At 50.5% G+C, this 115,343-nt stretch carries 98 protein-coding genes, 1 tRNA gene and 2 riboswitches (1 of these 101 only partly in view); of the genes, 76 read left to right on the forward strand and 23 right to left on the reverse strand.

Annotated features, from left to right (window positions below; genetic code table 11):
- On the reverse strand, positions 1 to 42 hold the 5' end (the start) of the coding sequence (locus LQV63_RS12410; RefSeq protein WP_019423680.1) for a DUF2573 family protein. 222 nt of this gene lie to the left of the window's left edge; only the first 42 of its 264 coding nucleotides appear in the window; the start codon lies at positions 40 to 42; the stop codon falls past the left edge of the window.
- 139 nt (positions 43 to 181) lie between these two features.
- On the opposite strand from LQV63_RS12410, the gene LQV63_RS12415 reads away from it, so the two are divergent.
- The 5 genes from LQV63_RS12415 (at position 182) to LQV63_RS12435 (ending at position 8,050) form a co-directional block, all read left to right on the forward strand.
- A complete protein-coding gene (locus LQV63_RS12415; RefSeq protein ID WP_019423679.1) occupies positions 182 to 1,465 on the forward strand; it encodes a DEAD/DEAH box helicase in 1,284 nt (427 codons plus the stop codon).
- Positions 1,466 to 1,652: 187 nt separating this feature from the next.
- Entirely contained in the window at positions 1,653 to 3,113 is a 1,461-nt protein-coding gene (locus LQV63_RS12420; RefSeq protein ID WP_233696949.1) for an ABC transporter substrate-binding protein, read from the forward strand.
- A 266-nt stretch (positions 3,114 to 3,379) separates the two neighbouring features.
- Complete coding sequence (locus LQV63_RS12425; protein ID WP_233697038.1) at positions 3,380 to 4,165, forward strand: ABC transporter ATP-binding protein; 786 nt, start codon at positions 3,380 to 3,382, stop codon at positions 4,163 to 4,165.
- Positions 4,153 to 5,406: an ABC transporter permease gene (locus tag LQV63_RS12430; RefSeq protein ID WP_233696950.1), complete on the forward strand. Its 1,254-nt coding sequence runs from the start codon at positions 4,153 to 4,155 to the stop codon at positions 5,404 to 5,406. The genes LQV63_RS12425 and LQV63_RS12430 overlap by 13 nt, the downstream gene beginning before the upstream one ends.
- 643 nt (positions 5,407 to 6,049) lie before the next feature.
- The gene (locus LQV63_RS12435) at positions 6,050 to 8,050 is read left to right on the forward strand and encodes a peptidoglycan D,D-transpeptidase FtsI family protein (RefSeq protein ID WP_233696951.1); all 2,001 of its coding nucleotides are present in this window, start codon (positions 6,050 to 6,052) and stop codon (positions 8,048 to 8,050) included.
- A gap of 124 nt (positions 8,051 to 8,174) precedes the next feature.
- On the opposite strand, the gene glpX is transcribed toward LQV63_RS12435, so the two are convergent.
- Positions 8,175 to 9,197, reverse strand: a complete 1,023-nt coding sequence (gene glpX, locus LQV63_RS12440; protein WP_233696952.1) for a class II fructose-bisphosphatase — start codon at positions 9,195 to 9,197, stop codon at positions 8,175 to 8,177.
- A gap of 296 nt (positions 9,198 to 9,493) precedes the next feature.
- Here glpX and LQV63_RS12445 point away from each other — a divergent pair, with 296 nt between their 5' ends.
- The 4 genes from LQV63_RS12445 (at position 9,494) to LQV63_RS12460 (ending at position 12,214) form a co-directional block, all read left to right on the forward strand.
- Positions 9,494 to 9,664: a GapA-binding peptide SR1P gene (locus LQV63_RS12445; protein ID WP_233696953.1), complete on the forward strand. Its 171-nt coding sequence runs from the start codon at positions 9,494 to 9,496 to the stop codon at positions 9,662 to 9,664.
- Positions 9,654 to 10,592 (forward strand): hypothetical protein, encoded by a 939-nt coding sequence (locus LQV63_RS12450; RefSeq protein ID WP_019419267.1) that lies wholly within the window; start codon positions 9,654 to 9,656, stop codon positions 10,590 to 10,592. Before LQV63_RS12445 ends, LQV63_RS12450 begins: the two co-directional genes overlap by 11 nt.
- A 137-nt stretch (positions 10,593 to 10,729) precedes the next feature.
- Positions 10,730 to 11,377 (forward strand): helix-turn-helix transcriptional regulator, encoded by a 648-nt coding sequence (locus LQV63_RS12455; RefSeq protein ID WP_019419266.1) that lies wholly within the window; start codon positions 10,730 to 10,732, stop codon positions 11,375 to 11,377.
- Between the two features lie 18 nt (positions 11,378 to 11,395).
- Positions 11,396 to 12,214: a pyruvate, water dikinase regulatory protein gene (locus tag LQV63_RS12460; protein ID WP_233696954.1), complete on the forward strand. Its 819-nt coding sequence runs from the start codon at positions 11,396 to 11,398 to the stop codon at positions 12,212 to 12,214.
- A 43-nt stretch (positions 12,215 to 12,257) separates the two neighbouring features.
- Here LQV63_RS12460 and LQV63_RS12465 read toward each other — a convergent pair whose 3' ends face one another.
- The 3 genes from LQV63_RS12465 to LQV63_RS12475 form a co-directional block, all read right to left on the reverse strand.
- On the reverse strand, positions 12,258 to 12,704 hold the full coding sequence (locus tag LQV63_RS12465) for a DUF1854 domain-containing protein (protein ID WP_325175880.1): 447 nt from the start codon (positions 12,702 to 12,704) through the stop codon (positions 12,258 to 12,260).
- Positions 12,705 to 12,710: 6 nt separating this feature from the next.
- On the reverse strand, positions 12,711 to 13,091 hold the full coding sequence (locus LQV63_RS12470) for a hypothetical protein (RefSeq protein WP_233696955.1): 381 nt from the start codon (positions 13,089 to 13,091) through the stop codon (positions 12,711 to 12,713).
- A 393-nt stretch (positions 13,092 to 13,484) separates the two neighbouring features.
- Positions 13,485 to 14,780 (reverse strand): aminotransferase class I/II-fold pyridoxal phosphate-dependent enzyme, encoded by a 1,296-nt coding sequence (locus LQV63_RS12475; RefSeq protein ID WP_233696956.1) that lies wholly within the window; start codon positions 14,778 to 14,780, stop codon positions 13,485 to 13,487.
- A gap of 312 nt (positions 14,781 to 15,092) precedes the next feature.
- On the opposite strand from LQV63_RS12475, the gene LQV63_RS12480 reads away from it, so the two are divergent.
- Entirely contained in the window at positions 15,093 to 15,878 is a 786-nt protein-coding gene (locus LQV63_RS12480; RefSeq protein WP_233696957.1) for a helix-turn-helix domain-containing protein, read from the forward strand.
- Positions 15,879 to 16,012: 134 nt separating this feature from the next.
- On the opposite strand, the gene asd is transcribed toward LQV63_RS12480, so the two are convergent.
- Both asd and LQV63_RS12490 read right to left on the reverse strand, forming a co-directional pair.
- Positions 16,013 to 16,831, reverse strand: coding sequence for an archaetidylserine decarboxylase (gene asd, locus LQV63_RS12485; protein WP_019419259.1), 819 nt, complete (start codon positions 16,829 to 16,831; stop codon positions 16,013 to 16,015).
- A 150-nt stretch (positions 16,832 to 16,981) separates the two neighbouring features.
- A complete protein-coding gene (locus LQV63_RS12490) occupies positions 16,982 to 18,082 on the reverse strand; it encodes a YheC/YheD family endospore coat-associated protein (protein ID WP_233696958.1) in 1,101 nt (366 codons plus the stop codon).
- A gap of 241 nt (positions 18,083 to 18,323) precedes the next feature.
- Between LQV63_RS12490 and LQV63_RS12495 the strand changes: the two genes are divergently transcribed.
- Positions 18,324 to 19,484, forward strand: a complete 1,161-nt coding sequence (locus LQV63_RS12495) for a glycosyltransferase family 4 protein (RefSeq protein ID WP_233696959.1) — start codon at positions 18,324 to 18,326, stop codon at positions 19,482 to 19,484.
- Between the two features lie 142 nt (positions 19,485 to 19,626).
- On the forward strand, positions 19,627 to 28,251 hold the full coding sequence (locus LQV63_RS12500) for a WIAG-tail domain (RefSeq protein ID WP_233696960.1): 8,625 nt from the start codon (positions 19,627 to 19,629) through the stop codon (positions 28,249 to 28,251).
- Between the two features lie 286 nt (positions 28,252 to 28,537).
- Here LQV63_RS12500 and LQV63_RS12505 read toward each other — a convergent pair whose 3' ends face one another.
- Positions 28,538 to 28,705, reverse strand: coding sequence for a hypothetical protein (locus LQV63_RS12505; RefSeq protein ID WP_233696961.1), 168 nt, complete (start codon positions 28,703 to 28,705; stop codon positions 28,538 to 28,540).
- 240 nt (positions 28,706 to 28,945) lie between these two features.
- On the opposite strand from LQV63_RS12505, the gene LQV63_RS12510 reads away from it, so the two are divergent.
- The 25 genes from LQV63_RS12510 to LQV63_RS12635 all read left to right on the forward strand — a co-directional run bounded on the left by LQV63_RS12510 (position 28,946) and on the right by LQV63_RS12635 (position 53,826).
- Positions 28,946 to 29,752, forward strand: a complete 807-nt coding sequence (locus tag LQV63_RS12510; protein WP_233696962.1) for a glycosyltransferase family 2 protein — start codon at positions 28,946 to 28,948, stop codon at positions 29,750 to 29,752.
- A 4-nt stretch (positions 29,753 to 29,756) separates the two neighbouring features.
- Positions 29,757 to 31,016 (forward strand): glycosyltransferase family 2 protein, encoded by a 1,260-nt coding sequence (locus LQV63_RS12515; RefSeq protein WP_233696963.1) that lies wholly within the window; start codon positions 29,757 to 29,759, stop codon positions 31,014 to 31,016.
- Complete coding sequence (locus LQV63_RS12520) at positions 31,013 to 31,768, forward strand: glycosyltransferase family 2 protein (RefSeq protein WP_233696964.1); 756 nt, start codon at positions 31,013 to 31,015, stop codon at positions 31,766 to 31,768. Before LQV63_RS12515 ends, LQV63_RS12520 begins: the two co-directional genes overlap by 4 nt.
- Before the next feature lie 13 nt (positions 31,769 to 31,781).
- Positions 31,782 to 32,513 (forward strand): sugar phosphate nucleotidyltransferase, encoded by a 732-nt coding sequence (locus tag LQV63_RS12525; RefSeq protein ID WP_233696965.1) that lies wholly within the window; start codon positions 31,782 to 31,784, stop codon positions 32,511 to 32,513.
- Complete coding sequence (gene rfbB / locus LQV63_RS12530) at positions 32,510 to 33,502, forward strand: dTDP-glucose 4,6-dehydratase (protein WP_233696966.1); 993 nt, start codon at positions 32,510 to 32,512, stop codon at positions 33,500 to 33,502. The genes LQV63_RS12525 and rfbB overlap by 4 nt, the downstream gene beginning before the upstream one ends.
- A gap of 61 nt (positions 33,503 to 33,563) precedes the next feature.
- Positions 33,564 to 34,634: a GT-D fold domain-containing glycosyltransferase gene (locus tag LQV63_RS12535; protein WP_233696967.1), complete on the forward strand. Its 1,071-nt coding sequence runs from the start codon at positions 33,564 to 33,566 to the stop codon at positions 34,632 to 34,634.
- Positions 34,635 to 34,678: 44 nt separating this feature from the next.
- A complete protein-coding gene (locus LQV63_RS12540) occupies positions 34,679 to 36,049 on the forward strand; it encodes a glycosyltransferase family 2 protein (RefSeq protein ID WP_233696968.1) in 1,371 nt (456 codons plus the stop codon).
- A gap of 178 nt (positions 36,050 to 36,227) precedes the next feature.
- Positions 36,228 to 36,515, forward strand: a complete 288-nt coding sequence (locus LQV63_RS12545) for a hypothetical protein (protein ID WP_019422454.1) — start codon at positions 36,228 to 36,230, stop codon at positions 36,513 to 36,515.
- A gap of 27 nt (positions 36,516 to 36,542) precedes the next feature.
- Positions 36,543 to 36,887 carry a hypothetical protein gene (locus LQV63_RS12550; protein WP_019422453.1) on the forward strand — a complete coding sequence of 115 codons (345 nt, stop codon included), beginning with the start codon at positions 36,543 to 36,545 and terminating at the stop codon, positions 36,885 to 36,887.
- The gene (locus LQV63_RS12555) at positions 36,887 to 37,348 is read left to right on the forward strand and encodes a hypothetical protein (protein WP_233696969.1); all 462 of its coding nucleotides are present in this window, start codon (positions 36,887 to 36,889) and stop codon (positions 37,346 to 37,348) included. The genes LQV63_RS12550 and LQV63_RS12555 overlap by 1 nt, the downstream gene beginning before the upstream one ends.
- A gap of 399 nt (positions 37,349 to 37,747) precedes the next feature.
- Complete coding sequence (locus LQV63_RS12560; RefSeq protein ID WP_233696970.1) at positions 37,748 to 38,845, forward strand: CgeB family protein; 1,098 nt, start codon at positions 37,748 to 37,750, stop codon at positions 38,843 to 38,845.
- A 29-nt stretch (positions 38,846 to 38,874) separates the two neighbouring features.
- Positions 38,875 to 40,014: a CgeB family protein gene (locus LQV63_RS12565; RefSeq protein ID WP_019422449.1), complete on the forward strand. Its 1,140-nt coding sequence runs from the start codon at positions 38,875 to 38,877 to the stop codon at positions 40,012 to 40,014.
- Positions 40,015 to 40,336: 322 nt separating this feature from the next.
- Positions 40,337 to 40,536: riboswitch (cyclic di-AMP (ydaO/yuaA leader) on the forward strand.
- Positions 40,537 to 40,609: 73 nt separating this feature from the next.
- On the forward strand, positions 40,610 to 41,050 hold the full coding sequence (locus LQV63_RS12575) for a hypothetical protein (RefSeq protein ID WP_233696971.1): 441 nt from the start codon (positions 40,610 to 40,612) through the stop codon (positions 41,048 to 41,050).
- 654 nt (positions 41,051 to 41,704) lie between these two features.
- Positions 41,705 to 43,273 carry a glycosyltransferase family 4 protein gene (locus tag LQV63_RS12580; protein ID WP_233696972.1) on the forward strand — a complete coding sequence of 523 codons (1,569 nt, stop codon included), beginning with the start codon at positions 41,705 to 41,707 and terminating at the stop codon, positions 43,271 to 43,273.
- 63 nt (positions 43,274 to 43,336) lie between these two features.
- Positions 43,337 to 44,425 carry a non-hydrolyzing UDP-N-acetylglucosamine 2-epimerase gene (wecB, locus tag LQV63_RS12585; RefSeq protein ID WP_233696973.1) on the forward strand — a complete coding sequence of 363 codons (1,089 nt, stop codon included), beginning with the start codon at positions 43,337 to 43,339 and terminating at the stop codon, positions 44,423 to 44,425.
- Positions 44,418 to 45,404 carry a polysaccharide biosynthesis protein gene (locus LQV63_RS12590; protein ID WP_233696974.1) on the forward strand — a complete coding sequence of 329 codons (987 nt, stop codon included), beginning with the start codon at positions 44,418 to 44,420 and terminating at the stop codon, positions 45,402 to 45,404. Before wecB ends, LQV63_RS12590 begins: the two co-directional genes overlap by 8 nt.
- Complete coding sequence (locus LQV63_RS12595; protein ID WP_233696975.1) at positions 45,401 to 46,228, forward strand: dTDP-4-dehydrorhamnose reductase family protein; 828 nt, start codon at positions 45,401 to 45,403, stop codon at positions 46,226 to 46,228. The genes LQV63_RS12590 and LQV63_RS12595 overlap by 4 nt, the downstream gene beginning before the upstream one ends.
- Positions 46,225 to 47,139: an NAD-dependent epimerase/dehydratase family protein gene (locus LQV63_RS12600; protein WP_233696976.1), complete on the forward strand. Its 915-nt coding sequence runs from the start codon at positions 46,225 to 46,227 to the stop codon at positions 47,137 to 47,139. The genes LQV63_RS12595 and LQV63_RS12600 overlap by 4 nt, the downstream gene beginning before the upstream one ends.
- Positions 47,136 to 47,864 carry a glycosyltransferase gene (locus LQV63_RS12605; protein ID WP_233696977.1) on the forward strand — a complete coding sequence of 243 codons (729 nt, stop codon included), beginning with the start codon at positions 47,136 to 47,138 and terminating at the stop codon, positions 47,862 to 47,864. Before LQV63_RS12600 ends, LQV63_RS12605 begins: the two co-directional genes overlap by 4 nt.
- Positions 47,865 to 48,042: 178 nt before the next feature.
- Positions 48,043 to 48,411, forward strand: a complete 369-nt coding sequence (locus LQV63_RS12610; RefSeq protein ID WP_233696978.1) for a hypothetical protein — start codon at positions 48,043 to 48,045, stop codon at positions 48,409 to 48,411.
- Between the two features lie 59 nt (positions 48,412 to 48,470).
- Complete coding sequence (locus LQV63_RS12615) at positions 48,471 to 49,391, forward strand: NAD-dependent epimerase/dehydratase family protein (protein ID WP_233696979.1); 921 nt, start codon at positions 48,471 to 48,473, stop codon at positions 49,389 to 49,391.
- Between the two features lie 175 nt (positions 49,392 to 49,566).
- Positions 49,567 to 50,685, forward strand: coding sequence for an ABC transporter ATP-binding protein (locus LQV63_RS12620; RefSeq protein ID WP_233696980.1), 1,119 nt, complete (start codon positions 49,567 to 49,569; stop codon positions 50,683 to 50,685).
- Positions 50,678 to 51,394 carry an ABC transporter permease subunit gene (locus LQV63_RS12625; protein ID WP_019422438.1) on the forward strand — a complete coding sequence of 239 codons (717 nt, stop codon included), beginning with the start codon at positions 50,678 to 50,680 and terminating at the stop codon, positions 51,392 to 51,394. Before LQV63_RS12620 ends, LQV63_RS12625 begins: the two co-directional genes overlap by 8 nt.
- 6 nt (positions 51,395 to 51,400) lie before the next feature.
- Complete coding sequence (locus LQV63_RS12630; protein ID WP_233696981.1) at positions 51,401 to 52,783, forward strand: GldG family protein; 1,383 nt, start codon at positions 51,401 to 51,403, stop codon at positions 52,781 to 52,783.
- Entirely contained in the window at positions 52,783 to 53,826 is a 1,044-nt protein-coding gene (locus LQV63_RS12635; protein ID WP_233696982.1) for a DUF4340 domain-containing protein, read from the forward strand. The genes LQV63_RS12630 and LQV63_RS12635 overlap by 1 nt, the downstream gene beginning before the upstream one ends.
- Before the next feature lie 90 nt (positions 53,827 to 53,916).
- On the opposite strand, the gene LQV63_RS12640 is transcribed toward LQV63_RS12635, so the two are convergent.
- On the reverse strand, positions 53,917 to 54,210 hold the full coding sequence (locus LQV63_RS12640; protein WP_233696983.1) for a nuclear transport factor 2 family protein: 294 nt from the start codon (positions 54,208 to 54,210) through the stop codon (positions 53,917 to 53,919).
- Between the two features lie 417 nt (positions 54,211 to 54,627).
- Positions 54,628 to 55,626, reverse strand: a complete 999-nt coding sequence (locus tag LQV63_RS12645; RefSeq protein ID WP_233696984.1) for a ketoacyl-ACP synthase III — start codon at positions 55,624 to 55,626, stop codon at positions 54,628 to 54,630.
- 267 nt (positions 55,627 to 55,893) lie between these two features.
- Between LQV63_RS12645 and LQV63_RS12650 the strand changes: the two genes are divergently transcribed.
- Together LQV63_RS12650 and LQV63_RS12655 are read left to right on the forward strand one after the other, a co-directional pair.
- The gene (locus LQV63_RS12650; protein WP_233696985.1) at positions 55,894 to 56,916 is read left to right on the forward strand and encodes a YhcN/YlaJ family sporulation lipoprotein; all 1,023 of its coding nucleotides are present in this window, start codon (positions 55,894 to 55,896) and stop codon (positions 56,914 to 56,916) included.
- Positions 56,917 to 57,191: 275 nt separating this feature from the next.
- Entirely contained in the window at positions 57,192 to 57,416 is a 225-nt protein-coding gene (locus LQV63_RS12655; protein ID WP_019422432.1) for a helix-turn-helix domain-containing protein, read from the forward strand.
- Positions 57,417 to 57,637: 221 nt separating this feature from the next.
- On the opposite strand, the gene nagA is transcribed toward LQV63_RS12655, so the two are convergent.
- The 4 genes from nagA to LQV63_RS12675 form a co-directional block, all read right to left on the reverse strand.
- A complete protein-coding gene (gene nagA, locus LQV63_RS12660; RefSeq protein ID WP_019422430.1) occupies positions 57,638 to 58,816 on the reverse strand; it encodes an N-acetylglucosamine-6-phosphate deacetylase in 1,179 nt (392 codons plus the stop codon).
- On the reverse strand, positions 58,809 to 59,537 hold the full coding sequence (gene nagB, locus LQV63_RS12665) for a glucosamine-6-phosphate deaminase (protein WP_019422429.1): 729 nt from the start codon (positions 59,535 to 59,537) through the stop codon (positions 58,809 to 58,811). Before nagB ends, nagA begins: the two co-directional genes overlap by 8 nt.
- 7 nt (positions 59,538 to 59,544) lie before the next feature.
- Positions 59,545 to 60,402: a MurR/RpiR family transcriptional regulator gene (locus LQV63_RS12670; protein WP_233696986.1), complete on the reverse strand. Its 858-nt coding sequence runs from the start codon at positions 60,400 to 60,402 to the stop codon at positions 59,545 to 59,547.
- Between the two features lie 181 nt (positions 60,403 to 60,583).
- A complete protein-coding gene (locus tag LQV63_RS12675) occupies positions 60,584 to 61,435 on the reverse strand; it encodes a helix-turn-helix transcriptional regulator (protein ID WP_233696987.1) in 852 nt (283 codons plus the stop codon).
- Between the two features lie 199 nt (positions 61,436 to 61,634).
- Between LQV63_RS12675 and LQV63_RS12680 the strand changes: the two genes are divergently transcribed.
- The 11 genes from LQV63_RS12680 (at position 61,635) to LQV63_RS12730 (ending at position 73,374) form a co-directional block, all read left to right on the forward strand.
- Complete coding sequence (locus LQV63_RS12680; RefSeq protein WP_019422426.1) at positions 61,635 to 62,393, forward strand: sugar phosphate isomerase/epimerase family protein; 759 nt, start codon at positions 61,635 to 61,637, stop codon at positions 62,391 to 62,393.
- A gap of 108 nt (positions 62,394 to 62,501) precedes the next feature.
- The gene (locus LQV63_RS12685) at positions 62,502 to 63,584 is read left to right on the forward strand and encodes a Gfo/Idh/MocA family protein (RefSeq protein WP_019422425.1); all 1,083 of its coding nucleotides are present in this window, start codon (positions 62,502 to 62,504) and stop codon (positions 63,582 to 63,584) included.
- Between the two features lie 60 nt (positions 63,585 to 63,644).
- Entirely contained in the window at positions 63,645 to 64,613 is a 969-nt protein-coding gene (locus LQV63_RS12690) for a sugar phosphate isomerase/epimerase family protein (RefSeq protein WP_233696988.1), read from the forward strand.
- A gap of 98 nt (positions 64,614 to 64,711) precedes the next feature.
- The gene (locus LQV63_RS12695) at positions 64,712 to 65,434 is read left to right on the forward strand and encodes a ThuA domain-containing protein (protein WP_019422423.1); all 723 of its coding nucleotides are present in this window, start codon (positions 64,712 to 64,714) and stop codon (positions 65,432 to 65,434) included.
- A gap of 255 nt (positions 65,435 to 65,689) precedes the next feature.
- Positions 65,690 to 67,078, forward strand: coding sequence for a carbohydrate ABC transporter substrate-binding protein (locus tag LQV63_RS12700; RefSeq protein ID WP_233696989.1), 1,389 nt, complete (start codon positions 65,690 to 65,692; stop codon positions 67,076 to 67,078).
- A gap of 85 nt (positions 67,079 to 67,163) precedes the next feature.
- Complete coding sequence (locus LQV63_RS12705) at positions 67,164 to 68,051, forward strand: carbohydrate ABC transporter permease (protein ID WP_233696990.1); 888 nt, start codon at positions 67,164 to 67,166, stop codon at positions 68,049 to 68,051.
- A 13-nt stretch (positions 68,052 to 68,064) separates the two neighbouring features.
- Positions 68,065 to 68,913 carry a carbohydrate ABC transporter permease gene (locus LQV63_RS12710; protein ID WP_233696991.1) on the forward strand — a complete coding sequence of 283 codons (849 nt, stop codon included), beginning with the start codon at positions 68,065 to 68,067 and terminating at the stop codon, positions 68,911 to 68,913.
- Between the two features lie 362 nt (positions 68,914 to 69,275).
- Entirely contained in the window at positions 69,276 to 70,574 is a 1,299-nt protein-coding gene (locus LQV63_RS12715; RefSeq protein WP_233696992.1) for a uracil/xanthine transporter, read from the forward strand.
- 252 nt (positions 70,575 to 70,826) lie between these two features.
- Entirely contained in the window at positions 70,827 to 71,561 is a 735-nt protein-coding gene (locus LQV63_RS12720) for a class I SAM-dependent methyltransferase (protein WP_019422418.1), read from the forward strand.
- Positions 71,562 to 71,598: 37 nt separating this feature from the next.
- On the forward strand, positions 71,599 to 72,588 hold the full coding sequence (locus LQV63_RS12725; RefSeq protein ID WP_233696993.1) for an MBL fold metallo-hydrolase: 990 nt from the start codon (positions 71,599 to 71,601) through the stop codon (positions 72,586 to 72,588).
- Between the two features lie 126 nt (positions 72,589 to 72,714).
- The gene (locus tag LQV63_RS12730; protein ID WP_233696994.1) at positions 72,715 to 73,374 is read left to right on the forward strand and encodes a class D sortase; all 660 of its coding nucleotides are present in this window, start codon (positions 72,715 to 72,717) and stop codon (positions 73,372 to 73,374) included.
- A 115-nt stretch (positions 73,375 to 73,489) separates the two neighbouring features.
- On the opposite strand, the gene LQV63_RS12735 is transcribed toward LQV63_RS12730, so the two are convergent.
- The 3 genes from LQV63_RS12735 to LQV63_RS12745 all read right to left on the reverse strand — a co-directional run bounded on the left by LQV63_RS12735 (position 73,490) and on the right by LQV63_RS12745 (position 80,297).
- Complete coding sequence (locus LQV63_RS12735) at positions 73,490 to 74,578, reverse strand: CAP domain-containing protein (protein WP_233696995.1); 1,089 nt, start codon at positions 74,576 to 74,578, stop codon at positions 73,490 to 73,492.
- Between the two features lie 281 nt (positions 74,579 to 74,859).
- A riboswitch (cyclic di-GMP riboswitch) is annotated at positions 74,860 to 74,951 on the reverse strand.
- Positions 74,952 to 75,058: 107 nt separating this feature from the next.
- Positions 75,059 to 79,411 carry an SdrD B-like domain-containing protein gene (locus LQV63_RS12740; protein WP_233696996.1) on the reverse strand — a complete coding sequence of 1,451 codons (4,353 nt, stop codon included), beginning with the start codon at positions 79,409 to 79,411 and terminating at the stop codon, positions 75,059 to 75,061.
- 313 nt (positions 79,412 to 79,724) lie between these two features.
- Entirely contained in the window at positions 79,725 to 80,297 is a 573-nt protein-coding gene (locus LQV63_RS12745) for a phosphatidylglycerophosphatase A family protein (RefSeq protein WP_233696997.1), read from the reverse strand.
- Between the two features lie 280 nt (positions 80,298 to 80,577).
- Between LQV63_RS12745 and LQV63_RS12750 the strand changes: the two genes are divergently transcribed.
- The 4 genes from LQV63_RS12750 (at position 80,578) to LQV63_RS12765 (ending at position 84,583) form a co-directional block, all read left to right on the forward strand.
- Positions 80,578 to 81,648: a GerMN domain-containing protein gene (locus tag LQV63_RS12750; RefSeq protein WP_233696998.1), complete on the forward strand. Its 1,071-nt coding sequence runs from the start codon at positions 80,578 to 80,580 to the stop codon at positions 81,646 to 81,648.
- Between the two features lie 76 nt (positions 81,649 to 81,724).
- Positions 81,725 to 82,510 carry a ribonuclease PH gene (gene rph / locus LQV63_RS12755; protein ID WP_019422411.1) on the forward strand — a complete coding sequence of 262 codons (786 nt, stop codon included), beginning with the start codon at positions 81,725 to 81,727 and terminating at the stop codon, positions 82,508 to 82,510.
- Complete coding sequence (locus LQV63_RS12760) at positions 82,494 to 83,135, forward strand: XTP/dITP diphosphatase (RefSeq protein WP_233696999.1); 642 nt, start codon at positions 82,494 to 82,496, stop codon at positions 83,133 to 83,135. Before rph ends, LQV63_RS12760 begins: the two co-directional genes overlap by 17 nt.
- A gap of 149 nt (positions 83,136 to 83,284) precedes the next feature.
- Complete coding sequence (locus tag LQV63_RS12765) at positions 83,285 to 84,583, forward strand: homocysteine synthase (RefSeq protein WP_019422409.1); 1,299 nt, start codon at positions 83,285 to 83,287, stop codon at positions 84,581 to 84,583.
- A 352-nt stretch (positions 84,584 to 84,935) separates the two neighbouring features.
- On the opposite strand, the gene asnB is transcribed toward LQV63_RS12765, so the two are convergent.
- Entirely contained in the window at positions 84,936 to 86,783 is a 1,848-nt protein-coding gene (asnB, locus tag LQV63_RS12770; RefSeq protein WP_233697000.1) for an asparagine synthase (glutamine-hydrolyzing), read from the reverse strand.
- A gap of 268 nt (positions 86,784 to 87,051) precedes the next feature.
- On the opposite strand from asnB, the gene LQV63_RS12775 reads away from it, so the two are divergent.
- Genes LQV63_RS12775 through LQV63_RS31400 form a run of 3 tightly spaced genes read left to right on the forward strand, consistent with a single transcriptional unit; the run spans position 87,052 to position 87,931 of the window.
- The gene (locus LQV63_RS12775) at positions 87,052 to 87,363 is read left to right on the forward strand and encodes a hypothetical protein (protein ID WP_233697001.1); all 312 of its coding nucleotides are present in this window, start codon (positions 87,052 to 87,054) and stop codon (positions 87,361 to 87,363) included.
- 38 nt (positions 87,364 to 87,401) lie between these two features.
- Positions 87,402 to 87,752 (forward strand): carboxypeptidase, encoded by a 351-nt coding sequence (locus LQV63_RS12780; protein ID WP_233697002.1) that lies wholly within the window; start codon positions 87,402 to 87,404, stop codon positions 87,750 to 87,752.
- Positions 87,753 to 87,802: 50 nt separating this feature from the next.
- Entirely contained in the window at positions 87,803 to 87,931 is a 129-nt protein-coding gene (locus LQV63_RS31400) for a hypothetical protein (protein ID WP_019422405.1), read from the forward strand.
- Positions 87,932 to 88,020: 89 nt separating this feature from the next.
- Here LQV63_RS31400 and LQV63_RS12785 read toward each other — a convergent pair whose 3' ends face one another.
- Positions 88,021 to 88,323 carry a DUF4870 domain-containing protein gene (locus LQV63_RS12785; protein ID WP_233697003.1) on the reverse strand — a complete coding sequence of 101 codons (303 nt, stop codon included), beginning with the start codon at positions 88,321 to 88,323 and terminating at the stop codon, positions 88,021 to 88,023.
- Between the two features lie 299 nt (positions 88,324 to 88,622).
- Positions 88,623 to 88,699: transfer RNA gene (locus LQV63_RS12790), tRNA-Arg, on the reverse strand.
- Positions 88,700 to 89,000: 301 nt separating this feature from the next.
- Between LQV63_RS12790 and LQV63_RS12795 the strand changes: the two genes are divergently transcribed.
- The 5 genes from LQV63_RS12795 (at position 89,001) to ispG (ending at position 94,738) form a co-directional block, all read left to right on the forward strand.
- On the forward strand, positions 89,001 to 89,939 hold the full coding sequence (locus tag LQV63_RS12795; protein WP_233697004.1) for a hypothetical protein: 939 nt from the start codon (positions 89,001 to 89,003) through the stop codon (positions 89,937 to 89,939).
- Between the two features lie 181 nt (positions 89,940 to 90,120).
- A complete protein-coding gene (gene tig, locus LQV63_RS12800) occupies positions 90,121 to 91,407 on the forward strand; it encodes a trigger factor (protein ID WP_233697005.1) in 1,287 nt (428 codons plus the stop codon).
- A gap of 332 nt (positions 91,408 to 91,739) precedes the next feature.
- Positions 91,740 to 92,336, forward strand: coding sequence for an ATP-dependent Clp endopeptidase proteolytic subunit ClpP (clpP, locus tag LQV63_RS12805; protein ID WP_019422401.1), 597 nt, complete (start codon positions 91,740 to 91,742; stop codon positions 92,334 to 92,336).
- 13 nt (positions 92,337 to 92,349) lie between these two features.
- Complete coding sequence (gene clpX, locus LQV63_RS12810) at positions 92,350 to 93,597, forward strand: ATP-dependent protease ATP-binding subunit ClpX (protein ID WP_019422400.1); 1,248 nt, start codon at positions 92,350 to 92,352, stop codon at positions 93,595 to 93,597.
- Positions 93,598 to 93,640: 43 nt separating this feature from the next.
- Positions 93,641 to 94,738 (forward strand): flavodoxin-dependent (E)-4-hydroxy-3-methylbut-2-enyl-diphosphate synthase, encoded by a 1,098-nt coding sequence (gene ispG / locus LQV63_RS12815; protein ID WP_019422399.1) that lies wholly within the window; start codon positions 93,641 to 93,643, stop codon positions 94,736 to 94,738.
- Positions 94,739 to 94,827: 89 nt separating this feature from the next.
- Here ispG and LQV63_RS12820 read toward each other — a convergent pair whose 3' ends face one another.
- Positions 94,828 to 95,253 (reverse strand): bactofilin family protein, encoded by a 426-nt coding sequence (locus LQV63_RS12820; RefSeq protein WP_233697006.1) that lies wholly within the window; start codon positions 95,251 to 95,253, stop codon positions 94,828 to 94,830.
- A gap of 39 nt (positions 95,254 to 95,292) precedes the next feature.
- Complete coding sequence (locus tag LQV63_RS12825; protein WP_233697007.1) at positions 95,293 to 96,333, reverse strand: M23 family metallopeptidase; 1,041 nt, start codon at positions 96,331 to 96,333, stop codon at positions 95,293 to 95,295.
- A 290-nt stretch (positions 96,334 to 96,623) separates the two neighbouring features.
- Between LQV63_RS12825 and LQV63_RS12830 the strand changes: the two genes are divergently transcribed.
- From LQV63_RS12830 to hemB, 13 genes are all read left to right on the forward strand, one after another.
- A complete protein-coding gene (locus tag LQV63_RS12830) occupies positions 96,624 to 98,042 on the forward strand; it encodes an alanine/glycine:cation symporter family protein (protein ID WP_233697008.1) in 1,419 nt (472 codons plus the stop codon).
- A gap of 99 nt (positions 98,043 to 98,141) precedes the next feature.
- Positions 98,142 to 99,875, forward strand: a complete 1,734-nt coding sequence (gene lonB, locus LQV63_RS12835; RefSeq protein WP_019422395.1) for an ATP-dependent protease LonB — start codon at positions 98,142 to 98,144, stop codon at positions 99,873 to 99,875.
- An 88-nt stretch (positions 99,876 to 99,963) separates the two neighbouring features.
- Complete coding sequence (gene lon / locus LQV63_RS12840) at positions 99,964 to 102,303, forward strand: endopeptidase La (protein WP_233697009.1); 2,340 nt, start codon at positions 99,964 to 99,966, stop codon at positions 102,301 to 102,303.
- A gap of 615 nt (positions 102,304 to 102,918) precedes the next feature.
- The gene (yihA, locus tag LQV63_RS12845) at positions 102,919 to 103,548 is read left to right on the forward strand and encodes a ribosome biogenesis GTP-binding protein YihA/YsxC (protein WP_233697010.1); all 630 of its coding nucleotides are present in this window, start codon (positions 102,919 to 102,921) and stop codon (positions 103,546 to 103,548) included.
- 236 nt (positions 103,549 to 103,784) lie between these two features.
- Positions 103,785 to 104,372, forward strand: coding sequence for a non-ribosomal peptide synthetase module (locus tag LQV63_RS12850; protein ID WP_233697011.1), 588 nt, complete (start codon positions 103,785 to 103,787; stop codon positions 104,370 to 104,372).
- A 518-nt stretch (positions 104,373 to 104,890) separates the two neighbouring features.
- Positions 104,891 to 105,289: an adenosylmethionine decarboxylase gene (gene speD, locus LQV63_RS12855; protein WP_019422390.1), complete on the forward strand. Its 399-nt coding sequence runs from the start codon at positions 104,891 to 104,893 to the stop codon at positions 105,287 to 105,289.
- A 227-nt stretch (positions 105,290 to 105,516) separates the two neighbouring features.
- On the forward strand, positions 105,517 to 106,056 hold the full coding sequence (locus tag LQV63_RS12860) for an S-adenosylmethionine decarboxylase (protein ID WP_233697012.1): 540 nt from the start codon (positions 105,517 to 105,519) through the stop codon (positions 106,054 to 106,056).
- A gap of 200 nt (positions 106,057 to 106,256) precedes the next feature.
- A complete protein-coding gene (hemA, locus tag LQV63_RS12865; protein ID WP_233697013.1) occupies positions 106,257 to 107,648 on the forward strand; it encodes a glutamyl-tRNA reductase in 1,392 nt (463 codons plus the stop codon).
- A 30-nt stretch (positions 107,649 to 107,678) separates the two neighbouring features.
- A complete protein-coding gene (gene ccsA, locus LQV63_RS12870) occupies positions 107,679 to 108,506 on the forward strand; it encodes a cytochrome c biogenesis protein CcsA (protein ID WP_233697014.1) in 828 nt (275 codons plus the stop codon).
- A gap of 3 nt (positions 108,507 to 108,509) precedes the next feature.
- The gene (locus tag LQV63_RS12875) at positions 108,510 to 109,154 is read left to right on the forward strand and encodes a precorrin-2 dehydrogenase/sirohydrochlorin ferrochelatase family protein (protein WP_233697015.1); all 645 of its coding nucleotides are present in this window, start codon (positions 108,510 to 108,512) and stop codon (positions 109,152 to 109,154) included.
- A 17-nt stretch (positions 109,155 to 109,171) separates the two neighbouring features.
- The gene (gene hemC / locus LQV63_RS12880) at positions 109,172 to 110,095 is read left to right on the forward strand and encodes a hydroxymethylbilane synthase (RefSeq protein WP_233697016.1); all 924 of its coding nucleotides are present in this window, start codon (positions 109,172 to 109,174) and stop codon (positions 110,093 to 110,095) included.
- A gap of 204 nt (positions 110,096 to 110,299) precedes the next feature.
- The gene (cobA, locus tag LQV63_RS12885; RefSeq protein ID WP_233697017.1) at positions 110,300 to 111,877 is read left to right on the forward strand and encodes a uroporphyrinogen-III C-methyltransferase; all 1,578 of its coding nucleotides are present in this window, start codon (positions 110,300 to 110,302) and stop codon (positions 111,875 to 111,877) included.
- A gap of 1 nt (position 111,878) precedes the next feature.
- Positions 111,879 to 112,883, forward strand: a complete 1,005-nt coding sequence (gene hemB / locus LQV63_RS12890) for a porphobilinogen synthase (RefSeq protein ID WP_019422383.1) — start codon at positions 111,879 to 111,881, stop codon at positions 112,881 to 112,883.
- 73 nt (positions 112,884 to 112,956) lie between these two features.
- Here the strand turns inward: hemB and LQV63_RS12895 are convergent, their stop codons facing one another.
- Positions 112,957 to 113,637, reverse strand: coding sequence for a Crp/Fnr family transcriptional regulator (locus LQV63_RS12895; RefSeq protein WP_019422382.1), 681 nt, complete (start codon positions 113,635 to 113,637; stop codon positions 112,957 to 112,959).
- 82 nt (positions 113,638 to 113,719) lie between these two features.
- On the opposite strand from LQV63_RS12895, the gene hemL reads away from it, so the two are divergent.
- Positions 113,720 to 115,021, forward strand: coding sequence for a glutamate-1-semialdehyde 2,1-aminomutase (gene hemL / locus LQV63_RS12900; protein WP_233697018.1), 1,302 nt, complete (start codon positions 113,720 to 113,722; stop codon positions 115,019 to 115,021).
- The last annotated feature ends 322 nt before the right edge of the window (positions 115,022 to 115,343 follow it).

Genomic DNA, 115,343 nt, shown 5'->3' on the forward strand with positions numbered 1-115,343 from the left:
CGCATCGAACGAAGCTGTCCAACTATGATTAGAATCGTTCATACAGCGACCTCCTCTACAGTTCGAGATAGATGTATGATTAGGCTAACATAACTTTGTCGGGAAAGAAAGTTGGAGGAGTTGACTCTTTTCGATATAATGAAGGCACACGTGGAAATACTTCCATAGAGAGGAACGATGCATGTTGAGTACAACCTTTGCTTCATTACAAATCAATGAGGAGCTGCTGGGACGGTTGCAGGCGAAGGAAATCGTCACCCCGACCCCGATCCAAGTCGAAGCGATTCCAGCTGCTCTCGCAGGGCGGGACGTGTTGGCCGGGTCACAGACGGGAACGGGAAAGACACTTGCCTATTTGCTTCCGCTCCTTATGAATATAGATAAGGATCAGCGGACAACGCAAGCCGTCGTCGTCGCTCCTACGCAAGAGCTTGCCATGCAAATTGTGCGGGAAGCGGAATACTATTGTGAGGGCAGCGGCATTCAAACGACTGCGCTTATCGGCGGTGCCGCCTTGAAACGGCAAGTGGAGAAATTAAAGGAGCGGCCTCAGCTCGTAGTCGGAACACCGGGACGGATACACGAGCTTATTGAAGTGCGCAAGCTGAAAATGCATGAGGTCCGCACGATCGTCGTGGATGAAGTTGATCATGTCCTACAAAAGGGCGGGGCTCGCGATACGGAGGCGATTATGCAAAGCGCTTTGCGTGACCGTCAGCTGCTGTTCTTCTCCGCTACGCTGCCGACGGAAGTAAAGACGCTGGCCGAACGGTGGATGCGCGAGCCGCAGCATATCGGCATCGAGCCCGAGAAGCGGATAGCCGATACGATTCAGCATCTCGTGTTCGTAAGCGAGGAGCGCGACAAGATCGATACATTGCGCCGCCTCGTGCGCCATTGGAATCCGAAGCAGGCGATCATCTTTGTGAACGACATGAGCCAGATCGGCGAATGGGAAGCGAAGCTCGCTCACGTCGGACTGTCGGTCGCTTCCTTATATGGAGATGCGCCGAAGCAGGAGCGAGTCAATGTCATCCGCCGCTTCCGGGAGGGGCAATTCCAACTGCTGCTGGCTACTGACATTGCTGCACGCGGCCTAGATATACCGGAGCTGCCATACGTGTTCAGCGTGCAGCCTGCGTTTGATGCCGAGCACTACGTGCACAGGGCAGGCCGCACGGGACGTATGGGACGGCGCGGGACATCGGTAAACATCATTACATCGCGGGAGCGCTTCATCATGCGCAAATTCGAGCGCGAGCTTGGCATCGTCATTCAAGAGCGCGCCTACTATGACGGACGCATCTATGATCCGAACGATAAACGCGTGGCGAAGCCGACACGTTCCCGCCCGCGTGTCTCTGCCAATGAAAGTGATCCGCGCCCGAAAGGGGAGCGTCATCACGATCGGAAGAACAAAGGCGCTCCAAAATGGTTGAAGGAGAAGCGTCAACCGAAAAAATAACAGAAATAATAGGGATGGTCGGAGAAAGAGCTGCTGCACAAGAGAGTGCGGCGGCTTTTTTTGTAGAATTACGTCGAATAAGCTTAAGTTTTATCATAATAAGTTTAAGTTTTTATCACACTTGTTGAATACTGGTAACGGCGCCGATATACTTATGGGTGGAAGATGGAGAAAGGGTGATGAAATTTTGTCTGGAAAATGGAAAATCGCAATACTGATGTTAACCGTGATCGCTCTCATTAGCGGCTGCTTTGGGGAAAAGCCGGTATTGGAGGAACTAGGGGAAGACGGTAAGGGGAAACTTAAAGTACTGTTCCACGACGAAAACAGCTTCTATCGGGAATATGGAAATTATTTCAATGTGAAGTTTCCAGAAATCGAATTCGAAGTGATCAGCATGAATGAGATTTATGCGAACCAGGAAGGTCCGGTCGATTATAAGGCGGAGATGAAGAAGTACCTCGACAAGCATAAGCCTGACGTTATGTTTCTCGATCAGGAGGCCTATTCCGAATATGCGCAGGAAGGCAAGCTATACAATCTGGATGCGGTAATTGCGCAGGAAAAGTTCGATTTGGAGGGTTATATGCCCGGCCTCATTGATATGATTCGCGAGAAAGGGAACGGATCTATGTACGGATTGACTCCGTATTTCTATACGAATGTCATGTATTTCAATGCCGATCTGTTCAAGGAGCATGGCATCCAAGAGCCGAGCAACAAGATGACTTGGCAAGAAGTCATTGATTTGTCAAGCCGCTTCGCCAATATCGGAACGGGAGAGGACCAAATATACGGAATGTATGAGGAATATGGCCAAGCGGATCAACTGCTGAGCAAAATCGCAGCGACTTCTTCGCTGCAGCTGTTCGATGCGAAGGGGGAGAAGCTGCTCATCAATTCCGACGGCTGGAAGAACGCCATTAAGACCACGGCGGATGCAATACGAAGCAAGGCCATCTATGTTAACCCGCCGAGCAACGACGAGAACGGACCTGTCTATATGCGGAACGACGATAATAAATTTCTGGCAGGCAAGGCCGCAATGATTCTAGACGGACCATGGTATATGAACCAACTGAAAAACCGGAAGATGTACAATAAGAATGCCAAGGATTTCGATTGGGGCATTGTAACGGTTCCGATCGATCCGGCTTCGCCGGATACTTCCGCGACTGTCTATTTGAACGAACTTTACGCGATTTCCGCCGACTCCGCCAATAAGCGGGCGGCATGGGAATTCATTAAATTCGTCAATGGCCCGGAAGTGGCGAAGGCCGCTTCGCGGGCGATGGACGGCCGGATTCCGACGCGCAATCAATTCTTCAAGGAAGTGGACGGCAAGAGTATGGAAGCCTTCTATATGCTGAAGCCTAAAGATAGCAACACGTCCTGGGGCAATGAAAATGTGCCGATGGAGTTCTACCAGCCATTCCGCAAACTGGAGACGGAGGCGCTGCAAACGGTTATTGACAACAAGAAGACGGTCGATGAGGCGGTAGCCGAGCTGCAGCAAAAAGGGGAGGCCGCGTTGATTAAAGCGCGGGAAGAAGAGAAAGCACGCAAGGCGGCGGAGCAAGCCAAATCCGGCTCATCAAGCGATAAAGCGTCCGGTGAGGCGACCGAAGGGGAAAGCGATACGAAATAAACGATAGGAAATTAACCGGTCCGCAACCGGATGATTCGAGCCAGAGAGGGTATGAAGCCCGCCGCAGCATGAACGCTGCTGGCGGGCTTTGTCGCTTGTTACGAAGGAAGCCGTCGGCTGCTTCGTCACATGATACCGAGTAATTAGTGGCGGACGTTATGATGCCGCACATGCTACCCATAGGAGACACGCAGGTGATGGCCGTCGATCGGTGGCATTCGCTTCCTTCTTCGCTGTCCGGTATAATAATCCTTGAGGTGAAACAAATGGAACCTTTATTGCAAATTGATCGCCTGACTGGCGGATATAGCATCGGCAGACCGGTGCTGCACGATATAACTTTTAATGTAAACGCAGGTGAAATGGTCGGACTTATCGGATTGAATGGTGCAGGGAAGAGCACGACGATGAAGCATATTCTCGGTTTGCTGGAGCCGCATTCGGGCAAGGTGCGTCTGCAGGGGCGTGCGCTCTCTGAAGCTCCGGAAGCTTACCGGGCTGCACTTGCTTACGTGCCGGAATCTCCGATATTGTATGATGCGCTAACTGTGCGCGAGCATCTCGTCTGGACAGCAACTGCTTATGGCGTAGAGCAGACATTATTCGAGAAGCGGGTGGCGGAGCTGGCCGATCTATTCCAGATGAAGCCGCATCTGGACAAGGCGGCGCAGCACTTGTCGAAGGGGATGAAGCAGAAGACGATGCTAATGTGCGTGTTTGCCGTTCGTCCGCCACTATATATCATTGACGAACCGTTTCTCGGACTGGATCCGTTAGGCATCCGCTCGCTCTTGCAATATATGAAGGGCGTAAAGGAAGAAGGCGCTTCGCTATTGGTAAGCTCTCATATTTTATCAACCATCGAGCATTATTGTGATCAATTCGTGCTTCTTCATCATGGGCGAGTCATGGGAGCGGGAACCGTTCATGAGCTTCAGAATCAATTGGCTCACCGTTCAGGGGAGGCGGCCACACAACGATTGGAAGACCTCTTCTACGCTTGGGTCGGGGGAGACGATGCATCGGGCGGTGGACTAACATGGAACGAGTAGAGAGCGAAATGCGCCCAACTAAGCTGCCGGTTATGGAGGCAGAAGCCTTATGGCAGCTGCGGGTACGACGATTTTGGGGAAAAGTGTTGCCTTACTTGCGTTACGTCATTCAGAGCGGGCTGGGACTGGTCATTGTCTTTGGATTCGTGTCAGGAGTGGCGTTGTATGCCTCGTTTCTGGATCGGATTCCGCCTTCTTTCCCTGTGCGGGAATTGGCGTTGGTGCTCTTGGCGCCTGCAGCCGCATATACGACGTACCGCACCTTCCTGGAGCCAGCGGATCTAGTGTTCCTGCTGCGCATGGAGCATCAGCTGGGAGTTTATATGAAGCGGAGCGTACGCTACAGCCTCTGGCCGCGTATGCTGCTCTTGATTGCGAGCTGGTGTGTGCTGTGGCCGTTGTATAACCGTGCAGACGCGGAGCCAAAGGGTTTTCTCCTCTCGTTGGCGGTGCTGCTGCTCTTTAAAGCGGTTGCCGCTTTCGGCGCTTGGAAAGAACGTCATATCGTTGATCCGAAGTGGCGTCTTAGCAGTCGGCTGTTTCGCTATATATGGGCTTGGGGTGCGGTGGCATGCTGGTTATGGCTCAGCATCCCATTGGCCGCTCTGTCCTCCGGGATCGCTGGAATTGTCTATATTGCGTGGCTGCTTACGCGGCGCACACTGCATTTCCCGTGGGAGGCGCACATTGCAGCAGAGAAGGTCCACGAGGGACGCGTCTATTTGTTCTTAAGCGGCTTCGTCGATATGCCGGCTGCGGAAGAACGCCGCTATGCAAGACCGTGGCTCAAGCGGTATGGAGACCGCTTTGCGTTCACACCGCAGGCAGCCTACCGATATCTGCTGGCCAAAACATTCGCCAGAAGCGAGCTGCTGGGTATTATGCTTCGATTGAACGGATTGGGACTGCTGCTGTTAATCTGGACAAGAGACTCTGAATGGAGCGCGCTCTTATATGGTTTATTCGTATTTGTTATCGGCGCACAGCTTAAGACTCTGTTCACGTATCACCGTCATGATGTATGGCGCACGATATATCCGATACCGTTGAATGCACGCCATAAAGCGGCGCTCGATATGAGCACCCGCATTCACTTGGCATCGGCCGTGGTGTTAACATTACCGTTATGGTTCGGAACGACGTCGTGGAGCTTTAAGCTGACAGTGTTGGCTGGCGGCGCGGTCATTGCGCTCCTATCTCGCATGAAGCGAGCCCGCGCACGTACAGAGGATGAGGAGTAATGCTGGCTTCAAGCTGACCTGTGAGTAAGGGGAAATCGTTGCTTGCTTCACCGAACGAGGACAAGAGCTTGTGGCGGCTGCATTACATATGGATAAACGGCAAATGAGTTTTTTGATGAAACCGCTTCTTTCGACAATCACGTGATGTGATTGCCGGAAGGCGGTTTTTTTTGATCACGCTGAGAAAGGAACAAGGTTGAAAATTACGCAGACATACGAAATCGATTTACTTTGCTCATGTATCTAGTGCACTCTATTCTGACCGGAGAAGGTATGTCCTTACGCATCTCTTTTGCCCACTCTCCCCATCATTCAGGTTGCATTACTTTGCCCCTGCACACGGATCGTAATCAAGTGTGGAAAGTACTCAAGTATAGAAGTGAACAAGTTGTCCAGGCGGGCTATCCTTCCGTCACGGTTCCGGCTGGTTATGAACATAATGGCAGACCTTATAATGTTACGTTTCTGGGGAAGCCGTATACGGAGCCAGCCAGTGCTGATGCAGTATGCGTATGAATTCGAACAGGCGATGCGAAAGCGGGCCGCCTTGAATAGAGAAGTTCGGGACATAAAAAAGAATTTACAAGTTATGGGGCATAAGATACCATTTAGGTATTAATGGTTGTGGGAGGATATACCATTTATGCAGATCCAGACGGATGAAGAGAAGGAGCAGCGAACAGGACGGAACCGGCGTCATTTTTATTTGCGAATGAGTATTTTTTTCTTTGTTACATTTCTCGTCTTTACCGTATTGATTGTGCGAATCGCCCTGCTGCAATTTGTTCAAGGACCCGAATTAAGAAGCCAAATGCTAAAAATCGGCACGAAGAGCATTGAAATGTCTCCGATACGGGGCAGCATTTTTGAGGCTGCCGGCAATAAACTGGCATATTCGGTACCGACCCATTCACTATATTTTAAAATGGAGAAAAATTATAAGCCAGAGGAAGCGCTGCTCATTGCGGATCAGATCGTATCGGTGTTTGAGCGGTACGGCGATCCGAATATACCGATGACGAAGCAGATGGTGTACGATCAGATGGACATCGGTTCCCGGGTCAATTACGGCTATGTCCCGCGCAGAATCAAAATCGATTTAACTAAGAAAGAAATCGCTTACTTTTTGGAGAATAGGGATACGTACCCGTATATCGATATAATCGAAGAAGGCATCCGGCAGTATGATGAGGACAAGGTCGCTCCGCAAATCGTTGGATATTTGCGCAGATACAATACGGCGAAACAGCATGTGAGCGCCTATAAGCGCATTGATAACGAGAAGCGGGATCCCGAACGCGAATATTTGGAGAACGAGTTCGTCGGCTTCGACGGCATTGAACTAATGTATCAGGAAGAGCTGCGGGGATCAAACGGGATCAAAACGTATCCCGTCAATTCAAACAATAGGATTATCGGGCCAATGGAGCTGACCAAGCCGGAAAAAGGATTGGACGTTCATCTCACGCTGCATAAGGATGTGCAATTAAAGACGCAAGCAGCTATCGAGAAACATCTTGTCAAGCTGCGCAGCTCCAACATTAAGGCGGAACGGGCGCCGAATGCCATTACGGGCTATGCGGTCGCCATGGAGGTGAAGACGGGCAACATTATCGCAATGGCGAATGTGCCTGACTATAATACGAACATTTGGCGCACTGGGAGGATCAGTGAAGAGGCTTTAAAGCACATTGGCTCGAATCAATATAACGGCACTGTGCGTGAGGTATTCCAAGATTACGGAAGCAAAAAAGAAAACAACCTTCATCCGTCATCACTCGTCTATCTCGGGTCTACGATGAAGCCGTTGACGGTGCTCATTGGACTGCAAGAAGGCTTGATTCATCCGTCAACGACGTATCGCGACATTGGGTATGCTGAGTTCGGGCGCAAAGGGAAAGAGGCCAGAGTACATAACGCTTCAAGGTATGCCCTCGGCATGATGGACCCCGCGCGGTCTCTTTCATCATCGTCGAATGCCTTTATGGTCGACAAGATTGGAAATCCGCTCTATTTGAAATACGGAAAAGAAAAAGGACTTGAAATATGGGATAGCTATATGAAGGCATTCGGGCTCGGCATCCATACGGGAAGCGGCTTTCCAGCGGAGTCAGAGGGCATTCTCGATTATATGCAGGAGAATCAGACGGGGCAGGCTTCGCTTGCCTACGCATCGTTCGGACAACAAGGAAAATATACGACGCTGCAGTTGGCACAGTATACGGCGACGCTGGCTAATCACGGGAAACGGCTGAAGCCGCAGTTCGTATCGAAAATTACTGATGCAAACGGGAATACAGTAAAGCAGATGAAGCCAGAAGTTCTCAGTGAAATGAAGTTCAAGCAACAATATTGGGACACGGTGGAAAAAGGAATGCTCGGTGTCGGGGTACAGGGCTTCGACGGCTTTCCGTACAAATTCGTGCGCAAGACGGGTACGTCGGAACAGTCGATTGCAGGCCGGAAGGAGATGGTGGAGAATGCGGTCTTCATCGCGTATGCTCCTGCCGACGATCCGGTGCTGGCTGTCGCCGTCGTCGTGCCTGAAGGTGGGTATGGCGCCTGGGGAGCGGCTCCGATAGCAAGGCGCATGTTCGATGCGTATGATGAACATGTCGGCTTGACGGGCAAGCCGAGGACGTAGACGGGCTACATAACAGGGAGAGGGGGGCTAACTCAGTCTCCCTCTCCTTATGTCAATAACGCGCATCATTGCCCTGCACGTACTTTGTACCACACTATACCGATCTGCACCTCATTCTACTGCGCTATATTGCGTTGGACTTGAGGATATCTGCCGCATAACTGCCCGGAGGCTGCTCTGAGTGAAATGGCGCGACGTCACAAGGCAGTAGGCGGTGAAGCGTACGGACAAATCGCACGGTGCCGGTCTTGGAGCGAAGGACAAGGGAATGCGTTTCCGCGTAATGATCCTGCGTCATGCGTACGCCTTGCAGTACATCGCCCGGAGTAATTCCTGTTGCGGCAAACAGCACATCGCCGTACCCGGATAAGTCTTCCGTCATCAGGAGCCGATCTAGCTGACGGATGCCCATTTGCAAGCAGCGTTCCACTTCTTCTTCATTCGAAGGCAGCAGACGCGCTTGCAACTCGCCGCCAAGACAGCGCAACGCTGCTGCAGCCAGCACGCCTTCTGGAGCGCCTCCTGATCCGACATAGAGATCAACACCCGATTCTGAAAAGGCGGTGGCCATTGCTCCGGCGACATCGCCTGCATTAAGCAGCTTCAAGCGCACGCCCGTTGCCCGGAGACATTCAATCTGCTTCGCATGCCGTTCACGATCGAGAATAGAGACCGTCATTTCCGACAGGTCACGCTTGAGTACAGCCGCAGCTTTCTTCACCGTTACATCGAGTGGATCATCCAGGTGAAGGCAGCCGCGCAGCTGTGGTCCGCAGGCGAGCTTCTGCATATACATGTCAGGTGCATGGAGGAGCTGGCCGGAGTCCGCAACGGCAAGGACGGACAGGGCGCCATTCAATCCTTTCGCGACTAATTCGGTTCCTTCCACCGGATCGACGGCCACATCCGCATGAGAGCCAGCCCCGGAACCAACTGGTTCACCTATATAAAGCATCGGCGCTTCATCCATTTCCCCTTCACCGATGACGACTTGTCCCCGTATCGGAACACTTTCGAACATGTGCCGCATAATGCTGGTCGCAGCACCGTCCGCTTCCTCTGTATTTCCCCGGCCAACCCACCGCGAAGCGGCTAGTGCGGCTGCTTCAGTAACACGGATGCACTCTAAGCTCAATTGTCTGTCCATGCTGATCTCCCCCCATGTTTTAAATATGACGTACTAAATGAATTATATATTGCGTCTTATTAGATAATATGATATAAAATATGGAAAAGCAATTGGTTAATTCACACATGCTGAAAAATTGTTGCATGAATACGATACTTTAAGGCGTCATATTTATAGGGTATCTCACTAATGAATTCGCTCACATGAAAGAAATATGACAGCATATTTTAATAGTGCGAGTTCAAAAAGGTCACTTTTCAGCCGAGAAGTACAAGAGGATACCCATCACAAACTTAAGGAGAGGTGGATGTCCGATGGAACATGGGCAGCGTCAATTATTGGGCATTATCTTGTGTAAACGTTGCAAGCGAATTATTGCAGAGCAGGATACAGAAAGAGTCATGATGTACTACATGGAATGCGGCTCGCATGACTGTCAAGAGCAGCTTTGCGCGGAGAGAGAGGTACAGCACCTTGAAATCTAATATGAATCACGCGGAGCGGTGGTTCGCCCCCTCGGAAGCTGCAAACTCCGTTCAGGCCACGCTTGAAGAGAATACTTTTAAGCTGATTTCAATGCGACAGCGAGCGGTGCACAATGTCGGCTATGTATGGGAGGAGACCCGTGATTTGCAAGAGCGGCAAGGCGTGCAGACGGTTGCCCGATGTGCGCATCTGCTCGAAATGCAGGCTGCCATTGCGATTGGCTGCTCCACCTTATTCGTTATACCGGGACAACAGCCATTCATGAATGCCGAGAGACAGCGTCTTGTGCGTGAGGTGTTGGTCTCTGGAACCGTGTCAGAGCGTTGTGCCGCGCTTCACAAATTAGTGCCATTCATGACAGCAGAGTATGAACAGCTTCTGATGACGGCCGGTGAACATTCAGGCATACACATGTATGTTATGCTTGCTGATGCGCCACTGATAGAAATGCTTCCGGCTCTATCTGACCTGGAACAGCGTATGGAGGTGCTGCAGCGATTAGCTGCTGAGACCGATGATTCCTACGAACAGCAGCGCTTGCACCAGCAGTGGCTGAAGCTAAAGCAATGCAAGCAATGGCTTCATAATGTTTTTCCTGAACCAATGAACATTTCCGGAGTCGTTCCGGAATGGATAGATATGCAAGCGGAGGCATTATTCCGTGCAGAGAAGCGCGCACATGACCGCGGTCGGGACGTGCGCATTTCCGTTCTGCTGCCTTTTGCTGGCGGTGAATGGAAGCAGCATGCACAGCTCGTGCGTACTGCTGCTGAACAAATCCGGTGCCACGATGTGAAGCGGGACTTACCGCTTGTCGGGGTATGGCTGCATTCCGGTATTTCTCAAGATGAGAACAGCGGATTGTTGCGGGATATGACTGAGGCGGATGTCGTATGGGTATGCTCCGAACAAGTCAATTATGGGTGATAGATAACAATGCGCGTGTGAGAAATGCTCTTCGTGTGAGGGGGAGTGTTTCTTGCTGCGTGTTAAACTATTGTACGAAGCGAGGGGATTGAAGTAAGATAGAACTAATCGAGACCGTATGCAGCAAATGACGAAATTTGAAGGAGGTTTGCGCCATACAACTCACACCGCGTCAATCTGAAATAGTGCAACTGGTCAAACGCCTCGCGCCGATTACCGGTGACCTAATCGCCGAGCAGCTTGGCGTAAGCCGACCGACCATTCGTTCCGATTTATCCGTACTCGTTATGTTAGGTTATTTGGATGCCAAGCCTAAAGTCGGTTATTTCCCGGGAAACATCTCGCAGAGTGCCGCGCCGCAGCCGATCGATATCCGCGTGCAGGACGTGCAGTCCATGCCTGTCATTGTAAGAGAGACATCTTCGGTACATGATGCAGTCGTCGCTTTGTTTTTGGAAAATGTGGGCAGCCTTATCGTTGCAGACGAAGAAGGGATGCTGCTCGGTGTCGTATCACGAAAAGATCTGCTGAAGGTAACACTTGGAAATACGATGGCAGGGACGATGCCGGTTAGCTTTGTCATGACCCGTACACCGCTAATTACGGCGCAACCGCAAGATTCGATCCTTGATGCCGCTAAAAAAATGGACGAGCATGATATTGATACACTGCCCGTTGTCGTTCCTCAGCAAGGAGACGCCGTGACGGAGAAGTGGGAAGTCGTGGGACGCGTAACGAAGACGACGATATTGAAAGTGTTCCTTCGCCATATGAAGGGATGGTAAAGGAAGGGGAACCTTTAAATGGATGGACTCAGCCAGCAATCTCCATATGTCATTACCGTATGTTCCGATTCGGTAGGGGAAACTGCGGAAATTGTCGTACGGGCGACCGTACGACAATTTCAAGGTCATGAGGTAAAGATCAAGCGGGTCAGTCATATAAAGCATGAGGATGAAATTCGGACTGTGATGGAGCAGGTGAGCAGTGAGGGCGGCTTTGTCGTATATACGCTCGTGCAGCCAGAATTGCGCGAGATGATGAAGGAAGAAGCCATCCGGCTAGGTGTGCGCGCCGTCGATATTATGGGTCCGATGATGCAAGCGTTTATCGACACGTTCAACGATGCGCCCCGCAGACAGCCGGGCTTGCTGCATCAGATGGACGACGATTATTTCCGGAGAATGGAAGCGATTGAATTCACCGTCAAATGCGATGACGGGCGAGACACGACGGCCATTTTGGAAGCTGACATCGTGCTTGTCGGCGTATCCCGTACTTCGAAGACCCCTTTAAGCATGTTTCTTAGTCACAAGGGATATAAAGTAGCGAATGTACCGCTCGTTCCCGAAGTGAAACCGCCTCAGGAAATGTACCAAATCTCCGGCGATCGCATCTTCATGCTGACGATGAGCGCCGAGCAGTTGCTGCGTATCAGGGAAGAACGGCTCAAGTCATTGGGACTTCCGAACGGATCCAGTTACGTGTCCTCGGAGCGGATTCAAGAAGAACTACATTATGGAAGCGTGCTAGCGGATGCATGGAAGTGCCATGTGCTGGATGTATCGGATAAGGCTATTGAAGAAACAGCCAATATTATAGTCCGCTTGTTGCTGTCGTAAACGAAAGGCTGACGAACCTCCAAGGAGCGTCAGCCTTCGTCGATCAGAATAAGCGCTTCAGCCAACGTCGGCTAGCGGCGTCGAGCTTCGATAACGGCGGTACGAGACAACGCCGTCCGAACATATCCTGAAGAATCATCCCACCTTCAGGAGAGGGCTGCACATGCTCGTGCAAGTTCTCGAGCTCGACGCGGAATGCTCCTCGATCAGTCGTAAGCTCCCACACCCATATGTTGTCTTTTTCGCGTATGCTGTGGATTTGCTCCACCTCTGGAACGAAATACCGGCGCTTCAGCTCCAGTCGAATCGCGATTTGGCTATCTTCGTCTAACTGCGTAATATCCGGAATGATCCCTATTTCGTTCCCATCGCTATTTCGAACGGATAAATAACGTTCCGCATGAGAGAAGGGAAACGTACGGTAAAGCTGAATCTCTGAAATGATGCTATCATTTTTTTTCGCACAAATGCAACTCAGGCAAAGAGATATTCCCCCTTAATTTCCGATATTTCCTGTTGGGCACGAACGAACTTGGCGTAGACCCATCTTGCGCCAACAGTTCTTCGTGCGAGCCTGAAAGGGGTGGGAACAAGCGCGAGCAGCGTAAGCTGCCAATTCATTGAAGCCATCATGGTAAAGATAGAACAGAACAGGAGCAATTGGCTGGGTACATGGATAATGCCACCGTTTGGGCCAATCATCTGCTGATGTAACCGGGATATCTTCGCCTTTGGCGAGAGCTTGCAGGAGGCGGCAGGCGAAGGAGAACTTTACGCTTTCCATTGAAGTGTACCTGACAAGCACTTGCGCTCCTCGTTCCGTATCAACGACAAGCGAGCCGCCGCCTATCGCATCGACAATTCGCGCTCCCGTCATGTCGTTGATAGATAATCTGTCAATGACTTCGCCTTGCTGTCGGCATAGAATGATGTCCGTGTCATAGATAAGCAGCCAGCGTTAGGATAACATGGCATCATCGTGCACATCCGCTTTACCGCAGAATAGCAGTTCGGATGAGCTGTAACCAGCCGTTGGAAAAGGCGGCGCTTCAATCAAATACAAGATTGTTCGTGCCCCCTTTGAAAAGGAAGAGTGGAAATACAAGAAGATAATGTTGGTAAATTGCAACACATTCAAGCAGTCGTTTAGGAGTTGTATTTTTCATGAAAATACGGTTAGAAAAACAATCAAAACGATAGTGCTCTAAATGCATGAAGCCGGCAGCGAGTTGCTGCCGGCTTCATGCGGTATATAAACATGGGAATCAACTTATTTCGTCAAGTCAATGACTCCTTGATAAATCGTGTCAAATAATTGTTCCAGATGCTCCTCTTCAATGCAGGAGAAGGCAATGCGCAGATCGCTTTCGCCAAGCGCGATAGTGCCTACGCCATACTGGTTCAAAAGATGGGTGCGAAGCGTCTCCGCTTGCACGGTGTTCAACTTCAAGCACATGAAATAACCGGAGTTGAACGGGTAATAGCTCCATATGTCTCCGTATTTTCCACTATCGAGCAAAGACTTCACTTTGTTGGCGCGGGATTTCATGATGTTGAACTTTTCTTGCTTCTGCGCATCGAAGTCGGGAGATTGCAGCGCGTGAAGCACGAAGGTCTGCGAAGGATGCGGCCCGCTGGAAATAGTCGCGCGAATAATGCCAAGCGTCTTCTGTTCAAGCGCGGATAGCAGTGCTTCGGACTCGGCGGCATACGTGATGAACCCGACACGGAAGCCCCATACATATTCTTCTTTCGTTGCGCCGTCTATCTTCACAGGCAGTACGTTCGGATGAAGGGATGCCAGACTGCCGAACAATGATTCATGCATGGAATCTTCAAAGAACAAGCCGAAGTAGGCATCGTCCGTCACGACGACAAGCCGCATTCCGGCTTCGGCCGCTTCCTGAATCGCAGCGACGATCGCTTGTCCTTCTTCTCGACCCGGCGTGTATCCTGTAGGGTTGTTCGGGAAGTTGAGCACGACGATGGCTTTGCCTTTCTTCCGGTTGGCTAGCAGCGCATCACGCAATCCATCGCTGTTGAATTTCCATTCTTCATTGTAGAGCGGATAGTATACCATCTCCGCACCGCGGCGGATGCCGAAGGTCAGGTCATAGTTCTCCCAATTTTTATCCGGCATGATGACGACGTCGCCCTCATCAGCGAACAAGTCGGCTACGATACTTAAACCATGCGTCAGCGCATTGGTCACAATCGGGTTGCTTATTTGCTTGCCTGCAAGCGAAGGGTTCTCCTTCAGCATCTTCTCGCGCCACAGCTTGCGCAGCTCTGGCTTGCCAGCCGGCGGTGCATACGGATAAATATCTTTTGGGTTAAAGGCGGAAAGCGAATCTTGAATGACACGAAGGTGCATCGGAGTTCCGCCTTCGGTCGCGATGCCGATCGTTGCGTTGAAAGTCTTCGCTTTGCTCGCTGCTTCCGCGGATTGGCTCAGAATGCCTTCCTTAGGGAAGTAGATCTGCTGAGCGAGGCGGGAGAGCATGGCATAAATGTTCGGATTGTCTTGGCGAATCGTTTCATTCAATTGTTGAGACAGTGGGTTCATGTATCGTCCATCCTTCCAACATCGTTCTTTTAGTGGCGGTTCAAAAAGCGCCCCTTTTTATCACGAAGTATACCTTGAACAGGCGCCTTTGAAGCTTACATAACTTTTTCCTATTATATCATCATTTTTCCACATTCGTCACGAAGGATTAGATTCAGCGACGCTCTTGCAAAAGCATGTACAAATTGTGACTTCAGGTGGTAGTATAGTAAAATAGTGCAAACTTTTCGAATAAAGATGCAGGAAATTTTCTCTCCTTAACCTAATAAATCTACTTTGCTTGTAAGAGCGATAGTGAAGGAGGCACTCACCGTGTTAAATGCTGCGCCGACTTTGTATGAATTAAAGCCGGCTTGTGCCAAGATTACGTGCGAACCGAATTGGAAATGGCTGAAGCGGGAGAAGGCAATGCCGAATTACGATTTGTTCTATGTATGGGGCGGGGAAGGGGAGCTGTTCCTCAATGATGAGCCGTATGACATTGGCAAAGGGAGCTGCTTCCTGTTTCGGCCGGGAGACCATACGTCCGCTACGCACAATCCACAGAAGCCGCTGACGCTGACGTATATCCATTTTGATATCAATACGGAAGTCACCGAGATTCCCGCGCCTTATCGGAAGTTGGAGGAGACGGTCGACTTCGAACATTTGCTTGCGCGCTATGTCCGCTTATTCTTGGCTGATACGTATGGGGCTGAGATCGAGGCGCAGCTCGTCTTAAAGCAGTTGATGATCCATCTGCTGCGTGTAGACAAGGAAGAGCCGGGCGAACGAAAGACAAGCCATCAATTAGCGGAGTCCATTCAAGAAATTGCGAATTACATCCGTCAAAATCCGGGAGCCAATCACCGTATACAAGATTTGGCGAAGCGGGCGCAGCTGTCGCCGCGTTATTTTTCCGTGAAATTCAAAGAGCTGATCGGCATGTCAGTACAGACCTATATTATTCGTTCCCGCATCGAGCGGGCGGAGCATCTTCTGCATCACGCAGGCATGAACGTCACTGAAGTGGCGGATGCGCTCGGTTATCGGGATATTTTCTTCTTCAGCCGCCAATTCAAGCAATACACCGGACGCAGTCCATCCGAAATCCGTTAAGGATACGGGCGGGGCGTGAATCGGTTAGAACATGAACAAGGCCGCTTCCGGTTCTCTTGTCCACATAGTGGAGAAGGAACGGAAGCGGCCTTGGCTTATATGTTGAAATTATCCGATGAGCAGCCGCAGCGCGCTCAAGCCTGCTGTTTCGGCTGGCGCTCCGGTCGCGCATGCAGCTGCCCCAAGCTTGCCCCCATCTTTACTTTCATGCCAAGCTGCAAATCGCTGCGCGGATCAAACGTGCCGCTCTCCGTCAGCAGCACAACCGTCGAACCGAATTCAAAGTAGGCAAGATCTTGTCCGCGTTCATAAGACGGCAGGACTGTATCATCCGTGTAGCGGATACTGCTCACGTTAAGCGCTCCTACTTTGACGACCGCCACTTCACCTGAAGCATGCCTAATATACGTAATTAACCGTTCGTTGCGGCTAAGCACTCTTGGCATATGACGCAGCCCGAAATCATTGACCGGGTATACACGTCCCGGCACATGCTCGCTCTCCACGGTGGTACCTTTTACAGGGGAGTGAATACGATGATAATCGGTAGGGCTCAAATAGAGCACAAAGCAGTAGCCCCGCTTGTACTTTTGCCGATGCGGCGATCGGTGCAGCAGCTCGTCGAGCGTATAGTCTTGTCCCTTAACGTTAAAGATGAGCCCCTCTTCAATCGGTCCCATACCCGTAATGAGCGCGTCGACAGGACTGAGCAAGGTCTGCTCCCCTTCGGTGAGCGGTCGCATACCCGGCTTTAATCGCCGCGTGAAGAAATCGTTCAGCGTGCGATATTCAAGGATCGGTTTCTCCGCTTCATCCACCTTTATTTTGTACGTCTTCGCGAAGGTGGGAATCAATTTCCGGCTAAATCCTGAGTTGGCAAAGCTTCCGGCTATGCGCGATACCCATTTGCGCGAGGACAATTCGGTTAACAGCCGTAACAGTCGTTTCTTCATCGTTTACAATCACCTGGTTTATGTGGCGCCGCCATGGGACGCCCTGTATTTTGTCATCACACAGAACCACGTTACCCGTGCTTCCTGTGGACTATCTTGACACAGAACGCCCCTTTTTTCAATACAATAGTACATAACGGCGCAAGCCAATTACCGATGTTGATGCTGATGAATTAGTGAAGCTCCATAAGCAATGGGATTGGTATATGTGGCCTTCCACGTTTCGATCTCATTTGCCTCGCGAAAGCTGTAACGTTGGTCCCGTCCGTTGCATTCGATAAATAAAGGCATTCCGTCCGGAGAGACTCCGATGTCGAGCCCGACATCTGCCAAGTGGGGAAGGACTTGAGACAGTCTGCATGCGACGCGCAGGGAGAATTCGCTCACGCGCTGGTGAAGCAAGGCATAGGCCAGATGGGGAAACGCGACTGCCGCCAAATCCTCGAAGCGTTGGACCTTACCGCCTTGTGCTACATTCGTTAAGAAGGTGTGCGGCGGAGCGACTTTGCCGACGATGCCTGTTACTTGCCATTCTCCCGATCCGTCACGTTGTACCGATACACGCAAGTCGAATGGGCGCTTGCGATACGTTGCCAAAGGAAGCAGCTGCTGCACGAGGTAGGTTTCATTGGCGAGCTTAGACATGACGCTCCAAGGCAGACTGCCGTGTCCCGTCTCCGCTATTCTCCAGTGGCGAACACGATTGGAAGTACGAGCCAAGTATGTGGTCTGCCATCTGGTCCGCACGCGTTCCAGCTTCATAACACCGCGCCCGATACTGCTGTTATCCGGCTTAAGTATGAGCGCATCGTAGCGATCCATCATTGCGGTGATGGAAGCTTGTTGCGCGATGGCTGTATCAGGGAGATGGGGGGCGATGCTGCGATCCGTGCGCAGCAGCTCGTGAATAGTTATTTTCCCGTACCGGTTTACTTGATTAAACAGAGCGACTTCACGCTCAACCAAAGCGCGGACGCGGGCATGTGCAGCCGAGCGAAAATAGATGGCCCGATTATGGATGACGCGGGGAAGAGGCATGCGACGCCTCACATAGCCCCCGCGTCCTCTCACATAGGCGGAGACCTCCATGTTGCGAATATCTATGTCTTCGATGCGGAAATAGCATGGAGTAACCCCGAACTGCCGGGCTGCTTCTTCATAAAAAGAAACCGCTTCGTGCTTTGTTTTTCCACGGATAAGTCCGCGCAATAAATTTGCATTGAACAAGATGCCGATTCGGTTATCGGACATGGACGTACCTCCTCCAGGTTCAAAGCGCAAGTACGCTTTGCCAGCGGCGATAATGCATCGTATGTATGTCCCCTGCCAAGGGTATGGACGAGTGCAGAAGGCCGAATGTCTAATTTCACGGTAAGAGGCAGTTTCAAAAGCTACTTTTGATAACAAAGGTTGGCAAGAAGCTAATTCGACATCGAAGCTTGCAGTGCGATTGGCAAAGGCGAACGATAGAATTAACGAAAGGAGGACCGTCATGCGCTTACCTAAAGTTGCAGTCATTACTCCGGGGACTTTTCCGATACCTTCCGGTTCCAGCAGCTCCGTGGAGCGTGTGGTTGAGTATGTGTCAGGCTTGGCTTCCGACCGGATGGAAGCTCGCATTTATTCGAAGCAGTGGTTCGGACAAGAACGGTATGGAACGGTTCGCGGCGTACCGTGCGAACGGGTCAGTGCGGGAAGCGCACGGATGTATTTGCAAGGGGTAATGCAGCGTCTGCGCTCGTTTGCTCCAGACATTATTCAGGTAGAGAACCGCCCCCGCTTCGTTCTGCCGCTCATCCGCTCCTTTCCGGATTCCCGGGTATGGCTCAGTCTCCATTCCACGACATTTATAAACCCGAAGCACATTGCACCGAGAATGCTGCGGCTGGCGCTGCGTGCCGTTGAACGAATATTTGTGAACAGCCGTTATTTGTTCAATCAAGTGGCGGCGGTATGCCCGGATTGTGCAGGCCGCATCATCATCAATCCGCTTGGGGTGGATGGAGAACGGTTTATATCCCGCTGGACAGATGACGGTGAACGGAGAGTGCGTGCGGGCAAGCAGATGCAGGGCTGGGAGCATCGCGACATCATTATGTATGTAGGGCGGATTATCCCCTTGAAAGGGGTGCACTTTTTGCTGCGGGCCTTGCCCCAAGTCATTGCGAAGCATCCGCAGGCGCTGTTTGTCATTGTCGGTAGCGCTTTTTACGGTTCCCCGCGGAAGACGGCCTATGTGCGCAAGCTGGAGCGAATCGGCAGAAGATACCCGCATCATGTCCGGTTCATCCCTTATGTTCCACATCAGGAAGTGCCAAAGTGGTATACGCTGGCCGATATTGTCGTGGTCTCGTCCGTGGCAAGGGAAGCATTCGGTCTCGTTAATCTCGAAGCGATGGCCTCTGGCGTGCCCGTCGTGGCGACCAGAGTAGGCGGAATTCAAGAAGTCGTAAAAGACGGGGTGACTGGGCTGCTCGTCCCTCCGTTCCGCTTGAAGGAGCAATTGACCGGAGCGTTAGTTCATATGTTGGGGGATAGTGAAATGAGGCGCCGCATGGGAGAGGCAGCCGTGCAGCATGTGCAGACCCATTTCACTTGGAAACAAACGGCGGAACGGTGGGCGGATGAGGTATGCGGATGCCAAATCGAGTAGAAGCGATATTTACTCCATATCCGAAAAAAAGCGCATTTTCTAAATGTTGGGCAGGGAACGGCATAGGCGAGTGACGGGATAGCACTTGGGTGCATATAATGCTTTAGGTTTAGACTGTAGCCCGTCGGAAAGGAGAGAGCACATGAAAAAAAAGAAAGAAAACCGTCCAGCTAAGGGCAAGAGGCCGCTCTATTATGTGGATAATCCGAACACGTCGGAATTGCAAATGCTGGACCGTATGTCCAAATCGATTAAGAGCAAAGAAGCACAGCAAAAGAAAGCCAGCATTAATGCGCTGGCAGAGCCGCCTGCCGAGATAATTGCGCCGGCAGCGCAAACTAATCAAGATGCGCCCGGAACGCTTTCCAACCTCTTGCAGGAGGAATTATTCGTCACATCCGAAGCGAAGCCGGCTGAGACCATCACCGCTTCTGCTGCAGAACGGGTTCAAGCGGATTTATCTCCGTCCGATGCGGCGGTTTCAAGTCATGACCAAGTCCCGGAGGCCCGGGGGATCCAGAGCTTGCAGGAACCTGCTGCTGCCGGAGCTTCCAAAGTCTCCAAAGTCTCCAAAGTCTCTAAAGTCTCCAAAGAAAAAGTTCCCGAGCCTGCTCCGCAGCCAGAGACGCATGCAGCCATTATCCCGAATTCTCCGCCTCCTCCCGCATCGTCATCTCCAGCGATTCCAGCAACGAATTCTTCAACAGATGATCCAGCCAGCAGCCAGCAAACCGAGGAGTCTGGCTCCGTTCCTGCAGCCTCTAAGAGCCGATCGGCAGAAGGTAGAATAGGGGATGGCAGAAAGGCGGAAGGAAACTTACTGCCGGACACAAAGCCAAAAACAGTTCGGGATGAAGAGAAGCTAGAGCAGAAGAAGGAAGAGGAAAGGGCGCAGTGGTTGGCGGAAAAGCGAAGCCAAGCACGTGCCAAAGCGTTTGTATACACCGATGACATCGCGGATGAAGCTGTCACAGACGAGAAGTTGGCTTCTTACTCCATTAGCGGTTCTAAACTGAAGCGGGAAAGCGTGGATACGGACGCCTTGTGCGACTACGCTGTTTCCGCCATTAAGATAGCGGATAACGCAGTAACGGGCTCAAAGCTCGCTCCGGAATCGATATCCGGAGAGCATTTAATACGCAATGCCATATCCGGAAGTAAAATTCGGGACCGTTCCATTACAGGCGGGAAAATTAAAGACGGAAGCATTACTTCAGAGAAGCTGGCGGACAAAACGATTGACTCCGACAAAATTGCCGAGGGCTCCATTCAAACGAAACATTTAAGTGGATTTATTATTACTTCCGAATTAATTCAGGATCAATCGATTACTTCGGACAAAATTCGCAGCGGCGCCATTCAAATCGAAAACTTGGCTAATGAGGTTGTCGATGCATCTAAGCTGGGTGAGGACGCGATTACGACATCAAAGATACGAAACGGCGCAGTGACGGGTGACAAGTTGGCCGCGGGCAGTGTGAGAACTCCGCATCTAGTAGATGGCAGTGTGTCTGGTCGAGCAATAGCCGATCAAGCCGTAGAAAGCCGCCATATCGGTCACGGACAGATTCAGGGCATTCATATAGCTCCCGGGTCCTTAATCGGATCTCAGCTTCAGGCTCGCTCCGTCCATGGCAGCCACATCGCTTCAGGCTCCATTGAGTCCAAACATCTTCATGAAGAAGCAGTACGGCAGGAGCATATCGGGCAGAGCGAGATTCAAAGCTGGCACCTTAGTGAGCAATCCGTTAACGCGGAGAAGCTAGCCGACCAGGCAATTACGACGATGAAGCTCGTCGATCATGCAGTAACTGCCTCCAAGATAGCCGATCAGAGTATTGTCTCTACGAAAATAGCCGATGAAGTGGTCCAGTCCCGGCATATTGCGAAACAATCGATCGGTTCGCAGAATATAGCTCCGCTATCCGTGAATGCACAGCATATTCATCCGGATGCTATCGGAGGAGAACATATCGAGCAGGACTCCATCGCGGATAAGCACCTCAAGGACGGGGCGGTAAAAGCGTATAATATTGCACCCGGGGCGGTCCAGGGCCAACACTTGGATGTGCGAGCGATTAACACGACGCACCTTGAAGATGGTGCGGTGACGACGGAGAAGCTGGCTCTGCAAAGCATTACGACAGATCGCGTCGCTGACGAATCCGTTACGCGGCAGAAGCTGGCGGAATGGAGTGTCACTTCGGATAAATTGGCAGACGACAGCGTCTTGGCACGACACCTCAGCGATGGTGCCGTCAGTTCGCCGGCCATTGAACAGAACGCCGTGCTTGAGGGGCACATTGCACCGGGAGCGATCGGCAGCGAGCATATCCGCTCTCAGACGATCGAATCCGCCATGCTGAAGCAAGAAGCGGTTACCAGTGATAAGATTGCTCCTCATTCGATACGGGATCGGCATATCGGAGCAGGTGTCGTTCATTCCCATCACTTAGCTGATCATGTTGTCACTTCGCTGAAGCTGTCCCCGGAAAGCGTATCTACCGATAAGCTGAGCGACATGTCGGTCACCTCCATCAAGCTGGCGAATATGAGCGTGACTACTGACAAATTGGCGATAGACAGCGTGGAGGCCATTCACTTGTCCGAGGGTTCCGTCACTTCTGAAGCGATACGGGACGCGTCGATACTGCCACTGCACATTTCGGCTTCGGCCATCGGAAGCGATCATCTGCAGCCGGATTCGATTAACAGCCAAGCGATTCAAAGCGAAGCGATAAATACGGAACATGTGGCACCTCACAGTATTACCTCCCGGCAATTGGCACCTGACAGTGTTCAAGCCGTTCATATCGCCGATGATACGATTGGCAGCATGCACCTTCGTCAGCATAGCATCGAGAGCGCGCATTTGCAGGACGGGGCGGTCACAGAGGAGAAGCTGGCTGGAGACAGTGTAACTTCTGAGCATATCCAAGCGGCTAGCGTTACCGAAACACATGTTCAGGACGGGGTCATTACTTCCCGCAAGTTGGCTCATGAAGCGGTGCAATCTGAGCATCTGTCTGAAGGTTCAATTCAAGAGCGACACCTTGCTCCGCGCTCGGTCAATGAAACCCATATCCAACCGCAAGCCATTACGGCCGATATGCTGCAGGATAACAGCATCACGAACGATAAGCTGGCACCTCAAGCCATTATGAGCAAGCATATTGCGCTCGAAACAATCTCAGGCAAGCATTTGCGGGTCGAATCTATTCAAGGCTATCATTTGAAAAAAGGAACGGTTTCCTTGCTGCATCTCGGCCCGGATGTGCTCTCAGGTGATTTTCTTCCGGAAAACGGCCTGCCTGGGCGCAAACTGCAGTCGGAATCGATTCAAAGCACGCATTTGGGCGACTCTGTCATTCGAGAACGGCATGTAGACACAGGAGCCGTTACCTCGTCCAAAATCGCTCCGTATGCCGTTACAAGCGAACATCTGGAAGCAGGGGCTGTAACAAGCGGACATATTGCGCAGCATGCCGTGACGAGCAGCCATATTCAGGAAGGAGCCGTGACGGAACGGCATATAGCTGAAGACAGCATATCGGGATTGCATCTGCAAGAAGGCGTAATATCCAGCTTGCATATGGCTGCCGATGCAGTACGCTCAGAGGCGATTGCGGAAGGTGAAATCTGCAGTCGGCACATCGCAAAGCATGCGGTTGTTGAAGAGCACTTGGCTGAAGGCTCGGTATCCATGGAGCATTTACAAAAGGATTCCGTCGCCGGTGAGCATTTGCGCAGCTCTTCGATCGGTTCACATCACTTGCAGCCGGATTTGATTGAGTCGAAACATTTGAAGTCAGGCATTATTTTATCGGAGCATTTGACCGAGGGGGTCGTGCTGCCTCATCATTTGCGCGAACAGATTATTAACGAAGCGCACTTGCAATCGGGTATTGTCCGGACGGATACGCTGCAAGACGGTGCCGTTCATGCAAGTAAAATGGCCGAGGGAGCCGTGCAAAGCAGACAGTTGGCTGAGCAAGCGGTTGAGCCCCGTCATTTGACAGACGAGGCGGTTCAAAGCCGCCACTTGGCGGAAGGTTCCGTAGAGGGCCGTCATCTGGCCGGATGCGAGGTTGGCGCGGAGCACATCGTACCGATGTCGATTAAGAGCCGCCATTTGGCAGAGAACAGCATCCAGAGAAATCATCTGGCGCCTGGAGTCGTGCAGACGAAGAATGTGGAGAATGATGCGGTCACTTCTGAAAAAATAGCACCGAAAGCGGTGCGCAGCGAGCATATTGAACCTCGTGCCATCGCGGCTTATATGCTGCAGGATGCAAGCATCATCAATGAGAAGCTGGCGGATGGCAGCGTTACGAGCAACAAGATTGCGAAGCGCACCGTGCATTCCGCACATCTCAACTCCCAATCTGTACAGTCCGATCATATCGGCAATGAGGCGGTCGAAGCGCGTCATATTGCAGACCGTGCTGTACGGACTCATCATATCGGACCTGGCGAAGTGGATGGCACGCATATCGCCGAAGCCTCTATCTTCGGACCGCATTTGCGGCAAGCCTCGATTCGGAGCGATCATCTGGCAGACGGCTCGATCTCGAGTGACAAGTTGACGGACGGAGCGGTAACAGAGAGCAAGCTGGGGCGCGGAACGGTAAGCAGCGAGCATTTGCAGCTGCAGTCCATTACGAATGCGGTTCTGAAGGATGGCTGCGTAACGGTCGACAAGATTGCGGCTGACAGCATCACTTCGGAAAAATTAAGCGCCCATGCTGTAGGTTCTGCACAATTGGCGCTCGAAGCGGTCAAGGAAGAGCATCTAGAGAATGGTGCTATCGGTTCGCGTCAGATCGCTGCTCAAGCGGTGCGGGGACATCATATCGGATCTGGCGAAATTGCCACTTTCCACCTTCAGGCTAACATCGTGGGCTCTGAACAACTGAAGGCTTCCTCCGTACGGGAAGAGCATATCGCAGATGCCGCCATTACTGGAGAGAAGCTGCAAGAACGCTCCGTAACTGGAAAAACTATTGCGCCGAAGGCAGTGTCGGGGGAGCACATTCAAGATGCTGCCATTACGACCGATATGTTGCAGGCAGGCAGCGTCACGAGTGGGAAGCTGGCGCATGGTACGGTAGGCGGTGAACATCTATCGCGGCAAGCGGTCGGACCGCAGCATTTGCAGTTGAACAGCGTGCAGACAGAGCATATCCAGGATGAGTCGATTCATGGAGCGAAGCTGGCGGAGCGCGCGGTGTCGAGCACGAAGCTGGCAACGGGAGCCGTTCAGGCCGATCATATCGAAGCCGGGGCTGTGCAAAAGCAGAGCCTGGCTGACGGCAGCGTCACCACGTCGAAGCTGGCGAATGGCGCGGTGACGGCCGAACAGTTGGCTGATGGCAGCGTATCTGCGCACAAATTGCAGGCAGAATCGATTCAGCGCAAGCATGTAGCAGCCAACGCGGTAGGAGAAGATCAGATTAGCTACGGGGCGGTGAAGGGAAGGCACATCCAGGCGGGTGAAATCTCTTCGGCACATCTCCAGCCGATGTCTATCCGACCGGAACATATTCTTCCAGGGGCTTTTCAGCTCAATCATTTGGCGATGGATGGATTGAACGGTGAGCACATCGCAGATTCATCGATTAGCGGAGCTAAATTGAAGGAGCAGAGCATTGCGTCGTTACATCTGCAGCCTGCCGCGGTGACGGAAGCGGCGTTAGCAGATGGCAGCGTAAGCGGAGCGAAGCTGGCGCCGGACGCCGTAGATGGCGAGCATCTGGCGAGCGGTTCAGTGGGAGCGGAGCATTTGCAAGCGGGAGCGGTCGGCAGCGAGCAGCTCAGAAGCGGAGCGGTGACTGCGACGCATGTGCAATTGGGAGCCATAGGCAGCACGCATGTGCAGCCGAATGCGATTGGTGCGGAGCATCTGCAGCCTGCCGCGGTGACGGAAGCGGCGTTAGCAGACGGCAGCGTAAGCGGAGCGAAGCTGGCACCGGGAGCCGTGGAAGGCGAGCATCTGGCGAGCGGTTCAGTGGGAGCGGAGCATTTGCAGGCGGGAGCGGTCGGCAGCGAGCAGCTCAGAAGCGGAGCGGTGACTGCGACGCATGTGCAATTGGGAGCCATAGGCAGCGCGCATGTGCAGCCGAGTGCGATTGGTGCGGAGCATCTGCAGCCTGCTGCGGTGACGGAAGCGGCGTTAGCAGATGGCAGCGTAAGCGGGGCGAAGCTAGCACCGAACACCGTAGATGGTGAGCATTTGGCGAGCGGCTCGGTGGGAGCAGAACATTTGCAGACGGGTGCAGTTGGCTGCGAGCAGCTTAGAAGCGGAGCGGTCAATGCCACGCATGTGCAGTTCGGCTCTATCGGCAGCTCGCATGTGCAACCGAGTACGATCGGAGCCCAGCATCTGCAGCCTGCCGCTGTAACAGAAGCGGCGTTAGCAGATGGCAGCGTAAGCGGGTCGAAGCTAGCACCGGACACTGTAGATGGTGAGCATCTGTTGAGTGGTTCGGTGGGAGCGGAGCATTTGCAGGCGGGCGCAGTCGGCAGCGTGCAGCTCAGAAGCGGAGCGGTGACTGCGACGCATGTGCAATTGGGAGCCATCGGCAATGCGCATGTGCAGCCGTCCGCGATCGGTGCAGAGCATCTGCAGGACGGAGCGATAAGCGAAGCAGCCCTTGCCGACGGCAGCGTGAGCGGAGCGAAGCTGGCATCAGGAGCCGTAGATGGCGAGCATCTGGCGAGCGGTTCAGTGGGAGCGGAGCATTTGCAGGCGGGAGCGGTAGGCAGCGAGCAGCTTAGAAGCGGAGCGGTGACTGCGACGCATGTGCAATTGGGGGCCATCGGCAATGCGCATGTTCAGCCGAGTGCGATTGGAGCCGAGCATCTGGCGAGCCGTTCAGTGGGGGCGGAGCATTTACAAGCGGGAGCGGTAGGCAGTGAGCAGCTCAGAAGCGGAGCGGTGACTGCGACGCATGTACAATTGGGAGCTATCGGCAGCGCGCATGTGAGGCCGTCCGCGATCGGTGCAGAGCATCTGCAGGACGGAGCGATAAGCGAAGCAGCCCTTGCCGACGGCAGCGTGAGCGGAGCGAAGCTGGCATCAGGAGCCGTAGATGGCGAGCATCTGGCGAGCGGTTCAGTAGGAGCGGAGCATTTGCAGGCGGGAGCGGTAGGTAGCGAGCAGCTTAGAAGCGGAGCGGTGACTGCGACGCATGTGCAATTGGGGGCCATCGGCAATGCGCATGTTCAGCCGAGTGCGATTGGAGCCGAGCATCTGGCGAGCCGTTCAGTGGGGGCGGAGCATTTACAAGCGGGAGCGGTCGGCAGTGAGCAGCTCAGCAGCGGAGCGGTGACTGCGACGCATGTACAATTGGGAGCCATCGGAAGTGTGCATGTACAGCCGAATGCGATTGGTGCGGAGCATCTGCAGGACGGGATGATAAGCGAAGCAGCCCTTGCCGACGGCAGCGTAAGCGGAGCGAAGCTGGCACCGGGAGCCGTGGAAGGTGAGCACCTGGCGAGCGGCTCGGTGGGAGCGGAGCAATTGCAGACGGGCGCAGTCGGCAGCGTGCAGCTCAGAAGCGGCGCAGTTAATGCGACACATGTGCAATTGGGAGCTATCGGCAGCGTGCATGTGAGGCCGTCCGCGATCGGTGCAGAGCATCTGCAAGATGGGGCAGTGGGCGATTCGGCCCTTGCAGACGGCAGTATTAGCGGGGTGAAGCTGGCATCGGGTGCGATTGGAGGCGAACAGATTGCTGCAGGTTCCATTGGTATATCTCACCTGAGCGAACACACCTTGACGCTGCTGGCAGGTGCCGCACAACAGCCACATCCAACCCCTGCAACGCTGGACACGATTAAGGGAGGCGGCCTTGGCAACGGAATTATCGAAGCCCGGCATATGCAAGCCGACGCGATTGGGAGCACTGCGCTGCAAGACGGCGCCGTTACTACAGTTAAGCTGGCGACTCAAGCGGTAGGCTCCATTCACTTACAGGATCAGAGCGTTAAGGCCGCTCATCTGGAGCCATATTCGGTTGGCTCGGAACAACTGGATACGCATGCCGTGCATAGCGATCATATTGCTCCGAATACGATACTTGCGAAGCACATTTCCTATGGAGCTATTCACAGTTCTCATCTGGCGGCGGGAGAAATATGGGGCACGCATATCGCCGCCGACGCGATTGAAGCCGGTCACCTTGCACCTAATGCTGTACAATCGGTTCATATCGGCCACGACAGCGTGCAATCCGAACACCTGCAGGCTCAAAGCGTCGATTCGGAGCATATCCGGAACGGAGCGGTACGGGAAGCAGCTATAGCCGACGGGAGTGTATCCGCCATGAAGCTGGCGGATCAGAGCGTAGCTGCGAAGCATCTAAGCCCGCAAGTCGTACAGCAGGAGCATCTGTCCTTCGACCTGATTACCGAACAGCATTTACAAGAAGGCAGCGTCGGTGCCGGTCATTTGCAGCCAGGAGCCGTAACGGTTGAAGCCTGCTCTTTCGGTCCGGTCCGTACAGGGAATGGAAAGCCAGCAGCATTGCAGCAGTTCGGAATGACGGCATTTACGTTCAGTGATCATGACGAAAAAATAGAGCTGGCCATTCCATTTGAGGAAGCCTACGCAGGCTGTAATTACACGATTGTGGCGATGACCAATCACTCCGCTTGCTATGCTGTTCTAAAATCACAGGCACCGGATCATGCCGTAATTGAAATCATTCGTATGAGAATTAGCCCGCAGCCAGCTGGATTCGTATCCTGGATTGCGCTTGGCTGAATACGGGTGTCAATGAGTCAGTTCAAGAAGAGAAGAAGCCGTTGGCATACGTTGACGGCTTCTCTTTTTTTTGATCATTTTAGAATGTATAAGAAAAATCGGGATAAAAGATGTCCTTCGCCTTGAGTCGTCACGTTCCCTTTCCCTTTCAGACGAAAAGATGTTATCGGGCCCCGTGAAGTTGCTCTTATGACCATTCTCCCATACAGTCAGGAGGGATAACGTCGAGGTTAAGTGATATGTCCGTTTCTATACCATTACATTAGGCGGCCGAATATGATGTCAATCAACCAGAGTGGTCGTTTGTCGTGTCGGTTATGTAGCAAAGCGTCCGTTCCCGTTCGGATTGCCTGCGCTTCAGGAAAAAAGCCGAGCGCGTCTGAATGCGCGCGATGAGCTCCGGCAGAGATACGATGAGCAGCGCAATCAATAGCCAGACGTTCCAGGTGCCCACTGGTTCATCCTGCCCGTCCGGTTACGGAATGACACGGTATAGAATAAGTATCATGCTAAAGAAGAAGAAAATGAACCGTTCGATCGGGTCATTTCCTTCTTCTTTATTGTTGGTGCATGAATCGCTGCTAATTTCCGCATGTGCGGGACGGCATATGTACAGATGCCGTTGCAACATTCCGGTTCATTCATACAATGTGATGTATACAGAGGCGGAAACGTAAACAGGAGGTGATACGAATTGCGTCAGGCGAAGCGGCTTCGACCGCGGTTCACGCGAGGGCGTAAACGGCGCACTCGCATGCGGTTCATAGGTACTCATCCTCATCCTGTCGTCTCGGTCATTATTCCTGTCATGAACGAACGGCGCACGATTTCCCGCGTTATTAAAGAGGCTGCAAGGGTGCACCCGCAGACCGAAGTCATCGTCGTCTGCAACGGAACGACGGATGGCTCGGATCGAATTGCCGCAGCCTTGGGCGTTCGCTTGCTCCGTTTCCCATCACCGCTTGGTCATGATGTGGGCCGTACTGTCGGAGCCCAGGCGGCTGGAGGGGACATATTACTATTTATTGATGGGGACATGATTATTCCGGCTTCGAAACTGCGGCCTTTTATTACAGCGGTGGCAGGTGGGATTGACGTCGCTTTGAACGACTATTCGGGGCCTACCAACAAGCGTGAGGTACATCGGGTCGTCTTGGCCAAGCATGCTTTGAACACTTTGCTGTCCAGGCCGGAGCTGAAGGGGACATCGCTTACTGCGGTCCCTCATGCTATTAGCCGCCGCACCTTGGATACTATCGGCTCGGAGGCGTTATCCGTTCCGCCGCTCGCGCATGCCATGTCCGTTCTGCGTGGGCTTAACGTCAAAGCGGTGCACGCTGTCGACGTGGGCAAGCTGAATCCGATTCGAGTTCACGGTCGGGATCCGCTTGAGCATATGATTCAATATGATCATTTGCAAGCAGTGCGTTGGATCGTTGAACAGGCTGGAGATCGTGGAGGTCATTCCGATTTAACAAGACAACGAGGGCGGGTGAAATGACGCGATGAAGCAAATGAAGCGGAAAGCGGCAGGTCGCGTGCATGGATTCAACCACAAGCGCTCTCAGACGAAGCGAATGTCCAAGGCCGCCAGAAGCACCAACCGCATCGGTTCGTGGCGCAGCTATACGAAAATGAAACAAAGCGGCGGGAAGCGGCTCTCGCATTCCAGACGGAGATTCGTTCGGTTCCATTCGGATAAGCGAACACACGCCCACCCATCGTCCGGTCAGGCAGCAGCGGACCGCCGGACATCGGTTCCGGTGGAATGGCTCCGTGCCGCAACTGAGGCAGGGCATGCCGATGGAAGGGAATATGCAGGCGCTTGTGAGACGCCATCCAGCGTTCGGCGAGCCAATGTCATTCGCCGCATGCAGACGCATTTCTCCCACTTTTCAGAGCGATATCAACCTATTGCTGTAGCTTATAACCAGGTGAAGGCATTAGCCGCAGCATATCACGAAGGTTTTACCGTTCCCTTTTTCCCGCAAGCGAAGGATGCAGTTCTTCTCCCGACGACGAAGACGATGGACGTGGTGGTCACCGCATGCAATGAAGAGAACAGCATCGCAACCGTCATGAAGGAACTATCCCGCTTGCCGTTAGGTGAAACGATTGTGGTTGTTAACGGCTCGACAGACAACACCTTGCATGCTGTCCGTCAGTCTTCCGACGAGGCGACGGTTATTCATTATCCGGAAGCACTCGGTCATGATGTCGGACGTTCGATCGGCGCAAAACTATCGCGGGGTGACATCGTGCTGTTTGTCGACGGAGATTTTGCGATACCTGCAGAAGAGCTGGGTGCTTTTGTGTGGGCGGTTCATACCGGGGTGGACGTGGCTTTGAATGATATCGGTCCGTTCCTGCACAACTTCGATAAGCAGGACGGAATTACGCACTGCAAGCAGTGGTTGAACCGTAGCTTGGGAAGAGATGACTTGTATGCGAATTCCATGACAGCCATCCCGCATGCTTTAAGCCGCAAGGCTCTTGATACTATCGGTTTTCAAGCATTGAGCGTGCCTCCGAAGGCTCAAGCGCTCGCCATGGCCCGCGGCCTCAATGTACAGTCGGTCCATACGGTGGATGTCATCAACAAGAACCGCGTTCGCGATACGAACGTAGGAGCAGTCAATCCTGTGGCTGCGCTTATTCTGGGGGATCATCTGGAGGCGCTTCGGGCTTTAATGGACGAAGGAGCGTCCATGCTGCGCAGTGACCAGCAACGTGAACGTATTGCGCTGAGGAGGAATAGCATATGACGGCACCGTATCGCTCTCAGATGACAAGCATCATCATTCCTACGCATAACCGTCTGGCGCTCCTGCGAGAGTGTGTTGAAGCGATTCAAGAACATACGGCCGTTCCTTATGAAATCATAATCGTCGACAATGGTTCTACTGACGGAACAATAGATTTCTGCCTGCAACAGAGCCTGACTTTCGTCTCACTGCCGGACAATCGCGGCTTTCCTGCTGCGTGCAACAGAGGGCTTCAGATTGCTTCCGGAGAGCAACTGTTATTGTTGAATAATGACGTCGTAGTGTCTTATCGGTGGTTGGATAATCTGTTGGATGCATTGTACGAGACGGATGTGATAGGGATCGTCGGTCCGACTACAAATTATGCTAGTGGAAAACAACAGGTCAGCTATCCATATGATGATATACAGCAATTCCATCGATTAACCCGCTCGGTGAACGCGCCTGACCCGGCCAAGCGCCAGCGCGTGCAGCGAATTGTCGGCCTCTGCTTTTTGTTCAAGCGCCAGTTGCTGCATACCGTAGGACTATTTGATGAACGATTCAGCCCCGGCCATTACGAGGATGACGATTATTGCTATCGCGCTCGTCTGCAAGGCTACGAGTTGACGTTATGCGGTGATGTTCTCGTGCATCATTACGGCAGCGCCAGCTTTCGCGATCACGGGGAACAAGCGTTGAAAGAGCTTATAGGACGCAATTATGACCGTTTTGTAGAAAAATGGAATCTGAATCCACATTTGTTCATGTAAGGAGGGAGAAGGATTGAAAGGAATCATTCTGGCGGGAGGCACTGGCACCCGTCTATATCCATTGACTAAGCTAATTAACAAGCATCTGCTGCCAGTAGGGAAGCATCCAATGGTAAGCTACGGCATTGAACGTCTTCGCACGGCAGGCATCAAAGATATATTTATGGTCATTGGCCGATCTTCTGCTGCATTATATACCGATTACTTCGGCAGCGGGAGAGCGCACGGCGTTCATGTAACTTATGCCATTCAGGAGGAAGCGGGAGGCATCGCGCAAGCTCTGTCTTTGGCAGAACCCTATCTTGCTCCAGGCGAGAAATTCGTCGTGCTGCTGGGAGATAATCTATTCCAAGACGACTTGACTCCTTATGTGAAGGCATTCCACGAGCAGCCTCAAGGGGAAGCGCGCGTACTGTTGAAGCACGTCCACGATCCACGCCGGTATGGTGTTCCCGTATTTGATGCTGCAGACAAGGAACGCATCAAGCGAATCGAAGAGAAGCCGAAGCATCCGCAATCCTCGTATTGCGTTACCGGGATATATATGTACGACACCGACGTGTTCAATCATATTCATTCGATTGTTCCGTCTGCGCGAGGAGAACTGGAAATTACGGACGTGAACAATTGTTATGCTCAAGCTGGCAAGCTTCAATATGATATTATGCAAAATTGGTGGATTGACGCCGGGACTTTTGAATCGCTGCATGAGGCGGCCATTCAACTTCGGGGGGTGCACCTGTGAGAAAGCTGCTTGTCACTGGCGGGATGGGGTTTATCGGCAGCAACTTCATCCTGCACATGCTATCTCGCTATGATGATCTGCACATTACGAACATCGATGCGCTCACCTACGCTGGCAATCCAGATAATTTGTCAGACATCGCTCATTCGGACGCTTATCGCTTTGTTCGGGCAGATATAACGGATGCAGAGCAAGTGGGGCGTATATTTGCCGAGAATCCGTTCGATGGAGTCGTTCATTTTGCTGCAGAATCTCATGTAGATCGCAGTATTGTCCATCCAGAGGCATTCGTGCGTGCCAACGTGCTGGGAACGTTCCACCTGCTAGAAGCGGCAAGACGCTATGAGACACCGAAATTCATACATGTATCGACAGATGAAGTGTATGGGACATTGGGAGATACCGGGTACTTTACGGAACAATCACCGCTCATGCCCAACAGCCCTTATTCGGCAAGCAAGGCAGGCTCTGATCTGTTAGCACGCTCCTACGCACAAACCTACGGATTGCCGGTCATCATTACCCGCTGCTCGAACAACTACGGACCAAGACAGTTCCCCGAGAAATTGATCCCCACTATCATATTGCGCGCGCTTCATGACGAACCGATTCCGATATACGGTGACGGTACTCATGTGCGGGATTGGCTATACGTGATGGATCATTGTGCAGCGATAGATGCGGCATTAAGGCGAGGGATAGCGGGTGAAGTGTACAACATTGGCGGACATCATGAACGCACCAACCTCGAGGTGACGCGCATGGTGCTGCAGGAGTTGAGGAAGCCTGAGTCCTTGATTACGTTCGTGGCGGACCGATTAGGTCATGATAAACGGTACGCCATTGACCCGGCGAAGACGGAACGAGAACTTGGCTGGCGTCCAGGCAAGGAGTTAGAGCAGGGAATGAAGGAAACGATTATGTGGTATGTAACGAATCGGAGCTGGTGGGAACGCGTCCGTTCCGGCGCTTACCTCGAGGGACGCTGAACCGGCATCTTTGGCCGAACGGCACCGTAAGGGCCATGAGGATGAAAAGGACGGTGAACGCATGTCAACGACAACGACGCGGAAGGCGCAGATTGTGCCGGCCCCTCCTGCTCTGCCTGCGAAGCGTCGCAACAAATCGGCAGCTGCATTACGCTTCAAACGCAGAACATTGCCAGAACGTCTGAGCACGCGGCGAAAGAAACAGTTAAGCAAACGGGGGAAAAAGTGGATGCGGAAAAAGCAGCCGCGTCCGGTTATTGAAGCTCCGTCTGAGCCTCCTGCGCCAACTATTGATGTGGAAGCGGTGAAGCGGACCTCCTATGAAGATGGATTCCGCAAAGGTAAATATGAAGGCGGTGAAGCTTTTCTAGCCCGCCTTATTCCCGAAGATATGATACTTCCGGACATTCCGGTAGAGCACGTCATTGCACTCGGATTCGAACAAGTCAGGCATTTGCTGCAGCCGCTCATCGCTCCGTTAACCGTGTATGTCGAAATGCAGCAAGCGCTTGAGCAGCGAGCTCCATTATCGGTCGTTCGGTTGGGGGACGGTGAATTGCTCGCTCTGGCGCACGATAAAGTGCTGTCGTCTAATTTGGTGCGTAAAGAAGCACCCTTTTTAGGGTATGCCGGGATAGATGTCCCTGACCATGAGTACCGTGAGCAATTGGCTGAATCGGTACGGAAAGCCACCTTCGTCGGCGTGCCAACCTCCCGCATGCCTAATTTCCAGGGACTGCTTTATCCAACCTTGCGCGCTTACGGAATGCAAACCCGTCAAATGCGTCTTACTTACTCCATAGTGAACTATTTGTTGGCGCAGCAAGGGCACTTGCTTCAACTGATGCAAGGACGCAGGGTGCTCATTGTCGGGAATACAGGGCCGGAATTGGCGGAGGTGCTGAGCCAGCGCGGCATAGCTGTTGCCGGGGTCATTACACCGGTCATGGGAGTTCGTGATGTTCCTCGCATCTTGCGTGAGGTGTCACGGCATGACTATGATTTGGCACTTATTGCTGCAGGCATTCCTGCCGTTATCTTATCGCAGCGCATTGCCGAGCAGTTCGGTAAAGTGGCACTCGATTTTGGCCATCTGGCCAATAAAATTGCCCGCGGCGAGGCTTCTTTGTAATTTCAGCCGACACGAGGATAACACAGCTAAGGAGGTGAGGCCTTATGGCCCGTAAACGGAGATCTGTACGCAAGCTGAAACTGCGCCGGCAGCGTTCTGAATCGTTTCCGCAGCCAATGTCTGAACAACAAACCAAGTACGAACGGCATGAACAAGGGTATTCGGTTGGGTATGCAGAAGGCCTGCGTGCCGGTCAAGAGCAGTACGGTGTTCCTTTTGAGGGCACGAGCATCGTCATTCCGACTTTTAATAAGGCGGATCTGTTGGAGCAGTGTATAGCGAGCATTCAAAAGCATACGAAAGTTCCGTATGAAATTATCGTAGTCGATAATGCTTCGACGGATTCCACCCCTCAATATTTGTATCGGCATATTAGTCAACTCCGGTTTCACATCCATGAAATCAATCGCGGATTTTCTGGGGCAATCAATACCGGATTGATGATGGCGAAGGGCCGCACGATATGTTTGCTTAACAACGATATTCTGGTGACCCCGAATTGGTTATCCAATCTGCTGAACTGTTTGGATAGCGACGCTAGTATTGGAATGGTCGGTCCGGTTACGAACTATATTAGCGGTGATCAGCAAATCCCGGTTCCGTATGAAAAGATAGAAGATATGTACGCTTTTGCGGCGAAGCATAACGTCCCCAATGCTGGGAAATGGCAGCGCATCGATCGCCTTGTCGGCTTCTGTCTCTTGTTCCGGCGCGAATTGTTCGAGGCAACGGGGTATTTCGATGAAGGCTTCGAAATCGGTAATTTCGAAGATGAAGATTATATCATTCGCGTCCGATTAAACAGGCGCAAGCTGATGATTGCCCGCGATACGTTCATTCATCATTTCGGCAGTGCCAGCATGAAGGCGTTAGGGGATAAGTTCCAAGAGGTAAACAATCGGAATGCAGCCTTCTTCAGCAAGAAGTGGGGCAATCCATACGATTGGATTCATCGGGTACGTGAGCGGAACAACGGTGCTCCGGCTGAGCGAAATCATGCTTATTATCCGACGCACGTCGCGGTCACCGGATTGACGGAGACGCTGTATTGGATCGAGCATGGAACCAAATACCCAATCCAGGGCAAGCTGAATATTCCCGTCGTCAAAGTATCCCAGCTCGATTTGCGGGGATGGGCTACCGGTCCGGTTATGAATGCGGCCACGGTCATTCACAAATGGAACGAGCGATCAGCTGCGGACGGAACGATACCGGACGGGGGCGTGTTTACGACTGAAACGGGGAGATGGTACCAACGTCAAGGGGATTCGTACCGGGAGTTGATGAGCGAGCATGCGGTTGCTCGCTGGCAGCTTAATGGGAAAATGACCGTTCGAACGGAGAAGGAACGGCAATCTTTACAAGAAGGGCTGCCCATTATGGCGGCTCCCGTCATCCAAGCGTACCATTTGTAATCGTTGGAGTATGCGTAAAGAGCCGTACGCATGCTCTTCTTTTTTATTCGATTAGTGCGCGTTTTGGGCGATTGGCCCGTTTACGTCTCCTTAGGCGTAGCATATGTTGTAGAAGGTAATGGCTGAATACGTCCGCAGGCTGCCGGCCATTCGTGTATCGGATTTGGGAGGTAAGACCATGCAACATATCGTTAGTGAAATTATCGTGCACATATCGAATTCACAGCAGCATATGGCTCGAGTATTGGATGCTAAGCGTCAAGTCGCGGTCCGCATGGCTCAAATCATTCACGCACTGCCGGATGTCCATCCTGAATTTGAGGGCATTAGTGGTCTGAAGGAGCAATCGGCCACTGTGACCAAGAACATTGTTGCTTATTTGAACGGTTTAGCGGAGCTGGAAGAAGCGATGGCAGAACAATTGCAGCACATTATGAAAGAATTGAACGATGATTCTGAGGAATAAAGCACAGTGTAAGGAGGATGGTGTCAGGTGAGCAGAGAGCGGTCCTACCATTTAATACTTGACGCTATGGCAAAAATGCAGTGGAACGTGTCCATGATACTTGAAGCGAAAGCGCTGGAAGCCGAAAAAACGCGTAATTGGTTATTGAACCATTTGACGGATAGCGCCTTTGTCACTCATAAAGATCAATTGAGTGATCCCTTGGAAGTTCACGAGCAAATCATAGAGGTCATCGACGGCTTGACGAAATTACAGCTCAGTCTCTCAAACAACATGAAGGCGGTGCTGGATCGCGGTAGCTCGGGTGGATTCGGAGACGGTACTGCGGACGGATCTTTCAGTGGAGAATTTGATTTGGGAGATAAGTTGTAATGATGCACAGGGAGCAGGAGCAGCGGGCAAGAATCGATATGATTCAAGCTATTGTGCGCAGTCAAACGGCTTTAGCTCGCATGTTGGAGCAAGTTGCGGATGTTGCGGATCATTCCGAGGCATCTGCAAAGCGAATAAAAGACAATATCCGCCTATTATCCGATTATCAGCTTAGCTTGTGCGGAATGATTACGGGTTGGCGTTCGCGCCAGCTAACCTTAGGAACTCCTACATCGCCATGGTTGCATCCAGCTTGTAAGCTGCAGCGCATCTTAACCCGAGGAGCACAGGAGGATGAATCTATTGAGAAAGGTCAAACGAGTACGACGGACCCGGATCGCGGGCAGACGTCGGAAGGCAACACTTCGAGCAGGAAGAGCATTGCGGCGGGGCGGAAAAAGCCGGCTGCTCTCGCGGCGGTCGCGTCTTCGCCGGACGCTGCGCTCCCAGCGGCGCCATAAGAAGCTTACGGCCCGCCGCAGAAGAGGATTGCCCAAATCCGAAGCCTCCAATGGGGCGTATAACCAAGGATTTAACGAGACGTATAATGATGGATTCAATGCTGGATTTGCCAAAGGATTTGAAGATGGGCATCAGATGGCATATTCCGGTCAAGCATAATTATATGAGGCTGTTTAAACACGAAGCATAGGCAGTCTGACGCTTGCGTTCTTTTCGCGGGTTGTCGGTCTGCCTTTTTGTTGCTCCATCATCATGAAATGGGGTTGGGTAACCGCCTTTTTTGAATCATAAGGATAAGCGTCCATGATGCATTTGCCGGGGCGGCATATGATGAAGCGTGTTAAAAACAATTTCATGGCGTTCTGTGCCGCTTGCGCCAGAAGCAGGGTGAACGAAGCATGAGAAAAGATCGCAATACCAAAAGGACGGGAATCAAGACGAATGCCTTTCGGAGCGGGTATTCAGAAGGGTATCGAATGGGGTTATGCGAAGCAACGGTTCAGCGTACGCCTAAGCCGCAGCTGTCTTCTTTCGATTTGCGAGTCCTTTACGTACCGCAAGGATTTGACGCAATTGACCGAGGCGTATGCGAGGCGTTAACGAAGCTTACTCGAGAATGCGCACAGGTGGAGCCCGCTCAGATGGCGGAAGCAGCAGAGAGGATGAAGCCTGATCTCGTACTTGTGATGAACGGCTTGCACGTGTATCCCCCGGAACATCTTGAGCATATTGGGCGGCTTCGCCAGATGGGGATGAAGACGGCAGTTTGGTTTGTGGATGACCCTTACTTTTCAGAAGATACGGCTGCTGCCGCTCCTTACTACGATTTCATCTTTACCCATGAGCGAAGCGGCGTTTCGTTTTATAAGCAGTTAGGATGCAATCGTGTGTTTCATCTCCCGCTTGGAGCGGGGATCTCCACCTTTCGTCCCTTGCGTGCCGAACCTGCTTATACGCACGATATTTGCTTTATCGGCAGTGCATTCTGGAATCGCGTGAACCTATTCGACCATATGGCGTCCTTTCTTGCTGACAAGAAGGTAATCATTGCGGGCGGACATTGGGAGCGATTAAGCCGGTATGCGGTTCTCCGTCCGCATATTCGTCAAGGCTGGGTACCGATTGAAGAAACGGCAACGTACTATAACGGCGCTAAAATCGTTATTAATGTACACCGGCCTGTCGAGCATGGTTCAGACAACCGCAACAGCCATCAGTTAGGCGGGGAGTCCATAAACCCGAGAACCTACGAAATATCGGCTTGCGGTACGCTGCAAATGACCGATGTGCGCAGTGAGCTTGCAGAAATGTATACGCCGGGCGTGGATATAGAGACCTTCAACTGTCCCGAGGAGCTCATGAGCAAGATTGATTACTATTTGCAGCATGAAACGATCCGGCAGCGAGTCGCAGTGCAAGGATTGCACACGACATTGCTTAAGCATACGTTCGAGCATCGCGTACAACGGCTGCTGGAAACATTCGTTAGCTCTTAAAACCACTGATGACCAAAAGGAGAGATCTCATGCGAACATTTCGTATACGGCGAAGAAGACGGATCCGTACGGGGGTGGTTCATCCGAGGGAGCATTCTCGCCGCCAAGGACGCAAAGCCGGTTTTGAAGGAGGCTACCAAGAGGGATATTTGCGAGGGCGAGCGGATTATATTGTGAATACGACACAAGCGCAGGTGTCATCTCGCCCCTTGCATGTCTTGTATGTTTCGACCGGAAAAGGATACCCATACTCTCCGTTGGATGAAGGCATCATCTCGACGTTCCAGGGGATGGTAGGCCAGCTGTCCGTGGCAGGACCACGGGACCCGGTTGCCGCAACGGCAGTCCAGCTTCGTCCTGATCTTGTCGTCGCCTTGGATGGAATGGATTTCCCAGCCGAGCAAGTGGATGAAATCCGCGCTCATGGCATACGCACTGCGCTATGGATTACGGACGATCCGTACTATACGAGCATGATGGCCGATATCGTTACGCATTATGATTATGTGTTCACACTCGAAGCGAACAGCGTTCCGTTCTATCAAGGGATTGGCGCGAACGCGCATTATTTGCCGTTCGCCGCCTTTCCGGGTCAATTCCGTCCCATCAAGACGAGATCTCCGCTCCGGCAAAATCTTACCTTTATTGGTTCGGCATATTGGAATCGGGTGAAGTCGATTGAACCGATTCTGCCGCAGCTGATGAAGCGCAACATCGTCATTTCCGGTCTCTGGTGGGACCGCCTTTCCGAATTCAGAAAATACGCGCATCAAATCCAACTCGGCCGCTGGATGGATCCACAGGAGACCGCAGCGTCGTATAACGGCACGAAAATCGTCATCAACATGCACCGTGCACATGATGACGATTCGGTCAATCAGAACTCCGCCAACATCACTGCAGCTTCCCCGAATCCGCGCACCTTTGAAATATGCAGCTGCGGCACTCTGCAATTGACCGACGTGCGCGATGATTTAGCCCGGTTCTATACACCGGGAGAAGAAATCGAAACGTATAGCTCACCGGAAGAGATGCTTGATAAAATCGATTACTATTTATCGCATGAGCAGGAACGCCGCGAGATTGCACTTCGTGGTTTGGCCAGAACATTGCGCGATCATACTTATGCGAACCGCCTTAATCAGATGTTAAGCATCGTCTTCGGATGATGGATCGCCCGGTCGATTACCGTCCGGGTTTGTTATGTCTGTGCGCCTTCTTATCGGGTTGCCAAAGGATTATTTTGGAGTGAAACGACAAGTAAACCGCTTACAACTGCCTCTTTCAAGTGAAAAGCTTCATTTATCTCTTCCTATCACGAGGGGATAAGCTTCAGTGAGCGTTGATGAGAAAATGAATCCATTGATGAAGAGAAAGAGCTGTTTTATATCCGGATTTGCGCCGGATTGCTTGTAACAAGCTTTCATTTCCATTTACACCAAGCCCGGGAAAGGGGTAAGATTCAGTTCAGCAGTATCAATGAAATCCGTTGCGTCTTATTCGCTGAATCCCGCTGTCTGGCGGGAACGGGGGAACCAAATGAAGCGGACAGAGCTGACTGGCAGGATGATGCCGGTATGGCCGTTCGCAAGGGGTGAATCTGGAAGCCAGGCAATTCGTCTGGTCCGGTAGGGGGACTCTTCGCCTCCGAATCCGTCAGCTAACCTCGTAAGCGTACGGAGAGAGGCGCGCCCGACTGTTAACTGTCGACGCACCTCTTTCTTCTAAAAGCAGGGCATCGGACACGACAGGAGGGAATTGAATATGTACGACGCGGACCGAATCATTACCGTGTTCGCACCGAATGCCATGGGCGTCGATTTCATTCGCCAGTTGAGAGGAGCAGGTCTTTCCGTTGCGGCTATCGCCAATAACGGTCGGCTTGTGAAGCGAATGGAGAAGCTGGGTGTCGCGCATGTATGTCGAGTCAACACGACTGATCCTAAAGAATGGAATGTACCCGAAGTGCCAGTGGGGCGCCTCTTCTTGTTCGAACAAAGCTTTGTTTTGTCGTGTCGACTGCTTCAAGTATGCCGGCAATGGTCTTGTGAGCCGATTACGCTAATAACGAAGCGTCATCACCCGCGTTCCATTTACCGGCTTCTCGGTGCGGATTACGTCATTTATACACAGTCGGATCAGGTCTCTTTTTTGTTATCGGAATTTATTCTGGCGGGCTCTCGATCGCAGTCACCCACCGCATGAAATCGTGTTGTTTATGAGAATGGGCGATCGCCAAATCTCTAGATTTCTCCACAGCCAAACTCGTCCTTGCAAGGGCGAGTTTTTTTGAGTTTACAGAATTCATAAAAATCGGAATAGAAGATGTTCAGAGCGCAGAACTCCCTTTCCTTTTTATCGAAAACATGTTGTCTGACTTCCGTGCAGTGGCCTTTCGCTCCATTCACCCGGAGAGCGTCGAGGATTAAGGCTCATACGGTTACGTATATCCTGCCATGAAACGGCCGATCACGATGGCGGTGAACAAGAATGTCAAAGGACGTACCGCCTCCTGATAGAAGGGGAGAATGAAGCAAGGGATCGAATGAAGCAAAGGATCGGATGAAGCGAATCACCGTCAGTTTGAACGCGCTATTTTCATGTATAAACTTTGTCTTTTGCAACTGATTGATGTCTTCTAATAATTCATAGATTCGGATTTCTACGGAACTGTATGGCGGCTGCTAGAGTAAACAGGAACTGGTAACGGACAAGTGGCTCTGTTTTTGTAAATTGTACGCTTGTATTAGGTTCAAATGTCGTGCCGATACCCGTCGTGGACTAATATACTGTAGTACCTTGGCAAAGGAGGTGGAATGATACCTGTTCCCCGTAAGTCGGCAGAACGGGCAGAACCTGATGAAACCAAAGTTGCTCTTATTCTCCCATTTATGCAACAAGACTTACATTACCGGAGCTGAAAAACTGCTTCTTTTTCTGACGCGTGAATTGCAGGCATACTACGATTGCGTGCTTGTCGTACCTGAAGAGGGACAGTTATCTGCACAAGCATCAGCCTATCAGATTCCGTTTATTGTCCAGCCATGCCTATTGTTCTACTCGATGGTGTTGCCGTCGGCGAATTTGCATGCCGAGCTTGAGCATGTGCGGCAGCATTCGGAGTGGGATGCGGTCGTTCGGCTTCTGGCCGACCTGCGACCGGATATCGTGTTGACTAACACCGCGGTGCATGCGCTGCCGGCGCTTGCCGCCAAGTCGCTAGGCATACCGGTGCTGTGGCAGATTAATGAAGCGATTGCGGATAATGCATTCACCTCCAATGCCGTCTCGCTCATTCGAATGTTCAGCGATGGAATCATCGGAGTCTCGGAGACTACCCTTGCGCTGTTTCGCCGTTATGTTGCGGAACCGCATGTTCCCGTATACGTGCTGCCTCCCTCTTGGCACATGGATTCGTTGGAACCGGAACGATGGTCCGAGCTCAGGGCAAGGAAGCGGTATGAGCTTAATCTTTCTCCCGCCCACCGCCTCATCGGTTATATATCCTCTGCCATATACGCCAACAAAGGTTTAGAACACTTTCTGCACATGGCCCTTCAAGTAAGCGAACGTGTCAAGGATGCGCGCTTCGTGGTGGTTGGCGCCCCGGCGGATGAAACGTACTTTAAAACATGCAAGGACAAGGTGAAATCAGCGCCCGCCAATCGCTTTCATTTTATTCATTTTGTGTCTTCCATCCAGTCTATTTACCCCGCAATGGATATCGTGGTCATACCAAGCCTTGCCCCGGAAGGCTTCGGCTTAACTGCGCTGGAGGGTCTCGTGTTCGGCAAACCGGTGGTCGCTTATGGTTCGGGTGGATTAGCGGAAATTATGCGGGCTACCGGCAATGAGGAATCCATGGCCGAACCGGGCAACGTGAACCAATTAACGCAGAAGGTGTTAGATTTGGCGCTGCATCGGGATAAAGCCGAAGCGCTTGGCAGACGCAATCGTGAAGCGGCGGAGCGGGAGTTCGGTGCAGGAACATACCGAGATCGGTTAGCTCACATACTTGTTCACCACGTCATCCATAATCCCGCTATCTATCGTCTCATTCAAGGCTCACAGCCTATCGTTTACTTGGAGGACCATGGTGCGTATCGTCCTATTCCCGCAGCTCATCGGTTCAAGTATGCGGATCCAGCACATGTCCGCCGCCTGCCAGATGCTGTGCTTGCTGCTTTGCCGAAAGGAGCAGCCGTGGAAATGCCCGGGACAGCGCCGCCCGCTCCGGTAGCAGGTACGCGGAAAGAACGGCCGCGCCGTAGAAGACGCAAGCGCCGAGCTCGCACAGTGAGAAGAAGTCGGCGTGAGCTGAGGCGATTGCGCATTTCGCCGAAGCGGCGCATCCGGGCCATTCGCAGAAGCGGGAACAGGAGAGTGCGGCAAGGGCGCAAGCGCGTGCAGCGCCGCAAACGTCCTTGAACTATTTCCTGCTTACATTCGCGAAGCAGACTAAATATTTTTTGAAACGAGGGGATAAGTGCGATGCGTGTCATGACGATTCTCGGAACACGTCCCGAAATCATTCGTCTCAGTGTCATAATGAAGAAGCTAGACCGACTGGCCGGGCGTCATGTCATCGTGCATACGGGACAGAACTTTACCCATACGTTGAGCGCCATCTTTTTTGAAGAGATGCAATTAAGGCAGCCTGATTATGTGATAAACCATAAGCAGCAAAGCTTCGGCGGACAGCTTGCTTCCATGTTTGAGCATGTCGAAATCATTTTGGAGAAAGAGCGGCCAGACAAAGTGCTGCTGCTCGGGGACACGAACAGCGCCTTATCGGCCATCATTGCCGAACGTATAGGCATTCCCGTCGTGCACATGGAAGCGGGCAACCGCTGCTTTGATTTGGCGGTGCCGGAAGAGAAGAATCGCCGCGTCATCGACGCGATTTCTTCCATTAACATGCCGTACACCGAACAGAGCAAGCAGAATTTGATTCGCGAAGGCATTCCCAGCCGGCGGATCGTGGTGACGGGGAACCCAATTTACGAAGTTCTTCTCCATTATCAGGCGCAAATTAATGCAAGCCCCATTCTCGAACAGCTCCAATTACAGCCGCAGCAATATTTCATCGTGACAGCCCATCGCGCAGAGAACGTAGACGACCCTGAGCATTTGATTCAAATTGTGCAAAGCTTGAATACCATTGCCGAGACACAACAGCTCCGTTTAATCTTCAGCATTCACCCACGAACCAGATCTAAATTGACCCAGCATCGTATCAAGCTGCATCCGCTAGTCGAGAGTTATGAGCCGTTCGGTTTTTTTGACTTCGTCCGGCTGGAGCAGCATGCGCGCTGTGCCATTACAGATAGCGGCACCGTACAGGAGGAGTGCTGCATCTTTCAGGTGCCGACCGTAACCATCCGCAATTCGACCGAGCGTCCCGAAACCGTTGATTGTGGAAGCAACGTCGTATCCGGATTGCAAGCCGCCAACATCGTTGATGCGGTATCCATTATGACGGCTTTGCCTACCGGCTGGAGCTGTCCGGACGGATACGTAACGAAGGATGTATCGGATAAAGTAGTTAAATTTTTGCTTGGAGGGAACATCCATGTTTAATGACACGCGCATTCTTGTGACTGGCGGCACCGGTTCATGGGGACATGAGCTAGTTCGGCAGCTGTTACCGCAAAATCCGAAAAAAGTGACGATATTCTCTCGCAATGAATCAAGTCAGGTGGCGATGAGCCGTGCGTTTGAAGATGATAGGTTAAGCTTCTGCGTCGGTGACATACGGGACAAGGATGCGCTCATGCACGCGTGCCAGGAAGTGGACTACATCTTTCATCTCGCTGCACTCAAGCACGTGCCTGTATGTGAAGAACAGCCGTATGAGGCATTAAAGACTAACGTCATTGGAACACAGAACGTCATTGAGGCAGCGGTTGAAAATAATGTGAAGAAGGTCATTTACATCTCTACAGATAAAGCAGCTAACCCGTCGAATTTCTATGGCATGACCAAAGCGATCGGAGAAAAGTTGATTGTGTACGCAAATCTGCTGCGTTCCTCTACCAAATTCGTCTGTGTACGCGGTGGCAATGTGCTCGGCACCAACGGTAGCGTTATCCACCTGTTCATGAATCAAATCAAGACGAAGTGCCAAATTGGAATTACCGATAAAAAAATGACACGATTTTTTCTCACTTTGCAAGATGCGGTCACGCTTTTGTTTAAAGCGACAAAAGAGAGCTTCGGCGGTGAAGTTTTCGTCATGATGATGCCGACCTGCCGCATTATCGACTTGGCAGAAGTGCTGATCGATCATTCGGGTCAAGATAATGTGCGCATTGTCGAGACAGGCATTCGTCCCGGTGAGAAAATTCATGAAATATTGATGAGCGAATATGAAAGTTTGACGACTATCGTGTATGACGACGCCTACTTAGTTATTTTGCCTACCCTTGATTTACCTAGGTTAAAAGAGCAATACAGCCGATACTCTCCGGTCGATTTCTCCAGCTTCAGCTCAGAGCACGATCTGATGAATAAAGACGCTATCGCAGCGCTGCTGAAGCGGGGAGGCTTCTTGAAATGAAAATTCTCGTCATCGGGGGCAACGGAATGGCGGGCCATATTCTGGTCCGCTATTTCCGGGAACAAAGGAACGTCGCCTTGTTCTATACGTGCCGTGATGCAACAGAAGAACACGCTCTAATATTGGATGTGACCGATACGGAGCAAGTGGAACGACTCGTAACTGCCGTGCGTCCTCATGTCATCATCAATGCCGTCGGCATGTTGAATGAAGCGGCGGCACAAAGGCCGATCGAAGCCTATCAAGTGAACGGACTGCTGCCGCATCGTCTGCGGCAGATTGCTGACCGAATGGGAGCGCGTGTCATTCATATTAGCACCGACTGTGTGTTTTCAGGGCATAAAGGGCAGTACCGGGAAGACGATAAACCAGATGGAGCCTCTCTATACGCGGTAACCAAAAAGCTGGGTGAGTTAACCGTTGCACCACACCTCACCATACGCACCTCGATTATCGGACCTGAAATCCGACCGCAAGGCATCGGACTGCTGCATTGGTTTCTCCGTCAAGAAGGAACAATCCAGGGCTATCGTCAAGTGTGGTGGAATGGAGTCACGACATGGGAACTGGCGCGTGCTATTCATCATTACCTTCAGCGCGGAATAAGCGGCTTAATCCATTTGGGGCATCCGCAACCGATTCATAAGCATGACTTACTGACGTTGTTCAAAGATGTATTCCTGAAAGTCAATGTAGACATTGTGCCAACCGACGAGCCTGCTTCAAATCGTACATTGGCCAATACACGTGCCGATGCTGATTATCCACTCCCTTCGTATATCGCCATGGTGACAGAATTAGCGGTAAGGATGCATTGGCGATGAACGGGGGCGGGACACTGCTCGTCACCGGAGCTTCCGGATTTACCGGTCGTCATGCTTGTCGTCATTTTCTGAATTCCGGGATGCGGGTCGTTGCCCTTACGCGGCGTGCGGATGCTGATGTGTCAGCGATGGGAGCGGAAGTGGTCATGTGTGATTTGCAAGATCGTGAGCGGGTCTCGGAAGTGGTGAAGCAGGTGCATCCGGATTATACGCTTCATCTGGCCGGCATGAATTCCGTACAGGATTCTTGGTCCGATCCACTTCACATGCTGGATGTGAATGTAATGTCCACGCTGCATTTGTTGAACGCGCTCCGCCTGACTCCGAACAGCCGTATTCTGATCGTTACATCGAAGCTGAAAGCATCTTATGCTCCTGTCTTTTCGCCGTCTCATCCCTACTCGTTAAGCAAGACATTGCAAGAATTAGCAGCCCTCGGATGGGCTCATCTATTTGCACAGGACGTTCTGCTGGCAGAGCCATCCAATCTGATCGGCCCTGGTTCTTCTTCAGGCATTTGCGGCTTGCTGGGACGCTATATTGTGCAGACGGAAAAAGGAGAAGGGCCGCCGCGCTTCAACATATCCAATCGACATGAACAACGAGATTTCCTCGATGTGCGGGATGCGGCAGCAGCGTACGAACTCATTCTCAAGCATGGCAAGCAAGGACACATTTATCCTGTTGAAAGCGGACGATATCGCAGTTTGGGGAGTGTGGCGGATACATTCGCTCGCTGTTCGCTAGTACCAGTCGAATTCCAATATGGCGATGAGACTGAGCCATACTCCAGCGTTAAACCCAATGACATCTCTTTTCCTGAGCGGTGGGGCTGGGCACCGTTGCGCGCATTTGAACAGTCAGTGGCTGATATTCTGCATTATTATCGGAAGGAGGGGGAACTCCATTGAAGGATTTTACGTTCCCATTAGTAACGATTATCATCCCGTTTTATAACGATCTGTTTGTGGGTCAGGCCCTTCACAGTGCGCTTCAGCAAACGTATCCCCAATTCGAGATTATCGTCGTTGATGACGGTTCCACTCAGTATGCGGATCGCATTCGTCCTTATATGGATCGCGTTCATTACTTGGGCAAAGCGAACGGCGGGACGGCATCCGCGCTTAATCATGGCATCAAGTATGCTTCAGGAGAATACATTGCTTGGCTGAGCTCCGACGATTTGTTTTATCCTGACAAACTAGTTAAGCAGTTGGAGTATATGATGACGTGGAACGCCTACATCTGCCACACGAATTTCGATAACATCAATGGATACAGCCAAGTGACGCAGCATCGCGCGGCCGTAACATTCCCGTCTATGGGCGAATTTTATCAGAGCTTCTTCAAATTCAATCCGGTGAACGGATGTACGGTAATGATGAAGCGCGAATTATTGCAATATATCGGTAACTTTAACGAGGAACTCCCGTTTACGCACGATTTGGATCTTTGGTACCGGGCCATATTGAACGGCTTTGACTTTCATTTCGTCGATGAGCCATTCACGGCTTACCGTTGGCACGGTGGCATGGGTACGATGAAGCATGGAGCCGCAATAATGAAAGAGGCTGCAGAGACGAACAGCCGGTACCAACCGCTTCTTGCTAAGTTTTTGCAGCGGATGTCAGTGTAACGCCGAGAGGAATAAGACGGAGCATCCTATGGTTCGGCTGCTGAACATTTGGGTGCTCCCCTCTGAAGTGAGGGGATGCTATAGGCACATCTCGCTAGGCGCATACCCTTGCCGTGATGGAGTATTGTGCATATGTTGTTAGCGATGAACATCGGCAGCAGCCAAAGGAAGGAGCAGCGTGAATTTGGGAGTGTACTATTCCGAATTATTAGATAATCCGCTCGTTAATGATGAACTGATGGTGAAATATGCAGATATTCGAATTGAAAACCAACATTCACAAGGGGCGAACGTATTGGTACGCCTGATTTGCAACAGGGTCATCGTATCGGAGCATATTCATAGAATAACGCAGCAGGGAAATCCAGGTGACGTGCTTAAAATATCGGACGTGCGGCTTTCACCTGGACCGTATGGATTTCAAGTGTTTACAACCATTATAGGCCATCATCCATTGCAGGTGTCTGTGCAAATGAAAAACAACGAGCAATCCATTGTTCGTACGATTGGAATGGAGACGTTCACGGAGGTTGACGTGTTGAAATAGGGTCCGATCCTATGACTAGAAACGGGACAGTAGATTGAGTGGGAGACGAGGTGAATAAAATGCGAATCGTTGTAACGGGTGGAGCGGGCTTCATTGGGTCACATCTCGTGGATGCTCTAATCAGTCAAGGACATGAGGTGCATATCCTTGACAACCTCAGTACAGGAGGGAAATCGTATGTTACACCGCAAGCGGTGCTTCATGAACTGGATATCGCGGAAGAAGCAGCGGGGCGGGAGATAGAGCTCATCCAGCCGGAAATTGTGTTTCATCTTGCCGCGCAAGCGGATGTTAAGCGTTCCATTGCGCAGCCGGTAATAGATATGCGAACCAATATTCAAGGCACCTTGGTTACGCTTGCCGCATGCTTGAAAGCGAAGGTGCGGCATGTGGTGCTCGCTTCAACCTCAGCCGTATATGGAGACATTGCCCTTGATACGTATGAGGAGCATCAGCCCCCAGCGCCGCTCTCCTGTTATGGACTATCCAAGCTAACGGCTGAACGCTATCTTCAATTATTTGCCCGCTTACATGGTCTGAATGGAACGATATTGCGCTTTGCGAATGTGTACGGACCGAGACAGACACCAAAAGGTGAAGGTGGTGTTATCGCCTTGTTCATAGACCGCCTGCATGCCAATGCTCCTCTTACTATTCATGGGGACGGAGAACAGACGAGGGACTTCATCTTTGTCGGGGATGTTGTGGATGCATGCCTGCGTGCAGCCGAATGCCGCAAGGACGGCTTATGGCAAGTTGGAACGGGGAAGACAACATCCATCAATGAGCTTGTTTATCATTTGCTGCACATTTGCGGAAAGCCTGCACAGCTGGAAAAGCTTCCACAGAGATTAGGGGATATACGTCACAGCTGTCTCAGTTACGAGCGTCTTCGGCAGGATATGGGATGGTCTCCGAAAGTCTCTCTTCTTGAAGGATTGGAACGTACTTATCATGCATATAACGCTAAAGAAAGCTGAATTACGGATTGATATCGTTCACAATTCAGACACGAACTTTTAAGTATGCTTTCAGTTTCATTTAATCTCACATTAGAGTTCATTGGGTATGATGCTTGTTGGAGCATTCTGTGAGGGCACGCCGCATGTGGCTTGCGGGTGCCGTCCACGGGAGGTTAGGACAAGGAGGGTCATTATGTTAGAAGTGAAGGACGTCAGTAAGATGTTCGACGAACGTCGTGGCGTACAGCAGATTGACTTCACGATGGAGCGCGGCGAAATCGTCGGCTTCTTGGGTCCGAATGGCGCGGGTAAGACGACGACGATGCGCATGATTACGGGCTATCTGAACCCGACCGGCGGGAGCATTACCATTGACGGGCTATCCATGTCGGAACACGGTGCTAAAGCTCGCAGCAAAATAGGCTACTTGCCTGAGACACCACCGCTTTATCCGGAGATGACCGTGATGTCGTATTTGCGTTTTGTGGCCGATTTGCGGAACGTTCCGGTTCGGGAGCAGAAGAAGCGTATCAATGAAATGCTGGACAAGCTTGGATTGCATGGCAGAGAGCAACAATTGATTCGAAGTCTATCGAAAGGGTTCAAGCAAAGGCTTGGATTGGCACAGGCCATAATCCACAAGCCTGATCTGCTTGTGCTTGATGAGCCGACATCGGGACTCGACCCGAATCAAATTATTGAGATTCGTCAACTGATCCGTGAGCTTGGGGAGCAGCATACGGTGCTGCTCAGCACCCATATACTCCCCGAAGTGAATATGTTGTGCAACCGTGTGCTTATTATTCATCAAGGACAAATCGTGCTGGACGAACGTCCGGACAGATTAGGCACGGCCATGGGGCAAGAGGTTAGTCTGCATTTGGAAGTGAAAGGACCGACTGAGTCTATTATTCAAGTGGTGTCTGCCTTGCCGCTTGTGACGGAAGTCCAAATTGTCGGCGATGGATTTCAAGAGGCCTGCCGGAAGGAAGAAGTTGATGAGGCTCCGATTACAACTATGGATCATACCGACACGGGTCTAGAAGGGGCTGGACAGGAGGCGGACTTAGCAGTGCAGGTGTGCGTCGACAATTATGAGCTGTCCACCTCACAACCAGGCGTTCTTTCGCCGCAATCAGGAGAGACAATAAAGCTGCGCGTCGTATCACAGGATCATTCCGATGTGCGCGAAGCGCTATTCTACGCACTGGCAGACGCAGGGTACCCTCTACTTGAAATGAAGCGGGAAATGACGAGTCTTGAGGATGTGTTCACTCGCTTGACAACGGAGGAGGATTCAGGTGATGCGTAGGTTCAATGCCATTTTTCGCAAGGAGATGCATGCTTATTTTACGTCGCCGACATCTTATGTTGCTTTTGCGGTGTATGTACTCATTTCCAGCATTTTATTTTATATGAACTTTGTTATGTTTCAGCCTAGCATCATCGATTTCCGGCTCGTATCGGGCAACGCGACCTTTATGTACGTATTTGTTATTCCTTTATTGACAATGAGGCTCTTCTCGGATGAATTCCGACAGGGAACGGATGAGCTGCTGCTTACTTCCCCGGCACGAATGACTGAAATTGTGCTCGGCAAATATGCCGCAGCCCTCGTATTAATGGTAGTTCTGGTCGGCTTTACTCTCATTTATCCCATCGTTATGTCATTTTACGGCACATTGGATATGAAGATGATGATTACTTCCATTATCGGCATGCTGCTGCTGACGGCTGCCATGGCGGCGGTGGGGTTGTTCGCGTCCACCTTGTCGCAGCATCAGATGGTGACGGCGATCGCCTCTTTTGTCATGCTGCTCACGTTCTGGACGATGTTGGATTGGGCCGCATCATCCTCTGGCACGCTCGGAGAATGGCTGATGCCTTTTGCGATGAACACGCGGCTGGACTCGTTCATGAAAGGGGTGCTAAATGGCGCGGACGTCCTCTTTTTCATTACATTGACGGCCGTATTCGTCGTGTTGAGTATTCAGGTGCTTGAAAGAAAACGGTGGAGGTAAAGAATTATGAAAAAATGGCTGCGAGGAACGAACGCTGCTCTGCTGTCGGCCGCCGTTATCGGCATCTTTGTGTTGTTGACGTATTTTTTACAGTCGTTAACGGGATTTCAGTGGGACTTGACGCAAAACAAATCATTTACATTGTCGGAACAGACGACCACGACCTTGACGTCGATACAAGATAAAGTTGATATGAAGCTGTTCTTAACTCCGAACGATGATCCACTGCTAACGCGGCAGGTTGCGGATATGGGGCAGGAGCTCGCGAAGCATAACAGTCATATTGTGTTTCAGCAGTATGACCTGCTGAAGGAGCCGTCATTGGCGCAGCAATATGGGCTGGCAGGAAGCTCGATTGTGTTCGAGCAGGGATCAAAACGCAAGACGGTTGGACTGTATGAAATGTTCAGCGCTGGTGACGGATATGGGGCTTACAAGTTCAGCGGCGAGGAGAAAATGACGCAGGCGCTGCGCAGCTTGACAACTGATAAGAAGTCTAAGGCCTATGTGCTGTCCGGTCATCAGGAACTTCCGCTGTCTCAAATGACGGCGTTGGCTTCCAGTCTTGGCGAAGATAATATTGAATTACAGGAATTGAATCTGTACCGCGAAGGTGAGATTCCGAAGGATGCAGACTTCGTGATGCTGCTCGGTGGCAGCCAGGACCTGACCGATAAGGAAGCGCAGCTGCTGAAGAAATACGCGGAGGGAGACGGGAAGCTGTACATTGCGCTCGGATTCAATCCTGAGATGGAACGGTCATGGAGCAATCTCGATGGACTGCTGCAGCAGCTAGGGGTGGAGAACAAGCATGCGGTAGCGGTAGAAGCGAAAGAGAGCATTCTTTACGATCCATTCACAATCATACCCGAGTATGGTACGCATGAATTGACGGCCAAGCTGTCGCAATACAACTTGCTTACGATGCTCAGTCTGGGGCTGCCGCTTGAGGCAAAGGCGACAGATACGCTGGAAGCGGAACCGATCCTTCGTACGTCAGCCGAATCGTATGGAGAAACAGATCTTGCGCGGCTTATAAAAGAGGGAAGCGAACGCGGAGACCAAGATATCAATGGTCCGTTGACGCTCGGGTTGGCGGTAACGACGTTGGACGGCAAGCCAAAGGCTGTTGTCATCGGCGGTTCCAGTTTTTTGGATGACGATAACATTTATACGCAAGGCAATCGCGATTTTGCATTGAACAGTGTGAACTGGTTACAAGGCAACGATGATCAAGTCACGATTAGACCGCGGGAGCATGAAGCATACCAGATAACATATCTCACTCCAGGTCAAGCGCAGGCCATTTTATGGACGACTGTTATTGGCTTCCCGCTCTTGCTGCTCCTCATCGGGGCCGGACTATGGTGGAGAAGGAGACATGGATAATGAAGAAGGCGCTGCCGACGGTCATTCTGCTGCTTGTATTCGCAGTCGGATTATGGTATGCATCAGCCAACAATTTCTTCCGCACCAATCAGGAGGAAGCCAAGGATACGCTCCTGCAAGTGGATCCACAGCAAATTACCGCCCTGACGATTCAGATTCAGGAAGAACAGGTGGAGCTGGTGAACAATAAGGGGCAATGGGCGATGACCAAGCCGGCTTCCTATCCTATAAATACCTATCCAGTAGACGATTGGTTGTCGACGATATCAAACGTGAGCGTGGAGTCGACGGTGGAGGAGCATGCTGCTGACATGGACAAGTATGGATTGGCGGAGCCGTCTCAGACATTCACCGTGTCCGTGCGTGACGGCAAGACTCACCGCATCAATGTCGGTGCCGAGTCTCCCGTCTCCGGCTTCTTCTACGCAACGGCAGATGATGAGCGGACGGTGTATCAAGTGTCACAATCCGCGCTGTCGAGCCTGGCGCGAACAGCCTTCGACTTTGCTGCGAAGGAGCCTCTGACCTTTCCACTTGAACGGGTGAAGCAGTTCGAATGGAATTGGTCGGGGCAGTCCTATCGCTTGCAACATGTGGACAAAGCGGAGACACCAACGGAAGCCAATTCTGACGACGGCCGCAGCCAAGAGGCCAATAAGGAAGAAAGTGAAATAAAGAATTGGCTGCTTAACGGTAAGTCTATAACCGAAAATGACGCGACGACGCTGATGAACAAGATGAGGTATTGGATGACGGAGCAGGAGCCATCACGGACTGCATCTTTGTCTCATATTGCGAATAATGAACCGGATTGGTCGTTGGACCTTTCGCTGAAGCCGGATCAGGAGGTGACGGGACAAGAGGAAAAAGGAAAAGCAGAGACGCGAGAGTATAAGGGATATATGCAAGGCGAAGAGCTGTGGATTGTTCCGCCAAATAGTGAGTGGGCATATGCCATTCATAAGCAGGAGCTTCTGGATGTTCAGACGCTCTGGCACGGGAAGATGAGCGATAACGAAGATAAACAAGCCACTAAGAAATGAGAGAGAAGGCCTAGAGGAGAAAAACCTGGAATTTTCAAGAGGACGCCGGAGGCGTATAATCCGGCGTTGTCCTCCGGGCCCGTATTCTTCCTAGAACATGGTGTTCTGGTTGGCTGAATCCATAAATGCTTTTCGTCCGGTAGGCACCGCGGGGTTATGTTGAATATAGTCTTCTGTCAGCAAATGGACCGCAGCATCCACTTGATGCTGATTAAATACAGTGTCGAAGAGACTTCGAACGAGTTCCTTATTTCTGCGAAGATGTCCAGCTTCATTCCTAGGGTATACAACAACAGGATATCCAGGATAAACGGGAACGGAATTAGGGTACGGGGTGTAGCCGGTAAAAGGTTGATTTAACATATACCGGTGATGAAAATACATTAATAAAAACCTCCTAATTGGGGTGTAAAGACTTAAGTAATAATATGCATGTAATTAGACATTTGCCCGCAAAACATGAAACTGACAATCATTCAACTGTAACGGATTCAAACTTTGGTATGCGAAGATGTATTCCAAGCGAATCATGGACACGTTGTATTTACGAGCAATGCAGGACTATAGGACGTCTTTTTTCTTGGAATTTGCTTAAGATTACATGGACGAAGCAGCAGCAGGGATTGCCCATGCGCTGATAACGATGGGCGGGATGAAGAAGCACGGAGAATGGAAAACTGCTGCTATGGATGCAAGGGAGAAGTCTGTCTGGAGAATGGAAGATTTACGGGTGAAGTATGCCTGTTGCCAGATAAGAGTAGAGTAAACAAGAAAAAGAAAAAGACACAGAGGGCTTATATGTCAAAAAGAGGGCCATCGCAGAAGCAGTATCGCTTGCGAGAAGCCGCCGCCGAAGCCATAAAGAAGCGTGAGATGCCCCGGCTGCAATCTTCCGTCCTTCAACCCCTCGGCAATGGCCAATGGGATGCTCGCAGCCGAAGTATTGCCATAATATTGTACGCTTGTCAGCGTGTGCTCTATTGGGATGCCAGAGCGTTCGCATATCGATTCAATCATGCGCAGATTGGCACTATGGGGAACAAACTGATCCACTTGATCCGCTGAGTATCCTGCTTCTTTCAATATCCGTTTCACTCCGGCTGGTATTTGCTGCAGCGCCCATTTGTATACTTCTCTTCCGTTTTGGAACAATGTACCGTCAGCCCTCATCTCAATGTCTCCGATGCGCTCAGCTATCGCGCGACGATGCAATACGCCCCCTGTATCTCCCATCGTTAACGAACCGGAAGCAATAAAGCAACTTTGTTCCGTCCCGGCTTCAAGGAGGATAGCCCCGGCTCCGTCGCCAAATAATATGCAGGTGCTGCGATCTTGATAATCCACCGCCCGCGTTAATACTTCAGAGCCGATAACAAGCACCTTGCGGTGCATGCCGGAATCAATCAGACCGATGGCTACTTGCATCGCACTGACAAAGCCTGCGCATGCGTTGGAAATATCTAACGCCATCGCATTGGAAATGCCTAGTCGGGCTTGAACAAGAGCCGCTGTGCTCGGGAAGAATGCATCTGGAGTTGAGGTCGCAACAAGCAGCGCATCTATAGTCTGCACATCCACACCATGACGCTCTGTCAAATTAAGCACTGCATGATATGCTAAATCGCTGGCATACGTATCGGGACCAACAATTCTCCGCTCAATCATACCTGTACGCTGAACGATCCATTCATGATTCGTATCGACCATCGCAGATAGATCTTCATTGGTCAAACGATGCTCCGGTACATAGGTGCCGAATGCTGTAATTCGTGCTTTAGTATGCAGCTTCACGGTTTGCAAGATGATAAAATCCTCCTTTAATACGTATCAAAAAGTGTATAAGTAAATTCAGTATTTTAATTAGCACCTGGTACTAAAGTGCGATGCTCTAATATTATAGTGGCAGCTAAAAATTGTCAACAAAGGATTGTGCAGAGGCGGCAATTTCCAACCCATTCCACTGCAAGGAGTGGAAGAGCGGGAAAAACATATCGGCATAACATCCTCTCGTCAGCGCATGCTATGTGTTGTGACACCCCCCATTCAACTATACAAGGAGGAAATTCGATGCGATTGAAGGTGGCTTTGCTGACAATGACGGCTGCGCTCGTGATGACGATGGGTATGACAGGTTGTACGACTCGGGATAATGTAACCACCAAGAGTGCCCGCCCGAATAACATGTACCGTTCCACAGATGGTGTTCGACCGCTTGACGGGGATTACCGCTTTAATGCCAACCGCTATAATACGAATTTTACCGGAAACGGTTACCGTACGAACACTCTAGATAACAATTTAAGCGGAACGTACGGAACGCACGGTAATTACGACGGCATGTATGGTCATGGTCGTAGCTATGATGGCATGCACGGTCGTAACTATGATGGCATGCATAGCCGTAATTATGATGGCATGCACGGTCGTAATTACGACATGAGTGGCGGACGCTATGGTATGCATTCCGCGAACAGCAAAATGGAAATGAGCCAAAAGATCGCCAATAAGATTGCAACAATTAAAGGCGTGAAATCGGCAAACGTAGTGGTGACGAATAACAATGCTTACGTTGCGGTCACAACGGAACATACAACAACGGCGCCGAAAGGCAAAATGTCTGGAATGAGTACTCATCGCCAAGATGGCCGTACTTATGGAACAAGCAAGCACGGATCTCATATGGGTACTTATGGAACAAGCAAGCACGGATCTCATATGGGTACTCATGGAACAAGCAAGCACGGTTCTCGTTCTCATATGGGTACTCAGGGGACAAGTAAGCATGGTTCTCATGCTGGCTCTTATGGGACACGTTCGACGAGCGCTAGCGATGTCCCTACTGATTTGAAAGAAAAAATTGGCAATATGGTGAAAAAAGAAGCGCCAAACTGTAACAATGTGTATGTTTCTGCCAATCCGGATTTCGTTGATCGGATGAATTATTATAATAATTATGCAGCAAACGGACAGCCACTTACCGGGTTTGCTAATGAATTCCAAGAAATGATTTACCGCATCTTCCCGACGAATGCCGGCGCTAACCCTACAGGACAGCCGACTCGATTGAACAACATGGCTCCAGGAAGATAATACGTCAAGGCTACGATGCAGGACTTGATCTCTCCGCAACAAGTATGCGTTATGCGTGCAGCAGAGAGACAAGCCCTGCATTTACATAAAAGAAGAAGTCTGTCGTTAACGTGCTTCAACCGGGATTGTTTTATGTATGCTGCCTTGTTTTTGGGGAAGGCGAAGCCCATTTTTACGAAGCACCGCACCAAGTGTAATTGCCCTTCATAGTATAACTTTGACTGTATCCCTTAACCTTGTTATATTACAAAAATTTGGGCAAGGAGGGGTGACACTTGAAGGGTAGCGATCACAAAAGCAAGTTCCTGCTGACTAATCGTGAACGCGAAGTCTTTGAATTACTTGTTCAGGACAAAACGACCCGTGATATTGCACAACAATTATTTATTAGCGAAAAAACGGTCCGAAATCACATTTCGAATGTAATGCAAAAATTGAACGTAAAGGGTCGTTCGCAAGCGGTAGTCGAGCTAATCAAGCTTGGGGAGTTAAAAATCTAACAATTAGCCCATCGCCCTGACAATTTTAGCCTTCTTGACCATATCCTACAACGGATCATGTGATAGGGGGTTCTTTGATGAGCAAGTTCGGACGACTTGCACCGAATAAATTCAAGCGTAGGACTAACAGCGTAACGTTGTTGGAATTACGCTTTATTTTTTTAACTGTATAAAAAGAAAAGCGCCTCTCTCGGAGAAGCGCTTCTGCCTATCTGCAATCGTTACATATGAGTGCTGCCTTTAACCCATACGCGTTGAATGTTCAAGTCCACGTCGGTCCAGACGAGATCCGCCTGCTTGCCGACTTCAATGCTGCCGGTTACGTGATCGATGCCAATCTGCTTGGCAGGGTTCGTGCTCGCGAGTTGGGATACTTCAGGGATAGTCAGTCCTACAAAGCTCACCATATTTTTAACAGCCTGAATCATTGTCAGTGTGCTGCCTGCTAGCGAATCGCCCTCGGTCAGACGGCATACGCCATTCCGCATGGTAACAGCCAAGCCGCCCAAATCGTACTGGCCGTCTGGCATGCCTGCAGCGGACATCGCATCAGTAATGATGACGAGCTTGCCCGGTGCCTTGGTACGCGCCAGCATCTTGATGCAGGCCGGATGCACGTGGATACCATCGGCAATGATCTCTGCCGTAATGCGATCATCGGTCAGCACCGCGCCGGCTACACCCGGATCGCGATGGTGAATCGGCGTCATCGCGTTGAACGTGTGCACTGCCTGATTCAACCCCGCGTTCGCCGCGCGAGTCACTTCATCGTATGTGGCAGCAGTATGTGCAGCCGCTGCGTTCACGGCGTGTGCTCGCAGCCAGCGGATGGCTGCAAGCGCATTGTTGCGCTCAGGCGCCAGACTGACTTGCTTCATAAGACCTGGGAAGCGCGCATGCCAATCTTCGAACCAGTCAATTTGCGGGTCAATCATGAAATCAGCGTTCTGAGCCCCTTTATATTTCGGGTTCACGAACGGTCCTTCCAAATGAATGCCGGCCAGTTGCGTATAGTTCATGCCTTGCTTCATATAGCCATCTACTGCAACCATGACCCGGTCAAGCGCCTCGCGGGATTGCGTCATCGACGTCGCGAGCATAGCAGTCGTGCCGTGCTCCATATGATATTTCGTAATAGCATCGTACGCTTCGCTAGTCGCGTCCATAAAGTCCGATCCGAAGCCGCCGTGCACGTGCAAATCAATAAATCCTGGAAGCACCCAGCCGCCTTGAGCGTCGATCGCTTCAGGAGCCCAATCCTGCTGCTGAGCTTCCGTTAACTCGGTCCACTTGCCGATAAAGGCGATGTTTCCGTCTTCGACACGGACAACACCGTCGCACAGTGTGCCGTTCGGTGTAACGACACGCGCATTGGTGAGGGTAAATGTTGAATTAGCCATGGAAATATTTAGCCGCCTCCTTGTCGAGCAATACGACGACGTTCGGGTGCGTTTGCAAGAGCGATGCCGGAACTTCCGTTGTAATCGGACCCGTTAATGCTCGGTGTACGATGTCTGCTTTATCTGCGCCACGAACGACGAGCATAATCATTTTAGCTTTCAAAATAGATCCGACACCCATCGTGACCGCTTGCTTGGGCACTTCGTCAATGGAATCGAAGAAGCGCGCGTTCGCTTGGCGAGTCTCTTCTTTTAGGGTAACAATATGGGTACCGCCGTGCAAGTTCTGATCGGGCTCGTTGAACCCGATATGACCGTTATGCCCGATGCCTAACACTTGCAAATCAATTGAAGCGTCAGCCAGCATTTCATCGTATAGCTTGCATTCTTGCTCTAGGTTCTCCGCGTTGCCATTCGGCACGCGCGTATTTTCTTTATTAATATCGATATGATCGAATAACTGCTTATTCATAAAGGATAAGTACGTTTCCGGATGACCTGCAGGCAGACCGACATATTCATCCAGGTTGAAAGAACGAACGTTTTTGAAGCTCACGTAGCCTTTTTCATTTAAGCGGATTAATTCTTGATAAATGCCAATCGGGCTGCTGCCGGTAGCGAGACCGAGAACCGCATTCTGCTTCGTCTGGACAAGGCTTGCGATAATGCTTGCCCCGATTTGATTCAATTCTTCATTCGTTTGAAAAGTTAACAGATTCATGTGATTGTTACCTCCCTTTATCTTTACGGTACTTGCGTACCATACGATACGATTGCTCCAGCTTGGGGATGTGCTCGTCGAATTGCTCGCTGACCATGCCCGCAAACAAAATGTCAATAATGTGAAGCTGCGCGATGCGCGATGCCATGTCGCCGCGTCGAATGCCTTCTTCTAAGGAAGAAGCGCAAATAGAGATGTCTGCTAGTGAGGCGAGCCGATTGACGCCGACCTTCGTTAAGGAAATGGTCGTGGCGCCGCGTTCCTTCGCACACTGCAGAGCTTCAATCGTCTCCGGCGTTTCCCCAGAATAGGAAATGGCAAAGGCAACGTCTTCTTCGGTAAGGTTCGCAGCAGAAGTGATTTGCATATGAGGGTCGGGGAAACAAGTGGCCCGCTTCCCAATGCGAATGAGCTTTTGATAGAAATCCATTGCTACGATGCCTGAAGTCGCCATGCCATATAGATCGATTTGCCGCGCTTGCTGAAATGCAAGCAGCGTACGTTCCAAGGTGATAATATCCAGTAGCCGTGTCGTATCCGATATAGAACGGATGTGATTGGACTCAATAGCTGAAATAATATCTCGCAGGGGATTACCTGCAATAATATCTTGGTAGGATAACGGTGTTGTCTGTTGAGCCAAATCAGCTGCAAGCTTTGTCTTGAAATCGGGGTATCCGCGAAAATGAAGCGATTTGCAAAATCTGGTCACCGTAGCGGCGGACGTTCCCGATTGTTCGGCAAGCTCCGTGATGCCCATCGACACTACATTGCCCGGAAATTGCAAAATGTAATCGGCTACCTTGCGTTCCTGGGGATGAAAGTCGTGCGCTTGCTGCCGAATCGCATGCAATATACTGGACAATAAAATCATCCTCTTACGGTTGGATTTGATGAAAATAATTTTAATTATTTTCACTCTATTTATGAAAATTATTTCAATGCCACTTTAATCATAGTAAATAAGCGGCCGTATTACAAGCTGAAAGTGAAAAACACCACAATTTCATCACACTTGCTGCAACGCCCGCTCAACGATGCGATTACTATTGCCCTAATTGACGCTGCTCGCGGAATTGGCGCGGGGATAGGCCCAGGCGGTTTTTGAATGTGCGATGAAAATAAGAATAGCTTTGAAAGCCGCACATTTCTGCAATTTGCTCTAGCGGCATATAGCCATGCAGTATCCGTTCACAAGCCATAGTCAACCGGACATGTATCGCATAATCCATTACGGATTGATGAAATGTCTCTTTAAATATATGAGAAGCGCGCGATATGCTTAGCTGCACTGCTTCCGCCACTTCATTCAGCGTGAATGCCTCAGTTGCGTTCATTTCGATATAATGCTTCATCTGATGCGCCAGCTGTGTGCTTCGTTTCATATTTTGGAACGAAGGATGGGAGCGCTCCGTCAGCGTGCGGTCCAGCATATGGTAGAAGGCGAAGGTCAGATGTCTGACAATATCGTTCATGTTGTTGCTGCCGAACAGACGCTGCTCTTGCATAATATCCCGCCATAGCGAAAGCAGCCGGTCATCGATGCCAAGCACTGCTTTGCCGGGACGCTCCCGCTTGTTCCACCAGGAAGCGATCCAAGGACCATTGATAATGAAATAATAGTCAAGGCTGTGCACCTTAGGGAGCGGATCCAATGTGCCCGGATTGCGGTAGCCTATCTGCAAATCGTAGTATTGTCCGGGCGCGAGCAGCAGCATATCTCCGGGTTTGAACGCTTCGAAGCGATCTTCAAGCCATACGTGGGCGCTGCCTTCAAGCTGGATTCGTACAAGATAGTGCTTCAGCTCTGGAATAACCATGCTCATCGGTTTGCTGTGCCGGGCGTATCCTGAGAACATCAAAGTGAAGTCTTTATCTGTTTCAATCGATGGGGACATTGTTTCCTCCTGTCGCAATCGGTTTTGATTTACAATAATTATAGCAAATATAGCAAGATAGTTCATCTTAAAAGGATATCCTTCATTCACACTAGGGAGGCATTGTGGCACAATGAAGGCAGTTCATTGAAAACCTTTTCAATCAGGCAAAAAAATGTTGTTTATTCGTTATTTTTCATATAAAAATGAGGTGGAACAGGTGAAGATTGGATTACAGTTATACACCGTAAGGGACGAGACTGCTAAGGATTTCGTCGGCACTCTGGAAAAAGTAGCGGCAATGGGCTATGACGGAGTTGAATTCGCTGGTTACGGCGGATTGCAGCCGCAGGAACTGGCTGCGACGCTGGAACGGTTGAATTTGCAAGCCGCCGGATCCCACGTCAGCATCGAGCAGCTGATCGATCATTTGGATGAACAGATCGAGATGAACGTGGCAATCGGCAACCGTCACGTAATTTGCCCCGGATTGGGCGAGTCACGCTACAATACGCTGCCGGCTCTTCAAGAGACAGCGGCACATTTCGCACGTGCGGCAGAGCGTCTTGCGGAGCATAACATTAAGCTGGGCTACCACAACCACGATTTCGAATTTACGACCAAGCTGGGTGAGGAGACGATGTTCGACACGCTGTTCCAGCAGCTCCCTGCGGAGAAGCTCTTTACAGAGCTTGACGTATGCTGGGTACAGTATGGCGGATATGACCCGCTCAGCGTAATCGCCCAATATAAAGGACGTATCCCGCTCGTGCACTTCAAGGATTTGAAGCGTACAGAAGAGGGCAAGCCGTTGACCGTAGAGCTGGGTCTTGGTGAATTGGATTTGATGGCCATCGCGCAAGCGTCGAAGGATGCCGGAGCTGAATGGCTTATCGTTGAACAGGATGAATGCCAACGCCCGAGCTTGGCAAGCGTTGAGAACAGCCGTCAATGGATTAAGAGCAACTTGGGCAAGTAATTGGCACATTTGCACATCTTCGTTATGGTCATGTCCATCAAGTCATGACCATAACGATAAAACGATGAACCCACAATAATATTGTCGATTTTGAGGAGGAAACTAATAATGTCTAACGTTTATAAAATTGCGATTATCGGATGCGGCGGCATCGCCAACGGCAAGCATTTGCCTAGCTTGTCCAAATTGAATAACATCGAAATGGTTGCATTTTGCGATATCGTGGTAGAACGCGCTGAAGAAGCGAAAGCCAAATACGGTAATGAAAATTCCAAAGTATATAGTGATTATAAAGAATTGCTGCAAGACAGCAGCATTGATATTGTACACGTATGTACGCCGAACGATTCCCACGCGGAAATCTCGATTGCAGCGTTGGAAAGCGATAAGCACGTCATGTGCGAGAAGCCGATGGCGAAGACGGCGGTAGACGCGCGCCGCATGGTGGAAGCTGCAAAGCGTTCAGGCAAGAAGTTGACCGTCGGCTACAACAACCGCTTCCGCTCCGATAGCCAGTATTTGAAGCAGCTGTGCGAAGACGAAACATTCGGAGATATCTACTATGCGAAGGCTCACGCGATTCGCCGCCGTGCCGTTCCGACTTGGGGCGTGTTCTTGGATGAAGAGAAGCAAGGCGGAGGCCCGCTCATCGATATCGGAACGCACGCGCTTGATCTGACGCTGTGGATGATGGACAATTACGAGCCGAAGGTCGTTCTTGGCACAGCCTATCATAAGCTCAGCAGCCGTGAGCAAGCAGCCAATGCATGGGGTCCATGGGATCCGGAGAAATTTACGGTCGAGGATTCGGCGTTCGGCATGGTCGTAATGAAGAACGGCGCGACCATTATGCTGGAATCCAGCTGGGCGCTCAACACGACGCAGGTCGGCGAAGCGAAGTGCACGCTATGTGGAACCGAAGGCGGAGCGGATATGGTGAACGGGCTGAACATTAATGGTGAAAAGCATAGCCGTCTGTATCAGCAGAAGATCGAACTCGACTCAGGCGGCGTTGATTTTTATGACGGTGAAACAGAAAACGCTCCAGATTTGGAAATGCGCCTATGGATCGACGCGATTGAGCAAGATAAGACACCGGTCGTGACAGCAGAGCAAGCATGCGTCGTCTCTGAAATTTTAGAAGCGATATATGAGTCGGCTCGCACGGGCAAAGCGATTTATTTCGAATAAAAGAGGCAGACAGCAAGTCATCATCCCGCACAGGGCTGATTTACCGAAGGAGGTCTAGCAATGAAATTAGGTGTATTTACAGTATTGTATGGACAATTACCGCTAGAAGAAGCATTGGATACGATCGCAGCCAAAGGCGTGGAGGCAGTCGAGATCGGCACTGGAGGCTATCCCGGCAACAATCATTGCAACCCGCACGAACTGCTCGCTGACGATAGCAAAATAAAGGCGTTCAAGCAAGCTGTGGAATCCCGTGGCTTGATGATCAGCGCATTGAGCTGCCACGGCAATCCACTTCATCCGCAGAAAGAGATTGCCAAGCAATTCCATGAGGACTTCATGGCAACGCTAGACTTGGCGGCGAAGCTGGAAGTTCCGATCGTAAATGGTTTCTCTGGCTGTCCAGGGGATCATGAGGGAGCGAAATATCCGAACTGGCCAGTCGCGCCTTGGCCAAACGATTATCAAGAAATATTGGATTGGCAATGGAAAGAAAAGGTGATTCCATATTGGACAGAAGTTGGTACGTATGCCACTGAGCGCGGACTCAAGATTGGCCTTGAGCTGCACGGTGGATTCTCCGTTCATTCCCCTGGCACGATGCTTCGCTTGCGCGAGGCGGTTGGGGAAGCCGTCGGCGCCAACCTCGATCCGAGCCATATGTGGTGGCAAGGTATCGATCCGGTGCAGGCGGTTCGTATTCTCGGACAAGAGAACGCGATCTATCACTTCCATGCTAAGGATACGACGATTGATCCGATCAATGTGAACAAGCACGGCATTACGGATATGCAGTCGTACTCGATGATGTTGGATCGCGCATGGCAGTTCCGCACGGTCGGCTATGGACATGATATGAAGACGTGGGCTGATATTATTAGCGCACTTCGCCTGGTAGGTTACGATTATGTCGTAAGCATTGAGCATGAAGACGGTTTGATGTCGATCGACGAAGGCTTCACGAAAGCAGTGCAGAACTTGCAACCGATTTTGATGAAAGAGCCGCTCGGCGAGATGTGGTGGGTATAATATCCCACACAGGTTCATATAGAGGCAACGCCCCCGCTTCTCTTCACGCCATATAATTGCTGAAGAGAAGCGGGGAATGTGAGAGGAGACAGACACCGATGACTAAACAACTCAATGTCACGATTTGGAACGAACACCGCCATGAACATAAGAACCCGAAGGTCGCTGAAATCTATCCGAATGGAATTCACGGTGCCATTGGAGAAGGTTTGGAATCAGAATTTCACGTACGTTACGCCACATTGGATATGCCGGAGCATGGCTTAACCGAAGAGGTGTTGAACGCAACGGATGTCCTGCTCTGGTGGGGCCATATGGCGCATAACGAGGTTGAAGAGACGATTGTAGAACGCGTATATCAACGTGTGCTGCAAGGAATGGGACTTATCGTTCTGCACTCTGGTCACTTCTCCAAAATATTCAAGAAGCTCATGGGTACGGGCTGTGACTTGAAATGGCGCGAAGCAAACGACAAAGAGCGTTTATGGGTCGTCTCTCCGGGGCATCCAATAGCAGAAGGCATTGGGGAGTATATTGAGCTGGAACAAGAAGAGATGTACGGAGAACACTTTGATATTCCTGAGCCGGACGAGCTAGTGTTCGTAAGCTGGTTCACCGGTGGAGAAGTATTCCGCAGCGGATGCTGCTACCATCGCGGGATGGGCAAAGTCTTCTATTTCCGTCCAGGTCATGAAACGTATCCGACGTATTACAATGAACAGGTTCGCCGCGTCATTTATAATGCGGTGAATTGGGCTAAGCCTTCAACACGTTCTTATCCTGCGTATGGCAACGCGAAGCCGCTTGAAAAATTAAACTAGTATCGGGAACAAATGGGGCGCCTGCAAGGGCGCCTTTTACTATTTTAAAGAGGTTCGAGAGAATGTGTAGCATTTGATGATTAGTTCGTTTGTTATGACAAACGAACTTTTTTTGCGTTTATCGGTCCACAAGTGCGAGTTCAAAAAGTAAAAATAATCTAGGTAGTTCCAAATTTGCTCTATGTTGCAGCTCAGCAGTTTCCGTTACGATAGAAATGTAAGCAATTACATTTTAAAAAGTGGAGGTCATACAACATGAAGCGAACATGGATAATGTTATGCATACTCACGTTGGTAGCCACGATGTTTGCCGGGTGCGGCAACTCCAAGCCGGCAGCCGAAGAGACGATAAAAGGCGGCGAAACCACGACGCAAACATCGAAAGACGAAGAAGGTAAACCGGATTTTGAGAACAAAGAGCTGAATATTGCCGTATTTGAAGGCGGCTTCGGCCGAGCTTATTGGGAAGAAGTGATCAGCCGCTTCGAACAAGAATATCAAGGGGTTAAAGTAAATATGACGTCCAACCCGAAAATTATGGATATCATTAAGCCGCAAATCGTTGCAGGCAATCCACCGGATTTTATTTATGCACCGATGACTGACAACACAGGCACTGTCCAGACGATGATTAAAGAGAAAGCATTGCTGGAATTGAACGACGTGTTCGACTCCACACTTACAGGAGAGTCGGCGCCACTCAAGGATAAAATGGTAGACAGCATATTAAATTACGCGGCGCCGCACAGCGATGGCAAAATCGTCGTAGCTCCATTTAATATCTCGACGCTTGGCATGTGGTATAACGCCGATTTGTTCGAGAAGAAGGGGTGGAAAGCGCCAGAAACATGGGACGAGTTGTTTGCGATGCACGATACTGCGCAGCAAGATGGCCGCTTCCTATTTACGTATCAAGGCATTTACCCGACCTACAATGACAACATCGTATTCCCTAGCATTGCGTCGGCAGGCGGACAGCAAGCGATCGAAGATGCAGCAAGCTACAAAGAGGGCGCATTCCAATCGGATGCCGTTCGTAAAGTGTTCGGACTGTTCGACACCATCGCGCAAAAGGGCTATTTGATGCCAGGTACCGTTGCGATGAACCATACGCAGGCACAAACGGAATTTTTAAAAGGAAAAGCGTTGTTTATTCCTAACGGAAGCTGGTTCGAAGGCGAAATGAAGGACGCGCCTCGTGAAGAGGGATTCCGCTTCGGATTTATGGCGCCGCCGATATTCAACAAAGGGGATGACCGTTACGCTTTGACTGTATATGAAGGCTTGTTCATCCCGAAAAAGGCGAAAAATCCCGAGTTGGCAAAAGAGTTCATCAAGTTCCAATATCGTGATGACAGCATCAAATTGAACGCCGAGAAGACGACGGGAATCGTTGCCGTGAAGAATGCTTCCGGGCTCGTGAAAGATTTTGTGCCAGAATCGGTGTATAACTCGATTAAAATTTTTGAAGAAGGCGTTAAGCCGCTTATATTCCAGTGGAACGTCACACCGAAGACGGAAATCAATATCAACAAAGAAATGTTCGATGCGATTAGCAGCGTGATGAACAAGGATATGACGGTGGAGCAGTGGATCGAGCGCATGGAAGGCTACGCTACGAAATTGCGTGAGTTGTCGCAGTAAATATATAGAGGCATAGATAAGGATAGGATCTTGCGGGAGTCCCCCCGGCTCCCGCAAGTATTACACACTGAGGGATGTGGACCGAATGAATACGAAATCAAGACAATGGTTCCTCGTGTTCTGTACCCTGCCCGCGCTAATCATCTTTTCGATTTTTGCCTTGTATCCATTTTTCCAGGCAATCGTGATGGCTTTTTATGATTGGAGCGGGATGTCAGACGAAGTGACGTTTATCGGTTTGAAGAACTTTGAAACTTTGATTCATGACCCGAAAGTATGGACGGCATTAACGAACAACGTGTTTTTACTCCTAGTTGTACCTACGATTACGATGGGTTTTTCGCTCTTGTTCGCTGTTCTGTTGACGCGGCGCAAGCTGCGTGAAACGACATTTTACCGTACGATCTTCTTTTTCCCGAACGTGCTGGCGATTGTCGTCATCTCGATCTTATGGTCGTTCATTTATCATCCGACATTCGGCATCCTTAATTCCTTCCTGGAAGCTGCCGGCTTGAATTCATGGATACATGCTTGGTTAGGTGAGAAATCTACCGTTCTGTGGGCACTTATTTTTCCTATGGTGTGGCAGGCAATCGGTTACTATATGATCATTTATATCGCGGCTATCCAAGGGATTCCGAACGATATATATGAAGCGGCCGTTATCGACGGCGCCAGCGAGTGGAAGCAGTTTACCCATATGACGGTCCCGCTTATTTGGGGCATTTTGCGGATTACGATTATTTTCTTCTTTATTCAAGTGTTCAACCAGAGCTTTGTCTACATTCAAGTCATGACTGACGGCGGGCCGGACGGATCATCGGAGATCTTGATGACCTATATGTACAAGCAGGCGTTCCAGAACGGGAACTTCGGTTATGCAATGGCGGTCGGCGTGTTTATGTTATTCATTTCCCTGACGTTATCCTTCATCAGCGACAGGCTGATGGGGCGAGACGCAGTGGAATATTAGGAGGGGTGCTACGATGCAGAACAAGTTCTCATTCCGGAAATTTATGGGCAACCTTCCCGTCCGTATCCTATTGCTCTTGTACAGTTTAGCGGTGCTCTATCCATTGTTCTGGACGGTCACCACCTCGTTTAAGACGACAGAAGAATTTTATGAAAATCCGTGGTCGCTGCCTAGCAGCATTTCATTTACGAACTATGTGAATGCGTTTGAGAAGGCGAGCATTGGCCATTACTTCATGAACTCCGTATTCGTGACGGTTATATCGGTCACACTGTGTGTGTTCGTATCCTTCATGGCCGCTTACGCTATTGCACGCTCTAAGTCGAGAGTGATGGGCTGGCTGCGCAACGCCTATATGTCGGCATTATTTATTCCTTCTGCCTTTATGATCGTGCCGTTATTTCTGCTGCTCGGCAAAATCCACTTGCTGGACAGCTTGTGGGGGTTGATTATCGTATACGCGTCTGTGAACATTCCGTACACGATATTTCTATTAATCGGATTTATGTCCAGCATTCCAAAAGAATATGAAGAAGCGGCTTCGATTGACGGTTGCTCGAACACGAAGATTTTGTTCCAAATTATCGGACCGATGGCCAAGTCATCCCTTATCACGGTTATCATTTTTAACTTTATGGCGGCCTGGAACGAATATATTATGGCGTTGTCGTTCATTACGACGGAGACGAAACGTACACTACAGCTAGGCCTTGTCTATTTGATGGAAATACAGCGGTTCTCCACCGATTGGGGGGCGCTCTTCGCAGGCCTCGTCATCGTCATGGTGCCGACAATCGTCGCTTACTCGCTCCTGCAGCGTCAAATGACGGCTGGCATCAGCATGGGCGGGCTAAAAGGCTAGGCGCAAAGGCGCGTTTTGAAGCTATCAATCACATGGACCGATATGCGTCAGCGATGACGTGTGTCGGTTTTTTTATTGCTCTGAACCTCATCACGTTTCTTTTCCCGAAGAAGGTATGTCTGTTTCATCCATTGCTCCACTCTCCCCATCATTCAGAATGGCAGTTCCCCTTATTTTTATTACCGAAAATGTTGCCGAGCCCCATCTTATAAGGTACGACTGAAGGCGAGAGTTTTTGCGCATTGACAAGGATGTGGAGACCTACAGCTTTTCTCATGCTTGGCGAAATTAAAGATTGATCATTGCAGCGGACAACACTAGGATAGATGATAAGTTGAATTTCATCAGGGGGATGAACAGATATGACATCTTCATTGAAAGGAGCGCGCACGGGATTGGCCGCTGTGCAGTGGCTCTTTTTTATGTTTACGAACACGATCGTCATTCCTTTGACGATTGGCCATGCGTTCCAGCTTCCGCCGGAGGAGATTGCATTTACGATGCAGCGAGCGTTTCTTTTGACGGGAGCGGCTTGCTTGCTGCAAGGCTGGTTGGGGCACCGCTTGGCGCTCATGGAAGGACAGGCTGGCTTATGGTGGGGCGTCATCATCAGTCTGTGCGCTTCGGCGCCATCGATGGGTCTATCCTTGCCGGAACTGGGCGGCTCACTTGCTGTCGGCGTCATGCTGTCCGGGGCTGCGGTCATTGTCCTGGGATTGCTCGGCTTCGGAAGCATACTGCAGCGTTGGTTCAATTCATTCGTCATGTTCGTCGTGCTTACGCTGTTAGGTGCCCAATTAGTGTTCATTTTTGCTAAAGGGATGCTCGGGCTGAATGACAGCGGGACCATTGACCCTGCCGTTGCAGGTTTGTCCATTGCGATTGTCGCGCTTACGTTATGGCTCAATATTCGGGGCCGAGGATTCGCACGCAATTTCTCGATTCTTATCGGCATTGTCGTAGGATGGGCCGCTTACGTCGTGCTCTTTCCTGCAGCGGAAACGGTGCCGGCTGCTTCCGGATTTGCATGGCGCCCCTTCGTCTGGGGGGAGCCCGATCTCCATCAGTTGAATGCAGGCATCATACTCATGTCCTTCATAACCGGGCTGCTCAGTCTGTCCAATACTGTGGCTACGCTGAAAGCGGCGGAAGAATTGTACGGCCGGCCGACGACCGTATGCCAATATAAGGGTTCTTTTACCGTAACAGGCTTTATGTATATCTTGAGCGGCATATTTAGCTTGGTCCCTTTTGCTACGTATGCGTCTTCTATCGGATTTCTCCAGTCGACGCGCATTACTGAACGACGCCCATTTATGATAGGAGCTTGTGCATTTGCGCTGTTCGGTGTGTTTCCTCCAGTGGCGCAATGGTTTGCTTCTATGCCGCTGACGGTAGGCAATGCCGTGCTTTTTGTTGCCTACTTGAGCATGTTTGGCTCTGCGCTGCGCCATTTGGAAGGAATACGATTAAGTGCCCGTACCATTTATCGGGTGGCTCTGCCTATTTTTGTCGGGCTTGCTTGGATGACGATTCCGAATGAAGCATGGGTGCAAATCCCTGCGTTAGTGCGGCCGCTCGTATCGAACGGATTGCTGATGGGCATTTTGCTAACTTTACTATTGGAATGGCTCGTTCCCTGGGAACGATTGGATGTATGACTTGTTCTGTATTTATTGCTGAATATCGCTATAGCGGTCAGAGCCTTGAGGAAAGAAATATATACGCCGGTAGGCAGATTGGGATTATATGCCACTACCCAGGTTCATGTCTATGCCTCGGATGGAATCCATGAGTATCCGCTCATTGATAGCAAAAGCTGACTTAGTGAAAACAACTGAGGTCAGCTTTTCGCTATGCAAACCTGAGTGCAAACGTTACAATGTAATAATAGACAATTTGAGGTGATAACAATGGCAGAATGGTACGAACGGAGCTTCGGTCGTGACTATTTACTTGTATATAAGCATCGGGATTTTCAAGGGGCAACCGAGGAAGTCCACCGCATGATGGATTGGCTTATGCTGCCGTCCTCTGCGACCGTATTGGATTTATGCTGCGGAATGGGCAGACACGCGCTTGCGCTCGCCGATGCCGGCTATCAGGTGACAGGCATAGACTTATCGGAGGTGCTGCTGCACGAGGCCGTGGAACATGATGCAGAAGGAAAGGTTACATTCATACGCGGTGATATGCGTGAACTTCCGGTGGATGGTCCTTATGATGCAGTGGTGAACTTATTTACTTCATTCGGATATTTTACAGATAACGATGACAATGCACGGGTATTTCAACAAATATTCCGCGTATTGAAGCCGCAGGGACGATATATTGTAGATTTCCTGAATCCGTCCTACGTTAAGCACCATTTGGTGCCGCAGTCGAAGCGTGAAGCCGAAGGAACCCTCATTCAGGAACGCCGCCGGATTGAAGCCGGATTCGTGAAGAAGGACATTACGTTAACCGATATGGTGACGAACGACGAGCGGCAATATGAAGAGCGCGTCCGTCTGTATGAGCTTCCGGATTTCGAAGCCATGATGAGGGAAGCAGGGCTTCAATTGGATGCCGTATACGGAGGCTATGACGGCACGCCTTACGCTGAACAGCAGGCGGCGCGGATGATTATGGTCGGGCATAGACCCTGACCGGCCGGTACATAAATAAACGGACGGAGGCCGAGAAATGACGGTGAAGTTGGATTACGCCGCCGAGCATATCATTCAAGTCAAAGTTCCGCTGCCGTTCTCCCTGCGATGGGTCAACGCTTATTTGCTGGAAGGGGAGGAAGGGTGGACGATCGTCGATCCGGGTTTGCGGACGGAGCAGGCGGAACGGACATGGGAAGAGGTATTTGCCCAACTGCACATCAACAGCGGCGATGTGGCGCAAATCGTTCTTACCCATTATCATCCCGATCATCTAGGCATAGCGGGCGAGCTGCAGCGGCAATTCGGCGCACCGGTATGGCTGTCGGAGACGGGGTGGCGTCATGCGCAGATGCTGTGGGATTCTTCCCAGACGATGGCGTCCGCCATGCAGCTGTTATTTGAAGAGCACGGCGCGCCTGATGAGGTCGTGCAGGCCATAGGCGAACATATGGACAGCTTCATTCCGCTTGTGTCTCCGCTTCCGCAAGTCAGCTATATTCGAGACGATCAAAAAGTTGCCTTTGGCGGCCGTAGTTGGAACACGATTGAGACTCACGGCCACGCTCCCGGGCATATGAGCTTCTATGACGAAGCAAGCGGTATTCTGGTCGCCGGGGATCATGTGCTGCCGCAAATTTCTCCGAATGTAAGCTTTATGCCAGGAAGCGATCCAGAGCCGCTTTATTCTTACATGACCGGACTTAAGCGGCTGTTGCAACTGAAAGTCAATCTGGCGCTGCCGGGTCATCGCCATCCGTTCAGTCACTATTCCTCTCGCATCGAGGAACTGCTGCGCCATCACGAAGAGCGTCTCGCCGGGATCGCCGCTTCCTTGACAGAGCCTCGCACAGCCTATGAACTGTGCTGCACTTGGTTCGGCTCGTTGGAGCGGTTGACGGTGCATCAGTTCCGGTTCGCTATGGGGGAGATGATCGCTCATCTGCTGGAGTTGGAGCGTCGGGGGTTGGCGCAGAAGCTGCAACCGCTGCATACATGGCAATGGACAACAACATCCGACAGATAGCGTGTTGCATCCGAATCAGAATAGCGCCATTTGCGTAAACATAATAAGGTCATACTTTAAGAGGTTGTTCGAAAAGTCCACTTGTGATCACGCACTTTAACGGGGAAAGGGAGTGCAATCATTGCCATGAACACACGCGTCAAAATGAAAATATGGAACGTAACTGCGCTCACGTTGCTGCTTGTCGGTTTAATATTAATCTTTTATCCCAAGTGGGTGCAGTATGTGGAACAACAGCGAGAGTTGCATTTGCTGACCGAATGGGACGCTATTCCGAAGGAAAGCTCTTACGCGGATAACTTGGCACAGCCGCTACTCTCCAAAGTATCTCTCCCTACATCTGATGTACGAACTCCAGAACCAGATCCTGAAGTGATGATAGACGGCATACCATTATATGGCGCCATCTCGATTGAGAAAATCGATTTGCGGGAGCCGATGCTTGCGGGAGCCACAGCACAGTCGTTGAAGCATGGAAGTGGAGTCGTAGTGCCGAATCGCACGCCGGGCACGGGGAACTTCGTTCTAGCGAGTCACCGCAGCCAAACATTCGGAAGGCACTTCAATCGGCTTGACGAACTCGAAGCCGGCGATGAAATTAAGATCGAAACGACGAACAACACATATGTATATAAGGTGAATACGAAGTTTATAGTTGAGCCAGAAGACTTGTCCGTGCTTGATCAGAACAAGGATGACAAGGAATTGACGCTGATTACTTGCGAACCGATGGATAATCCGACACATCGGCTCATTATTAAGGCCCTTCTCGGTGCTGAAAAGTGACCTTTTTGATTACGCACTTAAAGTTGGAGCGGAAAGCTGCAATGAAAGCCGCCACATCTTATTCATGCGGCGGCTGTGCGTGCTTGTCCGTAACATGCTTGTCCAGAGTGTGGCGTCAAAGATTTGGAGTATAAAAGTTTTGCGTGTAGAACACATTTGATTTGCCCCCGAAGGATATTCCGACGCCCAGTTGTTCATAATCCCCCATTATATTTTTGCGGTGCTTGCTAGAGTTCATCCAGTCCTCGTGGACAAAGATGGCGCTTGTCTGGCCGGCTGCAATGTTTTCTCCAGCCACTTTGTAAGTGATGCCGTCCTTTTTAATCCGATCGAAAGGTGTTTTTCCGTCAGGGTCGTTATGGTTGAAAAAATTTCTGCTCTTCATATCTGTGCTATGTTTGCGTGCTGTATCCGCAATAACATCGTTCCACTCGTATGGTTCCTTGCCGTAGCGCACGCGGATAGCATTGGTCAGATCGAACACTTCCCGTTCAAAGCTTTCACGCAAGCGTTCACTAGGCGTACCATAGTATCCTTTAAACGCTAATTCCGTTTCCGCAGCGATAAGCTGAATCGCCGTAACCGTACCCTGCTGGTTTAAATCGTAAAATACGGTTGCATACAGGTCCCCAACTCGATGAATGCTCAGCTTGCCGCCGTTGTCTTTGTAATTATAATTGGTGTTCCCTTTTTTTATCCTGGTGAGTGCGGGGCCGAGTGCAGCTTCCACCTCTGATTTCGTCGAACCAAATTGAATGCCGCTCGCGGATGTCCAATCTTGGGCGTTCGTGTAGAGAGCTACTACTTTGCTGTTATTTACGCCGACTTGCAAGTACCGCTTATAATTGTGATTGTAGATAAACCATTCAAAGCCGTATTCGCTTACATCTTTGCGGGCTGGTTCTCCTAACACATCAATCAAAGCTTGTTCGCTCATGCCGATGGATACGCCTTGCACAATGAAATCAGTTTGGTTCTTTGAACTTGACTTCGCAATCGTCTGGGTATAACGGTCAGATGAGCCGCTTGATGCAGTCGCGGGATGTTCATTGGCTGCATATGCTGATTGAGAGGAACAGAACAAGGCCGCAATCATAATGGTGACGAATAAGGGTACATACCACTTTCCTCGTTGTGTATAATGCTGTCGTCTGTATACCGCAGCGTTATTAGTGCCTAATATTGAAACAACACGTTTCGACATAATACCATCTCCCATTCTTTTAGAGGTTGTTCAAAAAGTCCGCTGCTCATGTAGTCTCGCCTGCACTGCGCTGCTCCTTACAAATTTTGCGGAGCAAAACTCGCTTCGGAAGCATACGCTTCGAGTTCCTGCAACCTTCTCGGTGCTGACAACCGACCTTTTTGAACACGCACTTTTAAGATTTATGCTTGAATGAGATGAATAACGGTATGTTAGGGCGACGACAAAAAGCGCCGCCCTAACGGCGGCGCTCAAATAAGCGCAACGACAAATGTCGCAATTAGGGCAACCCGGCTGTCATCGCATGTATACACATGCATTAGACCCGTGGCTTTGCGTCCTCTGCTTTCGCTAGAGTTTGCCGTTATCCATTTCTTCATATCAATATAACTATCTCCACTATATATGAGTCAGAAAAGGTTGTACATACTATTTTGGGCATTACAAGCCGTGAGGCATCTTTCCTTGACGGCTAATTGGTTAGTTTTGCGCGAATATTTTTTGTCGTGCTAACCATGCGACGAGTGCTAATGCACATAAGATGATACCTATCACGGGCGCGACAGGAGCGTCTTCGCCTGTTTGAGGCAGCGTATCCGTATTTTTCGGAGTGGATTTTGGCTGTTCATCCTTGTTTGGCTCGGAGTCGGTATCGCCATCTACCTCGGTATCATTAGCGTCATCGTTATTTTCATCTTGTTCTCCTTCAGTGTTGTCTCCTGGATAATTGACATCGGAAGGTTCATCTCGATCTGAATCCGGATTAGATGGCTCAGACGGTCTATCAGGCTCCGTCGTTGGATTCGGTGTAGATGGATCCCCTCCGGAATTGTCTGACCCGCCTGGTCGATCAGGATCGGGATCTGGGCCTGGTGCCGACGGTTTGCGAATCAGTCCCGCATCGATTGTCATGTTATGCTCACCTTGGGCAAGAGCTATGACATCTGTCCACCCGTCCTTATAAGCGTCGGAATCAAGTGAACGATCGTCTCCTGCACCTGTCAAAGTGAAGGTGTAGCCGTCCGGTGCAATGAATCTGACCTTATAATCGCCTGCATCCAAGTTATCGAAGAGATAGTATCCAGGCTTGCCTGATTCGTACACTGCGCCAGTAACCGTATCTTTGTATACCGTTTCTGTTACCGTCGAGCTTAGCCATTTACCGTCAGCATCATACAGTTGTACGGTAATGCCGTTCATGCCAGTGTCCCCGTCATCCTGAATTCCATTGCGGTTCGCATCGAACCAGACGTAATTGCCGATGGCACCTTTGTTAGGTTCAACTGGATCTACCGGTTTGCGAACGAGTCCCGCATCGATTGTCATGTTATGCTCGCCTTGGGCAAGAGCTATGACATCAGTCCACCCGTCCTTATAAGCGTTGGAATCAAGTGCCCTATTGTCGCCTGCGTCTTTCAGAGTGAAGGTATAACCGTCCGGTGCAAAGAATTTGACCTTATAATCGCCTGCATCCAAGTTATCGAAGAGATAATAACCGGACCTGTATACATAGTCAGTCACAGTCGGATCATACACAGAACCCGTTACTGTAGGATCATACACCGAATTCGTAACTGTACTGTAGTATACGGAGCGGGTCACTGTGGAAGTGAGCTTCTTGTTGCCATCCTTGTTGTACAGTTCCACTGTAACACCATTCAAGCCTGTATTCTCGTCATCTTGAACTCCATTGCCGTTTGAGTCAATCCAGACGTATTTGCCGATTGCTCCCTTTTTCGGTTCAGGGTTAGGCGGGAGTTTTCTCTTTACTAATCCGGCATCGATGTCATGGCGTTTATCGCCTCTATTGAGCTCAATGATGTCCGTCGTGCCTTCTGGCTTGGCGTCGGAATCAAGGTTCCTGTCATCGCCTGCACCTTGTTTAGTGAACCCCGTATACTCTTCTGGAAGATGGAACTTTACAAAATATTTACCTTTATCTAGTCCTGTAAACAGATAGTAGCCTGGGTTCCCTTCATGATCGTCACCTGTCAACGTGGCTTCCAGAAGTTCCTTACTGTCGGCGTCATATAATTCTACTTTGACGCCGTTGACGCCTAAATGGGAATCATTCGTCTGAATTCCGATGCCATCTTTATCAAACCAAACATAATTCCCGATCTCAGCCTTCGGACTATTCTTGATTTTAATTCCTACCTTGAGCGGTTCGGCTGGCAACAGGTCGGTATTTGTGTCGGTCCGTGAAGCCGTGAAGCCGAAAGAATTCCATGCGATCTCCTCATCTCCGACCGGTGCCCCAACAGGCGACCGCATCGTCCATTCCAGCACTTTCGTTTCCCCAGGTTTTAAAGCAGTTTGCTGCGCAAACACGAATTTCAGAGCTTTCACCGTCGTCAGATCTTGCGGCGGTTCGGTGCTCCACGAGCCCGTCGTCATGGATACATTGTCACTTGTGCTGTAGTAGACGTCCACATCCTCGTACTTAATCGCCTCTGTTAGAATAGGACTCCACTTGCTGTCACGCGGTGATCTATCAATTACGCCGATATCGCCTTTGCGCGGAAGAACATCAACGATCGTTACCTTTTTTACGTCAACAGTGCCGGAGTTTTTTACTTCCAGCTTGTAGTTGATTTTGCCACCGGATGAGACGGTTCCTGTAGCCGGATATTTGGACCATTGTCCGTTGTCCAGATCGCCCTGCACATACTTCACCGCTTCAAGATTGGTAGCCGAATTAACGTTGATTGTTACATTGCTATAGACGTACCATTTGCCATCTTTGAACTTTTGGTTGTCAAAGTTTTTAGGGAAGCTGTTCACATAAGTTTGCGTTGCCGATGTAACTTCCACTTCATTATCGATCGTGCCTGTCGTTACGCCTGTGCTCACATTGGCGTCGAATGTAATGATGAGCGTCTTGTTCGGCTCCAGAGTAAAGGTATCTGGACCCCACGTCCAAATGAGCTTGCTTCCTTGGCTGTTGAGATCTTCTCGTTTGAAATCTGGAGTTGGCACAGCGCCTTTCTCCATATCCAACTTCCAAGAGCTTTCTACATACTCCAGCTCTCGCGGCAGCAAGTCAGATACGATCGGATCTTTAAAAGGGACGCCGTTCGGGCTTTTATTCGTCACTTTGAGTGTATACGTGACTTTGTCGCCTGGCTTGAATGAGGAGCCATTAGCATATTTCTCCACTTGAATGAGCGGACGTTCGGCAACGGCGAGAGCCTTGATTGCATCCCAATGCTCTTTCCGTTCCGTACCATATCCGTATTCCAACTTGGCATAGTTAATGATCTGCTTCCATTGCTTGTTGTGGAAACGAGCCTCTTCATCGGATGGCAGACCATTTTCCTCGTCTAAATATCCATATTTGTGATCGGGAAATTTTTGATTTAAGAGCGGGAAACTTCCGTATTTGTACCCGTCTTGTTCCACGTCCTTGTAAGACGTGAACGTATAACGCAATTGCAGTGCATTTTGTTGCTGGAAATGAAGCGGTACATTGCCGAATACGAGCCGAATTCCTTTAATTTCCTCAGGCTTTACCGAAGGGAGATCTTTGGCGTCTACTCTATACTCAGAAGGGAAGGATAGGGCGCTTCTCCAAATTTTCCAATCTCCTTCATCGGGTTCATGATTTGTCGTATATTCCAAGCTGTAAGAGCCAAGCTGCTCTCCGGCAAATCTAGGGAGATCGATAAACTCCAAGGTCATGCCCTTGGGTGTCATGTCGGTTATCTTCACATTGTCCAACGGCACGTTGGACGAGTTGCTGAGACCTCCGATCGAATAGGTGACTCCCTGTCCTTCTGATAGTTCTTTTTCCGCGCCGTCCCAGATCTGTTTGTAGATCCACATGCCGCCATTAGGTTCTTTTATAAATCCGTGTTTAGCCTCAGCTTTGAGATTATCAAGCGGATTTTCGCCCAATGGCTGCAAAGAAGCCGCAGCTTTATTCATTACCCCGGAACCTTTATATACGACTTTGCCATGTTCATCAATTATTTCGACTGGCGGGTCGTCTTTAACAAGTTCAAGCACATTTTCTGGATAAGACACGGTGACGAGAATAGTTGCGGAACGATCTTTTGGTTTGTTGTTCAGCTTATCGGCGTCGATGTCCCATGTCAGTGTTTGACCCTTCTGGGAAGATGGCGCAGGTTCAGCCTTTATGAACGCAGCTGCGTCCGGCAAAATGTCAGTAATGGTCACATGGCTTACGTTAAGATTTCCGTATTTTTCTGAATTGTTTTTTCCCTTTATATCTTTGAGCGTTATTTGATAGGTGACATTAGTTCCGGGCCGAGGTTGAATTCCCTCAACGGGAACGACCCGCTCCTTTACGAGCGCCCATTCTGCGGAAGCGACTGCCGTGACGGCAGCGGTATTGAACTCGACAGGCGTGCTGTCAGGGCTGCGTTTAAAGGCGACATTTGTTGAAGCAGTCGTCCCGTTAGGCGTTGTATAGTTAGGGAAACGAGCGTTGACCTGCAGTGTTCCTGTCTTGCCGGACGCTGTGTCAGCTTTAAAGGTAAACGTGACCTTGCGCTCCTGATCGTCATACTCTCCTAGTGCGAATTCGTCGCCTTTAATGCCATTCCCATCATCATTAACGAGTTCGACACCTTCGGGCAGGGGGAGTTCGATAACAGCACTTGAGAAATCTCCCGTTGTACTGGAAAGACTGTAATCGATCGTATAAGTAAACGTCTTTCCAGTCAGCACCTCTTGTTCGTTCACGCTCAACCTGATGATGCTGCCATCGCCTGATGCATCATTGGCATGTGCCGCTGCAGGGGACAGCACGACATTCAATACAAGCACTAACGCCCATACAATCGCCTGAAACTTCTTGATTCTCTTCATACGGATGGTTCCTCCTTTCCTCGATTTTCATTTCTGAACTTGGTAACGCGCTGAATCTCGAAACTAAGGCCAATAATTGCAGCACACCTCCTTGAAATAGGGACAAGTCGCGCCTGCATCATGGCTTTTGCTTCTTGTCCATGAAAACGATTGGTTTCATTCATATCCCAAGGCGCTTTCCTACGGTATATTAAATGATCCATCTATACAAAATCTGAAACGTGGATTGAAATTGCGTATTGTTAGGCATCCGCACAAAAAAAGCTGATGATCACCGCAACCGGTTTTCATCAGCTCTATTTATCGTGCCTATTCATTTTTGCCGCAATTGCTCCATTTCCTTCTCGCGTTCGGCCTGCTTCCTATGGGCGATTCTACTGCTGGCCGCCGCCGCGATGGCTCCGACGATATCGTCCAGGAACGTATGTATTTGACCGTCCTGCTTATCGTTCAGCTTCTCTAGAATGCCTGGCTTTAGCTTATCGACATAGCCGAAGTTCGTAAATCCGATGCTTCCATATACGTTAACAATGGAGAATGCAAGCACCTCATCCACACCATACAAGCTCTCGTCGTTCTCCACCATTTCCTGAAGGGCGGGAATTAGTTTGCCTTCTTCAGCCATAATGTCGAGCTGGATACCCGTCAATACGGCATTCTGAACTTCACGCTTATTGAGCACCTGCTCCACATTATATATGCAGTACTCCATCGTCAGTTCCGGGAAATACTTCTGCTGCAGAAACATGACGATCTCCGCGATTTTATCTAGGGTCACACCACGTTTCAACAGCCATTCGCGCGTAGCACTTTCCACTTTTTCACTATCTAGGCTATACGGTTTTTTTGCTTCAGGAGAAACGGTTGGTTCGAGCGGTTGAATCATAGCAGTCACCTCTTTTTCTTTCACTCCCATATCATTTCTTCGGATGGGTACTCTTATGTATACGACAATGATACACCCAATACCTTCATCCTCTACTTAAAAGAGGAGGAGGCAATTGCCTTAAAGTGCGTGTTCAAAAAAGGTGACTTTTTGGACAACCTCACTAAAATCCCTAAAATCGTCATGTTTTGGACAGCCATCTCGTATACATAGGACAAACGGGAGGGGAACGCATCATAGTCACCCCTGACGAAATCGTCATTAAGGAGGTGTTTCGCATATGATGCGGACACGAGGATTACGACAAGGGGCGCTCGCGGTCGTGCTGACACTGCCTTTTTTGCTTAGCGCTTGTGGAGGAAGCGACGGAGCGATAGATCAGCCGCCAGCTGATGTGGAGGCGCAAATGTTGGCCTCGGCGGAAGCAAAGACCAGCTTGCTCGGGACAAGCCCGTCTCTGCAGGATGAAGCGCAATTGAATGCCAACATGACGGTGTTCATACAGGACCGTCACGGTTATTTGGCTCCGATCTCGTACCAATGGGATGCGGACAATACGAAATCGCTGGCGCAAGCGTCCATGGAATTGCTTGTGGAGGGAGGCATGCATAAGGATAAGCTGCCTTCTGGATTTACAGCGACGCTCCCCAAAGGGACAACCGTAACGAACTTGACGCTCAAGCCGGATCAGAAGCTCGCTATTGTCGAGCTGTCGAAGCAGTTTGCAAGCTATGAACCGGCACAGGAGCGTAAAATATTGGAGTCGATCACGTGGACGCTGACCTCTTTGCCAGATATCGAGAATGTTCAGCTGTGGATGGATTCGCAGAAATTGAATGAAATGCCCGTGGATGGCATGCCGCTCGATGTGCCTCTTAACCGTCAGTTCGGGATTAACGTAGAGAAGCCGGACACGGTGAACTATTTGCATTCGATGCCGGTCGCGCTCTATTTCTCGAGCTACAGTGAGGACGGAAAATCATATTTTGTTCCGGTTACGCGCCTGATCGAGCCTTCTGACGATCCTATTCAGGCAGCGCTGGAGCAAATGATTGAAGGTCCGCTCGATAAAAAGGCGATGGCCATGACTATTACGAAGGAAACGAAAATTAACGAAATTGTCCGTTCAGGCGATACGTTGACGGTGGACTTGGCAGACAGCATGTTTACAGAGGGTGATCCGATTCCCGCGGAGCTGGTAAAAGCCGTCGTGCTGTCCATGACAGAGCAGAAAGGCATCGCCAAGGTGCAGGTCAAAATGAACGGCATGGCGGATATTCAAGGTACGGATAAGAAAGACTATTCTGAGCCGGTGGCACGTCCTGTTGTGAACTTGGCTTGGAAAGGTTGATGATTTTCGCCAAGGTCTTTGGTAGAATAGGGGATGTTACTTTACGGATGACAGTGGAATTGTAGGAGGCACTTACATGAGAAGCAACGGACGAAAGGCGGATGACCTCCGCCCAATTACGATTCGGACGAACACGAATAAATATGCGGAAGGATCCGTAATGATCGAAGTAGGCGACACGGTCGTTATGTGTACGGCTTCGGTCGATGAGAAAGTTCCCCCGTTTATGAAAGGTCAAGGCAAAGGGTGGATAACGGCGGAATACTCCATGCTTCCGCGCGCGACGCAAGTTCGCAATCAGCGCGAATCGGCACGCGGCAAAGTCAATGGTAGAACGATGGAAATTCAGCGCCTAATAGGACGCGCGCTGCGTTCTGTGGTAGATCTGCATGCGCTCGGCGAACGGACGATTACGCTCGATTGTGATGTTTTGCAGGCGGATGGGGGAACGCGCACGACTTCGATTACGGGTGCGTTTGTCGCGATGGCCATGGCCATCAACAAGATTGCAGTTCAGCATTCGCTGCCGAAGTTCCCGATCACCGACTTTTTGGCTTCCGTCAGCGTCGGGGTTATTCAAGGTGAAACGCTGCTTGACTTAAACTATAATGAGGACTCTACAGCCAAAGTAGATATGAACGTAGTCATGACCGGGAACGGAAAATTCGTCGAAGTTCAAGGGACAGGCGAAGACAGCCCGTTCTCGCGCGAGGAATTGAACGAGCTCCTCGCGAGCGCAGAAAAGGGAATTATGAATATCGTGGAGCTGCAGAAGGAAGCGCTCGGACCTATCGCGGATAAAATTGCCGTGCAGGCAATGACTGCGACAGGGGGGGCTGGCGGACATGGAAATCGCAAGTAATACGATTATTATTGCGACACAGAACCAAGGCAAGCTGAAGGAATTTCAGCTTGCCTTCTCCCCTTTGGGCAAGCAAGTATTGAGCATGGCGGATTTCCCGCATATTCCGGATATCGAAGAAGACGGCAAGACCTTTGCAGAGAATGCGTTGAAGAAGGCGAAGACGATGGCGGAAATTGTAGCGCTTCCGGTGCTGGCCGATGATTCTGGGCTGTGCGTAGCACGCCTTGACGGGGCGCCGGGCGTCTATTCCGCGCGCTATGCAGGCGAGCACGGCAACGACCAGTCTAACAATGCGAAGCTTCTGGTAGAACTGGCGAAGCTGCAGCCGAAGGACATGGGAGCAGGTCTGTCGCTCGATGCGGGAGCTCAGGTATTGAGCGAGGCACAATTTGTATGCGTGCTGGCGCTGTATGATCCGGCTTCATGTCAAGCTTTGGAAGTACAGGGAACGGCCGATGGTTATATTATCGGTGAAGCGCGCGGCAGGAACGGCTTTGGCTACGATCCGCTGTTCTACTTGCCTCATTTCGGCCGTACGATGGCAGAGCTGTCGCCAGAAGAGAAGCAAAGCATCAGCCACCGCGGAGATGCCATCCGACAGCTTCAGCAGAAGCTGCGCTAAAACTGCAAATTTAGCTTTATATGAGACACCTAGCCGCATTATGCATGTTTAGGTGTCTTTTTCTATAAGGTTACTCAGATTTAGTCCTTCCCAAGCGCGAGAAAATGTGAGAGAATATTTTCCAACAAGGCAAAGGAGGATGGATGATTATGAGTGAGGCAACACGGACATTTGGATTTGAAACGCTGGCGGTTCATGCCGGCCAAGAGGTGGATCCTACAACCTTATCACGAGCGGTTCCATTGTATCAGACAACGTCTTATGCATTTAAAGATACCGATCATGCGGCGGATTTGTTCGCTTTGAAGGAATTTGGCAATATTTATACACGCTTGATGAATCCGACTACCGACGTGTTCGAGAAACGGGTTGCTGCATTGGAAGGCGGAGCGGGCGCGCTCGCGACGGCATCGGGACAAGCGGCGATTACATACGCCATCTTGAACATTGCCGGCGCAGGCGACGAGATCGTATCCGCCACCAGCTTATACGGTGGAACGCACAATCTTTTCTCCACCACGCTCAATAAGCTGGGCATTAAGGTGCGTTTCGTTGATTCGAGCGAACCGGAGAACTTCCGCAAAGCGATTACAGATAAGACCAAGGCGCTCTACGCGGAGGTTATCGGCAATCCTCGAGGCGATGTGTTGGATATTGAAGCCGTCGCCAAGATCGCCCATGAGCACGGCATTCCGCTCATTGTCGATAATACATTCCCGAGTCCGTTCCTCCTTCGCCCGCTTGAACACGGCGCCGACATCGTCGTTCATTCCGCTACGAAGTTCATCGGCGGTCACGGCACCTCCATCGGGGGCGTTATCGTAGACGGTGGAACGTTCGATTGGACATCCAATGACAAATTCCCTGGATTAACGACGCCTGATCCAAGCTATCACGGACTGGTCTATACGGAAGCCGTCGGACCAATCGCTTATATTATCAAGGCTCGGGTGCAGCTCATGCGCGATATGGGGGCCGCATTGTCTCCGTTCAATGCCTTCATGCTGCTGCAAGGACTCGAGACGCTGCATCTGCGCATGGAGCGGCATAGCGAGAATGCCTTGAAGGTCGCTCAGTTCCTGGAGAGCCATGAAGCCGTACAATCAGTAAGCTATTGCGGCTTGCCAAGTCATCGATCCTACGATCTGGTGCAGAAATATATGCCAAAAGGCCAAGGCGCTATTTTAACCTTTGAAATTAAAGGCGGCATCGAGGCAGGACGGAAGATTATTAACCACGTTAAATTATTTTCGCACTTAGCTAATGTCGGCGACTCGAAGTCGCTTATCATTCACCCGGCAAGCACAACGCATCAGCAATTGAGCGAGGAAGAGCAAATTGGGGCAGGCGTAGGTCCCGGAATTATCCGTTTATCCATCGGTACCGAATCGATTGACGATATTTTGTATGATTTGGAGCAAGCCATTGCGGCAAGCCAATCTAGCTAATAAATGGCCTGTCAGGCTCATCAGTTGAGTCTGGCGAGAAGAAGGACTTTGCCCGGGTAGCAGTCACATAAGATGGCACATCACAACATAGTCATACAGCGCAGCCGTAAGGCTGCGTTTTTTCATGCTGCGCTTGATTGTAAACGAGAATGAAATAACTTGACGGCCGCACGTATGAATCGAGATTATGAATAAACCAAAGCCTCGAAGACGAGTGGAACTACGAGTATTAAAAAGACAAATAATTCTCGTGGATGATGAGTTAAAGAAGAGCCCCATACCGGCTGACGTTGGGACGTCATGCCGATACAGGACTTGTCATCATTTTGCTGAGTTAAAAGAAGTTTATCCGTTACCAAGCCACCCGTATGTTATATTCTCTGAGCCATACATCGACCTGCAGCAAATAAGCGAACAGCTGCGGGCCAGACATCAATTGGCCGAACCACGGCAGATGGGAGCTAGCTTCCTCGGAAGCAGCGATGTCGCGAATACGCTCTTCATTGACGAATTGATGCAGCGGTGAAGTTGAATCATCGAGACGATCTAATGCTTTGCGGCGTACGATATTCAAGTAATTCGGGTTATGTGTCTTTGGATAGGGGCTCTTCTTACGGTACAGAACATCATCGGGGAGTACGCCTTCGAGCGCTTTACGCAGCAGGCCTTTCTCTCGTCCGCCATAAGTCTTGATCTCCCATGGAGTATTGAAGACGTATTCGACCAGGCGGTGATCGGTATATGGCACGCGCACCTCCAAGCCGACGCCCATGCTCATTCGGTCTTTGCGATCGAGCAAAGTCGGCATGAAGCGAGTGATGTTCAAATACGACATCACCCGCATGCGAGCCGATTGAGCGTCTTCTCCCGGTAAGGCAGGAACTTCGCCTACCGCTTGCGCGTAGCGGTCCGCCACGTATTCCTCAGCACGAATGTGCTCTGCCACTTCAGGCTTGAGCAGGCTCGCCCGGAGCGGGGTTGCGAGCGCCCAGGGAAAGGTGTTGGCACTGAGCGCCTCTTCCCGGTGGAACCAAGGATAGCCGCCGAACACCTCATCTGCAGCTTCCCCAGAGAGTGCGACGGTGGCTCCTTGTTTAATTTCACGGCAGAACCGCAGCAGAGATCCATCAACATCTGTCATGCCAGGCAAATCCCGGACACGCACCGCCTCTTCCAAGGAAGCGACCAGCTCAGGAGTATCGAATTTTATCCAGTGGTGCTCTGTGCCAAGCTCCTCAACCATGCGCCGAATCCAAGGCTCATCTGCATTCGGCTGGAAAGCATGCGCTTGAAAGTACTTATCATTATCGACGTAGTCAACGGAGTACGTATGAACTTTGCCCAATCCATGCCGCTCGTAATGGCGCACGGTTAAAGCGGTTAAGGCGCTGGAGTCTAATCCTCCTGACAGCAAAGTACACACAGGCACATCAGATATAAGCTGACGCTCGACCGTATCCTCCAGCAGCATGCGTACATGCGAGGCAGTCTCTTCGGCATTTTCTTCGTGTGGAACGCTTTCCAGTTTCCAATATGTGCTCATGGCGAGACCATTATAATCGTAGCGAAGTGTATGTCCAGGCCGAAGCTCAGACAGAGCATCGTAAACTCCATGTCCCGGTGTGCGCGCCGGGCCAACCATCCAAATCTCCGCCATGCCTTCCAGACCAATGATTGGCTCAATATCGGGGTGGGCAAGGAGCGCCTTTGGCTCTGAACCGAATACGAACCATCCTTCGCCACGGGCATAGAACAACGGTTTAACCCCTAGCCGATCACGTGCCATGAACAGCCGTTGCTCCGCCTCATCCCAGATCGCAAACGCAAAAATACCGTTCAGCCGCTCTACACAAGCATCCTTCCACTCTAGATAAGCGACAAGCAGCACTTCGGTATCACATTGTGTGAGAAATTGATGTCCGCGGCTTTGCAGATCGGATCTCAATTCCTTTGTATTGTACAATTCACCGTTATAGGCGATGGCGTAGGCGCCGCGTTCTGTTTGCCGAATCATCGGTTGTACGCCGTTTACCGGGTCAATGACGGACAACCTCCGATGCCCTAGTGCACAGGGTCCGGAGATCCACGTTCCTTTGGCATCCGGGCCGCGCGCTGATAATGTTTCGGTCATTTGCTCTAAAATGCCGGAGCATTGCGTCAAGTCCCGGTGCCAGTCAATCCAACCTGTTATTCCACACATGTTACGTTCATCCTCTCCGCATCAATCTGTCCCCCGGAAGACCGAATAAACCGGACAGCTGGAAGATTGAGATAATACCATGGGTATGCGAAAAACAGCATAAGATGTATGTCCATCGGGAGATGATAAGAAAAACTCCTTCTGGAGTCATATCACTGAAGAGCGACCGCGCTTAGCATACGCTATGATGCTGTTGGAAATGATGAAGGCATTCATGTTGTTTTTGATGAACGCCATTGCCTGCGCGGTACAAAAAAGGAGGTGTGCAATGGAACGCCAACCTTACTACGTGTCCGTTCAACGACGCACGGTCGTTACGGATCCTTCGTCCGGGAGCTATGAATTCGTTATTGAGGCGACTGGAGCGGAACGTGAGCATTTGCAGGCGCTGATTGATGATTTGGGGGATGCGGAGACCGATGCGTTTCGTGACTGTTTCATGCTGGTCACTAATCAAACAAATGAAAAAATAAACATTCCCTATCAGCAAAGATTGCATGCAGTATATATGTACATCCATAAGCTTGGTGCCGCAGATACGAAGCGGTTCGTGGAGCAAATGTTCGATCAGCAATCGTAGCATCGGGATAGGCATTCTGTAATCGGAGGAGAGCAAACATGATTGAGATCAAAGCAACCAAGTTCCGGCGACCTGTGGAGATTGACGGGCGATTATGCGCTGAGGTCGGCATCATTCCGGCCGATGATAAAGAAATTCCGCTGCTTGCGTATATTGCCCCCGTCCGTAACGGTGGTTACGAATTGGTGCGTGTCGTGCACAATGATGCGAGCTTGGCTAACGATTGGTATGACAACAATATGCATAATGCGTTTGAAGAGGTTGCGGCGGAAACCTTTGTAAAAAGTGATTATGGAGTGGATTTTAATGCCAAGTCACATTTTTTGGATGCTGTTCTAGGTTCGACTGAAGTCCGTTATGCGGTCGATGATTTGTTCCAGATGGATTAATGCGGCACATTTGACATTCCAGCACTCCTTGGGAAAGGGGGTGAATACAAATGACAGAACAATTCAAGCAGAACAAAGGCAACAAGTACGTTCATCAGAAGAAGCATGCCAATGCGGTGCTTGCCGGCAATCATAAGCATCCTGCGGAGAAGAACCCGTGGGAATTCATAAACAAATAGCGGGTCGGATGCTAATGCGCATCCTAGCAGCACGGCGAAGGCCCCTGCCAGTAAAGGGCAGGGGCCTTCGAATCAGTCTCGAAGCCACATTAGAACGCTCCGCCTTCACGCAACACGCGCACGCCCATAATAACGTTCCAGATGAAGATGAACAAGGACGCGACACCCATAATAATGACGAAGCCGATACTTAACAAAAACTGGGCTGTAATCAAGCTGATGATTGCCAGAACGATAAACGCATAGGGAAGAATGTGGGAAAACAATGCGCGGCCAGCATGATGTTTAATGTATGGGTCACTCGCCACGAGCCATATCACAAGCGGCAAAATAAACCCTGCGAAGAAAATGCTGAAATAGCTCAGCGAAGACAATATATATCGAGTCGACATGTTAGTCTCCTTTCGACGATATGTGCAGTACGTACAGTATATTAGATTATTCGGTAACCTATTACTGGAAATAACCAGTGGCCTTACCGTGTATCAAGACCAAATGTATTATGATATTTATAACGGGGCTGAACAGACTAATACCTGCGGTTGCCCGCACGGTGAAGTCATCGGATTCATCATCGACGGGTGAAGGCGGGCGAGGCGTATTTTAGCACACTTTCGCTCTGTGCTTATGCCTTAGCAGTTGCTGGACACAAAAAAAGCCGCCTGTATAGGCGGCATTATGTATTCTCAATTGGCGTCCCAGGAGGGATTCGAACCCCCGACCGACGGCTTAGAAGGCCGTTGCTCTATCCAGCTGAGCTACTGGGACAGGTAAAGAAGAAAAATTAGAACATTAATGATTTTATCAAAAGAATCAGCTTCATGCAATAGGAAATTTAAAAATAACATTAATATTTTTTAACATCCTTCGCAATCCGCATTGCACCACACTTCTCATTCCTGTCAAACCGATGCGATGGAGGGCCGTTGAACAGGAGGGAGCGCGGTATGTTATAATGCAATCGTAACCGCACCCAATGTAACGGTTTGTTGCAAATACATAGGATATATTATAGAAGAATACGTCTGAGTTCAAAGCAGTTGGCTTGTTATAGAAAGAAGGTGCTCGTATGCCGGAAGAACATTCCCCATCGACAAAAAATAAAGTCGTTCTATTTCCGAAGACGCATGATTTCTACCAAATTGAATTGACCCGAATGTTGGAAACTGAACGTTACGGAGAAGCGATTTCTTTGCTCCGCTTTTTGCTGCAGTGCGACGGGGAGGATTCCCAGATTCGCGCGGAATGGCACGCATTGCTGCAATGGTTGACTTCGGCGTTTCCGGAAGCAGAACGACCAGAGGAAGGTTGGCAATTCGGAGCCGTCCATACCGGTGAGACAACAGCTGCCGAAGACGAGACGGAACAGGATATGCTTCGGCGTCAATTTCAAGAGAAGGTACACGCAGATGAGCAATATATGGAACGTCTGCTGACTTCACTTACGGAAGGCGATATGGATGATCGCAAACTGTTGGTTCTGGAGCAGCTTGCGGTAGCGGACGATGCGCGCGTAGACGATGCGCTCATGCTTCTGCTGAAGGAGCGAGAACTTCATCCGCTACTGCAATTCAGCATCTTGCAAACGTTGAAGCGCAGAGGTGTTGAAGGTGAAGTCCGCTTCATGCGCGGGCAAGAGATTATCGTAGCCGAAGTCGAAGCGACACCGCTTGAGCTCTCATCCTTTCCGTCAGCTGCCATCGCGCCGATTGACAGAGTGAACGATGCCGCTTCGGTGCGTGAACCATCGCTGGCTTACTTTGCCCAGGAGATGTGGCATCAATATTTGAAGCTCATATACGGTACGGAAATCTATCGCAGGCTGTGTGAGGGCGAAGAGCTGGAGGCGGATGCTTGGGCGGCGGCTTTGCATCGCATCGTGGCGCGACTCTTGCACTTGGAAGAGGAAGAATTCGAAGTGAAGACCATATATGGAATAACCGATAATTTGCGAATCATCTATGAGCGTGCCCTCCGGTCACTTACACGTTCGCTCAGTGGAGAGTAATCAGTCAGCAGCGGTTGCAGCTGTAATTAAGTGCGAGTCAATTGACGGCAAAATTAGTTCTAAAGTGGTAAATACGCCCATCTTGAAAAAGTTTTCATAGTCGGCTATACTATAATGGTTATTCAGGACGTGTTATGGTACACTCTAGCCATGTGATTTTTTTTGGAGGGGAAGGCATAAAATGAAAGCAACCTGGGAAAAAATAGAGAAGAACGTTGGGGTTTTGGAAGTTGAGGTCAATGCGGATCGCGTAACGGAAGCACTGGACCAAGCATTTAAAAAAGTGTCTAAGCGTGCGAACGTTCCTGGTTTCCGTAAAGGACGAGTGCCTCGCCCGATTTTTGAAGCAAAATATGGCGTGGAAAGCTTGTACCAAGAAGCTATTGACATTATGCTTCCAGAGGCATATTCCCAAGCACTCAAGGAAACAGACGTTAACCCGGTAGACCAACCGGAAATCGAAGTTGAACAGATTGGCAAAGGCCAGTCTTTCAAATTCAAAGCAAAAGTTACGGTTAAACCTGAAGTGAAGCTTGGAGATTACAAAGGCCTCGAAGTTGAGAACCAAGAGGTTGAAGTTACGGAAGAAGAGCTGAATGCTGAACTCGTGCGTATGCAAGAGCGTCATGCTGAGCTTGTTATCGTTGACGAAGATACGGCAGCGACAGGCGACAGCGTCGTCATCGACTTCGAAGGATTCGTTGAAGGTGAAGCATTTGAAGGCGGTAAAGCAGAACGCTATACGCTGGAACTGGGCTCGAACTCGTTCATTCCTGGATTCGAAGAGCAATTGGTAGGTCTTGGCACAGGCGACTTCAAAGACGTTGAAGTAACGTTCCCTGAGCATTATCATGCAGAGAACTTGGCTGGCAAGCCGGCTGTCTTCAAAGTAAAAGTTCACGAAATCAAGCGTAAGCAATTGCCTAAGCTCGATGATGAGTTCGCTAAAGACGTAAGTGAATTCGAAACGTTGGACGAATACAAAGCAGATTTGAAGAAGCAGCTTCAAGATCGCAAAGAGCGCGATGCTGAATCGGCTCGCGAAGCAGCAGTGGTAGAAAAAGCGGCTGAAAACGCGGAAGTGGAAATTCCACACGCGATGATCGAGTCGGAAATTCAACATATGGTTAAGGATCTTGACAACCGCCTGCGTATGCAAGGCATGAACATTGATATGTTCTTGACGTTGTCTGGTCAGACAATTGCTGATTTGCGCGAACAAATGCAAAAAGAAGCAAACACTCGCGTGAAGAACAACCTCGTGTTGGAGCAAATCGCTAAAGAAGAAAAAGTGTCCATTACGGATGAAGAGTTGCAAGAAGAGCTTGAGAAAATGGCGCAATCTTATCAGCGTTCGGCTGACGAAATCCGTACTATTCTGGAAAACAATGGTACGATTGACAACTTGCGTGAAGAAGCTGCACTTCGCAAAACGATTAAATTCCTCGTGGACAACAGCAAGAAATAATCGCATATCGGCTGCAGACATCACCTGCGGCGTAACAGGATAAGGCACGTTACTCTCGAAGGCGTGCCTTATTTTTTCATAAGCCAAGCCCTATCACGATTCACACACATAACGGTTCACCACCCGAGTAAGGGTGTACATAATGTATAAGTAGACTGCTGCTGGTTAGGGTACCATACACGTACGCATTTCAAATTAGGATCTTCATCGCTTCAAGGGAATAGGCCCATTTGCCGTACATACACTATTGGTAATCGGTGTAAAAATGACATCGAGTACAGAAAATGATAAAATACAAATGTATAGCTTTGTAAAGAAAAGAGGTCGGTACCATGAATTTAATCCCGATGGTCATCGAACAGACAAATCGCGGCGAACGCTCTTATGATATTTACTCGCGCTTGCTTAAGGATCGCATCATTTTCTTAGGCAGTGCAATCGATGATGACGTAGCTAACAGCGTCATTGCACAATTGTTGTTCTTGCAGGCGGATGATCCGGAAAAGGATATTCACTTGTACATTAATTCTCCAGGTGGTTCGGTTACGGCCGGTATGGCCATCTTCGATACGATGCAGCACATCAAGCCTGACGTCTCCACGATTTGTGTCGGCTTGGCGGCCAGCATGGGGTCTCTCCTGCTGACGGCGGGAGCGCCGGGCAAACGCATCGCACTGCCGAACAGCGAGATCATGATTCACCAACCGCTTGGTGGAGTGCGGGGGCAAGCGTCCGACATTAAGATTCATGCGGACTGGATTATTAAGACAAGACAGAAGCTCAACCAAATTTATGTAGAACGCACGGGACAACCGCTGGAGAAAATTGAACGCGACACAGACCGTGATAACTTCATGAGCGCGGATGATGCGAAGGCATATGGCCTCGTCGACCACGTTCTGCATCCGGGTAGTCCAGAGCTGAAGTAAGGGGGGATACCGAGTGTTTAAATTTAATGATGAGAAAGGCCAATTGAAGTGCTCGTTCTGCGGCAAGTCTCAGGAACAAGTACGTAAATTAGTGGCTGGACCAGGCGTGTATATATGTGACGAATGTATCGAGCTGTGCAACGAGATTGTCGAGGAAGAGCTCGGTCATGAGGAAGAAATCGATCTGAAGGATATACCAAAGCCAAAGGAAATTCGCTCGATTTTGGATCAGTACGTCATCGGTCAGGAGCAAGCAAAGAAATCGCTGTCCGTAGCCGTATACAATCACTACAAGCGTATCAATACGCAGAACAAGATCGAAGACGTCGAACTGCAGAAGAGTAATATTTTGTTAGTCGGACCTACAGGTTCGGGTAAGACGCTCTTGGCGCAGACGATGGCAAAGATTTTGAATGTTCCGTTTGCGATTGCGGATGCGACTTCCTTGACGGAAGCGGGCTATGTCGGTGAAGACGTAGAGAACATTTTGCTCAAGCTGATTCAAGCAGCAGATTATGATGTGGAAAAAGCGGAGCGCGGCATTATTTATATTGACGAAATCGATAAAGTGGCGCGCAAATCCGAGAATCCTTCCATTACGCGCGATGTGTCGGGCGAAGGTGTGCAGCAAGCGCTGCTCAAAATTTTGGAGGGTACGGTTGCTTCGGTTCCACCGCAAGGCGGACGCAAGCACCCGCATCAAGAATTTATTCAAATCGACACCACGAACATTTTGTTTATTTGCGGCGGGGCATTTGACGGCCTTGAACAACTCATTAAGCGTCGTGTCGGGAAGAAAATTATCGGCTTTAACGCGGATGGCGGACAGAAGGACCTGAAACCGGGTGAATATTTGTCTATGACGCTTCCGGAAGACTTGCTTAAGTTCGGCCTGATTCCGGAATTCGTAGGCCGCTTGCCGGTCATCTCTACATTGGAGCCGCTTGATGAGCATACGCTTGTCCGTATCTTGAGCGAGCCGAAGAACGCGCTCACGAAGCAGTATCAGAAGCTGCTTGAGATGGACAATGTGAAGCTAGAATTTGAAGCGAGCGCATTGGAGGCTATCGCGCGCGAAGCCATCAAACGAAGCACAGGTGCGCGCGGACTGCGGGCGATCATCGAGGGCATCATGCTCGATGTAATGTATGAAGTGCCGTCGCGTGACGATATTACGACATGTGTCATAACGGAACAAGTGGTCCGTGAACGAATGATTCCGGAACTAACGACGGATAAGAAGCAAGAGGAGAGCGCCTAACCGGCGCTTTTCCGTTCGTTTCCGGCATGGGAGAGAGTGAATCATGTATTTGCGACATCAGACTAGACCTGTTCAAGTAGGCAATGTAACGATTGGCGGAAGCAACGACGTTATCATCCAGAGTATGTGTACGACGAAGACGGCAGACGTGCAAGCTACCGTTGCCGAGATTCATCGTCTGGAAGAAGCGGGATGTCAGATTGTCCGCGTCACTGTCAACAATCAAGAAGCGGCGGAAGCGATTAAGGACATTAAGGAGCAAATTTCCATACCTCTCGTCGCAGATATTCATTTTGACTACCGCTTGGCGCTAAAAGCGATCGAGAACGGCATTGACAAAGTGCGTATTAATCCGGGGAATATTGGACGCCGTGAGAAGGTCGAAGCTGTGGTGAAAGCGTGCAAAGAACGCGGGATTCCGATTCGTATCGGAGTGAACGCGGGTTCGCTTGAGAATCATTTGCTTGAAAAATACGGCTACCCGACTCCGGAAGCGATGGTGGAAAGCGCCTTGTTCCATATCGGAATATTGGAGGAGCTCGATTTCCACGATATTATCGTGTCACTGAAGGCATCGGATGTGCCAATGGCGATAGCAGCCTATACAAAAGCAGCCGAGGTCATTCCATATCCCCTCCATTTAGGTATTACCGAAGCAGGGACGCTGTTTTCCGGTACGGTGAAGAGCGCTGCCGGCCTCGGGGCGCTTTTGGCGATGGGGATTGGTTCGACGGTTCGCGTAAGCATAAGTGCTGACCCCGTCGAAGAGGTGAAGGTGGCACGCGAGCTGTTGAAGTCGTTCGGCTTAATTACGAATGCGGCAACGCTTGTATCCTGTCCGACTTGCGGTCGGCTGGATATTGACCTGTTCTCGATTGCGAACGAGGTGGAAGAGTACATCTCGAAGCTGAAAGTGCCGATTAAAGTATCGGTGCTCGGCTGTGCCGTCAATGGACCAGGCGAAGCCCGTGAGGCAGATATCGGCATTGCCGGTGCCCGCGGAGAGGGACTGCTATTCCGTTACGGAGAAATGATTCGCAAAGTGCCTGAGCAGGAGCTTGTCTCCGAATTAAAGAAAGAAATCGATTATATCGTGACTGAATATGAACGCACCGGCAAGATTCCGGGCCGCAAGCATTAACAGTTATATACGTAAACACACGAACGTTACGAGCAACCGTTCGTGTGTTTTTTTGTGACTAATATGCGTGTTCAAAAACCTCTATGTAATTAGGATTCCATCGCTGCCTCGGCGGCACGTTGCTTTGCCGCTTTGCCGTGCTTGGCTGATTGCTTGTCATGGGCTTCGACTGACATGCGGCTCGTCCCGTTGAAATGCCCGCCTTCTTTAATGATAAAAGCGCTGCAGCTTGTATTGCCGGTCAGTCGACCGGTCTGTTCGATGATAAGCGTTCCCGTCACGTCAACATCTCCGTTCAACGTGCCTGCAATGATGACGTTAGCGGCCCGCATATTAGATTCTACGATGCCGGTTTCCCCAATTGTGACATCGCGGCTGCAAGTGACGTCCCCTTTGACGGTGCCTTCTATACGCAAATCAGTATCGCAATCCAATTGTCCTTCCAGCTTCGTCGCCTGCCCGATTAACGTATCGGTACCTGGCGGCTTTTTGGCATTCGATGCTTTGGAAAACATACCTAGTCCCCTCTTTCTTATAATAACGTTGTTAGGTGATCACGGCGGGCTAATGTAGCCCTCCGGATCGATAGCTTGATCGCTTTGACGGATTTCGAAATGCAAGTGAGGCCCGGTGCTCCTGCCGGTGGAACCTACTTCTCCGATAATTTGTCCTTTTATTACCTTATCTCCTCTTTGGGCCACGCGTTTGTTCATATGCAAATATCGGGTGGAGAGCCCGCTTTGATGCTTAATAATAATAAAGTTGCCTTTCAGCTCATCAACATCCGATTCAATTACTTCACCTTCGGCGGCGGCATAGATGCTGTCGCCGGTGTTTCCGCTAATATCCAAGCCTGCGTGAAACGCATTGCTGCGGTGGAATGGATCGTCTCGGTCTCCGAATACTGATGTGATGCGTGTGCTCTCTGTAGGCCATAGAGTTGGCGTAGCATCCAGCTTCTTCTTAAAAGAATCTGCCTGTTCAAGCAAGAGTGGAATCTGTGTATCCCACTCCTTCCAGGTTCGCTCCATTTGCTTCAGCTGCCTGTGTGAGTCATACCACATCGCTAATGCGGGATGTTCGGCAAGCAAGGACTGCGTCCGCCCTGAAGTAGATGATAGTCGCTGCGGAGGCAAGACTGACTCAATAAATTCACCGCCCACAGGCATTAAGCCAGGAAGCTGTGCAAAAGGCCGCTCATTGGATGCTGGCGGAGGTGACTTCCGTGTCGATGGTGTGTCCGTCTTGCTCGATACATGAAGATAGGACCGCAGTTGGCGTTCCCACTGCGCCACTTTGTCCATCCGTTCCTTCATTTGATTGGAGGAGGCAGTGATGACGGATAATTGCCGGTTCATTTCGGCAAGCTGGCGTTCCTTTTGCGTGAGATCAGACTGAAGCTGTTCAACTTGTGTGAGGGTGTAATGAATGGTAGCTCGCTGAATAACGAACGATATAAGCAGAGTCAGAAAAATAAGAATGATAACAAAGGTGACAAGCATAACTATAGCCTTAGGCAGTCTATATTGAATCGCTGGTCGATTGGCGCCCCGAATGAGCATCCATGTCCAGCTGCGGTCATCAGACCTGGCCATCGGTTCTTCCTCCCTTTAATACTACGGGTTTGAGTAGGTGTTCATATTTACATACAACACTCCTATTGTACATGAAGTATAGAAAATTGGAAGCGAAAAAAGACAATATTTGACGGAATAAAACAATAGGTGTCGATTGATAAGAGGAAAAATTTATCACAAATAACATTGTGATAAAAAACATTTTGCTATCAGCATTGATTTAAGTTACAATCATTCTTGTTGCGTGTTAGTAAACTTAACATATCGCAAATCAGCTAGCAGATATACAATCAGAAAGGGTGCGGTATATGATTGAAAAAATCCAAGACTCGATAGGATACTTTAATGATCTATGGTACTTCATGCTCATTTTTATATTAATTGCCGCAGGACTTTATTTTTCGCTGCGAACGAGATTCGTTCAGCTTTCGGCGATAAAAGAAACATTCCGCATCATGTTGGGACGCGATACCAAAAAGACGAGTGGCCAGGAGAAGGGCGTATCCTCTTTCCAAGCGTTTGCGATGAGCACGGCTTCCCGTGTAGGTACGGGCAATTTGGCAGGGGTAGCCCTCGCCATCTCGCTCGGGGGTCCGGGGGCTGTGTTCTGGATGTGGGCCATTGCGCTCATCGGAGCCGCCTCCGGATTCGTAGAATCGACGCTGGCACAGGTATACAAGGTGCGCGACGGCAAGCATTTCCGCGGAGGTCCGGCTTACTATATGGAAAAGGCGCTCAATGCGCGCTGGCTTGGCATCGTGTTCGCCATTCTTATTACGTTCAGTTTCGGATTTGTGTTTAACTCCGTACAGGCGAATACCGTAAGTGCTGCGTTTCAGGATATGTTCAACCTGGATCCTCTCTATATGGGGATCATTCTTGCGGTGCTTGTCGTTCCGACGATATTCGGCGGCGTGCAGAGAATCGCGAAAGTATCGGCTACAATCGTGCCGATTATGGCGCTTGCTTATATTGCGATCGCATTGTTCGTCATGGTCATCAATTTTGACGCCATTCCGGGTGTGTTCGTTTCCATTGTGAAGAGTGCATTCGGATTTCAGGAAGCGGCAGCAGGGGGAATCGGAGCCGCCGTTATGAACGGGATCAAACGCGGCTTGTTCTCGAACGAGGCCGGGATGGGGAGCGCTCCGAATGCCGCGGCGACCGCTCATGTTACGCATCCGGTTAAGCAAGGCTTGGTTCAATCGTTCGGCGTGTTCGTCGATACGCTGCTCGTCTGTTCGGCGACGGCATTCATCATTCTGTTTTCAGGCGTCTCCGCGACTGGGGAACTGGATGGAATCAGATTGACGCAATATGCGCTTGCTTCGCAGGTCGGGGATTGGGCGCACATGTTCGTTGGCTTAGCTATCTTTTTGTTTGCGTTCACTTCGCTTATCGGAAATTATTATTACGGGCAGAGCAATATCGAGTTCATTACGAAGAAAAAGGGCTGGTTGCTCGCTTATCGCCTTGGGGTCGTAGGAATGGTGTTGTTCGGCTCCGTCGCCAAGCTTACGTTCGTATGGAACTTGGCCGACCTGTTCATGGGTTTCATGGCGTTCATCAACTTGATTGTCATCATGCTTCTGGGAAAAGTGGCGTTTGCGGCATTGAAGGATTATATGCGGCAGCGCAAGCTTGGCGAAGAGCCCGTATTTTATGCGGATTCGGTTCCTGGATTAAAGCATGCCGAATGTTGGGAACGAAATTCAAACTCTGACTAAAACAAACTTATAATGCATCCGGCAAAGGGCAATACTACCAAGTATTAAACTTTGCCGGATTTTTTGTGCCTGAAATAGGCGTCACGGGAGGATGGAACGATGAACTTAAGTGTAATATTGATGCTAATCAACGCGTTTTTTGCCGTTGTAATCGGCATTTATTTCTGGAATTTGCTCCGCAGTCAGAAAGGTAACCGCTCCGCAGTTGATCGCGAGTCGAAGAAGGAAATGGACAAATTGCGCAGGCTGCGATCCATTTCATTAACGAAACCGCTAGCGGAAAAGACGAGACCGACGACAATGAACGATATCGTCGGGCAGCGTGATGGCCTGAAGGCGTTGAAGGCCGCGTTATGCAGCTCGAACCCGCAGCATGTCATTGTTTACGGTCCACCGGGGGTGGGCAAGACAGCGGCAGCACGTGTTGTGTTGGAGGAAGCGAAGAAAAATCCGAGCTCCCCTTTTACGATGGAATCGAAATTTACGGAAATTGATGCGACGACCGCTCGCTTCGATGAACGGGGCATCGCCGATCCATTAATTGGTTCGGTGCATGATCCGATTTATCAAGGAGCTGGCGCAATGGGAGTCGCCGGTATCCCGCAGCCGAAGCCGGGAGCAGTGACCAAGGCGCATGGCGGTATGCTCTTCATCGATGAAATCGGTGAGCTTCATCCGATACAGATGAACAAGCTGCTGAAAGTGCTCGAAGATCGGAAGGTGTTCCTTGAGAGCGCTTATTACAATTCCGAGGATTCGAACATTCCGACGTATATTCATGATATTTTTCAAAATGGTCTGCCAGCAGACTTCCGTCTGGTGGGAGCAACAACGAGGTCCCCTCAGGATCTGTCTCCGGCGCTTCGTTCGCGCTGTATGGAGATTTATTTCCGTCCGCTCCTGCCGGATGAGATTGAATCCATTGCGGATCATGCAGTGCGCAAGATCGGGTTCCCGCCCTCGAAAGAAGCGGTCGATATGGTCAAAAAATATGCTACGAATGGCCGGGAAGCGGTTAATATCGTGCAATTGGCCGCAGGTCTTGCCATGTCAGAAGGACGATCTGCTATCGAGGCTGCAGATGTGGAATGGGTAGCGAACTGCAGTCAAATTGCTCCGCGACCGGACCGCAAAGTGCCTGCAGAGCCGCAAGTGGGTCTTGTTAATGGACTTGCCGTATACGGCCCGAGTATGGGGGCCCTGCTTGAAATCGAAGTGAGCGCGATCCGGGTGAAGAATGGCCACGGGAAGTATACAGTTACAGGTGCGGTGGATGAAGAGGAGTTAGGCGGCGGAAGCCGAACCTTGCGCCGGAAGAGCATGGCGAAAGGCTCAGTGGAGAACGTCCTTACCGTGCTGCGCAGCTTAGGCTATGAGACGGCCAATTACGATCTGCACATCAATTTCCCGGGCGGTTCACCTGTAGACGGGCCGTCGGCCGGAATGGCCATGGCGGTTGCCATCGCTTCGGCACTTAATCAGTGGCCGGTGGACAACAAGCTGGCGATGACTGGAGAAATGAGCATACACGGTCGCATCAAGCCAGTAGGCGGTGTGCTGGCTAAGGTAGAGGCCGCATTTCAGGCTGGCGCGACACGGGTACTTATCCCTAAGGAGAATTGGCAGGAAATCTTCGCAGACTTGGGTGGATTACAAGTGATTCCTATTGAGCATGTGGATGAAGCATTCGCTCATTCCTTTGGCAGTCACATGCAGGAAGACCCGCTGCAAATGACGAAGCCGTTCGAACGGACTTCGGGCGCAGCGATGCCGCTTATGCATGCGGAAGCCTCGGACAATACGAAGCATTCCGAACCAAATGGCTTCGCTTAAGTCCAGCACATTGGTGTTTTATGTGAACATTTGATAAAATGTTGCTTACATGTGTATAAGATAAGGTAAACCATGGGGGTGCCGAACGATGGGGCTTAAACATACGAAGGGACGACGACTGCCTCTTCTTCCGCTTAGAGGATTGCTCGTGTACCCGAGCATGGTGCTTCATCTCGATGTAGGGCGCGACAAATCAATAAAAGCGCTCGAACATGCGATGATGGGAGACCAAATGCTGCTCTTGTGTACGCAATCGGAGGTAAGCATTGAGGAGCCTTCTCAAGAGGATATATTTCGCATCGGGACAGTAGCGAAGGTTCGTCAGATGCTCCGTCTGCCGAACAGCACGATTCGCGTGCTGGTGGAAGGTGTGGACCGGGCAGAGGCTATCGATTATGTGCCGAATGATGAATTTTATGAGGTAAACGTACGCTTGTTGGAGGAAGAAGCCGAAATGACGTCTTCGGAGACAGAAGCGTTGATGCGGACGGTGTTATCTCAATTTGAGAGTTATGTGCATATGTCCAAAAAGGTAACACCCGAAACGCTCGCTTCCGTATCCGATATTACAGAGTCAGGGAGGTTTGCAGATGTCATTGCAAGCCATCTCCCACTCAAGATGAAAGACAAGCAAGAGCTGCTTGAGACCGTCAATACGGCCGAACGTCTGAATAAGCTTCTTCTAATGCTTAATAATGAGAGCGAAGTGCTTGAGCTGGAGAAGCAGATCAACCAGCGTGTGAAGAAGCAGATGGAGAAGACGCAGAAGGAATACTATTTGCGTGAGCAGATGAAGGCAATTCAGAAAGAGCTCGGCGATAAAGAAGGACGCGCGGGTGAAGTGGACGAACTTCGAGCGCAGCTGAAAGAGCTGGAAGCTTCGGATAAAGTACGTGAAAGAATCAAAAAAGAAATCGATCGTTTGGAGAAGATGCCGCCTACATCGGCGGAAGGGGCGGTCATCCGCAACTATATCGATTGGCTATTCATGATTCCATGGTCCAAGCTGACGGAAGATGACTTGGACTTGCATAAGGCGGAGTCTATATTGGAAGCGGACCATTATGGACTGGATAAGCCGAAGGAACGTGTACTTGAATATTTGGCCGTTCAGCAGCTAGTTAAGCGGATGAAGGGGCCTATTCTATGTTTAGTCGGACCGCCGGGTGTCGGAAAGACGTCGCTCGCCCGTTCTATAGCGAAATCATTGGGGCGCCAATTTGTTCGTATTTCGCTTGGCGGTGTGCGGGACGAAGCGGAAATTCGCGGTCATCGCCGCACGTACGTCGGTGCACTACCGGGACGTATCGTTCAAGCATTGAAGACGGCAGGCACGATGAATCCGGTTATGCTGCTAGATGAAATCGATAAGATGGCAGCTGATTTTCGCGGGGATCCGGCCTCCGCTCTCTTGGAGGTGCTGGATCCAGAGCAGAACAACACGTTCAGCGATCATTTCGTTGAGCTGCCGGTCGATCTATCTCGCGTCATGTTTGTGACGACTGCCAATGCAGTGCACAACATTCCGCGCCCGCTCCTGGATCGGATGGAGCTGTTGTCCATTTCAGGGTACACGGAGCTGGAGAAGCTGGAAATAGCCAAGCGTCATTTGCTTCCGAAGCAGAAGCGGGAGCACGGTCTTACGGAGGAGCAGGTGTCGGTAGACGAAGCGTGCATTGAGCGCGTCATTCGCGAATATACCCGTGAAGCCGGCGTCCGTCAGCTGGAGCAGCAGTTGGCTGCGCTGTGCCGTAAGGCGGCGAAGCGTATCGTCTCCGAACAGCTGGAACAAGTCATCATTCATTCAGACGAGTTATCCGAATATTTAGGGGTGGCAAGATACCGCTATGGTCTCGCGGAAACCGATAATCAAGTTGGGACGGTTACCGGTCTCGCCTGGACGGAGGTTGGCGGCGACACGCTGAATATCGAAGTGACCGTCGTGCCTGGTTCCGGCAAGCTGCTGTTGACCGGCAAGCTTGGTGATGTCATGAAGGAGTCCGCGCAGGCGGCGTTCAGCTATATTCGCTCGAAGGCGGAGCAGTGGCAGTTGGAGCCGGGTTTTCATGAGAAGTCGGACATACACGTACACGTGCCGGAAGGCGCAATACCGAAGGACGGTCCTTCCGCGGGCATTACGATGGCCACGGCGCTCGTCTCTGCTTTGACGAACCGTTATGTCTCGAAGGATGTGGCCATGACCGGAGAGATTACGCTGCGCGGCCGTGTGCTGCCGATCGGCGGATTGAAGGAGAAGTCGCTGGCTGCGCTGCGCGCAGGCATTAAGACGGTCATTTTTCCTCAAGACAATGAACGCGATTTGGATGATATACCGGAAAGCGTTCGTGAAGAGTTGAGCTTTATACCGGTATCTCATATGGACGAAGTGCTGCAGCATGCTCTTTTGGAGCAGCAGCCGCTGCAATAAGCATATGTTTGTTACGGAAGCGGGCGCGGTTGCAATGCGTCCGCTTCTTTTTTTTGCAGTGGTTTGACGGCAAAAAAATTAAGGATGGGCTGCCCATTGGATATTGTCCAATGAACCGTCGTTGTTATAGCTGATAGCATGGTGATTCATTGGAAATGCTCCAATAGAATCTGTTGTAAATGGTCGCTGAACCGGAAAAACGATGATTTGAATGGACGATTTCCAATGGAACAAAGATTTTTGTATGAAATATAGAAAATGAAGAAAATGACTGTACATTTTCCAAATGGCAGCCACTCAGACGGTCCGTTTGTGTAAAAGCGATTATGTAAAGCAGATACGAGTAGCAATTTCGATCAGCGCATGATCAGGTTATTATGCTGAGGACAAATGGGGATGTGCTGGAGTGGGATACGATGGAGGGTGTTTCTGATGCAAGGGGAGAGTGGAGCAAAGGCATCCAAGATGAGTGATTCATATCAGCCAGCAAAAATGACAGAAGGCTCAACCAATATGAGTGCATCCATAGCAGTCGGCGATGGCATTCCGGTTTCTTCTCGGCGCTGTTTTCGTGTACAATGGATGTTAAGAGGGTAAAGGTGAGGTTATAATAACATGAAAATTACGAATGCAGAATTTATTATTAGCGCTGTTGGTCCTGCTCAATATCCGGATGACGGACTTCCAGAGATCGGTCTTGCCGGACGGTCCAATGTAGGGAAATCATCGTTAATCAACCGTATGATTATGCGGAAAAATTTGGCGCGCACCAGTTCGCAGCCAGGAAAAACGCAGCAGCTCAATTATTATCGTATTAATGAAGATATTTATTTTGTCGACGTACCGGGTTACGGGTATGCCCGTGTATCGAAGCAGCAGCGCGCAGCTTGGGGACGCATGATTGAAGCATATTTCCAAGATCGCGATACGCTCCGTCTTGTCCTGCTCGTCATTGATCTGCGCCACCCGCCGACGGCTGACGATTGTACGATGTATGACTGGCTGACGCACTATGGCGTGCCGGTGTGCGTTGTCGCGACGAAGGCTGATAAGATTTCGAAAAATCATTGGCAAAAGCACATCAAGCAAGTGAGAAGCACACTTGGTCTCAGACCAGACATTCCGTGTGTCTTGTTCTCGGCAGAGACGGGTCAAGGCAGAGAGGAATTGTGGGACATGATCGTGAAGCATACGCGTCTCGATGAGAACAATGAAATCGACGAAGAACCGGGTGGAAATGCATAATTATGCATTTCGGGTGATTTGTAATTTTATAGAAAATGTTAGATGTTAGCGCGAGATGGGGATGTAATGGTTATTTAGTGAGGATCCGTTGTAAAATATGCGCTTGCTTCGGCCTCAATCCGTTTTTTTAAGAAATCCTCAATAATTTGGCGGCTGGTGAACAGGAATTCATTTTTTGCATGTAGTATAATATGAGTAAGAATTCAGGTATGAAAAAAGAATTGAGGAGATTTTTTATGGCTCGGCGGTTAGCCACAGAATATGTGAAAGCCAGTATACAGTTGACAGAAGCTCAGTTGACCCGATTTTTGCAGTCGCTCGCACTACAATGTACGGTGTGGCGAGTAAAAGTATTGGAAAACGGTAATCAAGAGGTGGTTCTTGAGGACGGTCAGGGTGATGAGATTACTTTCCTGTTCGAGAAACAAGGCAATCGGTATGTCTGTGTAACGTCTTGCCGCTTGGTTCATCCGAAATTGACGCAAGTGATGCATAAACTTGTGGCCACTTTCCGTGGCGAAGCGGTAGTCAATCGGATTTTTTATGGATTTACGATGACTTATTATTATGAAGACGGGGCTGTACGCAAGATTGTTGAGCATAAGCAAGGCCAGTCTCGTGTTGTTTTTGAACATAAGGATACGGTTCGCAGCTTGCAGAAGCTGTACAGCAATGATAGCGTAGAACTGCGTATTGCTGCCGTTCAAAGTCACATCAACGTATTGCTGGATGAACGGAATCGGTCGCGCAAGCCGGAAACGCTCCATCATATCGATTCAGAACTTAGCCGCATGGCTCACCAATTGTTTATGCTGGAAGCCTAAACGTTAATTCATAATCGTGGATAAAAGCACCCAAAGCTTAAGCTTTGGGTGCTTTTTTCGTACGCCAACATGGGCGTCATCTCTGCGGTGAAAGTCAGGAATGGGGGCTGCCATGCGCCTGCCCTTAGCCAGCTTGAGGCACACGAATCAAATTTGAGGAGGTTGCAGTCGGATGAGTCTCTGAAACAAGACGAGATCCTAAGCTGGCAAAGACGCGGCAAGCATCGGTTACAAAGAGGCTTCTGTATATGGTGAACCTAACAAGCTTATAGGCCATATAGTATTGTGCGTTTAAAAGTGCGGTCTGCATTTAATTAAACGAATGAATTTCAAAAAAGGGTTGCATTTATGAGTATAAGATGTTATTTTTAATCTCGTTGAAAACAATATAGGAACCAGGATTCACTCAGGACATAGCCTGTTGCGAGAGATTATTCCCTCGAGAAGTGAATGACGTAGGTCCTAGCGGATGAAATTTTTTTTCCAACATTTTATTCCTAGGAAGGGGGAACCGAAAGATGGAATACTCAACTTTCGGAAGACACGTTGCTGTTGACACGTGGGGAGTCGACTTCGATTTGTTGAACAATGCTGAATTTCTTCAAACGCAATTAGTAGAAGCCGCTGAAGCGTGTGGCGCAACCGTCTTGTCCGTTCAATCCAAACAGTTTGAACCACAAGGAGCAACGGTTCTTGTCATGTTGTCTGAAAGTCATCTTTCAATCCACACATATCCTGAACGTGGATTTGCAGCAATCGATTGTTATACTTGCGGAGAAACGGTAGACCCGCAACTGGCCATTGATTACCTGGTCTCTGTATTGAAACCGGAGAGAACGTTCGCTAAGAAATTAGTGCGCGGATTAGGTGAATTGCAAGTAGTTACTCCGGATGTGAAAGTATCCGAGTTGGTATAAATGGCAGCCAAGCCCGCTCAACCTGCTGTAAGAAGCAGTTGAGTGGGCTTTTTTTATTTATCCAGCAGCTTAATACAACCAGTATTGTAGACACAAAATCGTACAATAACTGTGTAATAACTGTGTAATAACCGTGGATACTCGTATCCATGGTTATTTGTCCATCTGCTCCCCCATAGCATATATAAGTGCGAGTTTACCTCTAAAAAACCTCTAGATAGGAGAATATGATGAGACCGAAGCGATTTCGTGCGGGTGCAGTCCTGCCGGTGCTGCTGTTTATTTTGCTAATATGGCCGGCCTACCAGTTGTATGGTCTGCTGCAGCCGCATTCTAGCACAGAAAATCCGATGATTATGCTGTATGAAGTTGCCCATTTTCAAATGAACCTGTTGAACGGATCGATGCAAGAAGCGAAGCGCTACGATACAGCCACTCCTTTGAATAAAGTGAAGTTGGTTGCCTATTCGACCGTGTATACCCATGAGAGGCTGGTGAAAGCGGTTGGTGCGAAGAAGCTGACGTCATTGGCCGGATTGAGTCGGTTCGTCGAATTCGTGACGGTGCTGCAAATGAGCGGAGAACGGCAGCTAACGGATACCGAGAAAGAAATATTGGGGAACGCCGCGGACCACATTGCAACGATGTATGAGAGCTATGCCCATCTGTTCAATGCAAGCGGACAAATTATTTCATCGAAAAATGACGAGCTGCAGTCGGCGGAGCAGCAGCTTATCTCGGCCTTGGAACGTTATTTAAAGCCGTAATTCAAATAGGTTGATCTTAGAAAATTAAGATGACTTTAAAGAATAGGAATGGTAGTATAAGGTGCGTTGTTCAAGCACAGACTAAATTTTGACATGCATTTCATAATATTTTCAAATAACGAACGTGTGATCGTGTCGATTCATGTTATAATGATTATCAACTGATAATGTACTAAATTTCGATAAAGCAGGTGAAACGAATGCACATCGTCGTCGTCGGCATGAACTATCGTACGGCGCCTGTGGAGATTCGGGAGAAGTTCGCTCTTCCCGAAAGCGATTGGCAAGAGGCGCTTTTACAACTGAGACAGACGAAGAGCGTGCTTGAGTGCGTCATGGTGTCTACATGCAACCGAACGGAGCTCTATGTCGTAGTGGATCGGCTGCATATGTGCGGTTACTTCATCCGCAGCTTTATGGAACAATGGTTTGACATTCCTAGACAGCAATTTACGCCTTACCTTTATATATTTGAAAATGATCAGGCCGTTGAGCATTTGTTCCGAGTCACGTCTGGCTTGGATTCCATGGTAATTGGAGAAACGCAAATTCTTGGCCAGATCAGGAGCGCTTTTCTGTTCGCACAGAAGCAAGGGACTACAGGAACATGGTTCAATACCTTGTTCAAGCAAGCGATTACGCTTGCGAAGCGTGCCCATGCGGAGACGAACATTAACGACAATGCCGTGTCGGTAAGCTATGCTGCCGTAGAGCTCGGCAAGCGCATCTTCGGATCATTTCATGGGAAGAAGGTGCTCATTTTGGGCGCCGGGAAAATGAGCGAATTGACGGTTAAGCATCTGTACGCCAACGGAGCGGCTGAAGTTATGGTTGCGAATCGTACGCTTGAGCGCGCAGAACAGTTGGCCAAGCAATTCAACGGACGAGCCGGAACGCTCGACAACGTGGGCCATCTCCTGCGTGATGCGGATATCGTCATTAGTTCTACCGGGGCCAAGGAATATATTTTATCTGCCGCCGAGGTGGAGCACGTCATGAAGAATCGCAAATCACGCCCGCTCTTTCTTATCGATATTGCGGTGCCACGCGACTTGGATCCGAGTATAGGGGAAGTGTCGAATGTCTTCCTGTACGACATCGACGATTTGGAAGGGATTGTCGAAAGCAATCTGGCGATCCGGCGCAAGGAAGCGGCTAAGATTGAGGCGCTTATTGCGGATGAACTGGAAGCTTTCCATCAATGGCTCAAAATGCTAGGTATCACCCCGGTCATTCGCGCGCTGCAAAGCAAAGCCGAGCGCATTCATCAAGAAACGATTGAGAGCTTGTTCAACAAGCTGCCAGATATGTCTGAGCGGGAAGAGAAGCTTATACGCCGCTTGACCAAGAGCATGCTGAATCAGATGATGCATGATCCGATATTACAAATTAAAGAGCTGGCCGCAGAGAAGGACGGGGAAGATGCGCTGCGTTTCTTCTCGCAAATATTCGCATTGGAAGAGCCGGAAGGTACTCCTTCCAGCGCAGAGGAATGTAAAGTGCAGCATACTACCGGCAAAGCATCGCGCGAGACGGAATCTGACCCGGAGCGGGCCAAGCCTGCGTTATCTTGGGCAGCCGTCACATGGTAAGCGGAGGACGACGGGAGGCGGCAGGCTCACATGGTGACGAATAGTTGGATTTACGATGCGATTATTTACACATATGCCCTGAGCCTTCTGTTTTATTTTTCCGATGTCGTAGGCATGAATCGGAAAGCGAAGCGGATGGGCACAGGGTTTCTTATTTTTGTTTGGGTGTTGCAAACGGTTTTTATGGCCGTGCGCATGGTACGGCATCAGGATGTGCCTGTATTCAGCAGCTTTGAATTCATGCTCTTGTTTTCATGGCTGCTTGTAACGGTCTCATTGATTATAAGTCGTTTTTTTCATATTGAATTCATAGTATTTTTCGTAAACTTAATCGGGTTCGCTTTGCTTCTCGTCAATATGCTGAATGATCCGACAACGCCGACGGCCATGAAGGAATGGGAAATGATGCGTAATCTGCTCTCGTTCCACATTGCGCTTGCGGCATGCGGCTTCGCCGCGCTGACGGTCGGAGCGGTATTTGCGGGCATGTACTTATTTTTGCATCATAAGTTGAAGGCGAAGCAATGGTCTGACGCGGTCCGTCGGCTGCCAAGTCTCGAGAAAATGGAGCGGTTATCGTACGGCGCAGCTGTCATTGGCATTCCGCTGTTTCTGATGTCTTTGTCCGTGGCAATAGGCGCTGTGCTGCTCGGCAACCGGACCGAGCTGCTCTTCGATTTGAAAATATGGCTGACACTGTTTGCACTAATATTATACAGTTTTTATTTTGTGACGCGTTCGCGCGAATTGTCGACAGGATTTAGGCTTGCGTTGTGGAATTTAGGATGTTATGCCGCAATGGTGCTGAACTTCAGCTTAAATTCCTTATCGACGTTTCACCGTTGGATGGGAGTGTAAGCCATGACACGTATGCCTTATTACCCGATGATGCTCACGTTAGCAGGACGGCGGTGTGTAATCGTCGGCGGAGGCAATGTGGCAGCACGGAAAATACGTTATTTGATTGCAAGCGGCGCCGAAGTGACGGTAGTCAGTCCGACGTTGACTCCCGAGCTTCGGCGTTTGGTGCAGGAAGGGAATGTTGTTCATCTGGAGCGGGAGTATGCATGCGGGGATACGGAAGGCGCATTGCTCGTCTTTGCGCTTACCGATTGCGCTGGTGTGAATGAGCGGGTGGCTGCAGACGCGCGACGCGATGGCGCGCTTGTGAACTTGACGCACGCGCCAGAACTAAGCGATTTTGCCAATCCCGGCGTTCTGCAACAGGGAGCGGTGCAGGTTGCTGTTTCGACTGGCGGCGCCAGTCCTACGCTAACCCGACTTTTGATGCACAAGCTGTCCATTCTGATGGACGAAGGCCTTGCAGAGCTTGCTGAACATTTGCTGCAAGCAAGGCACGAAGCACAGTCGTCTTTCATCGATGCCAAAGCCCGCCATCAAGTGCTGCGGCAGTATGCGGATCAATGCTGGCATGCTCATGAACTAGGGGAGCCTTTGCCAGTGTGGAGCACTTGGATACAAGATTTCAATAGTTCACATAGGTAAGCGAGGAGGAAGTGGAGATGCGCACGATTATCGTAGGAACGAGGCAAAGCGCGCTTGCATTGACACAGACGGGACACGTCATAGCCGCTTTGGAAGACATATGCGAGAAGGCGAACTTGCCGTTCCAATTTGAAATACGCAAAATTGTGACAAAAGGTGACCGGATTCTGGATGTTACCCTGTCCAAAGTTGGAGGCAAGGGCTTGTTCGTCAAGGAAATCGAGCAGGCTTTATTAGATAAAGAAATTGATATGGCCGTACATAGCATGAAAGACATGCCGTGGGAACAGCCGGAAGGTTTGATGGTAGGAGCGATTCCGAAACGGGAAGATCCGCGGGATTGCTTAATTATGAAATCTGGCCAGACGCTGGATGATTTGCCGTTGGGAGCAAAGGTGGGAACGAGCAGCTTGCGGCGTTCTTGCCAACTTCAAGCGTATCGTCCCGATCTGCAGATTGAACCGCTGCGCGGCAACATCGATACACGACTGAAGAAGCTGGAGACGGAAGGATTCGATGCGATTGTTCTAGCTGCAGCAGGTCTTCACCGCATGGGGTGGCAGGAGCGCATTAGCTCTTATTTGCCCGAGGAAGTAAGTGTCCCGGCGGTTGGACAGGGCGCTCTCGGCATTGAATGCCGCAAAGACGACGAAGAGGTGTGCTCACTGCTTGAGCGATATCATGATGCGGACACTGCCCGTACCGTGCGTGCGGAAAGGGCATTTCTCGGCCGGTTGAACGGCGGCTGCCAAGTGCCGATCGGCGCTTATGCGACGAACGTGGGCATGTGCGGAGCTATACAGCTGACAGGGCTGGTCGGTTCCGCAGAGGATGGCGAGATTATAAAAGAAACGATGGAAGGCGACCATCCCGAAGCAATCGGAACAGCCGTTGCGGAACGGCTGCTCGCTCGGGGCGCAGACCGGATGTTATCCTTATAGAGGAAGTTCAAAAAGGACCCTTTTGATTCTGAGCGTCTCAAGATGTGATTCGGCAACGAATCATGTATTCATTCTCGAAGAGCTTCGCGAACTTTTTAACTCCACTCCTCCTTCGAGGATGCTTCCAATGTAGTTTTCTTGCGAAAACTTGTACATCTTGGTGCTGAAAAGTGACTTTTTGAACACACACTTATAGAGAGGTTGATGACCGTGGAGCAGCATCCTCGTCAGACGGGCAAAGTATACTTGGTAGGCGCAGGTCCAGGCGATGCAGGCCTCATTACCGTAAAGGGCATGCGCTGCTTACAAGAGGCGGATGTCATCGTGTATGATCGCCTCGCAGGACCGCGCCTGCTGCAATTTAAAAAGGCAGGCGCACGCAAGATATACGTCGGCAAGCTGCCGGATCGCCATGCGATGAAGCAGGAAGACATCAATCAACTGCTCGTTGACTTGGCATTGGAAGGGTATACTGTCACGCGGTTGAAAGGCGGGGACCCGTGCGTGTTCGGGCGGGTTGGCGAAGAAGCGGCACTGCTTCGATCGCATGGCATATCGTTCGAGATTGTTCCGGGAGTCACTTCAGCTGTCGCTGTTCCGGCTTATGCGGGTATTCCCGTTACCCATCGGGATTGGGCTTCGTCGTTCTGCGTCGTAACGGGACATGAAAATCCGAATAAGCTGGACGAACTCATCGAATGGGATAAACTTACACTGGCGGCAGGAACGCTTCTCTTTTTGATGGGGGTTGCGAAGCTGCGCTATATTACGGATCAACTGTTGCGCTATGGGCGCTCTCCGGATACGCCGGTAGCTCTTGTCCGCTGGGGAACAAGAGCGGAACAAGCAACGATAGTAGGGACGCTGGCCACAATTGCCGATGAGGTGGAGCGGGCGGGCTTCAAGGCTCCTGCGGTCATCATCGTCGGCGACGTTGTACGGGAACGTGAGCAACTGCAATGGGCGGAAGTACGTCCGCTGTTCGGCCGCCGTATTCTTGTGACACGCGCCCGTTCGCAAGCCAGCGAGCTCGTGCGGCGCATCGAAGATTTGGGCGGTGAGCCATACGAGTTCCCCGTCATCGAGACGCGCCTGCCTGAGACAGAGGCGCAGCGACAAGCATTGCGCCGTGCGATGGCGGAGGCGGATTCGTACGACTGGCTCGTGTTGACGAGTGTGAACGGCGTACATTACTGGTTCAAGCATTTGCAGGAGCAGCAGGCTGATATCCGGCAATGGGCCCGCACACGAATCGTGTCCGTCGGTCCGAAGACGACCGAGGCGCTGCAGGGATATGGCATTCAACCGGATGTTGCAGCCGCTCAGTATAGCCAGGAAGGTATATGGGAAGCGCTGAAGCCGCTTGTACATCCAGGACAGCGCGTGCTGCTTGCCCGGGGAGATCTGTCACGTTCTTGGTTGAAGGAAACGCTGCAGGAGGAAGGGCTTCATGTGGATGAGGTCGACCTGTATGTCACGGTGCTGCCCGAGCAGGACGATCCTGATTTGCTGGAAATGCTCGAGGAGAAGTCTATTCATATTATTACGTTTACAAGTTCCTCTACCGTAACCAATCTGCTTGCTGCGCTGCGGTATATGGGGGTCCAGGATCCGGTCGCACGACTGAATCATGCCCTAGTGGCCTGCATTGGCGAGATGACCGCGCGTACGGCTCGAGAAGCGGGCTTGCGAGTGGATACGGTAGCGGAATATTCTACGATAGACGGCTTGGTTGAAGCGATTTGTGCGCTTGAGCCAACAGCTGTTCAGGGAGGGTGCTAACATGGAATTTCCAACAACACGCTTGCGCCGTTTGCGCAATTCGACGGGAATGCGCAATATGGTGCGGGAGACGATTTTAACCGTCCACGATTTGATTATGCCAATATTCGTAACAACTGGAACTGACATTAAGGAAGAGATCGCTTCGATGCCTGGGGTATACCACTTCTCGCTCGATCATCTGGATGCCGAAGTGGATGAGATCGTTGCGCTAGGCATTCCTGCGGTCGTTCTGTTCGGCGTGCCGGCAACGAAAGACGCTGTAGGGAGCTCTGCATTCGATGAGAATGGCATCGTGCAGCAGGCGACCCGTCAAATTAAAGCGAAATACCCTAATTTGTTAGTCATCGCAGACACATGCTTATGCCAGTATACAGATCACGGCCATTGCGGCATGGTTCACGTCCACGAAGTAAACGGTCAGCAGGTGGGCGTTGTGGATAACGATGCGTCGCTGCAATATTTGGTTCAAACCGCTGTATCCCAAGCTCAAGCAGGAGCAGATATCATCGCGCCTTCGAACATGATGGACGGCTTTGTGCAGGCCATTCGTGCAGGGCTTGACGAGGCGGGCTTCACGGATATTCCGATTATGTCTTATTCGGTCAAATACGCATCCGCATTTTATGGCCCGTTCCGGGACGCGGCGAACTCGACGCCGCAATTCGGTGATCGCAAGACATATCAAATGGATCCGGCCAACGCAAGAGAAGCGCTGCGCGAAGCGGAGGAGGATGTAATCGAGGGCGCGGATATGCTGATGGTGAAGCCGGCGATGGCGTACATGGACATCATCCGCGTATTGAAGGATCAGTTCGATCTTCCTATCGTTGCGTACAACGTTAGCGGTGAATACTCCATGGTCAAGGCAGCCAGCAAGCTCGGATGGATAGATGAGAAGGCTGTAACGATGGAACTGTTGGTCGGATTGAAGCGAGCTGGAGCGGATATCGTGATTACGTATTTTGCGAAGGACGCCGCACGCTGGTTGTCAGATACACAATAAATAACAGCCTTCCTGTCCCGATAACGATGCTTTGGGGAAGGAAGGCTGTCTAATTGCGTTTAGCGGATTGCCTTTAACTGATGTAGGGACTCTGGAACAGCTTGGAGATGTCGAGTGAGTATTCGGACGCTCCCAAGAATAAGATGCGTTGATGTTCCAAATCACGTATGACATGCTCGAGCACGTTGCGGTGAACACCCGCCAGGCCGGACATGGCGTCCGGATCGAAGGCAGAGCGGATAATTATTCTGTCACCGCGCCGTTCGCCCTGCTGTTGAGCGATGCGAACAATATATTTCACGACTCGGCTAGGCGCGTCAAGAAACGTCAAGTCGTACACGTGGCCGTTCGTTGCACGAAGGCGGCTGCACAGCTGAACCATGACTTGCTTCGCAATATCGTAATGCGCGCGGAGCAATAGGTGAAAGCTTTCCGATGTAACGGTCAGCAGCACCGTATCCTCTTCCAACGTCTCTGCTGTTGCGGACCGCGGCTTGCCGTCGATAAGCGCCAGTTCGCCGAAGCTGTCGCCAGCCTGGAAGACCGCTAATATTTTCTGCTGGCCCTGCTTATTGGAAGTATACACTTTCACTGCGCCGCGAACGACGATGCAAAAGGTTTGACCCGGATCTCCTTGTTGAAACAAAATGGTATGAGGATCATATTCGCGGCGGGACGTAATGGAAGATACGATCTCAAGCTGCGCGTCGGTCAAATCAGCGAACAAAGGTACACGTTTAAGTAAATTAATCATGACTTTTCCCTCTTTTGTCCATTCCAATTTTTTAATAGTTTATCATAGATATGATGATTAAACATAGAAGGAGCGATTAAACATGACGGAAAAAAAATCAATCCGCCGCGACAGCCGTTCCCAAGCAGCGTTTGCAGAAGCGAAAAAATACATACCTGGTGGAGTAAATAGCCCGGTGCGGGCATTTAAGTCTGTTGGTCTTACACCGGTCTATGTCGAACGAGGCGAAGGCTCGCGTATTTATGACATCGATGGCAATGTGTTCATTGATTATGTGGGGTCATGGGGCCCGCTTATTCTCGGGCATGCGCATCCCGCGGTCATTCAGGCCGTGCAAGAAACGGCTGCCAAGGGAACCAGCTTCGGCGCTCCGACAGAAATCGAAACGCTGATGGCGAAGACGGTGTGCGAACGAGTGCCATCGGTAGATATCGTCCGGATGGTCAACTCCGGGACGGAAGCGACGATGAGCGCCTTGCGGCTCGCCCGAGGCATTACGAAACGCAGCAAAATTTTGAAGTTCGAAGGCTCTTATCACGGGCATGCTGACAGCTTGCTCATTAAAGCGGGTTCCGGTGTTGCCACGCTTGGTCTTCCGGACAGCCCAGGGGTTCCGGAAGGCGTTGCAAGCAACACGATTACGGTCCCTTATAATGATTTGGAATCTGTTAAAATCGCGTTTGAACGATATGGCGAGGAACTGGCCTGTGTCATCGTTGAACCGATTGCAGGCAACATGGGCGTGGTGCCTCCACTGCCAGGATTTCTGGAAGGGCTGCGCGAGGTTACGGAGCAGTACGGCAGCTTGCTTATTTTTGACGAAGTGATGACAGGGTTCCGTGTGCATTACAATAGTGCGCAGGGCAGGTTCGGCGTGACGCCGGATATTACATGCTTCGGCAAAGTGATCGGCGGCGGTCTGCCAGTCGGTGCATACGGCGGGAAACGCGAATACATGGAGCAAATTGCTCCAAGCGGCCCAATCTACCAAGCGGGTACGCTAAGCGGCAATCCGCTTGCGATGGCAGCAGGCTATACGACCTTGTCTCTCCTTACGCCTGATGTATATGAGGAGCTTGAACGCAAGGGAGCGAAGCTTGAAGAAGGCTTTACACGCAATGCGCGCGAGCTTGGAGTGCCATGTACGATCAACCGTGTCGGTTCGATGGTCTGCCCATTCTTTACGGAGCAGAAGGTTACCGATTTCGATTCGGCACGCACGTCGGATTTGGAACACTTCCGCAGCTATTTCAAGCATCTGCTTGATGAAGGCGTAAGCGTTGCACCTTCTCAATTCGAGGGCATGTTCGTATCGGCCGTACATACAGATGAGGATTTGGAATTTACGATTCAGGCACACTATGAAGCGTTGAAAAAGCTGTAACAAGCAATTACTAAAAAGAAACTGGTAAGAAGCAACGGAAATTACGCGCATCTGTTTGTGATGCGGCGACTGGCCCGGCGGGCTGCATAGGATGATATGCGGCGGCCGGGCTTTCCATTGCAGGCAACGGGAATGATGAAGCTGCGTGAAGAATCCATACAAGAGAAGCCTCATGTAGGAATCCATACATAAGGATCTATGCAGAAGAATTCAAGCCAATGTACCTGTTCATTCCATTGGATTCTATACAATGGTTTGGGGAGGTTAGGGCGATGCGAGATGTTAGGTTGGAAAACGTCCAATGGATTCGACCCTTTAACGG

Source organism: Paenibacillus profundus, from assembly GCF_021369635.1.
Taxonomy (GTDB): Bacteria; Bacillota; Bacilli; order Paenibacillales; family Paenibacillaceae; genus Paenibacillus_B; species Paenibacillus_B profundus.

What these genes read in the sequence shown, in the direction of transcription:
- LQV63_RS12415 (WP_019423679.1), top strand. Translation starts at nt 182, where the DNA reads ATGTTGAGTACAACCTTTGCTTCATTACAAATCAATGAGGAGCTGCTG.
- LQV63_RS12425 (WP_233697038.1), top strand. Translation starts at nt 3,380, where the DNA reads ATGGAACCTTTATTGCAAATTGATCGCCTGACTGGCGGATATAGCATC.
- LQV63_RS12430 (WP_233696950.1), top strand. Translation starts at nt 4,153, where the DNA reads ATGGAACGAGTAGAGAGCGAAATGCGCCCAACTAAGCTGCCGGTTATG.
- LQV63_RS12435 (WP_233696951.1), top strand. Translation starts at nt 6,050, where the DNA reads ATGCAGATCCAGACGGATGAAGAGAAGGAGCAGCGAACAGGACGGAAC.
- glpX (WP_233696952.1), bottom strand. Translation starts at nt 9,197, where the DNA reads ATGGACAGACAATTGAGCTTAGAGTGCATCCGTGTTACTGAAGCAGCC.
- LQV63_RS12445 (WP_233696953.1), top strand. Translation starts at nt 9,494, where the DNA reads ATGGAACATGGGCAGCGTCAATTATTGGGCATTATCTTGTGTAAACGT.
- LQV63_RS12460 (WP_233696954.1), top strand. Translation starts at nt 11,396, where the DNA reads ATGGATGGACTCAGCCAGCAATCTCCATATGTCATTACCGTATGTTCC.
- LQV63_RS12470 (WP_233696955.1), bottom strand. Translation starts at nt 13,091, where the DNA reads ATGACGGGAGCGCGAATTGTCGATGCGATAGGCGGCGGCTCGCTTGTC.
- LQV63_RS12475 (WP_233696956.1), bottom strand. Translation starts at nt 14,780, where the DNA reads ATGAACCCACTGTCTCAACAATTGAATGAAACGATTCGCCAAGACAAT.
- asd (WP_019419259.1), bottom strand. Translation starts at nt 16,831, where the DNA reads ATGAAGAAACGACTGTTACGGCTGTTAACCGAATTGTCCTCGCGCAAA.
- LQV63_RS12490 (WP_233696958.1), bottom strand. Translation starts at nt 18,082, where the DNA reads ATGTCCGATAACCGAATCGGCATCTTGTTCAATGCAAATTTATTGCGC.
- LQV63_RS12495 (WP_233696959.1), top strand. Translation starts at nt 18,324, where the DNA reads ATGCGCTTACCTAAAGTTGCAGTCATTACTCCGGGGACTTTTCCGATA.
- LQV63_RS12500 (WP_233696960.1), top strand. Translation starts at nt 19,627, where the DNA reads ATGAAAAAAAAGAAAGAAAACCGTCCAGCTAAGGGCAAGAGGCCGCTC.
- LQV63_RS12515 (WP_233696963.1), top strand. Translation starts at nt 29,757, where the DNA reads ATGAAGCAAATGAAGCGGAAAGCGGCAGGTCGCGTGCATGGATTCAAC.
- LQV63_RS12520 (WP_233696964.1), top strand. Translation starts at nt 31,013, where the DNA reads ATGACGGCACCGTATCGCTCTCAGATGACAAGCATCATCATTCCTACG.
- LQV63_RS12535 (WP_233696967.1), top strand. Translation starts at nt 33,564, where the DNA reads ATGTCAACGACAACGACGCGGAAGGCGCAGATTGTGCCGGCCCCTCCT.
- LQV63_RS12540 (WP_233696968.1), top strand. Translation starts at nt 34,679, where the DNA reads ATGGCCCGTAAACGGAGATCTGTACGCAAGCTGAAACTGCGCCGGCAG.
- LQV63_RS12545 (WP_019422454.1), top strand. Translation starts at nt 36,228, where the DNA reads ATGCAACATATCGTTAGTGAAATTATCGTGCACATATCGAATTCACAG.
- LQV63_RS12555 (WP_233696969.1), top strand. Translation starts at nt 36,887, where the DNA reads ATGATGCACAGGGAGCAGGAGCAGCGGGCAAGAATCGATATGATTCAA.
- LQV63_RS12560 (WP_233696970.1), top strand. Translation starts at nt 37,748, where the DNA reads ATGAGAAAAGATCGCAATACCAAAAGGACGGGAATCAAGACGAATGCC.
- LQV63_RS12565 (WP_019422449.1), top strand. Translation starts at nt 38,875, where the DNA reads ATGCGAACATTTCGTATACGGCGAAGAAGACGGATCCGTACGGGGGTG.
- LQV63_RS12575 (WP_233696971.1), top strand. Translation starts at nt 40,610, where the DNA reads ATGTACGACGCGGACCGAATCATTACCGTGTTCGCACCGAATGCCATG.
- LQV63_RS12580 (WP_233696972.1), top strand. Translation starts at nt 41,705, where the DNA reads ATGAAACCAAAGTTGCTCTTATTCTCCCATTTATGCAACAAGACTTAC.
- wecB (WP_233696973.1), top strand. Translation starts at nt 43,337, where the DNA reads ATGCGTGTCATGACGATTCTCGGAACACGTCCCGAAATCATTCGTCTC.
- LQV63_RS12590 (WP_233696974.1), top strand. Translation starts at nt 44,418, where the DNA reads ATGTTTAATGACACGCGCATTCTTGTGACTGGCGGCACCGGTTCATGG.
- LQV63_RS12595 (WP_233696975.1), top strand. Translation starts at nt 45,401, where the DNA reads ATGAAAATTCTCGTCATCGGGGGCAACGGAATGGCGGGCCATATTCTG.
- LQV63_RS12600 (WP_233696976.1), top strand. Translation starts at nt 46,225, where the DNA reads ATGAACGGGGGCGGGACACTGCTCGTCACCGGAGCTTCCGGATTTACC.
- LQV63_RS12615 (WP_233696979.1), top strand. Translation starts at nt 48,471, where the DNA reads ATGCGAATCGTTGTAACGGGTGGAGCGGGCTTCATTGGGTCACATCTC.
- LQV63_RS12620 (WP_233696980.1), top strand. Translation starts at nt 49,567, where the DNA reads ATGTTAGAAGTGAAGGACGTCAGTAAGATGTTCGACGAACGTCGTGGC.
- LQV63_RS12625 (WP_019422438.1), top strand. Translation starts at nt 50,678, where the DNA reads ATGCGTAGGTTCAATGCCATTTTTCGCAAGGAGATGCATGCTTATTTT.
- LQV63_RS12630 (WP_233696981.1), top strand. Translation starts at nt 51,401, where the DNA reads ATGAAAAAATGGCTGCGAGGAACGAACGCTGCTCTGCTGTCGGCCGCC.
- LQV63_RS12635 (WP_233696982.1), top strand. Translation starts at nt 52,783, where the DNA reads ATGAAGAAGGCGCTGCCGACGGTCATTCTGCTGCTTGTATTCGCAGTC.
- LQV63_RS12640 (WP_233696983.1), bottom strand. Translation starts at nt 54,210, where the DNA reads ATGTATTTTCATCACCGGTATATGTTAAATCAACCTTTTACCGGCTAC.
- LQV63_RS12650 (WP_233696985.1), top strand. Translation starts at nt 55,894, where the DNA reads ATGCGATTGAAGGTGGCTTTGCTGACAATGACGGCTGCGCTCGTGATG.
- nagA (WP_019422430.1), bottom strand. Translation starts at nt 58,816, where the DNA reads ATGGCTAATTCAACATTTACCCTCACCAATGCGCGTGTCGTTACACCG.
- nagB (WP_019422429.1), bottom strand. Translation starts at nt 59,537, where the DNA reads ATGAATCTGTTAACTTTTCAAACGAATGAAGAATTGAATCAAATCGGG.
- LQV63_RS12675 (WP_233696987.1), bottom strand. Translation starts at nt 61,435, where the DNA reads ATGTCCCCATCGATTGAAACAGATAAAGACTTCACTTTGATGTTCTCA.
- LQV63_RS12685 (WP_019422425.1), top strand. Translation starts at nt 62,502, where the DNA reads ATGTCTAACGTTTATAAAATTGCGATTATCGGATGCGGCGGCATCGCC.
- LQV63_RS12690 (WP_233696988.1), top strand. Translation starts at nt 63,645, where the DNA reads ATGAAATTAGGTGTATTTACAGTATTGTATGGACAATTACCGCTAGAA.
- LQV63_RS12695 (WP_019422423.1), top strand. Translation starts at nt 64,712, where the DNA reads ATGACTAAACAACTCAATGTCACGATTTGGAACGAACACCGCCATGAA.
- LQV63_RS12700 (WP_233696989.1), top strand. Translation starts at nt 65,690, where the DNA reads ATGAAGCGAACATGGATAATGTTATGCATACTCACGTTGGTAGCCACG.
- LQV63_RS12705 (WP_233696990.1), top strand. Translation starts at nt 67,164, where the DNA reads ATGAATACGAAATCAAGACAATGGTTCCTCGTGTTCTGTACCCTGCCC.
- LQV63_RS12710 (WP_233696991.1), top strand. Translation starts at nt 68,065, where the DNA reads ATGCAGAACAAGTTCTCATTCCGGAAATTTATGGGCAACCTTCCCGTC.
- LQV63_RS12715 (WP_233696992.1), top strand. Translation starts at nt 69,276, where the DNA reads ATGACATCTTCATTGAAAGGAGCGCGCACGGGATTGGCCGCTGTGCAG.
- LQV63_RS12720 (WP_019422418.1), top strand. Translation starts at nt 70,827, where the DNA reads ATGGCAGAATGGTACGAACGGAGCTTCGGTCGTGACTATTTACTTGTA.
- LQV63_RS12725 (WP_233696993.1), top strand. Translation starts at nt 71,599, where the DNA reads ATGACGGTGAAGTTGGATTACGCCGCCGAGCATATCATTCAAGTCAAA.
- LQV63_RS12730 (WP_233696994.1), top strand. Translation starts at nt 72,715, where the DNA reads ATGAACACACGCGTCAAAATGAAAATATGGAACGTAACTGCGCTCACG.
- LQV63_RS12735 (WP_233696995.1), bottom strand. Translation starts at nt 74,578, where the DNA reads ATGTCGAAACGTGTTGTTTCAATATTAGGCACTAATAACGCTGCGGTA.
- LQV63_RS12740 (WP_233696996.1), bottom strand. Translation starts at nt 79,411, where the DNA reads ATGAAGAGAATCAAGAAGTTTCAGGCGATTGTATGGGCGTTAGTGCTT.
- LQV63_RS12745 (WP_233696997.1), bottom strand. Translation starts at nt 80,297, where the DNA reads ATGATTCAACCGCTCGAACCAACCGTTTCTCCTGAAGCAAAAAAACCG.
- LQV63_RS12750 (WP_233696998.1), top strand. Translation starts at nt 80,578, where the DNA reads ATGATGCGGACACGAGGATTACGACAAGGGGCGCTCGCGGTCGTGCTG.
- rph (WP_019422411.1), top strand. Translation starts at nt 81,725, where the DNA reads ATGAGAAGCAACGGACGAAAGGCGGATGACCTCCGCCCAATTACGATT.
- LQV63_RS12760 (WP_233696999.1), top strand. Translation starts at nt 82,494, where the DNA reads ATGGAAATCGCAAGTAATACGATTATTATTGCGACACAGAACCAAGGC.
- LQV63_RS12765 (WP_019422409.1), top strand. Translation starts at nt 83,285, where the DNA reads ATGAGTGAGGCAACACGGACATTTGGATTTGAAACGCTGGCGGTTCAT.
- asnB (WP_233697000.1), bottom strand. Translation starts at nt 86,783, where the DNA reads ATGTGTGGAATAACAGGTTGGATTGACTGGCACCGGGACTTGACGCAA.
- LQV63_RS12775 (WP_233697001.1), top strand. Translation starts at nt 87,052, where the DNA reads ATGGAACGCCAACCTTACTACGTGTCCGTTCAACGACGCACGGTCGTT.
- LQV63_RS12780 (WP_233697002.1), top strand. Translation starts at nt 87,402, where the DNA reads ATGATTGAGATCAAAGCAACCAAGTTCCGGCGACCTGTGGAGATTGAC.
- LQV63_RS31400 (WP_019422405.1), top strand. Translation starts at nt 87,803, where the DNA reads ATGACAGAACAATTCAAGCAGAACAAAGGCAACAAGTACGTTCATCAG.
- LQV63_RS12785 (WP_233697003.1), bottom strand. Translation starts at nt 88,323, where the DNA reads ATGTCGACTCGATATATATTGTCTTCGCTGAGCTATTTCAGCATTTTC.
- LQV63_RS12795 (WP_233697004.1), top strand. Translation starts at nt 89,001, where the DNA reads ATGCCGGAAGAACATTCCCCATCGACAAAAAATAAAGTCGTTCTATTT.
- tig (WP_233697005.1), top strand. Translation starts at nt 90,121, where the DNA reads ATGAAAGCAACCTGGGAAAAAATAGAGAAGAACGTTGGGGTTTTGGAA.
- clpP (WP_019422401.1), top strand. Translation starts at nt 91,740, where the DNA reads ATGAATTTAATCCCGATGGTCATCGAACAGACAAATCGCGGCGAACGC.
- ispG (WP_019422399.1), top strand. Translation starts at nt 93,641, where the DNA reads ATGTATTTGCGACATCAGACTAGACCTGTTCAAGTAGGCAATGTAACG.
- LQV63_RS12820 (WP_233697006.1), bottom strand. Translation starts at nt 95,253, where the DNA reads ATGTTTTCCAAAGCATCGAATGCCAAAAAGCCGCCAGGTACCGATACG.
- LQV63_RS12825 (WP_233697007.1), bottom strand. Translation starts at nt 96,333, where the DNA reads ATGGCCAGGTCTGATGACCGCAGCTGGACATGGATGCTCATTCGGGGC.
- LQV63_RS12830 (WP_233697008.1), top strand. Translation starts at nt 96,624, where the DNA reads ATGATTGAAAAAATCCAAGACTCGATAGGATACTTTAATGATCTATGG.
- lonB (WP_019422395.1), top strand. Translation starts at nt 98,142, where the DNA reads ATGAACTTAAGTGTAATATTGATGCTAATCAACGCGTTTTTTGCCGTT.
- lon (WP_233697009.1), top strand. Translation starts at nt 99,964, where the DNA reads ATGGGGCTTAAACATACGAAGGGACGACGACTGCCTCTTCTTCCGCTT.
- yihA (WP_233697010.1), top strand. Translation starts at nt 102,919, where the DNA reads ATGAAAATTACGAATGCAGAATTTATTATTAGCGCTGTTGGTCCTGCT.
- LQV63_RS12850 (WP_233697011.1), top strand. Translation starts at nt 103,785, where the DNA reads ATGGCTCGGCGGTTAGCCACAGAATATGTGAAAGCCAGTATACAGTTG.
- speD (WP_019422390.1), top strand. Translation starts at nt 104,891, where the DNA reads ATGGAATACTCAACTTTCGGAAGACACGTTGCTGTTGACACGTGGGGA.
- LQV63_RS12860 (WP_233697012.1), top strand. Translation starts at nt 105,517, where the DNA reads ATGATGAGACCGAAGCGATTTCGTGCGGGTGCAGTCCTGCCGGTGCTG.
- hemA (WP_233697013.1), top strand. Translation starts at nt 106,257, where the DNA reads ATGCACATCGTCGTCGTCGGCATGAACTATCGTACGGCGCCTGTGGAG.
- ccsA (WP_233697014.1), top strand. Translation starts at nt 107,679, where the DNA reads ATGGTGACGAATAGTTGGATTTACGATGCGATTATTTACACATATGCC.
- LQV63_RS12875 (WP_233697015.1), top strand. Translation starts at nt 108,510, where the DNA reads ATGACACGTATGCCTTATTACCCGATGATGCTCACGTTAGCAGGACGG.
- hemC (WP_233697016.1), top strand. Translation starts at nt 109,172, where the DNA reads ATGCGCACGATTATCGTAGGAACGAGGCAAAGCGCGCTTGCATTGACA.
- cobA (WP_233697017.1), top strand. Translation starts at nt 110,300, where the DNA reads ATGACCGTGGAGCAGCATCCTCGTCAGACGGGCAAAGTATACTTGGTA.
- hemB (WP_019422383.1), top strand. Translation starts at nt 111,879, where the DNA reads ATGGAATTTCCAACAACACGCTTGCGCCGTTTGCGCAATTCGACGGGA.
- LQV63_RS12895 (WP_019422382.1), bottom strand. Translation starts at nt 113,637, where the DNA reads ATGATTAATTTACTTAAACGTGTACCTTTGTTCGCTGATTTGACCGAC.
- hemL (WP_233697018.1), top strand. Translation starts at nt 113,720, where the DNA reads ATGACGGAAAAAAAATCAATCCGCCGCGACAGCCGTTCCCAAGCAGCG.